The following is a 110674-nucleotide window of genomic DNA, read 5'->3' as shown; positions in this document are numbered from 1 at the left end:
CTATGACAGCGCCCAGAAACTGAAGGTCGAGGCTGGCGAACTGCCCTCCTGGGACCTGACCGCGCGGCAGGTTTGCGATCTGGAACTGTTGATGAACGGCGGTTTCAACCCTTTGAAGGGGTTCATGGGGCAAGAGGACTACGACAACGTGGTCGAGAACATGCGCATGGCCGACGGCACGCTCTGGCCGATGCCGATCACGCTCGACGTCTCCGAGGCCTTCGCCGAAGGGATCGAGCCCGGTCAGGACATCGCGCTGCGGGACGCCGAAGGCGTGATCCTCGCGATCCTGTCGATCAGCGACAAGTGGACGCCGAACAAGGCGCGCGAGGCCGAGAAGGTCTACGGCGCCGATGACCTCGCCCATCCGGCGGTGAACTACCTGCATAACGTCGCGGGCCCGATCTATCTGGGCGGCGCGATCACCGGCATCCAGCAGCCCGTCCACTATGATTTCCGCGCCCGCCGCGACACACCGAACGAGCTGCGTGCCTATTTCCGCAAGCTTGGCTGGCGCAAGATCGTGGCCTTCCAGACCCGCAACCCGCTGCACCGCGCCCATCAGGAGCTGACCTTCCGCGCCGCCAAGGAAGCGCAGGCCAACCTGCTGATCCACCCCGTTGTGGGCATGACCAAGCCCGGTGACGTCGATCACTTCACCCGCGTGCGTTGCTACGAGGCGGTGCTTGATCAATACCCCGCCGCGACCACGTCGATGAGCCTGCTGAACCTCGCCATGCGCATGGCCGGCCCGCGCGAGGCCGTCTGGCACGGGCTGATCCGCAAGAACCACGGCTGCACCCATTTCATCGTCGGCCGCGACCACGCGGGCCCCGGCAAGAACTCCGCCGGCGAGGATTTCTACGGCCCCTACGATGCGCAGGACCTCTTCCGCGAGCATCAGGAGGAAATGGGCATCGAGATGGTGGACTTCAAACACATGGTCTACGTCCAGGAACGCGCCCAGTACGAGCCCGCCGACGAGATCACCGACAAGGATGACGTCACGATCCTGAACATCTCTGGCACCGAGCTGCGCCGCCGCCTGCGCGAAGGGCTGGAGATTCCCGAGTGGTTCTCCTTCCCGCAGGTCGTGGAAGAGCTGCGCCGCACCTCGCCGCCGCGCTCGCAGCAGGGCTTCACGGTGTTCTTCACCGGCCTTTCCGGCTCGGGCAAGTCGACCATCGCCAACGCGATCATGGTCAAGCTGATGGAGCAAGGCGGGCGTCCGGTGACGCTGCTGGACGGTGACGTGGTGCGCAAAAACCTGTCGTCGGAACTCGGATTCTCGAAAGAGCACCGCGACCTGAATATCCGCCGCATCGGCTACGTCGCCTCGGAGATCACCAAGAACGGCGGCATCGCCATCTGCGCGCCGATCGCGCCCTACACCGCGACCCGCCGGGCTGTGCGCGAAGAGATCGAGCAGTTCGGTGCCTTCATCGAGGTCCATGTTGCCACGTCGCTCGAGGAATGCGAGCGCCGCGACCGCAAGGGCCTCTACAAGCTGGCGCGCGAAGGCAAGATCAAGGAATTCACCGGCATCTCGGACCCTTATGAAGAGCCGACCAATGCCGAGCTTGTCGTCGATACCGAGGGTATGGATGTGGATTACTGCGCTCAGCAGGTTCTGCTGAAGCTGGAATCCATGGGCCTGATCGCCGCGTAAGCTGCGCCAGACAAAAAGCGACCGGCCCTTGGTCAAGCCAAGGGCCGGTCTTTCTCTGCCCGCAGGTCAGATCCAGTAGTAGGGTGCCGCGTAATAATCGTGGGTGCGTTTTTCCCAGTCGCGGTTGTTGTACCAGTCGTTGGGACGTTCAGGCGCGCCGGTTAGCTGCTCCTGCGTGATGTCGGTCACGAAACCGCCCTTCGACGTGTCATAGTTCAGCTTGCCCCATGGGACCGAGTAGTGGTCCTCGCCGAGGCCCAGAAAGCCGCCGAAGCTCATCACGGCATAGGATACCTTGCCGGACTGCTTGTCGATCATCAGGTGATCGATCTCGCCGACCTGGTTACCGTCTTTTCCGTAAACAGTCGTGCCGTTGACATCGGCAGAACTCACGAGCGGATCAGCTGTGTGGTTATCAAGTGCCATTGTTCGTCTCCTTTCGCTGTTGCGGTACTAGGAAAACGAATGGCCCCGGATGATGTTCCGGGATTTTTATGTGCGTTTTCGGATCGTCGGCGGGAACTGGCCGAGCTTCCGTCGCGAGCCGCCATATCCTGGTGAAAGCTGCGGCGGCGTCATTCGTCGGTGTCTGTCGGATCCTCGGCGCCCGGCTCTACTTCGCCGGTATCCGGCGTCTCGGCCGGGGTTGGCGCGTCCGTGGCTTCACCGGAGGGCAAGCCGTTCTCCCACTGGGTTTCCAGCACCTCGCCAGAGGCATAGGTCATCGTGCCCGCGCCTTGGCGGCGACCGTTGACGAAGGTGCCCTCATAGACGTCGCCGTTGGAATAGGTGGCCGTGCCGGCGCCGTTGATCTCACCGTCTTGCCACTCGCCTGTGTAGGTGAACCCGTCCGGCATGGTGAGCGTGCCTTGGCCTTGGCGCTGACCGGCGGCAAAGCTGCCCTCGTAGACCGTGCCGTCGGCGTAGGTTGCCTGACCCTGACCGTGGCGCAGGCCGTCTTCCCACTGGCCCTCGTAGCGGTAACCGTCGGGATGGCTCATCACGCCCTCGCCATGCTGGCGCGCGTTGAGGAACTGACCGTCGTAGACGAGCCCGTTGGCGTAAGTCGCCACGCCCGCCCCCTGGATCACGCCGTCGACCCAGGCACCCGTATAGGAGGCGCCGTCCGGATAGGTGATCGTGCCCTGACCATGGGCGAGATCGTTGCGGAACTGGCCCACGTAGATCGAGCCGTCGGGATAGGTGACCGTGCCCTCGCCCTCGATCCGGCCCTCGACCCAGTTGCCGGTGTAGACGTAGCCATCGGTCCCGGTGAACGTGCCGTCGCCGTGGCGGCGATCCTCGGCAAAGGCGCCCTCGTAGACATCGCCATTGGCATAGGTCACGCGGCCCGCGCCTTGACGTTGACCGTTCACCAGCGCACCGACGTAGACGTCGCCGTTGGGCTGCGTCAGCGTGCCTTGGCCATTGATCTGACCCTCGGCCCACTCGCCCTCGTAGATCACGCCGTCCGCCATCTCGAGCCGCCCCGTGCCCGAGCGGACGCCGCCGTCGAACTGGCCGGTATACGTCGCGCCATCGGGATAGGTGATCGTGCCGGTGCCCTGCTTCACCCCGTCGACCCATTCGCCCTCATAGCGGTAGCCTTCGGGACCCGTCATCAGGCCGGTGCCGTGGTGCAGTGCATTGCGGAAGCTGCCGGTATAGGTCACGCCGTTCGAATAGACAGCCGTCCCGTTACCCTCGATCCGGCCCTCGACCCAATCGCCCTCATAGGTGGAGCCGTCGGCGAAGGTGATGGTGCCGGTGCCATGGGGCCGGCCGGCGATGAAGGCACCCTCGTAGATCGACTGGTCGGGGAAGACGGCGCGGCCTTGGCCCCTGATCTCACCATCGACCCAGGTGCCGGTGTAGGTATAGCCGTTGGGCAGGCGATAGGTGCCGGTACCGTGCTGGACGCCGTTGCGGAACTCGCCCTCGTAGATGCCGCCATTGTCGTACTGCTGGATGTCCGTCGTGGTTTCCGCAGCGCTGCTTGCGTCCGGCGTCGGTGCGTCGGGTGTCGCCGTTTCCTGCGCCACGGCGCTGCCGGCGATCATCATCGCGGCGACGCTTGCCAAAATTTGTGGGCTTCCGAAAATCCGTGACGCCATTGCTCGCCCCCCTCAACCGGAGATGTTGTTCATTTCAAGCGTAAAGCTAGGTGACGATGACAGTTGGCGCAATCTCTTTAACCCTTCCGAGGCTCCGCTTGGCGCTTGGACGCGCGCGCCAACCTGATATGACGGGCACAACATCCGTATGGGAGGCACCATGGCCGACACCTTTCGCCTGACATTGGCACAGCTCAACGCTACTCTCGGTGATCTCGAGGGCAACGCCGACCTCGTCCGCCGCGCTTTTGCCGAGGCCAAGGCGCAGGGCAGTGATTTCCTCGCTTTCCCCGAGATGTTCATCACCGGCTACCAGCTTCTAGACCTTGTCATGAAGCAGGCCTTTGCCGAGGACGTGCAGCGGGTGATCACCCAATTGGCAGAAGAGCTATCCGACGGTCCGGCCTTCGGCATCGGGGGGCCGATGTGGGGCGGCACCAAGCCGTTCAACGCCTATTACATCTGCGATGGCGGCAAGGTGGTGGCGACGATCCTGAAGCACCATTTGCCCAATTACAAAGTCTTCGATGAAGTGCGCTACTACCACAGCGCCGATCCGCAGGGGCCGGTCAGCATCAACGGCGTACGCGTGGGCTTCCCGATTTGCGAGGATGCCTGGTACGAGGATGTTTGCGAGACGCTGGAGGAATCCGGTGCCGAGATCCTGATCAGCCCCAACGGCTCCCCCTACCATCGCGGCAAGATGGGCCTGCGCCAATCGGTGATCGTGTCCCGCGTGGTCGAAACCGGGCTGCCGATGGCCTACCTGAACCTTGTCGGCGGGCAGGATGACCAGGTCTTCGACGGCGGCTCCTTCGTGCTGAACAAAGGCGGCGCGCTGGCCGTGCAGATGCCGCAGTTCGAAGAGGTCGTGACAACCGTCAATTTCACCCGCGAGGACGCGGGATGGATCGCCGAGGAAGGCGAAAAAGCGCATCTGCCGGAAGAATACGAGGCCGATTACCGGGTGATGGTCATGGCGCTTGGGGATTACCTGCGAAAGACGGGCTTCAAGTCTGTCGTCCTAGGCCTGTCGGGCGGGGTCGACAGCGCCATCGTTGCCTGCATTGCCGCCGATGCCATCGGGCCCGAGAATGTCCATTGCGTGATGCTGCCCTCGCGCTTCACCTCCGAAACCTCGCTGGAGGATGCCCGCGACGTGGCTGCGCGCTTGGGCGTGCGCCTCGACACCATCCCGATCACGCCGGCGCGCGAAGCTGTCACCGCCTCGCTTGCGCCGCTCTTCGAGGGGCTGGAGGAGGACGTGACCGAAGAGAACATCCAGTCTCGCCTGCGCGGGGTGATGCTGATGGCGCTCTCCAACAAATTCAGCTCCATGTTGCTGACAACGGGCAATAAGTCCGAGGTCGCCGTGGGCTACGCCACGATCTACGGCGACATGGCGGGGGGCTACAATCCGATCAAGGATCTCTACAAGACCCGCGTGTTCGAGACCTGCCGCTGGCGCAACCGCGAGCATCGCGACTGGATGCTGGCCCCAGAGGGCGAAGTGATCCCGCCCCGCGTGATCGACAAGCCGCCCACCGCCGAGCTGCGCGAGGATCAGAAGGACGAGGACAGCCTGCCCCCCTACGAGGACCTCGACGTGATGCTGGAGATGCTGATCGACAAGGACCTCAGCGTCGCCGACGTGGTTGCGGCCGGATACGACCGCGAGTGGGTCCGAAAGATCGAGCGGCTGATCTACCTCAGCGAATACAAGCGCTTCCAGGCAGCTCCCGGTGCGCGACTGACACAAAGGGCGTTCTGGCTCGACCGGCGCTATCCCATCGCAAACCGCTGGCGCGACGGAGGGTAGACGGCCGCGCTATCGGGGCCGTTGACATATCGCGGTGGGGGAGGCTGGTCGCGAAAGCGGAGGCTTTCCTCCATTGCGCCCGCAGCCTTTCAGGCACCAGATTGATGGCTCGATCTGCACATCAAGGGCCTGTCATGTTCCGCGCTACCACCGCCACCATTCACACTCTTTGCATGCTCGCCCTTGCCGGGTGTCAGCCCTCCTCCGACGGCCGCGATCACGGACAGATGCAGCTTGACGCCTGCGTGGCCGAAGCCTGCACGACGCTCAATCTCGATGGCTACGGCATGCGCGATTACAATGCTGTGGCAGGCCTCGCGCACGTGACCTCGCTGATGGTCAGCTACACCGATTTCGCGGACCTGTCCGAGCTTGCCGCCATGTCGCAGCTGCGCGAATTGCACATGGGGATGACCGAGGTCACGGACCTCGACGGGCTGGCCGCCTTCCCGAACCTCGAGGTGCTCCACGCGCAATACCTCGAGCCGCAAAGTTTCGCCCCCGTGGCCGGGCTGGCCCGTTTGCGCGAATTGGCCGTCGGGTCGGCGGGCCTCGATGACCTCTCCTTCGTGGCTCAGATGCCTGCCTTGCATCGGCTGCTGGTCGTCAATTCCGTGCAAGGGCTCGACCTTTCGCCGCTTGCAGGGCACCCCGGCCTGCGCGCCCTTGATCTACGCGCCTCCGACGGCATGGACCTGCGCCCGCTTCTGACCCTGCCGAACCTGCAAGAGGTCGCTCTCAGCCGCATCGGCGAGGACATCGACCCGACGCAGGCGCAAGTCGTGGCGCAGTTGCGCGCCCGTGGCGTGAGCGTGGATCTGGACGCCATCGTCGTTCCGGTCTGCTGAGGCGTCGCAAAGCCCTTGCCTTGGCAACCCCGTTTCGCGTTCTCTGATCCGAACACTTTTGCGGGGCCGCAGCGATGACCGACTTCCTCCTCCTCTCCTTCATCTTCCTGATTGCGGGCGTCATCGCCGTGCCCATCGCCAGCCGCTTGGGCCTCGGCTCCGTCCTCGGTTACCTGATCGCCGGCATCGTGATTTCTCCGGTGCTCGGCTGGTTGGGCGTCGACGTGATCTCGATCCAGCATTTCGCCGAGTTCGGCGTCGTGATGATGCTGTTCCTCGTAGGGCTGGAGCTGCAACCCAAGGCCCTGTGGGAGATGCGCGCGCGGCTGATCGGGCTTGGCGGCGGTCAGATCCTGCTGACAACGCTCGCCGTCATGGCTGTGGCCATGACGCTTGGACAGGTCTGGCAGATTGGCTTGGCCATCGGGCTTGTCTTCGCCCTGTCCTCAACGGCAATTGTCCTGCAAACCCTTGGCGAGAAAAGGCTTCTCAAGTCCGACGGCGGACAAGGCAGCTTCTCGGTCCTTCTGACCCAAGACATTGCCGTGATCCCGATGCTGGCGTTGCTGCCGCTGCTGGCGATGCCGGAACTCGCGGACTTGGGCACCGAGGCCGCACACGGGGCCGACCCTCTCGCGGGTGACGATGCGCATCACGGCGCCGGGGATGATCACGGCACCTCGATGAGCCTCACCGCCGGGCTGAACGGCTGGCAGACCGCACTGGTGACCCTCGGCGCCGTCGGTTTCGTGGTGGTCGGCGGCTCGCTTCTGACCGGTCCGCTCTTCCGCTTCATCGCCGCCGCCAACCTGCGCGAGCTCTTCACGGCGACGGCGCTGATGATGGTCATCGGCATTGCGCTTCTGATGTCGCTGGTGGGGCTTTCGCCCGCGCTTGGGACCTTCCTCGCAGGGGTCGTTCTGGCGAACTCCGCCTATCGCCACGAGCTGGAATCCGATATCGACCCCTTCCGCGGCCTGCTGCTCGGGCTGTTCTTCATGACCGTCGGCGCGGGCGTCAACTTCACCCTGCTCGGTGAGAACCTCGCGACCGTCGTGGCGCTGACCCTGGGCCTCATGGTCTTGAAGGCGGCGATCCTCTTCGGCCTCTCCCTCGTCTTCCGCATCCGCGGTGCCGACCGCTGGCTTCTGGCGTTGAGCCTTGCGCAGGCAGGAGAATTCGGGTTCGTGCTGCTGTCCTTCACCGTCGCCAACAACGTCTTGTCGGCCGCGCTCTCGGATCTTCTACTTCTGGTCGTCGCGCTGTCGATGTTGCTGACGCCGGGGCTCTTCATCCTCTACGACCGTGTCATTGCACCCCGCTTCAACGTGTCCGAAGACCGAGCCCCTGATCCGATGCCCGAGAATGCCAAGATCATCATCGCCGGCGCCGGCCGCGTCGGCGGTTTGATTGACCGATTGCTGCGGGCGGCAGGCCACCACTCAACGGTGATCGATTACAACGCCCGCCGGCTGGAGATCATGCAGAAGTTCGGCGTCAAGAATTACTACGGCGATGCGACCCGCCCCGACCTTCTGGCCGCCGCCGGGATCGCCGATGCCGATGTGCTGATCATTGCCATCGACGACCGCGACAGCATCACGCAAATCGTGGAATACGCGCACAAGACCTATCCCGATCTGCACATCATCGCCCGCGCCATCGATCGCGATCATGTCTATGATCTCTGGTATCACGGCTGCCGCGACATCATCCGCGAGACCTATGACAGCACCCTGCGCATGGGACGGTCCGCGTTTCAGGCGCTCGGCCTGTCGAAGGAGGATGCGCAGGCAATGGTGGATACGTTCAACGCCCACGACCGAAAGGCGATGGTCGCCGTCGCAGCCGTGCACAAGGTCGGCGTCGCGGCCCACGAGAACGACGAATACATCGCCATGGTCGCCAAGTTGCGCGAAGAGATGGAGAGCACGATGACCCCCGAGATGGAGGCGATCCGCAACGGAAAACGCCCCGCCTGATGCCGGAGTGCCGGCCAGACGGGGCGTTGAATTACTCTCGGAACAAACCCCTCGCACACGCGTCGAGGGGACCGTTGATCAGTGCACGCTGTGCGGCTCCATGCCGTTTTGCCGCGCAACGATGAAGGCAAGCTCGCGGTCACGGGCGAGCGCCAGTTGCTCACCGTCTTCGCCGCCAATCGCATAGAGCGTCTTCAGACCCTCGGCCTGCTCTTGCACTTCCTCCGGCAGGTCATCGACCGCGACTTCACGGATATAGACGATCTTCTGCTCGGTCGTGGTTACTTCTTCCTGTGTCATTATTCGTCGCCTCCGGTTTTCATCGAGCGCGCCTCGGCGCCTCGGGTCTGGATCTTGATCGTCTGCACGACGCTATCGGGCAGCACGCGGGTCAGGTCGACGTGGAGAAGCCCGTTCTCCATCTCGGCACCTGCGACGTCGACGCCGTCAGCCAGCACGAAAGAGCGCTGGAATTGCCGCGTCGCGATCCCTCGGTGGAGGTACACCCGGTCGGCCTGCGCGTCGTCCTGCTTGCCGCGGATCACCAATTGGCGATCCTCGACCGTGATCGAAAGGTCAGCATCCGCAAACCCCGCCACGGCAAGCGTGATGCGGTAAGCATTCTCGCCGCGCTGTTCGATATTGTAGGGCGGATAGCCCTCGTTTCCAGATTTGGCGGTGCGCTCCACCAGCCGTTCAAGCTGGTCAAACCCCAGAAGATAGGGGTGGGAGGCAAGGGTCAGTTTCGTCATCTCAGGCACATCCTCAAGGCAAGCGATCTGCGGTACGGTCCGACCTCCCGCATTCGGCAAGGCCCCGTTACCTGAATATGGGATGCGCGCGCCGCCCCTTCAAGTGCGAGAGGCTTGGAGCCCGCAGACATTGGCGCTAAGTTGATCTCCTGAATCGGGGAAATATCGCCAATGAACGCGCCGTCTGAGATGAACCACGAAGATGTTCTGGCCGTGCAATTGCGGGTATTGCGCCGAGAGCATCGCGATCTGGACGCCGCGATCGAAGCGCTGCAGGAATCGGTCAACCCCGATCAATTGACCCTGAAACGGCTGAAAACCCAGAAACTGAAGCTCAAAGACCGCATCGCCCAGGTCGAAGACGAGCTTACCCCCGACATCATCGCTTGAGACCCCGCCCGCGCGCCTTATAGTGCGCGCTTCCTGAGGGCGAATGGCGGAGAGATTATGGTTCAGGTCGCGATCATCATGGGGTCTCAATCGGACTGGCCCACAATGCGGGAAGCCGCCGATATTCTCGACGCGCTCGGCGTGGCTTACGAGGCGCGGATCGTCTCGGCCCATCGCACCCCCGACAGGCTCTGGGACTTCGGCAAGGGCGCGGCGGACGCGGGCCTCAAGGCGATCATCGCAGGCGCCGGCGGGGCCGCGCATCTGCCGGGCATGGTTGCCTCCAAGACCCGCGTGCCGGTGATCGGGGTACCGGTGCAGACAAAAGCCCTTTCCGGCGTCGACAGCCTCTACTCCATCGTCCAGATGCCCAAGGGCTACCCCGTGGCGACCATGGCAATCGGCGCGGCCGGGGCCGCGAACGCGGGCCTCATGGCTGCCGCGATCCTCGCCAATGGCGACCCCGCCCTGGCCGCCCGCCTCGACCAGTGGCGCGCCGATCTCAGCGCGTCGATCCCCGAGGTGCCCTCCGATGACTGATCCCCTCCCCTCCGGCAGCACCATCGGCATTCTTGGCGGTGGCCAACTCGGACGCATGCTCGCCATGGCGGCGGCGAACCTCGGCTACAAGACCCATATCTTCGAGCCCGGCAGCGCGCCGGCCGCCGAGGTCGCCACGGCCTGGACGCAAGCCCCCTACGACGACCTCGACGCGCTGCGCACCTTCGCGCAAGCCTGCGATGTCATCACCTTCGAGTTCGAGAACATCCCCGCCGAGGCCCTCGATGTCATCGCCGCGACGACCCCGCTCTTCCCCGACCGTCGGGCGCTCGAAACCAGCCAGGATCGCCTGATCGAAAAAGCCTTCCTGCGCGATCTCGGCCTGAAGACCGCCCCCTATGCGCCGGTGAGCGACGATATCCACGAGGTGTTGGAGACTACCGGCACCCCCGCGATCCTGAAGACCCGCCGCTTTGGCTATGATGGCAAGGGACAGGCGCGCGTAATGGCGCCCGAGGACGCCGAGACGGCGCTGGCCTCCCTCGAAGGCGCCCCCGCCATCGCCGAAGGCTTCGTGGCTTTCTCGAAAGAGATCAGCGTCATCGCCGCGCGCGGCCAGGACGGCGCGGTCGCCGCCTTCGATCCCGGAGAGAACCTGCACAAGGACGGCATTCTCGACACGACCACGGTCCCCGCTGCCGTTCCGTCATCCCTGAACATCGACGCCGTCCTGATCGCCTCGAAAATCCTCAACGCGCTGGATTACGTGGGCGTGATCGGCGTCGAGCTCTTCGTCACCCCCCAAGGTCTGATCGTGAACGAGATCGCGCCGCGGGTGCACAACTCCGGCCATTGGACACAGGCAGGCTGCGCCGTGGATCAGTTCGAACAGCACATCCGCGCCGTGACGGGCTGGCCGCTCGGCGATGGCAGTCGCCATGCAAACGTCACCATGGAGAACCTCATCGGTGAAGATGTCACCCGCGCCGCATCACTGGCGGCCGAGAAAGGGGTGCAGATACACCTCTACGGGAAAGCGGAGACCCGCGCGGGTCGCAAGATGGGCCACATCAACCAGGTCACCGGTCCCGCCTGAGGCAGTACGACGGCTCCTCCTTCATCTTGGCAAATACAACTCAATCCCGCGCTCTCGCACGCCACCTGCATCGGCGGCCAAGGCGCGGGTTTTGCTGCTGTGATTGGTACGCCAGGCACCAAACCTTATTCGATCAACTCACCAATGGCCTCGATCACGCTCAGGTCATGATCAAAGGCACCCGTTTCCAGAAACGCCTCGACCTGTGCGATGACGAGCGGGCTGTTCATCATGAAGGTGTGGGTCACCGGCAGTACGATATGATCCGCCATGCCCGCGACCTCCGTGCGATCCACACCCACCTTGCCATCGTCCGGCCCGGGAATGAGCGCGGAATAGATCGGGTTCAGCGTGCGGTTACCCGCGATCACGCCAAGCTCGAAGTCCACCTCGCCCAGGCGGTTCACCAAGGTCTCGGGATCGGTGCCAAGCTGCTGACCCGCCGGGCCGTTGAGCCACTCGAACGGCTCCAGCGGCCCCAGTACATCCACCAGTTCGGTGCCTCCGTTGGGCGGCGCCAACATCACAACCCGCCCCAGATGCGGCATCGGATGCTCACCCAACCAGTAGCGGGCCAGAATGCCGCCCATGGAGTGGGTCACGAAATGCACGCGCTGCGTGCCACATCGGGCGAGCGCCGGGGGGATGACCGTCTCGGCAAGCTCCGCAATCGCTGAACGGGTGGAGGGATAGCTTCGGTTCTCGACCTGGTAGCCTTCCGCCTCCAGCCGTTCCTCCAGCACGTAGAGCGAGGTTTCACTCCGCGCCAGACCGTGGAGCAACACGACGCAATCGGCCTGCGCCGGAGCGGTGACCGTCAGGCCCAGAAGAATGCCAATTGCCCATCTCATTCTCCCTAGATAGGCCATCCCGACCCTCCCGACGAGAGGTCTTGCCCTCTGCGCGCCGTCACGTAAGGTTTATCCATGTCAAGAACCTCCTCCCGCCCCATTCGCATGGCTGTGCGCGGCATCCTGATGATCGATGATCGTCTGCTCTTGGTTAATGCCTGGCCCGAGGGGAAGTCCGACCTGATGTGCGTGCCCGGTGGCGGCGCGGATGCCCATAGCTCCTTGGAAGACAACCTGAAACGCGAGTTTCACGAGGAAACCGGGCTGGAGATCGCCGTCGGCGCGCCCTGTCTGGTAAATGAATTCCACGACCGGAAGCGCAACTTTCACCAGGTCGACATCTATTTCCGCGTCACGCTGGTGTCAGGCGACCTGTCGCAGGACTGGAAAGATCCCGAAGGCATCGTGACCCACCGCCGCCTTGTCGCGCGCGAGGAGATGGCCCATGTCCGTGTCAAACCAGACAGCCTCGAGCGGATCGCCTGGGAGGGCGGCGTCCATTACGACGCTCTCGAGCCTGCCATCCTCTGAAACACGCCAAGACCGTAGGCGATGCCGCCGAGGGTCAGCGCCCCCGCCCCGATCATGCGCCAGGTGATCAACTCATCGAGCAGCACGACACCCGCGACCATGGCAATGATCGGTACGGTCAGTTGCAACAGCGCCGAAACGGTCCCGCCGAGGCGCGGCAATACCGAGTACCAAAGCGCATAGCCAAGGCCCGAAGTGATCGCACCGGCCACAACGGCCAGAATGATGCCCCAGGTCGATGCCTCGATGCCGTCGATTTGCGCTGGCCGCATCATCGACAGCAACAGAAGCGGCGGCACGGACCAGATGAAATTCGCTCCGGTCTCGGCCATGGGATCGGTCGAGGTGCGCCCCGCGAGGCTGTAGATCCCCCACCCCACCGCGGCCAGCAACATGGCGATTACGGCAATCACCGGCAGCGCCGCGGCCCCCGAGGGCCAGCTGAGCCACGCGAGGCCGGCAAGAGCCAGTGCCGCGCCGATCCACCGGCGCGCGGGCGGGCGCTCTCCGCCCAACACCGTGCCCGCGAACATCGTCACCTGCACGCCGCCGAACAGGATCAACGCGCCGAGGCCCGCGTCCATCTGCACATAAGCCATTGAGAAACCGACGAGATAAAGCGTCAGGCTTCCGGCGCCTACAAACCGCGCGGGCTTGAACAACGGCAGGCTGCGGCGCCGCGCCAAGACCAGAACCGCGAGGGTGACGGCGCCCGCAACGGCGCGGATGACAGCGAAAACCAGGGCGTCGATCTCGCCGCTGCCCACGGCCAACCGGTTCAGGATCGAGTTCGAGGCGAAGGCAACAAGGACCACGCAGACCAAAAGCAAAAAACGCACGTCAGCCCACCATCCTTGCTGCAAGTTCACCCGATAAATGCGTGACGCGTCCGTGACACAGCACGCCCTCGATGCGGCGCGTCTGAGCGTGCATCAGCACAAGATCAGCCCGCAGCCCCGGCGACAAGTGCCCCCGGTCGTCCCACCCCATGACCCGCGCCGGGCCCGAGGAAACCAACCCCCACGCCTGCTGTAGCGGAAGCCCGTCCTGCCACAGCTTCAAGGCCGCGCGGTGCAGCGAAGGGTAATGGTAATCCGAGACAAGCGCATCCACCCAATCCTTGGCGATCAGGTCCGCAGCCGCGATCTTCTTGTCGTGAGAGCCGCCGCGCACCACGTTCGGCGCCCCCATGATGATCGGCTCTCCCGCCGCGCGGGCCGTCTCAGCGGCCTTGAGCGTCTCGGGGAACTCGCAAATATCTGCGCCCAAGGCCCGGAAGCGCGCGCGATCTTCGGACGTCCGGTCATCGTGGCTGCCAAGCCGCACGCCCTTCGCTGTGAGGTCCGAGGTCAGCTCGGCCAGCGCCGCTATTGCGCGGGGCATGGATTTGTGGAGGTCCTGCAACATCGCCAGATGAGCCTCCGGCGAGCGGCCCGATTTCAGCGCCTGCCCCGTAAGGCGCGGTGGCCGTTTCCCGGCAGCAAGCGCGCGGTGCGGCAGGTGATCATTGAGCACGACGTAGCGGATGCGCGCCGCGTCGATCAGGGCAGACGCCCGGTCGAACAGGTCCGACACGGCGACTTCCAGACGAAGCTGGATGTGCAGATCGGTGCCAGCGTCATGGTCGGCCACGGCACGTATCAGAGTCTCGGCAGAATCCGGCCCCCGCATCCCCCCTTCCCACGAAAAGAATTGCGCCAGCATCGCGGTGGTGATGCCGTTGGCCGCCAATTCCGCCTCGACAGCCCGCAACCCTTGGGTCGGCTCCGACTGCGCGCCCCGCCGCGGCGCCATGTGATGCTCGAACCCATCGCCGTGCAGGTCGATGATACCGGGCAGGATCAGATAGCCGTCCGCGTTGATCCGGCGCCCGCAGGAGCGCCCGATGAACCCTTCGGATATCGACAAGTCACCCGCCATCAGCCCGTCCGGGGTCAGGATCTGTGCATCCGAGAACGTGAGGGAGAGAGGCGCGTTGTGCATGGTCGATTTCTGTCAGGCGCATCGGCAAAAGGAAAGACCGTGCCGCCAGACATGACAAAGGCCCCACGAGGGGGCCTTTGCACTGCCGTATTGGCAATTCTCGCTCAGCGAAGGCTGGCTTACATCATGCCGCCCATGCCGCCCATGTCGGGCATCGCGGGGGCGCCGGCGCCGCCGTCCTTGGACGGCTTGTCGGCAACCATGGCTTCCGTGGTGATCAGCAGGCCAGCGACAGAAGCCGCGTCCTGCAGAGCCGTGCGGACAACCTTGGCCGGGTCGATCACGCCGAACTTGAACATGTCGCCATATTCCTCGGTCTGCGCGTTGAAGCCGAAGGACTTGTCGTCCGACTCGCGGATCTTGCCAGCAACCACAGAGCCGTCGACGCCGGAGTTCTCGGCGATCTGGCGCAGCGGTGCTTCCAGGGCACGGCGCACGATGGAGATACCGGCGTTCTGGTCAGCGTTCGCGCCTTCCAGACCTGCCAGTGCCTTGCCACCCTGAACCAGAGCAACACCACCACCCACAACGATGCCCTCTTGGACAGCGGCGCGCGTTGCGTTCAGGGCGTCGTCGACGCGGTCCTTACGCTCTTTCACTTCGATTTCGGACATGCCGCCAACCTTGATCACGGCAACACCGCCGGCCAGCTTGGCCACGCGCTCTTGCAGCTTCTCACGGTCGTAATCGGAGGTGGATTCCTCGATCTGCTGACGGATCTGGGCGACGCGCGCTTCGATCTCCGCCTTGGAGCCGTTGCCGTCGATGATCGTGGTCTCGTCCTTGGTGATGGTCAGACGCTTGGCGGTGCCGAGCATGTCCATCGTCACGGACTCGAGCTTCATGCCGAGATCTTCCGCGATGACCTGACCACCGGTGAGGATCGCGATGTCCTGCAGCATGGCCTTGCGACGATCACCGAAGCCCGGCGCCTTGACGGCCGCGATTTTCAGGCCGCCACGCAGCTTGTTGACGACGAGCGTGGCCAGGGCCTCGCCTTCGACGTCTTCTGCGATGATCAGGAGCGGCTTGCCGGACTGGATGACAGTCTCGAGCAGCGGAACCATGGGCTGGAGCGAAGAAAGCTTCTTCTCGTGCAGCAGGATCAGGCAGTCTTCCAGCTCGGCGACCATCTTGTCGGGGTTGGTCACGAAGTAGGGCGACAGGTAGCCGCGGTCGAACTGCATGCCTTCGACAACTTCGGTCTCGGTCTCGAGGCCCTTGTTCTCTTCCACAGTGATGACGCCGTCGTTGCCGACTTTCTGCATCGCGTCCGCGATCTGGCGGCCGATCTCGGTCTCGCCGTTGGCGGAGATGGTGCCGACCTGAGCGACTTCATCGGAGTCTGCAACTTCACGTGCGGACGCCTTGATGTCCTCGATAACCTTGGACACGGCCATGTCGATGCCGCGCTTGAGATCCATGGGGTTCATGCCGGCAGCAACCGACTTCATGCCCTCTTTCACGATGGCCTGGGCCAGAACCGTGGCGGTCGTGGTGCCGTCACCGGCTTCGTCGTTGGTGCGCGAAGCGACTTCCTTCACCATCTGTGCGCCCATGTTCTCGAACTTGTCTTCCAGCTCGATTTCCTTGGCGACAGAAACACCGTCCTTCGTGATGCGCGGGGCGCCGAAGGATTTATCGATAACCACGTTGCGGCCTTTGGGGCCGAGCGTGACTTTGACCGCATCGGCGAGGGTGTTCACACCCTTCAGCATGCGATTGCGGGCGTCGGTATCAAAACGGACGTCTTTTGCCATGTTGGCGTCTCCTTAAAATTCGATGTTGTTTTCGGGGATCGGAGGCTTGCGACGGTCGCAAGCGTCTCAGGTGATGATGCCCAAGATGTCCGATTCCTTCATCATCAGAAGCTCTTCGCCGTCGAGCGTCACTTCCGTGCCGGACCATTTGCCGAACAGGATGCGGTCGCCGGTCTTGACGGTCATTTCGATCAGCTCGCCAGAGTCCTTGCGCGCGCCGTCGCCGCAGGCAACGACTTCACCCTCAGAGGGCTTTTCTTTCGCGCTTTCGGGGATGATCAGACCGCCAGCGGTCTTTTCCTCGGATTCAACACGGCGAACCAACACGCGGTCTTGCAGCGGTTTCAATGCCATTTTTGGCCTCTCCTCTATCCGGTTAGGGACTGTGTCTCTGATTTACTGTCACTCACATCGGGTGAGTGCCAACGACGTTCAGATATGCAGCGCGTTGCGGCCTGTCAAGAAGGAGTCACGGTAACGGATGATTCAGGTTTTGCCCCTAACACTGACGGGAAAGCAGCGCGCGAATCTCCCGGAGGTGCCGATGAAATATCTCAGCCAGATGAGCCTGAGTATCAAGTTGATCGCTGCCTTGGGGGCCGTGATCGCGACCTTCTGCGTAGCCGTTGCCGTCATCGGTCACGGCGAGATCCGGCGTACCTTCGATAAAGGGGCCTCGCTCGACACTTGGCTCGGCGCCCGCATGGTGGCGCGCGAAGCGGCGGAAGCATATGACGGCGTCAGCTACACGATGGATGAGAATGGGCAGATCGAGCAATTTGTCTGGTCTGACATGCCTAGCGGCTTACCGAATTCCTTGGCGCAACGAGCCGTCGACCTGCTCGGCGTCAGTGCCACGATCCTGACCGTCGACCCCTCGGCGCAAAATTTCGGCACCCTCGCCGGCGCCACGGCAACCGCAGAAGTCGCGGAAATGACAAACGACAGCCCCGCGGCCTTCGAGGCGGTGCTTGCGGGACAAACCTACACCGGCAACATGCTCGCGGCGGGGCTCGGGTATCGCGTCCTCTACCTGCCGATCTTCAGCGAAACGGGATCGGTCATTGGCGCCATTGCCACCGCCGTGCCCACGGATGCATTCAGCGACCACATGCAATCGGTCTTCATAAACGGACTCCTGCTCATCTTCGGCACCCTCGGCGGTTTCATGACGATCGCCTACCTGATTGTCCGCCGTATGCTCGACCCGTTTTCCACGATGACGCGGAGCATTGTCGCCTTGTCGGAGGGGGAACTTGATCAAAAGTTCGCTTTTGCGGACCGCGATGACGAAGTAGGGCGCATGGCGAGAGGTTTGTCGGTCCTGCAATCTTCGATGGTCGAGATTGAAAACCTCAGAAAGTCGGAGGCTGATCGGCTCGAACGAGAGCATGAGAAGCAGCGCGACCAAGCCTTCGTGGTCGATGCGCTGACCGAGGGGCTCGCGCGCCTCGGCAATCTGGATCTGACCAAACAGATCGAAAGCCAGCCTGACGCCCCCTTCCCGGCCGAGTATGAGGGGCTTCGAACCACATTCAACATGCTGGTCGACAACCTTTCCGACAATGTGGAGGCCATCCGTGACGTCGCCGATGAGGTGAACCAGGACGCCCGTGAAATGTCGAGTTCGTCGCAAGACCTCTCCGCGCGGACGGAAAGCCAGGCGGCCACGCTGGAAGAATCCGCCTCGGCGCTCGAACAACTCAGCGAAAGCGTCCAATCCACGGCCGCCAACGCCACCGATGCGGAGGCCACCACGGATGAAAACCGGACCGTGGCCAAGCGTACCGGCGAAATCGTCGAAAACGCCATCTCTGCCATGGCGGAAATCGAAGCTTCTTCGCAGCAAATCACTCAGATCATCTCGGTGATCGACGACATTGCGTTCCAGACCAACCTCCTCGCCCTCAATGCCGGCGTCGAAGCTGCGCGGGCGGGGGAAGCAGGCCGCGGCTTTGCCGTGGTCGCCTCTGAAGTACGCGCCTTGGCGCAACACTCCTCGGCCTCCGCGCAGGAAATCAAGGACCTCATCGCCTCGTCAAGCGAGCAGGTGCAAAGTGGCAGTAAGCTGGTCCGCAAAGCCGGCGACTCCATCGGAGACATCATCATACGCGTCGACAAGGTGGCCGGTCTGGTCTCCGACATCGCCGTCTCGGCGAAAGAGCAATCGATCGGCGTCACGGAAATCAATTCGGGCGTCCGAGAGCTGGACGCCGCCACGCAACGAAACGCGGCAATGGCAGAGGAAGCCTCTGCCGCGAGCGAAAGCCTCACCAACGCGGCTGACCGTCTTGCGTCTCACCTCGCCCGGTTTCGGATGAATGGTGCGGTCCCCACGGCACTCCCCCCATCTGACACGAGCCACGCGCCAGACGCCTACGACGACGTCGCCGCCTATGTGCCGAGCGCGAGCGTCTCAGCCGCGGCTCTTCCGCTGGACGCGCCTCCGGCGGACGTCTTCAAGGATTTCTAGCATCTGCGTGGAGATCGCGATTGCTCGGACACACCAAACGACAGCATTTATCAATTGCATTGCCATCGGCGTGACAACGCCAAGGCTCGCGGCTAGAAGGGCGGCAAATTCAGCACATCATGCAAGGTTTGCCCCATGACCACATTGGTATTTGGCCACAAGTCCCCCGACACCGATTCCACCGGCTCGCCCCTTATCTGGGCATGGTACCTGTCTGAAATCAAAGGTGTGGCCGCCGAAGCTGTCCTTCTGGGCGAGCCCAATACCGAAGCCGCCTTCGTGCTGGAACGCTGGAACCTTGAGAAGCCGCGCATCATCGAAACGGTCGAGCCGGGCCAGCCGGTGGTGATTGTCGACACCAACAACCCCGCCGAACTGCCCGCGACGATCAACGATGCGGACATTCAAGGCATCATCGACCACCATAAGCTGGTCGGCGGTCTGGAGACCAAAGGTCCGATTGAAATCCGGATCGAACCGCTCGCCTGCACCGCGACGCTGATGCACAAGATGATTGGCGACGACCTGAAAAACGCGCCGGATAACATCAAGGGCGCGATGCTCAGCTGCATCCTCTCCGACACCCTCGAATTCCGCTCCCCCACCACCACGTCCGAGGATCGTTCCGTGGCCGAAGCCTTGGCCGCCGAGCTTGGCGTGGACATCAGCGCCTACGCCGCAGAGATGTTCGCCGCGAAATCCGACGTGTCTAGCTTCTCCGAAGCAGAGCTGCTGCGCATGGACAGCAAGACCTATGAGGTTGGCGGCAAGTCCTTCCGCGTCTCCGTCCTTGAAACAACCTCGCCAGCGACGGTTCTGGCCCGCAAGGAAAGCTTGATGGAAGCGATGCCTGTCGTGGCCACCGAAGACGGCGCCGATCAGGTTTTGCTGTTCGTGATCGACATCCTCAATGAAGAGGCAACGCTGCTCGTCCCGAATGACCTCGTGCGCACCGTGGCAGAGAAAAGCTTCGCCACCGTGGCGGGTGACGGAGATCTGGTTGTGCTGCCCGGTATCGTGAGCCGGAAGAAGCAGATCATCCCCAACCTTTCGCTCTGACTGATCGGCGCAAGGCGGGTCGCGCCTGCCTTGCGTTAACCACCCTCCCCCGGGAGTGCGCGCCTCCCGCTCAACCCCAAGCTCAAACTGATGAGGTCTGGCCGCTGGCGTAGGCTTGCCCTACATCATTCTTGAAGCAAGCACCGGAGCGCCCATGACCCGCATCATCGACACCCTCTCCGACATCTCGGACAATTACGACGCCGTATTCTGCGATCTCTGGGGTTGCTTGCACGACGGCATCACCCCGTTCGACTCTGCCGTCGAAGCCTTGCGCAGCTTCAAGGCCGGCGGTGGCACGGTCCTCTTGCTTACGAATTCCCCCCGCACCCGCGCCAGCGTTGCCAAGCAGTTGGACCGCATCGGCGTGCCGCGCGATTGTTGGGATGTGATTGCCACGTCCGGCGACAGCGCCCGCGCCGCGATGCTACGGGGCGCCGTGGGTACAAAAGTCTGGCACATCGGCCAGTCGCAGGACGAATCCTTCTTTGCACCAATGGAAATGGTCGATGACGCGGTCGACATCGCGCGCGTGCCTCTGAAAGAGGCGGAAGGCATCGTTTGCACCGGCCCCTTCGACCCTCACGCGGATCCCGCGGACCTGCGCCCGCAGTTTCTTCTCGCCAAATCTCGCGGACTGAAATTGCTCTGCGCCAACCCCGATATCGTGGTGGATCGCGGTGATGAGCGGATCTGGTGCGCCGGCGCCTTGGCGCAGCTTTACACGGAGATGGGCGGAGAGAGCCTCTATTTCGGCAAACCCCATCCGCCGATCTACGATCTGGCGCGTCGGCGTCTGGTCCAGATCGGGAAACCCGCCTCGGACGATCGCATTCTGGCCATCGGTGACGGGATCAACACCGATGTGTCCGGCGGCACCGGAGAGAACATCGATACACTGTTCATTACAGGTGGACTCGCGCGGGGCGAGACCGGGACCGAGCACCAACCGAACGAAACGAAACTCGCGTCATTCCTGACCAGCGCGCAGCTGGAGCCGACGTTTGCCATCGGAATGTTGCGCTAGTCACCGCGAAATTTAATTGCGGGCATCGCCATTTTTGATGCCTAATCTTTCTTTCTGCATTGCAGAATGGCTTGCGTGAGCGTATAGAAGCGTCATGGAGGGACGCGCTATGCTCGACAACATCGCAACGGGAACGATCGTCATCGAAGATCTGGAGGTCGGCATGGCTCGCTCTCTGCAAAAGATCATCACCGATCAGGACATCGAGATGTTTGCAGAGGTGTCGACTGACCGGAACCCGGTGCATCTGGACGACCAATATGCGCAGGACACGATCTTTGAAGGTCGCATCGCCCACGGAATGCTGACCGCCGGGCTGATTTCTGCAGTCATCGGTGAACAGCTTCCCGGCCACGGCACGGTCTACCTCGGCCAATCCCTCAAGTTCATGGCGCCCGTCCGGCCCGGCGATATGGTGGAAGCCAGGGTCGAGGTCCTGTCGATCGACTATGCCCGGCGCCGCGTGCAGTTGAAGACCGAGGCGCGGGTGGGCGAAACGGTCGTCCTGAAGGGTGAGGCGACGGTATTGGCGCCTTCCGGAAAGTTCGACTGACGGGCCGCGACGCCGCTGTTCACCTTGCAACGGTCCGACGCTCTGGACTAATTGCACTCCATGAAAATTCTACGTGATCACCAATATGCCGCGCCGGCCGACAAAGGCGCATCGGTCGCCATTGGCAACTTTGACGGGGTTCATCGCGGGCACCAGCACGTCTTGAACCTCGCCAAACGGCTCGACGCGCCTCTGGGCGTCGTCACCTTTGAACCGCACCCCCGGCAGGTCTTCGCGCCGGATGCGCCGCCGTTTCGTCTGATGAACGCGGAGGCACGGGCCAATCGATTGCGCAAACTTGGCGTTAATCTACTGGCTGAATTGCCCTTTGACACGCGCCTGAAGAGCTTGTCCGACGTCGAATTCGTGCGGGATGTGCTGGTCGCGAGCCTGGGGATCAGCCACGCGGTCGTCGGGGCGGACTTCCGCTTTGGCAAGGACCGGACCGGAAGCGCCGACACCCTGAAGCAGATGGGGGCCGAATACGGCTTCGACGTGACCATCGCCGATCTGCTGGAGGGCGAGACTGGCGCGGTTTCTTCCACGGCGATCCGCACGGCATTGACCGAAGGGCGCCCCGCCGACGCCGCGGCGATGCTCGGGCATTGGCACCGGATCGAGGGGCCCGTTCTGCACGGTGAAAAGCGCGGCCGAGAGCTTGGCTACCCGACCGCGAACATGGGTCTGGACGGGCTGCACGTGCCGAAACCGGGCGTTTACGCCGTGACCGTCGACGTGCGCGATGGCCCCCATGCGGGCAGCTACGGCGCCGTTGCGAACCTCGGGTTCCGTCCGATGTTCGAGCTGGAGCAACCGAACCTCGAGACCTATCTATTTGATTTTGCGGGCGATCTATATGGCGCTCACCTATCTGTCGGCCTCGTGGCCTACCTGCGCGGCGAGATGAAGTTCGACAGTTTGCAAGACCTGATCGCCCAGATGGATATGGACAGCCTCGCCGCACGCGCGGCGCTGCGCGGATGAGGGACAGGTTCTGGGAACGCATTCCGCCGACGAAGATGACGTCGGAAGAATGGGAGGCGCTGTGCGACGGCTGCGGCAAATGCTGCCTCAACAAGCTGGAAGACGAGGATACGCAGGAGGTCGCCCTCACGCGCGTGGCCTGCCGGTTGCTTGACGATCAGACCTGCCTCTGCGGGCAATATGAGATCCGCAAGACGCTTGTGCCCGAATGTATCCAACTGACGCCCGACACGATGAAGGACGTGGCCTATTTCATGCCCGAGACCTGCGCCTATCGCCTGCTGCATGAGGGCAAGCCATTGAAATCATGGCATCCTCTCATCTCGGGCGACCCTGATACGGTTCACGAAGCCGGCGTCTCCGTGCGGGGCATCACCGTGCCGGAGTTCGAAGTCGACGAGGAAGATTGGGACGACTACATCATCGACGAACCGGGGACCTGAGCCCCCGGCCTCCCGGCCCGTCAGCCCCGCGCCTCACCGATCAGCCGCAGGATATCCTTTGCCGCCGACGGGATATGCGTGCCCGGCCCGAAGATCGCGGCGACGCCGGCCTGTTTGAGGAAGTCATAATCCTGCTGCGGGATCACGCCACCGCAGATCACGATGATCTCCCCCGCCCCTTCCGCCTTCAGCGCCTCGATCAATTTCGGCGCCAGCGTCTTGTGGCCTGCGGCTTGTGACGAAATGCCGATCACGTGCACGTCGTTGTCGATGGCATCCTGCGCGGCTTCTTCCGGGGTCTGGAACAGGGGGCCCACGTCAACGTCGAAACCGATGTCGGCGAAGGCCGTGGCGATGACCTTGGCGCCGCGATCGTGGCCGTCCTGGCCCATCTTCACCACCAGCATCCGGGGGCGGCGGCCCTCCAACTCGGCGAATTTCTCCACGTCCTGCTGGATCGCGGCGAAATCCTCGTCGCCCTCGTAGGCGGAGCCGTAGACGCCCGCGAGGGTCTTCACCTCGGCGCGGTGGCGGCCGAATTCGTCTTCCATGGCCATGCTGATCTCTCCTACCGTGGCGCGGGCGCGGGCGGCTTCGACCGCCGCGGCCAGCAGGTTGCCGCCTTCGCGGGCGGTGCGCGTCAGTTCCGCGAGCGCACCCTTGCAGGCCTCCTCGTCGCGGGTGGCGCGGATCTTCTCGAGCCGGGCGATCTGCGCCTCGCGCACCGCGTCGTTGTCGATGTCGCGAATGTCGATCGGGTCCTCGGCCTCCTTGCGGTACTTGTTGACGCCGACGATGACCTCCTCACCCCGGTCGATCATTGCCTGACGGCGCGCGGCGGATTCCTCGATTCGGAGCTTCGGCAGGCCCGAGCCCACGGCCTTTGTCATGCCACCCATCTCCTCCACCTCGTCCATCAGCGCGGTGGCCTTCTCGATCAGGTCGGCGGTCAGCGCCTCCACGTAATAGGAGCCTGCCAGCGGATCGACGACATTGGTGACGCCGGTTTCCTCCTGCAAGATCAACTGCGTATTGCGCGCGATGCGGGAGGAGAAGTCGGTGGGCAGCGCGATCGCCTCGTCGAAGGAGTTCGTGTGCAGCGACTGGGTGCCGCCGAGCACGGCGCTCATCGCCTCGTAGGCGGTGCGGATGACGTTGTTGTAGGGGTCCTGCTCCTGCAGGGAGACGCCCGAGGTCTGGCAATGGGTGCGCAGCATCTTCGAGCGGTCGGACTTGGCGCCCATCTCGGTCATCACCTTGTGCCACATGGTGCGTGCGGCGCGCAGCTTGGCGGCCTCCATGAAGAAGTTCATGCCGATGGCGAAGAAGAACGACAGGCGGCCGGCGAACTTGTCGACGTCCATCCCCGCCTCCATCGCCGCGCGCACGTATTCGCGGCCGTCGGCGATGGTATAGGCCAGCTCCTGCACAAGGTTCGCGCCCGCCTCCTGCATGTGGTAGCCGGAGATCGAGATGGAGTTGAATTTCGGCATGTTGTCAGAGGTATAGCCGATGATGTCCGAGATGATCCGCATCGAGGGTTCGGGCGGATAGATGTAGGTGTTGCGGACCATGAACTCCTTGAGGATGTCGTTCTGGATCGTGCCGGAGAGGAGCGCCTTGTCGTGGCCCTGCTCCTCACCCGCAACGATGAAACTGGCCAGCACCGGGATCACCGCGCCGTTCATCGTCATGGAGACGGAGATCTTATCGAGCGGGATGCCATCGAAAAGAATTTTCATGTCTTCGACCGAGTCGATGGCCACGCCCGCCTTGCCCACGTCCCCCACGACGCGGGGATGATCGCTGTCGTAGCCGCGATGGGTGGCAAGGTCGAAGGCGACCGAGACCCCCTGCTGCCCCGCATCCAGCGCCTTGCGGTAGAAGGCGTTGCTTTCCTCGGCGGTAGAGAAGCCCGCGTATTGCCGGATCGTCCAGGGGCGGCCCGCATACATCGTGGCCTTCACACCGCGCGTGAACGGGGCTTCGCCGGGCAGGGCCTCCATATGGGCGAGCCCCTCCGTGTCCGCAGCGGTGTAGAGCGGCTTGACGTCAATCCCCTCCAGCGTGTGCCAGGTGAGATCCTCCAGATCGCGGCCGCGCAGCTCTTTCTCGGCCAGCTTACGCCAATTGTCGGTCTTCTCCGTCATCGGGGTATCCTCTTCCATATGCTGTCGGCGCTTCGGTCTCTGCCAAAGGCGCGTCAAAGTAGTCGGCAAAGCCCCCTGCCCCGGTCGAAAGCCAGGCGAGGTCTTCTTGATATTGGGCGTCCAGCGCCTCTGCCTCGTAGGGGGCGAAGGGCATGAACTGCCCGTCGGGCCAATGAAATTCAGCCGGGTCGATGCCGCAGGTTTCCATCAGGTCATGCAGCACTTCGGTGGTCGGGCGGCGATTTTCGAGGGCGGCGGTCGAAGGCGGGGTCTTGATGCCCGTCAATTCCTCAACCAGCCGGTCTGGCGCGTCGGCAGAGACCTCGTACCGCCAGACCGCGATCCGGGCGCGGGGCAGGACGCGGGCCAGTTCCTCGACAATATGGCGCCAGCGGCGCGGTTGGGTCACCAAATGTTCGCGCAATTCGGTATGGGGCAGCGGCCCGCCGCGCATCAGGCGAAACGCCATGGCAGAGGTCCACCAATCGGCATAGTCCCGGACGCAGAGTGCGACGGTCACGTTGTGCCGCTCAAAGCCATGGGCATAAGCCGCGACGCGGCGTCCAGCGTCGGTGTAGAGCCGCGTATGTTCGAGCGCCGCACGCAGCGAGCCCAACATGTTCTCGTCGCTGACCACCAGATGCGTCGCCCCGGCCTTGCGCACGGCATCCGCGCGCATGGCACACCGCCCGGAAAAGCGGCGCTCCTGCCACGCCATAACGCCTTCGACGTTCCCGATGGCGCCCCTGAACAGCCCGCCACGGGTGATCTTCGGACCCCAGTAGATCACGCCGGCGTCCGACAGCAGGCCACGATGCTCGGCCATGTGATGTTGCAGTGCCGTCGTGGCGGTTCGATGGGCACCAACGTGGAGGATGACATGCATCGGCGGGACCTTTCGCAGAGGGGGCAGGACTGACCCACCTCTCTTCGGTCCGGGCGATGAACATTCCGTCAACACCCCGATCCAAATAGCGAAAACCTTAGCATTGCGCGTCAGGCCGATTATATCTGTCAGGACAGGAGAACCGATGACAGTGTACCGAACCCTATTGATTGCCCTGATGTGCCTTTTGCCTTTCGGGGCAAACGCGCAAGACACCGTTGATCCGCAAGACGCCATTGATCCATTGGAGCCGCGCTCGACCGAGGGGCTGACGCTGGATGATTTCCTCTGGATCGCGCGTCCGATCATCGTCTTCGCGGACACGCCAGCAGACCCGCGGTTCATCGAACAGTTGGAGCTTCTGGCCGAGCGCCCCGATGCGCTGCTGGAGCGTGACGTCGTGATCCTGTACGACACGGACCCCGCCGCGCGATCCGAAATCCGCACGGCGCTGAGGCCTCGGGGGTTTTCCATTGTCGTGTTGGCCAAGGACGGAACCGTCGGCCTGCGCAGGCCCGCGCTGCGAGACGTGCGCGAAATCGTCCGGGCGATCGACAACTTCCAGCTCCGACAGGAAGAGCTGCGCCAAGGCAGGTAAACCGCCCCGGCACCGTCCGTCATATGAGCGCCCGAACGCGTCATCGATCTATTCGAACTCCATGATCACTTCGTCCACCGCAAGGCTGTCGCCAGCGCCCGCGTTGATCTTGGAGACGACGCCCTTGCGTTCGGCGCGCAGGATGTTCTCCATCTTCATCGCCTCGACGGTGCAAAGCGCCTGACCTTCCTGCACCTCCTGCCCTTCCTCCACGTCGACCTTCACGACCAGTCCGGGCATCGGGCAAAGCAGCAGCTTCGAGGTATCGGGCGCGATCTTCTCGGGCATGAGAGCCGCCAGATCGGCATGCCGCGGCGTGCGCACGAAGACCTGCAGATCGGCGCCACGTGTGCGCAGGCGGAAGCCGCCGGGGCGTTTGCCGACCTTCAGCACCAGCGGCGCGTCATTAACCGTAAGGCGGGCCAGCTGATCGCCCGGCGTCCAGTCCGAGGCCACGCGGATCTCTTTCCCGTTGATGGCAACGGTCGAACCGTCGTGGTCGGCCTTGATCGAGGCCTCGAAGGACTGATCTTGAAGCGAGACGACCCACTCCGCGCCCACCCGACGCTCGTGGTTGTCCATGCGCCCCGACACGCGGGTGCGGCGGATTTCGGCGACGCGGTGCATGGCGGCGGCAGCCGCGGCAACGCGGACCAGTTCGGCTTCCGGCAGGCTCACGCCCTCGAACCCCTCGGGGTATTCCTCGGCGATGAAGGCGGTTGTGATGTCGCCCGAGGCAAACTTCGGATGGTCCATCACGGCAGAGAGGAACGGCAGGTTGTGACCGATGCCCTCCAGCTCGAAGCTGTCGAGCGCCACGCGCATCGCTTCGATCGAGCCCGCGCGGTCCGGTGCCCAGGTGCAGAGCTTGGCGATCATCGGATCGTAGAACATCGAGATCTCGCCACCCTCGTAAACCCCGGTATCGTTGCGCACGGCGGTCGGGCCGCTCTCGGCGTCGCCTTGCCATTTGCCGGTGTCGAGAAGCGGGCCAGCAGCGACCTCGGCCGGCGGGCGATAGCGGGTCAGGCGACCGATGGAGGGCAGAAAATTGCGATACGGATCTTCGGCGTAGAGCCGCGATTCCATCGCCCACCCGGTGAGCGTCACATCCTTCTGCGCCATGGAGAGCTTTTCTCCTGCGGCGACGCGGATCATCTGCTCCACCAGGTCGACGCCGGTGATCAGCTCCGTCACCGGATGCTCGACCTGCAGGCGGGTGTTCATCTCGAGGAAATAGAAATTCCGGTCCCCGTCGACGATGAATTCCACGGTGCCGGCGCTGGTATAGCCGACGGCTTGGGCCAGACTGACGGCCTGCTCACCCATCGCCTTGCGCGTCGCCTCGTCGAGGAAGGGCGAGGGTGCCTCTTCAATCACCTTCTGGTTGCGGCGCTGGATCGAGCATTCGCGCTCACCGAGGTAAATCGCGTTGCCGTGCTTGTCGGCGAGAACCTGGATCTCGATATGACGCGGTTGCGTGACGAACTTCTCGATGAACATGCGGTCATCGCCGAAGGAGCTTGCGGCCTCGTTCTTCGAGGCCTGAAACCCCTCGGCCACCTCGTCTTCCGACCATGCGATGCGCATCCCCTTGCCGCCGCCCCCGGCGCTGGCCTTGAGCATTACCGGATAGCCGATCTCGCCCGAGATCCTGATCGCTTCCGCCGCGTCTTCGATCAGCCCCATATGCCCCGGCACCGTCGAGACGCCCGCGTCCTGCGCGATCTTCTTGGAGGTGATCTTGTCGCCCATCTGCTCGATCGCGGTCGCGGGCGGGCCGACGAACGCCACGCCCTCGGCCTCCAAGGCCTCGGCGAACTTCATGTTTTCACTGAGGAACCCGTAGCCGGGATGAACCGCATCGGCGCCGGTGTCGCGGATCGCCTGCATGATCTTCTCAATCACGATGTAGCTCTCGTTCGCGGGCGGCGGCCCGATGTGCACGGCCTCATCGGCCATCTTCACATGCAGCGCATTGCGATCGGCGTCCGAGTAGACGGCGACAGTGGGGATGCCCATGCGCTTGGCCGTCTTGATGACGCGGCACGCAATTTCTCCGCGGTTGGCGATCAGGAGCTTCTTGAACATGGGGTTTATCCTTCCCTGCGGATGGTGGCGGCCTGCGGAACGAGAGCCTGCGAAACGGGTGTGTTGCGTGGGGTTGAAACGCGAAAAACCACCGGGGCGCGGCGGCCCGGGTGGTCAAGCGTGGTGGACTGCGCGCGGGTCAGACCCGCGCGAAAATCAGCGGCAGATGTTGGTGACTTCGTCGCAGACGGCGCCGACAGCGGCACCGGCAAGCAGGCCGGTCGCGACGCTACCGCCAACGGCCGCGGCCGTGACGCCGCCCGCAACGGCGCCGACACCGGCGCGTTCGAGGTCGGACATGTAGCAACCGGACACGGCAAGTGTCGCGGCGAAGAGGGCGGTAATGGTGAACTTGGTGCGCATTTTGATGCGTCTCCTGTCGATATGCTCAATGGCGAGAAGTCTCGCGCGGGCAGGATAACAGGTTGTGCCGTGCCTGCGTAAGACCCGAGTTCCCCCAATTCATTTTCGGCGGAAAGAGGCTCCGCAATCGTCCACGAGAGCCCCCTTCTCTCGCGCAAAAAAAGAGGCGGTCGCGCCGATTGAACGACCGACCGCCTTATAGGGGAAGGGTAACACGTCTTGTAAGCGTCGGCCGGGTACAAGTTACTGGGGACATAGGCCGACACGAGCACCATGCCTGCTTTCGCCCCGTGCGAAAGCGGCTGCGTGGCACGGCCTGCACTCTGCGCGGCGGACCGCTCAATTTCGTTTGGCGCGGGCAGGATCATGCCGATCCGTTGTCCCAGACACCGGTGCCGTCAAAGGCCTCGGGGAAAGACGCACGCGCGCGGTCGACGTCGATCTTCAACAGCGCCTCGTAGCTTTCGGGATCGAAGGGGTCTTCCGCGGGCACAACCTCGCGTCCGAAGAGCCAACTCAGGCGCCCGGCGTCCAGATTGCCGCGCTCGAAAGGCTCCTCACCGAAGTAGAGCCAGAGCGCCTCCATGAAACCGGCGTCCGCGCGGCGGTCTGGCGGGCGACGGTCGGCGTAACGCTCCCGCGCGATCAGCTTCGTCGCACCCGCCTTGTTGTCGCGACGGATGACGAATTGGTACTCGCTCGACGGAAGCCGACCGGGAAAACCGCGATGTTTCAGCATGGGGAGACCCCCTTGATGTGGAGGGGGATATACCGGACGCGGCCGAAGCCCCGTCCGGTTAGAGGGGAGGTCCTGCTCGGGCGCTCTGGGGGATTGCGCCGTGGGACTTGCCATTGCGGCTTGGACGGTGTCTGCAATCCCGCCTGAGCCGATTTCTTCTTCTTATTGCCTCGCGGTGTGACCGGGCCTATTGACCTGAAGCCCGTAGACCCGGGCACGATCCGAGGTACAGCTGCGTTGTTGCAGCTGAGGATCACGTTACAGCGCAAGGGCTTCCCTCCACAGAGTTTTCCACAAAATAGCTCGGCCTGTGACTCGAATGCATCACTGCGAGGTCTACATGAATGTCGCATCGCAAGATGTTGTTGTCGCATTACAAAAGCTCCCACATGCAGGTCGCGTTCTCTTCTGAATAGGCTTCGATGGATTGGGTTATCCCCGGCGCAGGCTCACCGCGCGCGAAGGGCTCTTCCATGATCTGTACGATGATGCGCGTCGGGCGCGGCTCTTTCTCGAGAGCGGGCAGCCCCCAGGTCTCACAGGCCCAGTCGTGATCGCCAAGATCGGCCCGCGTCTGGTTGCTGTCGAGGTCGGGATCGGTGACGCGCACCACGACCCATGCCTCGTTCGATGGTTGCACTTCATAAACCACGTCGCAGAGGCGCAGCGCATTGCCCGAGGGGGCTTGCAGCACCTCGTCCGTGGTGCAGAACGCCTCGGCCGCGCCCTCGCCACCGCGGAGCGCGTAGAAGGCCGCGCCCGCTGCGGCGGCCAGAACTGCGAGAATGAGGACAGAGCGGCGCATCACGCCGCCCCGCCGTGTCGCATCAGTTGTTGCGCAGCGCCTCGATCAGCTCGTCCTTCGACATGTCCGAGCGTCCCTCCACGTCCAGCTCTTGTGCGCGGTCGTAGAGCTCGTCCTTCGTCCACTCCTCGTAAGGCGACGCCTTGCCGCCCTTCTTCGAGGGGTTCTGGCTGTCGGAGGCCTGCGCATTCGCGATCCGCGCGGCTTTCTCCTTCGATGCGCCGTCGTCGCGCAGGGCTTCGTAGGTGTCGTCGTCCTTCACGGACGGTCCATGATCCTTGGTCATCGTCATCTCCTTTACGGAAGAAAAACGAGACGCCGGAGCCAATTGTTCCTTGAAGTGCACTCATAGCGGGATGTTGTCGTGCTTCTTCCACGGCATTTGCTTCTGCTTGCGGCGCAGGGAGGCGAAGGCGCGGCAGACCCGGCGGCGGGTGGAATGGGGCTGGATGACCTCGTCGATGAAGCCACGCTCTGCCGCCACGAAGGGATTGGCGAACCGCTCCTCGTATTCGGCGGTATGGGCGGCGATCTTGTCCGCGTCGCCCAGGTCGGAGCGGTGCAGGATCTCCACCGCGCCTTTCGCGCCCATCACCGCGATCTCGGCCGAGGGCCACGCGTAATTCACATCGGCGTCGAGGTGTTTGGAGGCCATCACGTCATAAGCGCCGCCATAGGCCTTGCGGGTGATCACCGTGACGAGGGGCACGGTCGCCTCACCGTAGGCGAAGAGCAGCTTGGCCCCGTGCTTGATGACGCCGCCGTATTCCTGGGTGGTGCCGGGAAGGAAGCCCGGCACGTCCACGAGCGTCAGGATCGGGATCTCGAAGCAGTCGCAGAACCGCACGAAACGCGCCGCCTTGCGCGAGCTGTCGATGTCGAGCACGCCCGCCAGCACCATCGGCTGGTTGGCCACGACGCCCACGGTCTGCCCTTCCAGACGGATGAAGCCGGTCAGGATGTTGGCAGCGAAATCCTCCTGTATCTCGTAGAAATCGCCCTCGTCCGCGACCTTGGTGATCAGCTCCTTCATGTCGTAGGGCTGGTTCGGGTTGTCGGGGATCAGCGTGTCGAGGCTTTCCTCGATCCGGTCGGGGCTGTCGAAGAAGGGGCGCACCGGCGGCTTCTCGCGGTTGGAGAGCGGCAGGAAATCGATCAGGCGGCGCACCTCTCCGATGGCCTCCACATCGTTTTCGAACGCCGCATCGGCCACGGAAGATTTCCGCGTGTGGGTGGCGGCCCCGCCCAGTTCCTCGGCGGTGACGACCTCGTTGGTGACGGTCTTCACAACATCGGGGCCGGTCACGAACATGTAGGAGGTGTCCTTCACCATGAAGATGAAGTCGGTCATCGCGGGGGAATAGACCGCGCCGCCCGCGCAGGGACCCATGACGAGGCTGATCTGCGGGATCACGCCCGACGCCTCGACGTTGCGGCGGAAGATCTCGGCGTAGGCGGCAAGGGCATCCACGCCCTCCTGGATACGCGCCCCGCCCGAGTCGTTGATGCCCACCACGGGCGCGCCGTTCTGCACGGCCATGTCCATGATCTTGCAGATTTTCTGGCCGTGGGTTTCTGAGACGGAGCCGCCCAGAACGGTGAAATCCTGACTGTAGACATAGATCTGCCGCCCGTTGACGGTCCCCCACCCGGTGATCACGCCATCGCCCGGCGGGCGGTTCGCGGCCATGCCGAATTCCGTCGTGCGATGCGCGACGAACATGTCGTATTCCTCGAAGGAGCCTTCATCGAGCAGCAATTCGATCCGCTCGCGCGCGGTCAGCTTGCCCTTGGCGTGCTGCGCGGCCACGCGTTTTTCGCCGCCGCCGGCATGTGCCTGCGCGCGCCGTTCCTTCAGCTCTTCGAGAATGTCGGTCATGGTGCCTCCCTTTCGCCGCGGGCCTTCGCCGCTTGGCGGCAAACTATGCGGAAGCGGGGATCGGCTCCAGTGGCTTCTAGTAAATTTGCAAAACACTTTGCGAATGAGAGGCTCATTTTGCAAATTTGCGAAGGCGGTATACATCTGTGCACACTCTGGACCTTCCCGGAAATCCGCCATACGCCATTAGTATGAGCACGCACGAACCGGCGCGGTTTCTGGATCGCACCACGCCCCCGCACATTTTTACGCTGATCCTCGTAACGGGCCTCGGGGCCCTGTCGATGAACATCTTCCTGCCGTCCCTGCCCGCGATGACCGACTTCTTCGCGACGGATTACCGGCTGATGCAGCTTTCGGTTTCCCTGTACCTGCTGGTGAACGCGGTGCTCCAGATCCTCATCGGCCCGATCTCGGACCGCTTCGGGCGCAGGCCCGTCATCCTTGGCGGCACGGCCTTGTTCATGCTGGCCACCATCGGCTGCCTCGCCGCCTCTACGGTCGAGGTTTTCCTGTTCTTCCGCATGATGCAGGCGGTCATCGTGACCGGCCTCGTCCTTGGCCGCGCCGTTGTCCGCGACATGCATGAAGAGGCGGAAGCCGCCTCGAAAATCGGCTATGTCACCATGGGCATGGCTGTGGTTCCCATGATCGGCCCCGGCATCGGCGGCGTTCTGGAGCAATCCATGGGATGGCAGGCCAACTTCTGGCTCCTCCTCCTTCTTGGCGGGGCGATCCTCGCGCTGGTCTGGGCCGATCTGGGCGAGACGGCACGCACCAGCACATCCAGCCTGCCCGAGCAGATCGCCGAATATCCCGAACTTCTGACCTCGCGCCGCTTCTGGGGGTACTGCGCAACGGCGGCCTTTGCGTCGGGGGCGTTCTTCTCCTACCTCGGCGGCGCGCCCTATGTGGGCTCCGAGGTCTTCAACCTCTCGGCCGCGCAGGTGGGCTTCTACTTCGGCGCGCCTGCAGTGGGCTATTTCTTCGGTAACGGCATATCGGGCCGCTATTCGACGCGCGTCGGCATCAACGGGATGATCCTCTGGGGCACCATCGTCACCGCCGTCGGCATGACACTCTCGCTGATCTTCATGATCCTCGGCATCCAGACACCCTTCGTCTTCTTTGGCTTCATGACCTTCGTGGGCTTCGGCAACGGCATGGTGCTGCCCAACGCGACCTCCGGCATGCTGTCGGTCCGCCCGCATCTGGCCGGAACCGCGTCCGGGCTTGGGGGCGCGATCATGCTTCTGGGCGGCGCGGCCATGTCGGCGCTCGCAGGCGCGGTATTGACCGAAGGCACCGGTGCCTATCCGCTGGTGATCATCATGCTGATCACCTCGCTGCTGTCGGTCTTCTCGATCGTCTACACGGTCCGCCGCGAGCAGCAGGTGGCCCAGACCTGAGGCTTGCGCCTGACTTTGCAAACATTCTAATCAGAAGTTGCAAAGGGAGGGCGCGATGGCGACTCAGAAACTTTACGTGGGCGCGAAGCTGCGCAGTTTGCGCACCGGGCTCGGGCTGACCCAGAAGGATTTCGCCGCCAAGCTTGGCGTCTCGCTGCCCTATCTCAACCAGATGGAGAACAACAACCGGCCCCTCTCCACGGCCGTGCTGATGGGTCTGGCCCAGGACTTCGGCGTCGACGTGACCGAGCTTTCCGCCTCCGACGCCGACCGCATCGTGTCGGACATGCGCGAAGCGCTGGCCGATCCGCTGTTCTCGGAAACCGCGCCGCAACTGGCCGACCTGCGTCTGGTCTCGGCCAATGCGCCGACGCTCGCCCATGCTTTCCTCGAACTTCACCGCGCCTATCGCCAGACGCAGGAGCGGCTCGCCTCGCTGGATGAAGCCCTTGGCCAGCAGAGCAGCGCCACGGCCTCGCCATGGGAGGAAGTGCGCGATTTCTTCCATTACACCGATAATTACATCGACGCCGTGGACCGCGCCGCCGAGCGTTTTGCCGCTCGCGCGACCGGCGATCTGGCAGCACACACGCAGTCGGTTCTGGCCGACATGGGCGTGACCCTCCGCCTTGCTTCGGGCGACGGCGTGCGCGCCTACGAGCCGCAGACCAGAACGCTCACCCTCTCGCCGCAGGCCGCGCCCGAGACGCAGCGGTTTCAACTGCTGCATCAATATGCGCTTCTGGGGCAGGAGCAGTTGATCGAGGCGACGCTCGATCTGGCCCGTTTTCAATCCGAGACCGCCCGCGAGATCGCCCGCATCGGCATGGCGAATTACTTCGCCGGTGCGGTTCTCATGCCCTACACGCGCTTTGCCGAAGCCGCGCGCGAGACCCGGCACGATCTGGAACGCCTCGCCATCACCTTTGGCGCCTCGATCGAGCAGATTGCCCATCGGCTCTCGACCCTGCAGCGCCCCGGCGCCAAGGGCATCCCCTTCTTCTTCGCCCGGGTCGATCAGGCAGGCACTGTCACCAAACGCCACTCTGCGACACGGTTGCAATTTGCCCGCTTCGGCGGCGCCTGCCCGCTTTGGAACGTCCATCAGGCCTTCGAGGCCCCTGCCCGCTTCCTGCGCCAGCTGGCCGAAACACCGGACGGCGCGCGCTATGTCATCCTTGCCCGTGACGTCTCAAAGTCCGGCGGCGCCTGGGGGCGGCCGACCCGGCGCTATGCAATTTCGCTCGGCTGCGAGGTGCGGCACGCGGGCTCTCTCGTCTATGCCGACGGCCTCGATCTGGACCGCGACACGGCGTTTCAGCCCATCGGGATCTCCTGCCGCATCTGCGAACGCCGCCATTGCCACCAGCGCGCCGTGCCGCCGTTGGAACGGCAACTGGTGGTGAACCCGAACCGGCGCGGGACGCTGCCCTACGAAGTTGCGCAATGACGCACAGGGCCTGCGGCTTTTTCTCGGTTTCGAGAGGGGCTAGCCCATTGCCAATCCCCGCGCGGCCCGTAAGCTGCGCCGAAACAGGGAGAAACTCATGGAACTTCACGCCAGCCGCCACATCGCCGCCGACCGCATGCAGGTTTGGGAGGCGCTCAACGACGCCGAAACCCTCAAGGCCTGCATCCCCGGCTGCGAAGAGCTGACCGGCTCGCCGGAGGAGGGGTTCGAGGCGACCGTCAAGCAGAAGGTCGGCCCGGTGAAGGCCACTTTCAAAGGCGGCGTGACCCTTTCGGACGTGGTTCCGGGCGAAAGCTACACCATCGCGGGCGAAGGCAAGGGCGGCGTCGCAGGCTTCGCCAAGGGCGCGGCGAAGGTGCACCTCGCCGACCACCCCGACGGCGGCACCGAGCTGACCTACGACGTGGATGCCAAGGTGGGCGGCAAGATTGCGCAATTGGGCTCGCGTCTCGTCAACAGCTTCGCCACCAAGATGGCAGACCAGTTTTTTGAGCGGTTTCAAGACCGGCTGGAAAGCGGCGACGCACCCTCGGCCTGAGCCTCTGCCTCGCGCGCCTCGGTGGCCACCCGCCGGCGGCGGCGCGCAAGCACGGCTTCACGCCAGGTGATGTAGCTGACCGCCGCGATGATCATTCCGCCGCCCGCGATCACGTAGATATCCGCGGGCTCCCCGAAGACGAAGACACCAAGGGCGGTGGCCCAGATCAATTGCAGGAAGGTGACCGGCTGCGTGGTGGCCAGCGGCGCGGCGCGGAACGCGAGGGTCATCATGTAGTGGCCCATGGTGGCGAAGAAGGCGCAGAGAAACAGCCAGCCCACGTCGACCCAGGCCACCGGCACCCAGACGTACCACGCCGCCGGCGCCAGCAGCGCGGGCACCACCAGTGACAGGTAGAAGACGACGACCTCGGCGCTGACCCGCTGCGAGGCCAGCTTGGCGAGGAAGTAGCTGCCCGCCATGGCGATGGCGGTGAACAACATCGTCACATGGCCGAGGTCGATCTCTCGGAAGCCGGGACGGATGATCACGAAGGTGCCGATGAAGGCCACGGCGACGGCGGCGATCCGGTTGGGGCCGAGACGCTCCCCAAGGAACAGCACCGCCAGCAGGATCACGTAGACGGGGTTGAGGTAGTTGAGCGCCGTGACATCCGCGATCGGAATGCGGGTCATGGCGAAGAACCACAGCGATACCGCAAGGGCATGGGCCGCACCGCGCGCGAACAAGATCCCCGCAAGTCCCCGGTCCACCGGCGCGCGACGCACCGAGGGCAGCATCGGGATCAGGAACACGAGGCCCAGCACGTAGCGCAGAAAGCCCGACTGGATCGCCGGCACATCGTCACCCACCATCTTCACGGTCGCGGTGACGGCGACGAAGCACAGGCCGGTCAGCAGCATCCAGAAGATGCCCCAACCGGGGCGGCTCTCGGGCGGGCTGGTTTGTGGCGAGGGGACAGGCGTTTCCATGTCCGCGTAAAGAAGCACTCCGGCACGGAGGCTACAACCGCAATCGGCATGACGCAGACCTGCAATGCCTCAAACGCAATCGCGCCGCCCGAGGGCGACGCGATCAATGAAATCAATTCGATGGAATCCGCGCCGGACCTATTCGGAAAGCTGCGCCATCACCTCGTCGGAAATCTCGAAGTTGGCGGTGACCGTCTGGACGTCGTCGTCCTCTTCCAGCGCTTCGATGAGTTTCATCAGCTTCTGCGCGTCCTCCAGCCCCAGCTCGGTCGTCGTCGTCGGACGCCACACGAGCTTGGTGGATTCACTCTCGCCCAGCTCGGCCTCCAGCGCATTGGAGACGTCGTTGAGGTCCGTGTCAGCGCACCAGATGACGTGGCTGCCCTGGTCCTCGTCGCCGTCACCCTCGTTGGTCTCCACGTCCTCGGCCCCGGCCTCGATCGCGGCCATCATCACCGTGTCGGCATCGCCCACGGACAGCGGGTAGGTCACCTGCCCCTTGCGGTCGAACATGAAACCGACCGAGCCGGTCTCGCCGAGGTTGCCGCCGTTCTTGGTGAAGGTCGACCGCACGGTCGAGGCCGTCCGGTTCTTGTTGTCGGTCATCGTCTCGACGATCACAGCAACGCCATTGGGGCCGTAGCCCTCGTAACGGATCTCGTCATAGTTCTCCGCATCGCCACCGGTCGCCTTGGAGATCGCACGCTCGATCACGTCCTTCGGGACCGAGACGGATTTCGCCTCTTTCACCGCCAGACGCAGGCGCGGGTTCTTGTCGGGATCCGGGTCGCCCATCTTGGCGGCAACGGTGATTTCCTTGGACATCTTCGAGAACACCTTCGCACGCAGCTTGTCCTGCCGGCCCTTGCGGTGCTGGATGTTCGCCCATTTTGAGTGGCCTGCCATGGGTCTCTCCCGGTTCGTGTGACGTGTGGTTCCGGCGTCATATACGGCACGAGGCCGCCCCCGCGCAATGGCCCCCGCTCCAAGCGCGCCCCGGAGGCCACCGGACCAGCGCCGCAATCCGGGTGACGCGGCACGGCAGCCCGGCTAATGTCGCCGCATGACAACCGATCAGATCATCCTCTTCACCCTCTTCGCCGCCGTCTTCGGCCTGCTGCTCTGGGGCAAGTTCCGCTATGACATGGTGGCCTTCGCCGCGCTGATGGTGGGCACCGTTCTGGGCGTCGTTCCGGCCTCGGACGCCTTCGCGGGCTTTGGCCATCCGGCAACGCTGGTGGTGGCGCTGGTTCTGGTGGTCTCAGCGGGCCTCGTGCGGTCGGGGGCGGTGTTCTTGATCACCCGGACGCTGGTGGATGCCTCTCGCTCGCTCGGCGCCCATATCACCATCATGGGTGCTGTCGGCGGCGTGCTCTCGGCCTTCATGAACAACGTGGCCGCCCTCGCGCTCCTGATGCCGGTGGATATCGCCACCGCGCGCAAATCCGATCGCTCACCGGGTCTGTCGCTGATGCCGCTCAGCTTCTGCACGATCCTCGGCGGCATGGTCACGCTGATCGGTACGCCGCCCAACATCATCATCGCCACGATCCGCGAGGATCAACTGGGCGCGCCCTTCCGGATGTTCGATTTCGCGCCCGTGGGCGGCGTCGCGGCGGTGGCCGGCCTCGCCTTCGTCGCGCTGATCGGCTGGCGCCTGATCCCGAACCGCGACAGCGGCGTCGGCGGCGACCAGCTCGAGGCCCTCGCCCCCTACATCGCCGAGCTGCGCCTGCCCGAGGACAGCAAGCTCGACGGCACGCGCCTGCGCGACCTGCAGGGCGACGCGGAAGAGGCCGACGTCGCCATTCTCGGCGTCCTGCGCGATGGCAAACGCCGCTTCGGCACCGGCCGCAACCTGTTGCTCAGGCACGGCGATGTGCTGGTTCTCGAGGCCACCCCGGAGGCACTCGACGAGTTCCGCGTCGGCAAGAACCTCGAAACCGCCGAGACCGATGACGCCACCGCCGATGCTCTCGGCGACGGGGTCAGCTTCATCGAGATGGTCGTCCCCCAGGATGCCCGCATCGTCGGCAAGACCGCCGAAAGCGTCGGTCTTTCCTGGCGCCATCGCACCACGCTGATGGGGATCGCCCGCAAGGGCACGCGCATCACGGAACGGCTGCGCAAAACCATGGTGCAACCGGGCGACATCCTGCTGCTCCTCGCTCCCTCCGAGACAGCCGACGACGTGGTGAAATGGTTGGGCGGCCTGACCCTCGCGGATCGCGGCCTTAAGGTCACCAACGACAGCAAGACCTGGGCCGCCATCGGCCTCTTCGCTGCCGCCGTCATCGCCGCCTCGCTCGGCATCCTCTACCTGCCCATCGCTCTCGGCATCGTCGCCGTCGGCTACGTGCTCCTGAAGATCCTGCCCCTGTCCGAGATCTACGACCACATCGAATGGCCGGTCGTCGTCCTTCTGGGCTCGATGATCCCCCTCGGCGCGGCCCTCGACAGCTCCGGCGGCACCGAACTCATCGCCAATTCCCTCGTCTCCCTCACCCAAGGCATGCCGCCCTGGGCGATCCTCACGATCCTGATGGTGGTCACCATGACCATGTCCGACGTGCTCAACAACACGGCCACCGCCATCGTCGCCGCCCCCGTCGGCATCACCATGGCCCAGAGCCTCGGCGTCTCGCCCGACCCCTTCCTCATGGCCGTTGCCGTCGCGGCCTCCGCCGCCTTCCTCACGCCCATCGGCCACAAGAACAACACGCTGATCCTGGGCCCGGGCGGCTATGGCTTCGGCGATTACTGGCGCATGGGCCTGCCGCTCGAAATCATCGTCATCGCCGTATCGATCCCCACGATCCTCATCGTCTGGCCCCTCTGACAGCCCCCGCTCCCTTCATCTTGGCCGATACAACTCCGGGGGTGTTGCGCATCCCCAAGGATGCGCAGAGGGGGCTGGCCCCCTACTGCCCTCGACCGGTCACATCCAGCGTCCGCGGCGCAAGGACCTAAAGCGGCCAGAACAGCGGGATCGCGAGGCAGACCACGATGCCGAGGGACAGGTTCAACGGCACGCCCACCTTTAGGAAATCGCTGAAGGCATAACCGCCCGGACCGTAGACCAGCATGTTGGTCTGGTAGCCGATGGGCGTCGCGAAACAGGCGGAGGCCGCGATCATCACGGCGATCACCAGCGGCCTTGGGTCGACGCCCGTGGCTTGCGCCAACGCGATGGCGATGGGCGCCATGATCACGGCGATGGCGTTATTGGAGACCAGCTCGGTCAGCACCGATGTGGTGTAATAGACCGCGAAGAGCAGTACCCAGGTCGGCGCGCCTTCCAGCCAAGGCGCCATGGCCCCCACGAGCAGTGAGATCCCCCCGGTGTGATCCAGCGCTGCGCCCACGGCGAGCATGGCGAAGATCAGCGCCAGCAGGCGCCCCTCGATGAAGGAGAACGCCTCCTCCGCGTCGATGCAGCCGGTCAGCAGGACCACCGCCACGGCCACCACCGCCAGCGCGAGGATCGGCGCCACGTTGAAGGCCGCCAGCACCACGATCCCCGCCATGGCTGCCACCGCGATCGGCGACTTGCCCCGACGGTAGGCGCGCTCCGAGGGATGGGTGACGTCGACGAGGTCCATGTCCGCCGCCAGCCGCTGGATGTCCGCCGGATCACCTTCCAGCAGCAGCGTGTCGCCCACCCGCACCACCAGATCGTCGAGTTGCGAGCCGATGTTCTGGTTCCGCCGATGCACCGCCAGCGGATAGACACCGTAGCGCCGCCGCAGGCGCAGGTTGCCGAGCGAGCGTCCGATCATCCGGCAGCCCGGCGTGATCAGCACCTCCACCGTCGCCGTCGCTACCTGACTCAGCTTGTCCACGGTGCGCAGCTCCTTGGAGGCCTGAAGCCCCAGCACCTCCGCCATGTCGGTGCGTAGAACCACGCGGTCTCCGGGCTCGAACACCACCGCTTTCAGGTCCCGGCGCAGCGAGGCGTCACCGCGCAGCACGTCGATCAGCCGCACACCGTCGCGGCGGAACAGATCGACCTCAAGTGCCCCCTGCCCGACCAGCGCCGAGCCCTGGGGCACCGCAACCTCGGTGAAAAACTTCGGCCGGGACCTGTTGCCGCCCAGAAGCGACGCCATCGAGGCGCGGTCCGGCAGAAGGTAGCGGCCCACGAACATCAGGTAGATCATGCCCCAAGCCACGACGACGAGGCCGATGGGCGTGACCTCGAAAATGCTGAACGGCTCCAACCCGCGCGCCCGCGCGACTCCGTCCACCAGCAAGTTCGTCGAGGTGCCGATCAGGGTCAGCGTGCCCCCCATGATCGCGGCATAGCTCAGCGGGATCAGAAACTTCGAGGGCGACTTGCCGAGAATTTTCGAGATCTGCACGAAAACCGGGATCATGATGACGACAATGGGCGTGTTGTTCATGAAGGCCGAGCCAATGGCGACGAAGGCAAGCAGGCTGGCGATGGCCAGGGCAGGCCGCGCCTTGGCATTGGCCTCGGCGAACTTGGTCAGCCGGTCGAGCGATCCGGTGCGCACCAGCGCGCCCATGACGATGAACATCGCCGCGATGGTCCAGGGCGCGGGGTTCGACAGCACCTCGACCGCGCGACCGTAGGGCAACAGCCCCAGGATCAGCAACGTGGCGGTGCCGCCGATGGCCACGACCTCGGTCGGCCAGCGCTCCCAAAGGAACATCGCGAACATGATCAGCAGGATCGCGAGGGTCAGGAGACCTTCGCCGGTCTGGGAGAGGGGAAGATCGAGCATGTGGGTCCACGCCGGTCGGAATGCCGTGCCGACAACCTTGGCGAAACCCGCGGGGGCCTGCAACAGAAATGCCCCGCCAAAGTGGGTGGCGGGGCAGGAATGATGTTGGCTGACGAAGCGCGATTACTGGGGAATGGCGCTCAAAGGCAGGCCGGTCACCGTGCAGGCCCATTCGCCCGTCGCATCGCCCGAGACACCGACACCCAGCGTCGTCGCGCCCCCTTCCCCGCCACCGGTCGTGGGGGTCTGATTGCAATCGATCGAGCCGCGCAGGGCCGTGTTGAAATCCGCAGACCCATAGAGCCGCGTGCCCTCGATGATCCATGCGCGCACGGAATTCTGCGTCGCTTCGACCTGGGTCTCGCCGAAGCCGATACCCGTCACCAGTTCCACGGTTTCCTGTGCAAACGCGGGGGCCGCGCCGAGCGCGAGGGTCAGGGCGAGAGCGGGAATTTTGAAAGAAGTAAGCATTTTTTTGATCCTTAATATTGCTGTTCGAGAATAAAGGCCGAAGGGGTCTCGACCGCGAAATTGTCAGAGATCGCAAGTGCCGAGTAATCATTTTCGACCCCGCCCGTCAGGCGGGGTTTCCGTAGCGTAAACTTACCGTGAGGGGGTGTGTCAAGCTGCAGCGCGGCGTGGCTGCACCCGGAAAAGCCCATGAAAATGAGGCCTGAAGCGTGGCAGAGCGCGCCTGATCAGCTCTCGTTCAAGGTGTCGAGGTCTGAAGCCGCCCACCCTCGCGGATCGGTGTGATCGTGCGCGCCTTGCCGGTCTGGTCGTCGGTTTCGACCATCACGCCGGAAAGCGTCGCTTCGCCGGTCGCCGGGTTGAAGCGGTCCTTCGGCATCCCGGTGATAAAGCGACGCAAGGGCTCGACCTTGTCCATGCCGATGACCGAGTTGTAATCGCCGCACATGCCCGCGTCGGTCATGTAACCGGTGCCGCCGGGCAGGATCATCGCGTCCCCCGTCGGCACATGGGTATGGGTGCCCACGACAAGGCTCGCGCGGCCATCGCAGAAGTGCCCGACGGCCATCTTCTCGGAGGTGGCCTCGGCGTGGATGTCGATGATCCGCACGGCCGCCTGTCCGCCAAGGGTCTTCAACGCCCCCTCGAGGGCAGAGAAGGGATCATCGAACGGCCGCTTCATGAAGACCTGCCCAAGCGCCTGCGCCACGAGGATCTTGCGCCCCTTCACGTCGAAGAGCCGTGCGCCCTTGCCCGGCGCGGATTTCGAGAAGTTGAGCGGCCGGATGATCCGCGGCTCACTCTCGATGTACTGCAGCATGTCCTTCTGGTCGAAAGCGTGATCGCCAAGGGTCAGGCAATCGGCACCTGCATCGAGCAGCGCCTTGGCATGGGCGCCCGACAACCCCATCCCCGAGGTCGCGTTCTCGCCGTTCACCACGACAAAATCGAGCTTCCAATCAGCGCGCAGTTGCGCCAATCGCCCCGTTATCGCCGCACGTCCCGCGCGGCCCATCACATCGCCAAGAAAAAGTATACGCATGAAGACGGCTTAGGCGCGCGGCGCCCCGGCGGCAAGGGGGCCGTTCTCGGTGATCAGCGCGTCCAGCGGCTGATCGGTCGGCTCCTGCGGCACTTCGGGCAGCTCCTGCGCCGCGTAGGCGAAACCGATGGCCCGCGTCGGCGCGGCGGCGCGCAGGCGCTCCAGCGTGCGGTCGTAGAAGCCGCCGCCATAGCCCAGCCGGTTCAGCCGCGCGTCAAATGCCACCAGCGGCACGATCAGCGTGTCAGGTGTCAGCCAAGCACCCCGCGCGGGAACCGAGGCGCCGAAGGGACCGGGGATCATCTCGCTCTCCGGGGTCCATTCCTGAAACGCAAGAGGTTGCCCCTTGGCTTCAATGATCGGCACGCAAAGCCGCGCACCGGCCGCGTGGAGCGCCACCATGGCGGGCAGCGGCGAAAGCTCGGTCCGCATCGCCATGTAACCGGCGATGATCCGGCCTTCCGGCTGTCCAATGCTCGCGAGCAGATGGGAAATCGCCGAGGGCACGATGGCCGAGGCCTCTGCATGGGCTTGTTTGCGGGCCGCGAAGGCTTGCGCGCGGGCGGTGGCTTTACGGTCCTGGATCATGGGCGCATCAAACGCGCATCGCCCGAGTTTGGCTAGGCGCTTTCCGACCCCGCCCGCATCAGTTACGACTACGCCCATGCTGACCTTCGATCACATCGCCGTCTCTGCAGAGACCCTCGCCCGCGGCGTCCAGGACGTCGAAACCGCTCTTGGCCAGCCCCTTTTGCCGGGGGGAGAGCATCCTGACATGGGCACGCACAATCGCCTGCTCTCCTTCGGGCCGGAGGAATATTTCGAGGTCATCGCGGTCAATCCCGCCGCGGAAGGCCCCGATCAGCCGCGCTGGTTCAACCTCGACAACTTCCGCGGCGCCACACGGGTGACGAACTGGATCTGCCGTTGCCCGGACATCGAGGCCGCGATTGCCGCAGCGCCCGAGGGCATCGGCGTTCCGTGGAAGCTTCAACGGGGCGATCTGCGCTGGTCCATGGCGATCCCCGAGGATGGCAAGCTGCCCTTCGGCGGGTTGTTTCCCGCCCTGATCCAGTGGCACGACGACGCTCATCCCGCGCCGCGCCTGCGCGATACCGGCGTGCGCCTGAAAGAGCTTCGATTGCATGCGCCCGAGGCCGCGGCCCTTCGCGCTGCGCTAGGACCGCTGATGTCCGACCCGCGCGTTTCGATCATCCCTGCCGAGGCGGCGCGGATCGAGGCCGTGTTGGCCACGCCCACGGGCGACGTGACCCTGTGATCACGCGGGCATCGCTTTCAGACAGGGACGCCGTTCTCACGCTCTGGAACGAGGTCATTGCCGAGACCGCGATCACCTTCACGTCGACCCTGAAAACGCCTGACCAGATCGCCGATCTCATCGCTTCGCAGCCCGTATTCGTCGCCCGCGACGGGGCCCGGACCCTGGGCTTCGCGACCTATGCGCAGTTTCGCGGCGGCGATGGTTACCGGCTGAGCCAGGAACACGCGATATACCTTTCCGAAGCTGCCCGTGGCCGTGGACTGGGCCGCGCCCTTCTCGGCGCGGTCGAAGATCACGCGCGCGCGGCGGGCCATCGCACGCTGATCGCCGGGGTTTCGGGCGAGAACGCCCATGGTCTCGCCTTCCATGATGCCATGGGCTTCTCGAGGGTCGGGCATCTGGCGCAGGTCGGGCACAAGTTCGGGCGATTCATTGATCTCGTGCTGATGCAGAAGCTCCTGTGACACGCAAACTTATGTGAATTATCTGTAATCCGGCGCTTTTCCCCTGCCCCATCGCGGCTTCAATGGCTAAGCTGGCGGCATGTCACTGTGGACCCGCATATCCGAAGCCCTGGAAGCCCTCCGCCAGGGGGAAAGCCTGTCGGAAGTCTTCGGACGCCTGCGTACGCCGCCCGAACGCACGGTCGCCTTCACCATCGCGGTGATCGCGCTTTCGGCGAAGATGGCCAAGGCGGACGGGCTGGTGACGCGGGATGAAGTGACGGCCTTTCGTCGCGTCTTCCACATCCCCCCCGATGATGAACCCGCCGCCGCGCGGGTCTTCAACATGGCTCGTGAGGACGTGGCCGGGTTCGAGCAATACGCCCGCCGGATCGCGGGCATGTTCAAGGTTGAAGGCAAGCCCTGCGGCGCGGACAGTGTGCTCTGCGACCTGATGGAGGGGCTCTTTCACATCGCCACGGCTGACGGGGATTATCATCCGGCAGAAGATGCGTTCCTGTCCCGTGTGGCCGAGATTTTCGGCATGGACGAGGTCGCTTTCCGCCGCCTGCGCGCGCGCTTCGTGCCGGACCTTCCGCTTGATCCTTACTCGGTTCTGGGCGTCGATCCCGAAGCGCCACTGGACGAGATCCGCGCCAGCTACCGGGCGGAAGTCCGGCAGATGCACCCCGACCAGATGATGGCGCGCGGCGTGCCGGAGGAAGCGGTCCGGATGGCCGAGCAGCGGATGCAGGCGATCAACCGTGCATGGGAAGAAATCCAGAGCAGCCGCCGGGAACCGGCCTGACATGGCTCAGCGCCCGTTTCGGATCGCCACTTACAACGTGGAGTGGTTCTTCAAGCTGTTCGACGACGCCGGCACGCTGCTGTGCGACGATGGATGGTCCGGCCGATGGAACGTGACGCGGCAAGCTCAGATCGATGCGCTGACGACGGTGTTTCAGGCCCTGGACGCCGACGCGGTTCTGATCGTGGAAGCACCGGACACCAGCCGGGGCCGCGATGGCTCCATTGCCCTGCGCAATTTCGCCGCCCATGCGGGTATCCGCGCGCGGGAGGTCCTGGTGGGTTTTCCGAACGACACGCAGCAGGAACTGATGCTGCTTTTCGATCCCGATGTGCTCTCGGCCCGCCACGATCCGCGCGATGCCGGCGCGCCGCGTTTCGACGGCGAATTCGCGATCGATCTCGACATCGACGCGCAGGAAGACCTTGTCCGGTTCTCGAAACCCCCGCTGGAGGCCGCGCTGGATACTCCGGTGGGTCCGATCCGGCTGATCGGCACCCATGTGAAATCCAAGGCACCTCACGGTGCGGTGACGGACGCGGACGTGATGCGCATGGCGATTGCCAACCGACGCAAGCAACTGGCGCAATGCATCTGGCTGCGCCGCCGGGTCGAGGCGCATCTGGACGCGGGCGAGGCGCTGATCGTGGCGGGCGATCTCAACGACGGGCCGGGGCTGGATGAATACGAGGCGCTGTTCGGCCGCTCGGGGCTCGAGATCGTACTGGGCAGTGACGGCGCGCCGGAACGGCGGCTGTTCGACCCGCATGCGGCGCAGGCCCTGCAATCGAAACTGTCCGCGGCCCCCACGACGTCGCGCTTTTTCAAGCGGCACGAAAACCGCTACCTGCAGGCGCTGCTGGATTACGTCATGGTCTCTCCAAACCTGCGCGCGCGGGCGCAGCGCTGGCATATCTGGCATCCCTTCGATGATCCCGAATGCTGGAGCCGCGCCGATCTGCGCGAGGCGCTGCTGACGGCGTCGGATCACTTCCCGGTCAGCCTGGACTTGATCTGAGCCCGGTGCAGCCCCCATCTTGAACGTATGAAACATGCATTTGCCATCGGCATCGTGGCTGGCGCGCTCGCGATTGCGACGCCCGCGGCCGCACAGGACGACAGTGACGTAAGCGAAGGCCTGGGCCTGTTGGGCGAAGGCACGCGGTTGATCTTTGAAGGGCTGATGGAAGAGATGCGTCCGATGATCGAAGAGGCGCGGCCCTATTTCGAGGACGAGGTGCTGCCGTTCCTGAACCGCATGGGCGAGTTGATGGACGATGTCACGTCCTACGAGTTGCCCGAGCGGCTGCCCAATGGCGATATCATCATCCGCCGGTCCCCCGACGCGCCGGAGTTCGACCCCACGTTGGATGACAGCGGCGAAGTGGAGCTGTAAGGCTCAAGCGCTGACGCGCTTGTGGGGCGCTGCCCCACACCCCGCCGGTATTTGTGAAAAGATGAAGGGGTGGGTTGAGACCTCCCCCTCGCAGGCGCATATCTGTGCCGATGCTTATTTCCAGAGGATTTCCCATGCGCCTGCCGTTCCCATCTCCCGCCCGTGACGCCGCCACCGACTCTGGAGGCGCACCGTTGGAGGGGTTGCCGGAGTGGAACCTCGATGACCTCTACGAGGGGCAGGACGCGGCCGCGTTGAAGCGCGATCTGGATTGGCTGGAGGAAGCCTGCCGCACCTTCGCCGCCGATTACGAGGGCAAGCTGGCCGAGCTGGACGCGGCGGGTCTGCTGGAATGCACCCTGCGCTACGAGAAGATCGACATGATCGCGGGCCGGATCATGTCCTTCGCGGGGCTGCGCTATTACCAGAAAACGACTGACGGCGAGCGCGCCAAGTTCATGTCCGACATGCAGGACAAGATCACCACCTACACCACGCCGCTGGTCTTCTTCTCGCTGGAATTCAACCGCATCGAGGACGCCCATTACGAGGCGATGATGGCGGAGAACGACGAGTTGGCGCGCTACAAGCCGGTGTTCGACCGGATGCGGGCGATGAAGCCCTACCAGCTGAGCGATGAGTTGGAGAAGTTCCTGCATGATACTTCGGTCGTCGGGGCCTCGGCCTGGAACAAGCTTTTCGACGAGCAGATTGCCGGGCTGACCTTCGAGGTCGACGGCGAGCATCTGGGGATCGAAGCGACGCTGAACCTGCTGACCGACAGCGACCGGGCGCGGCGCGAGGCGGGTGCGCGGGCGCTGGCCGAGAAGTTCGAGGAGACGGCGCCGCTTTTCGCACGGATCCACAACACTCTGGCGAAGGAGAAGGAGATCGGCGACCGCTGGCGCGGGCTGCCCTCGCCCCAGGCCAGCCGGCACCTCGCCAACCACGTGGAACCCGAGGTTGTGGAGGCGCTGCGCAATGCCGTGGTTGCGGCCTATCCGCGCTTGTCGCATCGTTATTACAACCTCAAGGCCAAGTGGCTCGGCCTCGACACGCTGGAGGTCTGGGACCGCAACGCGCCCCTGCCGATGGAAGAAAACCGCATCGTCGGGTGGGAAGAAGCGCGGCGCACCGTCTCGGAAGCCTATGCCGCCTTTGATCCCCGGATGGAGGAGCTGGCGCGGCCGTTTTTCACCGATGGCTGGATCGACGCCGGCGTGAAGGAGGGCAAGGCGCCCGGGGCCTTCGCCCATCCGACCGTCACGGATGTGCATCCCTACGTGATGCTCAACTACCTTGGTAAACCGCGGGACGTGATGACCCTGGCGCATGAATTGGGCCACGGCGTGCACCAGCGGCTTGCTGCCGGCCAGGGCGAGATGCTCTCTTCCACGCCGCTGACGCTGGCCGAGACCGCCTCGGTCTTCGGGGAAATGCTGACCTTCCGCAAGATGCTCGCCGAGGCCAAGGACGATGCAACCCGCAAGGTGATGCTCGCGGGCAAGGTCGAGGACATGATCAACACGGTCGTGCGCCAGATCGCCTTCTACGACTTCGAGTGCAAGCTGCACGAGGCGCGGCGGGGCGGCGAGTTGACGGTGGACGATATCAACGCGCTCTGGATGTCGGTGCAGGGGGAAAGCCTCGGGCCGGTCTTCAACTTCATGGAGGGCTACGAGACCTTCTGGGCCTATATCCCCCACTTCGTCCACTCGCCCTTCTACGTCTACGCCTATGCCTTCGGCGACGGCCTCGTGAACGCGCTCTACGCCGTTTACGCGGAAGGCTCGGAGGGCTTCGAGGAGAAGTATTTCGACATGCTGCGCGCGGGCGGCTCGAAGCACCACAAGGAGCTTCTGGCACCCTTCGGCCTCGACGCCAGTGACCCGGCATTCTGGGACAAGGGCCTCAGCATGATCGAAAGTTTCATCGACGAACTTGAAGCGATGGAGAAATAAGGGGATAATCGCAGCGCTACCGTCTTTGCTTTGCATTTATCCGGGGGTGTCTGAATGTCTGTCGTGCAACGAAACAATGTTCGGACGTTCGGGTCCGGCGATCATGTCCTTGTATTTGCCCATGGGTTCGGCTGTGACCAGTCGATGTGGAAATTCGTGGCGCCGGCTTTCGAGGAGAGCCACCGCGTGGTGCTCTTCGATCTGACCGGTGCCGGGCAGTCCGACCTTTCGGCCTATGATTACGCGTCCTACGGGAAGCTGGAGCGGCACGCCGAGGACATCATCGAGATCTGCGACGCGCTGGAGCTGGAGAAACCGACCCTCGTCGGCCATTCGGTCAGCGCCATTACCTCGGGCCTCGCCGCGGTGGCGGCCCCTGACAAGATCGGTTCGGTGGTGATGGTGGCCCCCTCGCCCTGCTTCCTGAACCAGCCCGAGTATACCGGCGGCTTCGACCGTGCCGATCTGGAGCAGGTGATCGATTTCATGCAGCAGAACTACCTCGGGTGGGCCGAGCAGATGGCGCCGACCATCGCCGGAGACGGGGCGGAAGGGCCCGCAAGCCAGATGCTGACGCAAAGCTTCTGCCGCACCGATCCCGATATCGCCCGTCATTTCGGAGAGGTCACCTTCCTCTCCGACAAACGCGCCGAGATGAGCCAGATCGACGTACCAACACTGATCCTGCAATGCGCCAATGATGCGCTCGCGCCGACGTCGGTGGGTGAGTGGATGGAAAAGACGATCCCCAATGCCACGCTGAACGTCATCGACACCTTCGGCCATTGCCCGCACCTGACGGCACCTGACGCGACCATTCAGGCGATAGACTCCTATCTGAGCCGCGAGCAAGCGAACCGGTGACGGACGAACTGACGCTGGTACCCGGAGCTGCCCGTCGTATTATCAGCCTGGCTCCTTGTGCTGTCGTCCTGACCGATCGTGATGCGCGCGTGCTCTATTGCAACCCGCGTTTCGCGCTCTGGTGTGGGCGGGAGCAGGGCGAGATCGTCGGCAAGCGCCTGTCGGACCTCTTCGATGTGGCGGGCCGCATCTATTGCGATACGCATATGCTGCCGATGCTCTACATCCAGGGCTTCGTGCGCGAGATTCAGTGCAACCTGAAGAATCCCGATGGCCGCACCGTGCCGATCCTGCTGAACGGCAACCTCGAGATGAACACAGTCACCGGTGAGGAAGAGATCATCTTCACCGCCCTCGACACCACCGAGCGCGCGCAATACGAGGCCGAGTTGCGCCGCGCCCGTGACGGGGCGGAGGAACTGGCTGCGATCGTGGAATCCTCGCTGATTTCCGTGCTGCGGCTCGACGCAAACGGCGCCATCAAGCGGTGGAACCCCGCCTCTGTCCGCATGTTCGGCCTTGATGAGGCGACGGCAGCCGGCCAATCCGCGCAAGACCTGCTGGACGTCTCGAACACCTCCGACTGGCTGACCCCGCACCTCAAGGAGGCCTGCGCCTCGAACGAGACGGTTTTCTTCAAGGAGGCGACGCCGGACGGACGGCATCTGCATCTGTCGGTCACCCCGATCCCGGATCAGCGCTCGCTCGACGGGACATGCGATTTCTCCTTGCTGATCCGCGACATCACCAAGCAGGTTCAGGCAGAGCACCAAGTCGACATCATGATGCGCGAGTTGAACCACCGCGTGAAAAACAACCTCGCGGTCGTGGTCGGTATCGCGCGGCAGACCTTCCGCTCTGCCAGCACCAAGGCGGAAACCACGAAATTCATCGACAGGATCAGCGCGCTTTCCGCCGCGCATGATCTTCTGGTGGACAACAATTGGGACAGCACCAGCCTGACCGACGTGGTGAAATTGACAACCGGTCGCTTCGACGGCGAGAGCCGGCTCAGCGTGGAGGGGCCGGATATCTCGCTCCCCGCGCAGTCGGTCGCCATGACGGCCCTCGCGCTCTTCGAGTTGATGACCAACGCGATCAAATACGGGGCGCTGAAGCACAACGGGACCGTGCGCCTGAAATGGTGGATCGAGGGCAGCGAAACGGCGGAGCCGCGCTTCGTGCTGACATGGGACGAACAATCCGACGCGACAATCACGCCACCCACCCGCGAAGGCTTCGGGCGGCAGTTGATCGAGACGTTGATTGCCTCGGAATTGAACGGAGAGACCACCTTGGAATTCGCGCCGGACGGGCTGAAATATCGGCTGGAGGCCCCCTATTGGGACGCCGCCACCCGATTGGAAGCCGCCGACGGCAACGCCGGATAGCGACGCGCACCCCGCGCTTACTTCAGCTGCGAGTCCTTCGATCCGCGACGGTTGAACCCACCACGCGCTTCGGGACGGGTGTCCCTGTCGCTGGCGCAGTCAACGCAGAGCTTCACGCCGGAAATGGCCGCGCGTCTGGCTTCGGGGATCGGCTCCTCGCAGTCAGCGCAATGGGTCCGGCTTTCGCCCTGCGGCGCCGCCTTCGCGCGCATCCGCGCCAGTTCGTCATTGATCGACGCTTCGATCTGCTCACCGACCGCGCCGTCCTTTGCCCATCCTCCGGCCATATCACATCCCCCACGTCAGACTTGCGCCTCCTGCGCATGGCCTTAACGTGGCGACGATTGAGGAGAGGTTCAAGATATGCGGGTTTTTGGTAAATTTCTCGGGCGGTTACTGCTGCTGGTCATCGTGTGCATCGCGGCGTTTCTGGCCTTCGGTCCGGGCTACGTGGAATCCCAACGCAACGCGGTCACGCGGGAGGCTCCCTACGAGGTTTCGCCAGAGGCTCTGGCGCTGCACGGCTCCCTGACCATCGGGGACTGGCACGCCGACAGCTTGCTCTGGAACCGCGATCTGAACCATCGCAGCACCATCGGCCACGTCGATATTCCGCGCCTGCTGGAGGGCAATGTCGCCGTGCAGGTCTTCACGGCGGTAACGAAATCCCCGGCCGGACAGAATTATCACGAGAACACCGCCGAGGCGCGCGACAACATCACGACACTCGCCGTCGCCCAACTCTGGCCGCCGCGCACATGGAATAGCCTTGCGGAGCGTGCGCTCTACCAAGCCGAACGCCTTCACGGTTTCGCCGAGGAGTCCGAGGGGGCGCTGCGCGTCGTGACGACCGCCGAGGATCTGGACGCGGTGCTGGAGGCGCGCTCGCAAGGGGTGCCGGTCGTGGCCGGGCTTCTGGGGATCGAAGGCGCCCACGCCCTTGAGGGCGATATCGCCAATCTCGACCGGCTTGAGGCGGCGGGCTACCGGGTCATCGGCTTGCACCACTTCTTCGACAACGCGCTCGGAGGGTCCCTTCACGGGGTCGGCGACGCGGGCCTCTCGGCCTTCGGAGCAGAGGTCGTGGCGGAAGTGGTCGCGCGCAATATGGTGCTCGACCTCGCCCATTCCTCGCCGCAGGTCGCCCGCGATGTGCTGGCGGCCACCGACATTCCGCTGATCGTCAGCCATACGGGCCTGCGGTCGGCCTGCGACGCGCATCGCAACTTCCCCGACGATCTGATGCGCGACATCGTGGCAAACGGCGCGGATGAGGGCGGCGGGGTGATCGGCATCGGCTATTGGGCCGATGTGACCTGCGACGACAGCCCCGAGGGCGTCGCCCGCGTCATCATGGCGGCGATCGACGCCGTGGGCGTGGACCACGTTTCGCTCGGGTCGGACTACGACGGCTCCGTCGCCGTCGGCTTCGACACCTCGGAGCTCGCGGCATTGACCGACGCGCTGCTGCGGGCTGGTGCCAGCGAAGAGGAAATCCGCGCGGTCATGGGCGAGAACATGCTGCGCGTGCTCCGGGCCCGCTTGAACTGACTCCGCGCGCCGCGCGTCAATCCAGATCGGTCCAAGGCCAGGGCTTCACGTCTGATGCCGCCGACTGATAGCGCGCGGCCTTGGCCATCCAGATGCCCAGATCGGTGCCGAAATCGGCCAGACGCTCGTTCGGCTCGCCCTTGGAGACAGCGATCACGATGAACTGGACCACCGTGATCGCGGTCAACACGGTGTTGGCGAGGCTCAGCATCACCGCGATCAGGACAACGTAGAGCAAGCGCTCGAGGATCGAGTCCTGCTCGGTCTCGGGCTGTTCGCCGCTCAGGCGACCTTCAAGGTTTTCATCGTCGTTTCGGGCCATGGAAGCGTCCTCGTGCAAGGGATGGGCAAGCATAACCGGCCGATTTGCAGGCGACCAGCCCGGGCGCGCTCAGCCTTCCGCCCGGTCAAAGATCGCATCCAGAACGGCCTGGGTCCCGCGCGAGAATTCCAGCGGGCAGGCAAAGCCCTCACCGTCCAGTACATGGGCCGCGACAGCCTCGACCTGCGCCACGTATTGATCAATGCCGGGATAGCGGATCACCTGAACATCCGCGCCCTCGCGCGCGATGATGATCCGGGCCTCGCCATAGACACCGGGGTTGAAAGGCGCGGGCAGGCTCAGCGTGCCCTCGGTGCCGTGAAACATCATGTGCTGATAGCGTGCGGCGCGCATGGAGACGTGGAAATCGAACCGCACCTCGCCCGCGCGGGCGGCGACCCAGGTTTTCGTATCCACCCCTTCCTCGCGCTCCATGTCGAGGTGGAGAGGCTCCGGCTCCAGCCCGGTCGCAAGGCGGAACGCGCCGATGGGGTAGACGCCGATATCGCGCAGCCCCCCGCCGCCCAGAGCCTGCGACAGACGGATATTCGGCGTCTCGCCAAGGGCATAGGTGAAGGTCCCCGTGACGTGGTGCAGCCGCCCGATCGCGCCCTCGGCAATCAACGCGCGGGTGCGCTGCCACTGTGGATGATGGGCGGGCATCCATGCCTCGGCGATCAGGCGGCCGGTGGCTTCCCGCGCCGCGATCAACTGGTCAAGGTCGTCCGTCGTCAGTCCGATCGGCTTCTCGCAGAGCACATGCTTGCCCGCCTCGGCCGCCTTCAGGCTCCACTCGGTGTGGAGCGCGTTGGGCAGCGGAATGTAGACCGCGTCGATCTCCGGATCGGCGAGGATCGCGTCATAGCTGCTCTCGACCCGCAGACCGGGGACAAGGTCCTCGAACGGAACGGCCTTTGACGGGTCGCGCGTGGCGATGGATTTCAGGTGCGTGCGGCGGGCGGCGTGGATCGCGGGGGCGGTGATTTTGCGTGCAAAACCAGAGGCCCCGAGGATACCCCATGTCAGATGCTGTGTCATGGCGCGACGCTACCGCGATGCGCGCCGGGCTTCCAGCGGCATTGAACCATCCGCTTGCGGCGACACATGAAAAAGGCCCACGCGGGCAATCCGCATGGGCCTTGTCGAGAGGGCGGCGCCAAGGCCGCCCCATTGTCTGAACTCAGGCGCTGGTGAGCATCCCCTGCTCACGCGCAAGGTCGCGCATGCGTTTCTGCAACTTCTCGAACGCGCGCACTTCGATCTGGCGAATACGCTCGCGGCTGACGTCATAGACCGACGAAAGATCCTCCAGCGTCACGGCCTTCTCCTGCAAGCGCCGTTGGGTGAGGATGTCTTTCTCGCGGTCATTGAGGACTTCCATCGCCTCTTCCATCAGCGCCATGCGGCTCTGATATTCGTCCCGCTCGGCATAATCGGTTGCCTGATCGGCGTCCTCGTCTTCCAGCCAGTCCTGCCATTGGGCGGACCCCTCGTCGTCCGAGCCGACCGTCGCATTCAACGACGCGTCACCGCCGGACATGCGGCGGTTCATCGAGATCACTTCCTTCTCGGTCACGCCCAGATCGTTTGCGATCCGCTCCACGTTTTCGGGGCGAAGATCACCCTCTTCCAGCGCGCCGATACGGGCCTTGGCCTTGCGCAGGTTGAAGAACAGCTTCTTCTGCGCCGAGGTCGTGCCGAGCTTCACCATCGACCAAGACCGCAGAACGTATTCCTGAATCGCGGCGCGGATCCACCACATCGCGTAGGTCGCAAGACGAAAGCCCTTTTCCGGGTCGAATTTCTTGACCGCCTGCATCAGGCCGACATTGGCCTCCGAGATCACCTCGGCTTGCGGCAAGCCGTAGCCCCGGTAACCCATCGCGATCTTCGCGGCGAGACGCAGGTGCGACGTGACCATCTTGTGGGCCGCGTCCGTATCCTCATCCTCGACCCACCGCTTGGCGAGCATGTATTCTTCTTCCGGCTCCAGCATGGGAAATTTGCGGATTTCCTGAAGATAGCGGTTCAGACCGCCTTCGGGCGTTGGTGCGGGAAGATTTGCATAGTTGGCCATATCTGGTTCCCCTCGTGCTTTGGTCCCGTATTCGCGGGCCGGGCGCATTGGTGCGCAGTCCGGTATGATAGGTATGTAAATACGATTAACTTAATTTCAAGCCATCGGCGTTACGATTTCAGGGCACCGTTATGAACTTCGCGCAAACGAACAGCAACCATAACCCGCGCGCAGTAACGTGCATTTGCGCACATGTTACACGCGGCATCTGCGGCTGGTCTTCCTATAGACCGCGATTGTTACGATCAGGTTAACGCAGCGAGCAAATCGCGAAAGTCCTCGGGCAGCGGCGCCTCGAAGCTCATCGGCTCCTTGGTGACCGGATGCTCGAACCCCAGTGTCTTTGCATGTAACGCCTGACGCGGGAAATTGTTCAACAATTCGGCGCCCGGCACCTTGACGCTGACGCGGCGGCGGCCGCCGTAGGTCTGATCGCCGATCAGCGCGTGCCCGGCGTGCGACATGTGCACCCTGATCTGGTGCGTGCGCCCCGTCTCCAACCGGCACGAGACCAGCGCCACCGGCCCATGCGCTTCCACCACCCGCACCCGCGTGACGGCGTGGCGCCCGCCAGTGAACAAGACGGCCTGACGCTGACGGTCGGTCTTGTGACGGGCCAGCTGCGTGGTGATCTTCACGGTCGAGCCTTCGAAGCTCACGCCTTTCACCCCGCGCAGGCGCGGGTCCGTGCCGTCGGGCACCCCGTGGCAGAGCGCCAGGTACTCGCGTTCCATCGAGTGATCGGCGAATTGCGCCGCCAACCCGTGATGCGCGCGGTCCGATTTCGCCACCACCAGAAGCCCCGAGGTATCCTTGTCGATGCGGTGCACGATGCCCGGCCGCTTCTCGCCGCCCACGCCCGACAGTTTGCCGCCGAAATGGTGCAGCAAGGCGTTGACCAGCGTCCCCGAGGGCGAGCCCGGCGCCGGATGCACCACCATGCCTGCGGGCTTGTTGACGACGATCAGGTCGTCGTCCTCGTAAAGGATGTCGAGCGGGATATCCTCGGCCACCGTCTCGACCTCGGCGGCTTCCTCCACGGTGATCGTCACCTCGTCCCCCTCGGCCACCTTGTGCTTGGGGTCCGTCATGACCGCGCCGTTCACCGTGACCGCGCCGGCAGGGATCAGTTTCGCCAGCCGCGTGCGGCTGATCGCTTCCGCCTCTGGCACGGCGCGGGCCAGTGCCTTATCAAGGCGCGGACCCGGCTCGGGTCCAATGGTAACTGAAACGACACGTGTGAGGCCGGACATGGCGGAAGACTTTCCCGAAGAGGACGGCCCCCTGCCCTCCAACCTGCGCTTCCTGCGCGTGTTGGTGACGGTGCTGACCGCGGTGATGATCCTCGGCGTCATAACCATCGTGGCACTGCTTGTCATCCGGTTGGGCGACAATGGCCAACCGGTTCTTGTCCATCCCGAGGTTTTCGACATTCCGGAGGGGGTGGCGACGGTGGGCTACAGCGTCATCGATGGCTACACGGTGATCGTCGGGGACGATGGCGTGATCCGCGTCTTCGCGAGCGACACCCATACCCTCGTCGACGAACTGATCCTCGCGGACTAGCGGGCCTTGGCGGGCAAGCGGTCGCGCACCAGTTGCGCCCAGAAATCCCGCCCGATCGGCAGCAGCGCGTCGTTGAAATCGTAATCCGATGCGTGGAGCGGCTGGGCCTGCGCGCCTTCGGTGCCGTTGCCGAGCAAGAGGAAGCACCCCGGCACGGCGGCGGCGAAATGGGCGAAATCCTCGGAAAAGCTCATCGGTTCGCGATCGCCCACCGTCTCCAACCCCTGCGCCTGCGCCGCAGCGATGACGGCTTGGGTCGGGGCGGCGGCATTGATCGTTTCGATGAACTCGGTGTCGAACCGGGTCGCGACCGAGACGCCATGGGCCGCACCGATCCCCTCGGCCATCTGCCGCATCAGCCGGTCCACCGCTTCGCGATCCTCGGGCACCCGCGCCCGGACGTCGCCTTTCAGAACTGCCCGGCCCGGCAGGACATTGCGCTGCCCATCCGTCAAGAACTCCGTCACCGACACCACGACACCCGCGCCCGGCGCCAGCTTGCGCGCCACGATGGTCTGCAACGCCTGCGCGATCTCGGCGCCCACCGTAATCGCATCGCGCCCGACATGGGGCATCGAGGCATGGCCGCCCTGACCGTTGATCTCGATCTCGAACAGGCTCTCGCTGGCGCAGATTTGCCCCGCGCGGGTCGAGACCTGACCCACCGGCGCGCCGGGCAGATTGTGGATCGCGTAGACCTCCTCGAACGGAAATTGTTCCAACACCCCCTCGGCCAACATCGCTTGCGCGCCGAGGCCGTGCTCCTCGTTGGGTTGAAACAGGAAGACCACCGTGCCGTCGAACCCGCCTTCCCGCGCCAGCTTCTCGGCCGCCGCCAACAGCATCGTGGTGTGGCCGTCGTGGCCGCAGGCGTGCATGACGCCGGGGTTCTGCGAGACATGGCCATGCGTGCTGGTCTCGTGGATCGGCAGGGCATCCATATCCGCCCGCAGCCCGACGGCGCGGTTGCCAGCACCGCGCCTCAGCACACCGACCACGCCTGCCCCCTCCGTCACGTCCAACCCGAAGCCGCGCAGCATCCGGGCCACAAGCGCCTTCGTCTCATGCTCCGCAAACCCCAGTTCCGGAGCGCGGTGAAGCCTGTGGCGCAAGTCTGTCAGATCGTGATCGTTCAAGGGTAACTCGTCCGTGGGAGCGGTGACGCCAGTCACTCCACAGATCACGGCAACGCGCCGCTCGTCAAACGATGTCATGGAGATTGGATGGTACCAGCGCCCCGGCTCGAACGGGGGACCTCCTGATCCACAATCAGGCGCTCTAACCAACTGAGCTACGCCGGCATCCTATCGGAGGCGGGGATAGCGCCCGTTTGATGCGATTGCAAGAGGGTCAAACGCGAAGATCCAACCTCCATTCCTGTTCGACCAGATCCACCCCGAAAGAGCGCACCGGTCGTGACGAGATCAGGTCGAATCCCCGTGCCGCGTAGAGCGCGCAGGCCGCGCGGTGACTTTCGTGGGTCCACAGCGCCAGTTTCGCGAAACCATGGGCGCGGGCGTGGGCGATGCAATGCTCCAGCAACTGCCGCCCGACCCCTTTGCCGCGCGCCTCCGGCATCAGGTAGAACAGCCGAAGCTTCGCCGTGTCCGGCGCCGGTCCTTTGACGCAGAAGATCGAGCCGAGGCGCCTGTCGCCCTCCCACGCGATCCACGCCCGCTCGACCGGCGCGTCGTGATTATCGATGAAATCTCCGAGGATGCGGGCGACAAGCGCCTCGAACGACGCGTCGAAACCCTCGTCACGGGCATAGGCCGTGCCATGCTGTTCGATCAGCCAGCCGGCGTCTCCGATCGCCAGGTGCCGAAATTCAACTGTCACGACAGGGCTCCCTTGCCACGCCCTTCACCGCTACGGTAGGGCAATGCCAGCAACTTCACGCGGAGGCCCCATGGGGATCAACAGCGAAAACGACATGACCGCCGACCTTCAGATCGGGCCGACCACTCTGGGCATGGTGCGGATCTACCTCGTCGGTGACGGGATCGATCTGCCGATGGATTTCGAACCGGACGAAGCCGACGACATCGCCGAGGAACTGCGCGCGGCGGCAGCAACGGCCCGCAAGACGGCCAAGAAAAAGCGCTGAGCCGCAGCGGCTCCGCGAATCGCACGCCTAGAATACCTGCTCGGGGTCTCGCAGCCGGTGCAGGCGCGCCGCCGCGTGGCGGGCAAACTTCTGCAGGACCGCCTTGCGCCGCGCGCCGGCCAGCTTGGTCTCCGGCCCCATGCGCAGGATCTCGGCGTCGTAGGAATCGGCGATGATCAGCCCGGTGCCCTCGGGCAGAAGCTCTGTCGGGAAGGCCTCGTCCACCGCCCAGAAATAGCGGTCGCCCCATTCGAGGTAGCCCTCCCATTTCGCGTCCGAGGTGAAATCGACGCGCGAGGACTTGCATTCGATCACCCAGAACTCCCCCTTCGGCCCGAGCGCCATGACGTCGAGCCGTTTGCCGCGTTCCGGTGTGAACTCTTCAAGCGTTACGAAATCATGGGCCTTGAGGTGCCGGCAGACACCGCGCGCCAACAGTTGCCCGGGCATGAGGGTGGGAAGTGTCTCGATATTCTGCATGTTGCAAACATGAACAATAGGTGAACAAAAGGCAAGAACCTTGGGTGGCTTGACATGACACCTTTTGGTTTCCTATAAACGTGAAACCGAAAGGTTCCATATTATGCAGACAGATCCACACGACACATTCAAAGCACTCGCGGACCCCACGCGGCGCGAAATCCTCGGGCTTCTCAAGTCCCGGGAGATGACCATCGGCGATGTCACGCGTCACTTCGACATCACCCGCCCGGCCGTCAAGAAACACCTCGCGATACTGGAAAGCGGCCGCCTGATCACCGTGACCCCACGGGGACGCGAACGGATCAACGCCATCAATCCGGAAGGGTTCAGAGAGCTGGAAAACTGGCTCGAGATCTTCGACCGCTTCTGGGACGACCGCCTCTCCGCCCTCAAAACAGCCGTCGAAAAGGACGCATCATGACCAGCCATACCATCGAGAAATCACTCATCCTCGCCGCCGCGCCCGCGAATGTCTGGGCGTTCCTCACCGATCCCGACAAGCTCGCGATCTGGTTCCACCGCCCGGACAACGCCCTGACTTCCCCCGGACCGTTCTCCATGCCCGGCGAGGACGGAGAGCCTCTGGTCTGGGGCGAAGTGCGCGAGGCCCGCGCGCCGTCGCATCTCTCCTACAGTTTCACCGCGCGTCCGATGGGCGGCCATATGACCGAGGTGACCTGGGAACTCTCGGAGCTCGAGGCCGGCACGCGCCTGCGCCTCACGCACTCCGGCATTCCGGCCGGCGCGGAAGCCTTCGGCCTGCTGACGGGGTTCGACGGCGGATGGGACCGGCACCTCCTCTCCCTTCGCGAAGCCAGCGCCGCGGATTGACCGGACCCCCTTGTCGGATGATCCGGCGCGCCCTACCTAGGGCTGTGGCGGATCTACCCTTCGCGTACCTGTGGCAACATTCCAGTGGCCTTAAGCAAATCCGAGGGAGCTGGCTCTGGCTTGGCCGTGGTCATGCTATCTGGCGCCCACCTGTACATACAGGTCCTCGGGAATATACGCCTCTACGGATGCGGTGGTCCCCGCCACTTTACCGCCCCCGGCAGGCCCTTCAGCCTCGCCAGGGGTCCGGTAAATCCGACATCTCCGACACCTGATTTGGCCCCTTGCCTTGGGTCAGCTGCCCCGAAGGTCTATATGTCTTGCCAGACAGTTAATGAGGCCGCCTGATGTCAGACCCTACCCCTCGGAATTCCAACTCACACGGATTGGCCCACGCCCGCGAGTTGCAGGGGCACCTGACGTGGCTCGAAAGCTTCTCGGGCGCTGCCCTGGCCGTGCTGGCGACGGCGTCGGGCATCTACACCTACCTCGGCGTGTCCTCGCTTCTCGATGATACCGGCGCCCTGTCGTTCTTCGCGGCCTCCGCCTATTCCATTGCCGTCTCGGTCGGCATCTTCGTCTTCTGGTCCTACCTGATGCGGTTGATGCCCGCGATGCGCACCGCGGGCGCCAAGTTGAAGCTGATGGGCGCCATGCTGTTGGGCTCGGTCGCGATCATCGCGATGTCGTCCTGGTTGAACGCCGCCGCCCTGGCAGGCGCCGCGGCGGTCGAGCAGCATCTGGCGCAGACCGTGCAGGAATATCAGGAAGCGCTGGAGCAGGCCCACGACACGGCGGTGAGCGCGCAGGCGCTGGAGCGTGACGTCGCGCGCGTGCGCCAGTCGTTCGAGGATCTCTCCGAGCAGGAAGCCTCCGGCAACCTCTCCGGCCTCGCGGGGCGCGGCGCGGTGTTCCGGGTCCTGCGCCAGAAGGCCGAGGAACTGGCCGCTTTGGAGGTGCAGATCCAGGCGCAGACACCGCTGATCGACGGCGCTTTCGAGGAGGGCAACGCGATCCTGTCGCGGATGCGCGCGCTGATCGTGGAGCCCGGCGCGGTAGAGGCCCGCTCCGTCGCTTTCTCCGAGGATGCGGTTCGGCTGGCGGGGCTGGTCTCCTCCCTGCGGCAGCTCTCCGTCGCCCCTCTCGTGGATCGCGCGGCGGAGGATTTGTCCGCGTCGGTGGTCCTGCCCGAACTCGATTCCGCCACCACCGGCGGGCAGGAGGCTCAGGCCTCCACCATAACCTCGGTCCTGCAGGTTCTGGCGTTGCGGGCGGCCTCGCTCGAAGAAGCCGCCGAGCAGGTTCTGGCCCGCCCCGCCGCGCCCCAGGTCAGCTACACGCCGATTTCCTCAGCCGACGCCGTGATCCTCTACGCCCGCAACTTCGTGCCCTCCTGGGCCGGCGCCATCGCAATCGACCTCTTGCCGGCTGTGCTGGTCCTGATCCTGATGGTCACCCAAGGGGCCATCCGGGCCGGTCGTGGCGATCTGCCGGCGGAAGACACGCTGACCCTCGCCGAATTGCGCTCCGCCCTCCACGCGATGCGCGAGATGGAGGCGCTGGATCAACCCGCCGCGGCCACCGACCCGGCGCGCGCCACGCCGCCAGAGAACGTCAAACCCCTTGCGCCGCATCCGGTGCGGTCGAATGACTGAAACGACACCCGAACCACGGGCCGGCGGCGGCGTCACGGTCAAACGAGCGATCACCGGCATTCTCGCGTTCCAGATCGCGATGGCCGTGGTTCTGGCGGGCTCCGACCTGATCGGCGCGCTGCCAAGCCTCTTGGCCGGACGCAACGCGCCCGCGCTCGATGCGCCGGTGGCGCCTGGCGATCAGGTACGGCGCTACCGGCCCGGGGATCTGCCCGCCCGCGAGCGCGGCAATCCCGACCGCCAAGGCCCGATCCCCGATCCCGGCGACATGCCCTCGCGTCTGCGGTTTTCCGTGGACGGCGACGTTGCGCTCCTGACCGGTCGGATTGCCTCCGGCGACGCGGCGCGTTTCACGGAATGGCTCGACGGCGGTGCGTCCTTCGACACCCTCCGCCTGCATTCGCCCGGCGGTTCCGTCGGCGATGCTCTGGCCATCGGTCGCATGATCCGCGAGGCGGAGGTCACGACATTCATGGAGCCCGGTGACATCTGCCTGTCGGCCTGCCCCTATGTGCTCGTCGGCGGCACCACCCGCCATGTGCCGGACGATGCCATGGTCGGCGTCCACCAGCATTATTTCGGCGAGAACACGGCCCTCCCGGCGTTTCTGGCGATTGAGGACATTCAGTTCGGGCAGAGCGAGGTCATGGCACATCTGGATGCCATGGGAATCGACGTGCGTTTGATGCAACACGCGCTGGCGACCCCCCCTGAAGCGATCTACGTGCTGCTGCCGGAAGAGCTCCTGCGCTACGGCATCACGGTGGATACGGACGCCTCGGACGAGGCCAGCGCGCAGCCCTGACGCTCACGCGGCGGTCCGCCCGTCACTCGCCTCTGCATCAGGCGTCTCGGGAAGTTTGAAATCGCTCAACAGATCATTGAGATGCCGAGATAGCGCCGAGGTTTCGCGCGCGGTGCGGCTGGAGCTATCGGCCATTTCCGAGTTGTGCGACGCGAGATTGTTCACGTCGGCAATCTCACCGGCAAGGTCATGCAGGCTCTTGGACTGGCGTGACGACCCTTCGGCCAAGCGCCCAAGTACATCATCGACATTCGATATCTCGCCTGAAATTTCATTCAGCACGGTCCCCGCCTCGTGCACCAGCGTCACCCCTTCCGCGATATTCGCGGTGCTGTCGTCGATCATGGATTTGATTTCCTGTGCCGCGCTGCCGGAGCGTCGGGCGAGATCGCGGACCTCGGAGGCGACGATAGAGAAGCCCCGGCCAGCCTCACCGGCGCGTGCGGCCTCCACGCCTGCGTTGAGGGCCAACAGGTTGGTCTGGTGAGAGATCTCATCGATCAGCATCAGGACCCGCTCGATCTCCCGTGACGAATTAGCGATGCGGTCCATCGCGTCAGTCACCGCGACCACGACGTCACCGGAGCGCTCGACATTGGACTTTGCCGCGCTCGCCAAAGCCGCGGCCTTTTGCACATCATTGGTGTAATCCCTGACCTCATCGGAGAGGACGATGATCCGGTCGTTAGTGGCATTCAGCGTCGCCACCTGTTGCCGGGTGCGGGTTTCAAGATCGGCGGCCGATTGCGTCATGGCTTGCGCGCGGGTTCCCAGATCCCCCGTCGCTCGTGCGATATCCCGCATGACGTCGCACAATCGGGCAACCGCGGCGTTGAAGTCGGCACGGATCGAATCGTATTCCGGGTCGAGCGGCACCGCGAAATGACGCGTCAGATCGGCTCGCGCCAGATCGGCAAGCCCCTCTGTCACCAGATCGACGACCCGCTGCGCCTTGCCGATGATCTGCGCTTCGTCCGCGTCCTTCAGCGCGGCTGCATCGCGGCGCATCACCAATGTATGTTCCTTGAACTCCTCAACCGCGGCGGCCATCTCGCCCACCGCATCAGAGTGCTCCGTGTCCGGTATTTCCACGTCATATTGACCGTTGGTAAATTGCTGCACCGCACTGGTAATTCGCTTCAACCGGCGGATCAGGCTCTCGAAGGTGGTGATTGCCATCAGGGTGCCGCAAGCGGCCACGAAGAGCGCGAAGGCCAGCTGGATCCAGAACGCACGTTGCACGGCGGTCAGCCCATCGAGCGCCGTGGTGCTGATTTGCATCGTCAGATCCTGCTCGACCGCGCGCAGGTGGTCGATCCACGCAGAGGAGACATCGTACCACGCCAAGGGGCGGCGCCCACTGATCCCGTTCAGGGGCATGGCGCGATCGACCGCGCCGCGAAACTGCTCGATCGCCTCGACGCTTTCATCGCTGATGATCCGCTCCGTCAGCCCCGGCATGTGGCTTGCCTGCCCGATGTTTTGCAATTGCGCGCCCATGGCGCCACGCAGCAGGAGAAAATCGGCGTAAAGATCATCCGGGAATTGCGGCCGTCCCAGACCGACCGCGCCGATGGTGCGCTCCTGCCCGGCAGTCTCTTTCGCGGCGGTCAGATGCAGGGCGGCCTGAATATCGCCCATTAGCCGCGGCTCCGTGATCATCCCCGCAAGCTCTGCCTGCACCGCTTGCAGCGGCGCGATCATCCCCGAGAAATAGTCGGAGAGTTCCGAGACATCCAACTGCACCCGGGTAATCGCCAAGCGTTGATCGGCCAGCTGATCGAGATCGGCCAAAACCGACGCGACAACCTCCGGCGCGCCAACCTGCAGGGACCTGAGTGTGCCGTCGGTCTGTTCACGAACGGCGTCGGTCTGCTGCCGTTGCTGGTTCAATTCATCGGTGAAAACCCGGCCATTCGACGTGATGAACCCTGCCGACAGCCCTTGTTCGCGCTGCAATTCATGCACGAGATCGGTCAGCGCGCTGAAATCCAGCGTCACGCGGTGGGTCGCTTCCGCATTGCGGATGTCCTGCCGCAGGCCCGCAAGCTCGAGCCAGACGAAATAGCCCAAGGTGATCAGCAGAGGCGCGATCATCAGCGCCATGCGTGTCCGCAGATCCATTCACCACACTCCGATTCGAGACTTCCCCGAAAACGTAGCGGCAACAGACTAACAGAGGGTTTAGAAGGCTTCCGGCTTGGCCTCGCGCGCCATGTGGTCGAGCACGGCGTTGACGAATTTCGCCTCGCGCCCCTCGGGGAAGAAGGCGCGCGCCACGTCGACGAATTCGGTGATCACCACCTTGGGCGGCGCGGTCCCAGCGACCAACTCGGCGCCGGCGGCGCGGAACAGCGCCCGCAGGGTCGGGTCGATCCGGTCGATCGGCCATTTCGCCACCAGGGCGCGGTCGGTCATCTGGTCGATAACCGATTGTTTTCCCACGGCATCTTCCAGCGTCTTGCGGAACAGGTTCGGATCGCCCTCGGCCATTTCGTCGCCCTCGTAGGTGGCGCCGAAACGGTAATCCTCGAACTCCACCCGGACCTGGTCATAGGACTGGTTCGAATGCTCCATCTGGAACAGCGCCTGCACCGCATAAAGCCGCGCGGCCGAGCGCATCTGGCGCTTTTCGTCCCGTGAGGGGCCCTTGGGTTTCTTCTCGCTCATGCTGTCGATGATCCGTCTGCGATCTCTATGGTGCCTCGGGGTTTGAAGCCGAGGCTCCCCTTAGGCGCGCCGTACTTCCGCGTCAACGCGATGAGGTGCAGAGCCGCCTCGGCGGCACCGCCGGCGGTGTTCAGCCGCGCGCCGTCGGCCCGTTCCTCGGCCTGCTCGCGGTTCTCGACCGTGATGATCCCGTTGCCGATGCACAGCCCCTGCAGCCCCAACATCGTCAGCGCGCGCGAGCTTTCGTTGACCACCACGTCATAATGAGAGGTCGCCCCCCGGATCACGCAGCCAAGCGCCACGAAGCCATCGAAATTGCTCAACCGATGGGTGATGCCGATGGCCGTCGGCACTTCCAGCGAGCCCGGCACTTCGATGGTCTCATGGGTCACGCCCGCGCGGTCCAGCACATCGCGGGCGGCCTTCAGCTGTGCCTCGGAAATGCTCGTGTAGTAGGGCGCGATCACGATCACCACCTTCACCGGCTTGTCGAACGTCGGCAGGCCGAGGTCGTTGTCGGAATGTCCAGCCATCATCCAAGCTCCGAAATCTTGCGCGTGCCCACGATGGTCAGGCCGTAGGCATCAAGGCCCACCACCTTGGGCTGCGGGGAATTGGTCAGGAGGATCATGTCGCTCAACTCCAGCGAGGACAGGATCTGCGCGCCGAGCCCGTATTGCCGCAGGGTCTGCGGGCTGACCTCGTCATCGGCCACCAGCTTCATCGTCAGGTCGCGCAACAGCACCAGCACGCCGCGCCCTTCCTCGGCGATCAGCCGCATGGCATCGGCGAATTCGCCCGCTCGGCCCTTGGGGCCGATGCCCACGACATCCAGCAGTGGGTCCATCGCATGCATCCGCACCAGCACCGGCTCATCACCCGAGATGTCGCCCTTGATCAGCACGATATGCTCGGCGCCTTGAGTCTGGTCGGTGTAGATCCGCATCTTCCACTCGCCCCCGAACTCCGAGGTGATCACCTCCTCCTGGTTCACCCGCACGAGGTTGTCGTGGCGGCGACGGTAGGCGATCAGGTCAGAGATCGTGCCGATCTTCAGGTTGTGCCGTTGCGCAAAGGCGATCAGGTCCGGCAGCCGCGCCATGGAGCCGTCGTCCTTCATGATCTCGCAGATCACGCCCGAAGGGTTCAGCCCGGCGAGCCGCGCGATGTCCACGGCGGCCTCGGTATGGCCCGCGCGCACCAGCACGCCGCCGTTCTTGGCGCGCAGCGGAAACACGTGGCCCGGCGTCGCGATGTCCTGCGCGCCCTTCGCGGCATCGATGGCCACCGCCACGGTCCGCGCGCGGTCATGGGCGCTGATGCCGGTGCTGACGCCTTCGCGCGCCTCGATGGAAATCGTGAACGCCGTCTCGTGGCGCGAAGAATTGTTGGTGCTCATCAGGCTCAGCCCAAGGGCGTCGATCCGCTCACCGGGCAGCGACAGGCAGATTAGCCCGCGCCCGTGGGTCGCCATGAAGTTGATCGCCTCGGGCGTCGCCATCTGCGCCGGGATCACCAGGTCGCCCTCGTTCTCGCGGTCCTCGTGATCGACGAGGATGAACATCCGTCCGTTGCGGGCATCCTCGAGGATCTCATCAACGGAAGAGATCGCGTCCGACCAATCTTTCTCGACGGGTCCCGGCGTTTCGAAGGCTTGGGTCATATGGCGGCATCCCTATCTCGCGCGGCTGATACCACAGGCAGATAGTCGAAGCCGCCCCCGTTGGAAAGGGACCCCGGCGCGTCAGCCGGGGAACATCACGTCGCGCGCGATCGTGCCACCCAGTCCCGCCGTGGCGCTCCATTCGCGCTCCAGCGCCGTGGCGGCCACGACAACCAGCCCGTCGACGGGCACGTCTGCCTGCCGCGCCAAGGCCCGCAGATTGTCCCGCGCGGCGCGCCACGGGGTCGCGAGGCTCGGCGCCAGCCCCGCAGCATCAATCAACCCCGGCTCGACCCATGCTTGCGGCGCGCTTGCTCCATGGACCGCGACGAGCCGCCGCGCCGCGCCCTCCAGCGCCGCCAGCCGCGCGCGCGAGGCCGCAGGCATCTCACCGGCCCGGTGCATCCCCAAAGCGTTGTCGGAAAACAGGAACCCCACGATATCATGCCCGGTCACGGCACGAACGGTCGCATAGGTCTTGTAGGGCAACCCCAACCGCTCCGCCCGCTTCACCCGCAGACGCACGATCTCCAGGGGCAGGCTCGGCAGCAGCGCCGCGCGCGCCCGACTCCAGGCCACCTTGCGAAACCCATGTCCTGCCGCCATCGACGGCCCGCCATTATGCCCGATCCCCGCCATCACTCACCCTCCATCCACGCATCCGAAGCCACCGCACCAACCGTCGCTGACCGTCCCTTCGACACCAACCTCGAGCCACCGCGACCTATAGTTCCCTCGAAATCCAATCACGGCGCTGCCCGGAAAAACGACCCGACGCCCACCAACGCAGCACTCTACCGAAACAACGCCCAACCGAACCCAAGGCTCCCCCGCGCCCTCAACCCAAAGCGCCACGCCCGCAGCACACCACGAGCGCTCCTTCATCTTGGCCAATACAACTCAATCCCAAGGCCCGCCCCAAGCGCAGCCGGATCAGGTCACCCCCGCTCGCCCTGCCAATCGGCCAACCGCGCCACGTAACGCGCCAGCGTATCGATCTCGAAATTCACCCGGTCACCGGCCCTCGCGCGCCCCCATGTGGTCACGTCCTTGGTGTGCGGAATGATGTTCACGCCGAATTCGGACCCGTCCACCTCGTTCACCGTCAGCGAGGTGCCATTCAGCGCGACCGAGCCCTTGGGCGCCACGAAGCGGCCGAAATCACCGGGGGCGCGGAAGGTGAACCTTGTGCTGTCGCCCTCGTCCTCGACGCGCAGGATCTCGGCCACCCCGTCGACGTGACCCGACACGATATGCCCGCCCAATTCGTCGCCCACTTTCAGCGCACGCTCGAGGTTCAGCCGCGTGCCGACCTCCCATCCGCCGATGTTGGTCTTCGAGACCGACTCGGCCGAGATATCGACGTCGAACCAGTCGTCGCCCATGTCCACGACGGTCAGGCAGACGCCGTCGCAGGCGATCGAGGCGCCCATGTCGACGGTTTTCATGTCATAGGTGGTGCCGATCCGCGCCCGCAGGTCTCCGCGATGCTCCAACGCGCGGACCTCGCCCAGATCGGTGACAATTCCTGTGAACATGCGCAATCTCCCCTGCTTCGCTCCCTGTTATCGCGCCCGGCACATCGCCGTCCAGCACCCTCTCCCGCGCCGCCGCGCGCCGCGCCTCACCCACACGCGACCGGACACGCAGATGTCACATTTCAGCCCCGGCCCTGCCCTTCCCTTTTGCTCTTGTCAGGCAAACCCGGCTAGACAGACCCGACACCAAAGGATCCGACACCCCGATGGCCCCCAGCCACGCCGACCGCAGCTTCCTGTTCCTGCAAGGCCCCCACGGGCCCTTCTTCAGCCGCTTGGCGGAGATGCTGACCCATGCCGGCGCGCGGGTCTGGCGGGTGGGCTTCAACCGCGGGGACGAGGCATTCTGGCCCGACCGCGCCACCTATATTCCCTTCACCGATCCCGGCACCGATTGGCCGGACCACGCCGCGCGGCTTCTCGATAGCCACGGCATCACCGATCTGGTGCTCTACGGCGACACCCGCCCGATCCACGCCGAGGCCATCGCGCTGGCCAAGGCGCGCGGCATCACCGTGCACGTCTTCGAGGAAGGCTACCTGCGCCCCTACTGGATCACCTACGAGCGCGGCGGCGCCAACGGCCACTCGCGCCTGATGGAGACCTCGGTCGACCAGATGCGCCGCGCGCTCAAGGATCTCGACCTCGACCTGCCCGATGCCCCGGCGAAATGGGGCGACATGCGCCAGCACGTCTTCTACGGCGCGCTCTACCATTGGTTCGTCATGGCCCGGAACCAGCGCTACGCGGCCTTCCGTCCGCACCGGACCCTGACGGTGACACAGGAATTCCGCCTCTACCTGCGCCGCCTCGCGCTGATGCCGCTCCTCTGGCTCGACCGGGTGCAGGCGACCTACCGGATCAAGACCGGCGGCTTTCCCTACCACCTCGCACTGCTGCAACTGGCCCATGACGCGAGCTTCCGCGATCACGGCCCCTTCGACAGCATGGACGAGTTTCTCGAGGTGCTGATCTCGGGCTTTGCCGACGGCGCACCGGCCCATCATCACCTCGTCTTCAAGGCGCATCCGCTGGAGGACGGCCGTACCCCGATCCGGGCCGACATCAAGCGCCTCGCCGCGGAACACGGCGTGACCGACCGGGTGCATTACGTGCGCGGCGGCAAGCTGGCGCGGCTCCTGAACGATGCGCGCTCGGCGGTGACGGTGAATTCCACCGCCGCGCAGCAGGCGCTCTGGCGCGGATTGCCGCTCAAGGCCTTTGGCCAAGCCGTCTACCTCAAGCCCGAATTCGTCTCCGAGCAATCCCTCTCCGCCTTCTTCCAGAACCCCTCGCGCCCCGACAGCCGCGCCTACCGCGATTACCGCCATTACCTGTTGGAAACCTCGCAGATCAGCGGCAGCTTCTACTCGTCCCGAGGCCGCAGGCAGCTCCTGCGGCAGGTGGTCGACATGATGCTCTCGCCCGAGGATGCCTATGACGCGCTCGACGCCGGGCGACCGGCACCAAGGCAACACCTTTCCCTCGTAAACTGACGCGCGCGTTGCAAAAGGGTTTCCCGAACCTGCCTTTTTGGCTAATCTGCAAAAAAACGAGAACAAAATATCTGAGGCAGTTCAGGCTAAAGGAGCCATCCCCGTGACATCGAGGGTTCCCCGTTTCGCGCGGATCACCGCGCTTTGCACTTGTATCGTGGCGCTATCGGCTTGCGATGTGCTCACCCGCGTCCTTCCATCGGCAGGCCCGACCCGCAGCCAGATCTTCGCCGGTTCGGTCCAGAACGAGGGCGATGCCTTCGTGGTCGAGGTCAACCAACGCGTCACCGCCGCCACATCTCTCGTGCCGACCCTTGGTTTCCCGCGCGAGTTGCTGAACGCGGGCGTCTCCAACACCGACCTGATCCGGCCGGGCGACCTGCTGTCGCTCACCATTTTCGAAAACGTCACCGACGGCCTGCTGGCCGGTGAGGGCGCCAATGCCGCGCAATTGACGACGCTTCAGGTCGATACATCCGGCTTCATCTTCATCCCCTACGCTGGCCGCATCCGCGCCGCGGGCAACACGCCCGAGCAACTGCGCGAGGTCATCACCCGCAACCTCGACGAACAGACCCCGGACCCGCAGGTCATCGTCACGCGTGAGGCCGGCGACGGCGCCACCGTGGTCGTCGCAGGTGACGTCAACGGTCAGGGTATCTTCCCGATCGAGCGTCCGACGCGGACCCTCTCCGGCGTGCTCGCCGCTGCCGGCGGCAGTGCCCTCGACCCCGAGGTGACGCGCGTCACGCTGGTGCGCGGGGGCCATACCGGCACCGTCTGGTATCAGGACATCTTCCGCGATCCGAACGTCGACGTGGCGCTGCGCGCCGATGACCGCATCGTGGTTGAAGGCGACACCCGCCAGTTCACCGCGCTTGGCGCGACCGGTGCCCAGACCATCGTCGAATTTGAGAGCCGCGTGATCTCCGCGATCGACGCGATTGCCTCCGTGGGCGGCCTCAACCCCTCGCTCGCCGATCCCACCGGCGTCTTCGTGCTCCGCAACGAGCCCGAGGAACTCGCCAACCTCGTGCTTGGCCGCGACGACCTGATCGGCACCCAGCGGATGATCTACGTGCTCGACCTCACCGCGCCCACCGGCATGTTCGAGGCCCGCGACTTCGTCATCCGCGATGGCGACACGGTCTACGTGACCTCGGCGCCGATCACCCAGTTCAACACCGCGATCTCGGCGCTGACCGGCACGTTGAGCGGCGTCACCGGGCTCACGGAATCCGTCGGCGCCGCGAACTGAGCCATGGCAACGCCCGGCACCACCGGGGCGGGGGCGCAACAGGCCCCGCCCCGCCGCCGCGCCTTCCACTTCAACGCGGGCTTTCTCACCAACGCCCGCGTGCGCCGCATTCTTTCCCTCGCAGGCTATGACCTGAAGCTCGGCAAGCCCGAGGCCACCGATGATGTCGTGGTCTGGGGCCACTCGCCCTATGCCCCGCGCGGCGAGGCCGTGGCCGAGGCCACCGGCGCCTCCCTCGTGCGGGTCGAGGATGCTTTCCTGCGGTCGCTCCACCCCGGCCGCTCCGGCGAGCCGCCCCTGGGCCTCGTGGTGGACCGCCGCGGCGTCTACTTCGATGCGACCGGGCCCTCTGATCTCGAACACATCCTCGCCAGCCATCCGCTCGACGATACCGCCCTCCTAAACCGCGCCCGCGATGTCATGGCCCGCATGGTCGAGGGACACCTGTCGAAATATGCCGCCCACGATCCTGATCTCGCCCCGCCCCCGCCGGGCTATGTGCTGCTGATCGACCAGACCCGCGGCGACGCCTCCATCGCCCTCGGACAGGCGACCCCTGACAGCTTTGCCGAGGCGCTCGCCTGGGCGCGCGAAGATCACCCCGACGCCCATATCGTCATCAAGACCCACCCCGAGACCCGCACCGGCCACCGTCCCGGCCATTTCGACGCCGAGACCCTGCCGCCCAATGTATCGCTCGAAGATCGCCCGATCAGCCCCTGGCGCCTGTTCGAGGGTGCGCGCGCCGTCTACTGCGTCACCTCGCAGGCCGGGTTCGAGGCCATTCTTGCGGGCCACAAACCCGTGACATTCGGCGTGCCCTTCTACGCAGGTTGGGGCCTCACCGATGACCGCCGCCCTACCCCGGCCCGCCGCCAACGGACGCTGACCCGCGCGCAGCTCGTCGCCGGCGCGCTGCTGCTCCACCCCACATGGTACGACCCCTACCGCGACGCGCTTGGCGAGGTGGAAGACGCCCTCGGCGCGCTCGAGGCCCAAGCCCGCGCCTGGCGCGAGGATCGCGCAGGCTACACCGCGCTCGGCATGCGCAGCTGGAAACGCGGCCACCTGCGCGCCAGCTTCGGCCAGCACGGCCCCCTTCGGTTCTCGGCCCAGCCCGAGCCGGATCGCCCGACATTGGTCTGGGCCAGCCACGCCACGCCCGACCTCGCCGCCGCCTGCGGCGATGCGCCCCTCCTGCGGGTGGAAGATGGCTTCCTGCGCTCGCGCGGCCTCGGTGCGGAGCTGGTCCCGCCCCTCTCGCTGGTCCGGGACGACCTCGGCATTTACTATGACCCGACCCGCGAGAGCCGGCTGGAGCGTCTGATTGCCGAGGCCGCCACCCTCCCCCCGCCGCGCCTCCTTCGCGCCGAGCGTCTGATCCAGACCCTGCGCCGCGCCGGGCTGACGAAATACAACCTCACCGGCGGCACCCTCCCCGATCTGCCGCCGGGCCGCGCCGTGGTGCTGGTGCCCGGCCAGGTGGAGGACGACGCCTCGATACGCCTCGGCGCGGGCGCGGTGTCGACCAACGCGGCCCTCCTCCACCAAGCCCGCGCCCTCTTCCCCGAGGCTTTCGTGATCTACAAACCCCACCCCGATGTGGAAGCCGGCCTGCGCCCCGGCGCGCTCACCGAGGCCGAGGCCGCGCCCGCCGATCACATCGCGCGAGAGACCGGCGCCGTGGCGCTGCTCTCCGTCACCGATCACCTCGTCACCATGACCTCCGCCATGGGGTTCGAGGCGCTGATCCGGGGCATTCCCGTCACCACCCTGGGCGCGCCCTTCTACGCCGGATGGGGCCTGACCGACGACCACGGCACCATCCCTTCCCGACGCACCGCACGCCCCTCCCTTGCCGCCCTTGTCCACGCCGCGCTGATCACCTATCCGCGCTATACCGACCCGGTCACAGGCCTCCCCTGCCCGGTCGAGATCGCCGTCGAACGGCTGCGCACAGGCGCAGGCGTCCCCCGCAAACCATCGCTCCGCGCCTTGGCAAAATTACAGGGATGGCTGGCAGGGCACAGCTGGCTCTGGCGCCGCTAGGTTGCACAAATGCGACCTGACACAGCGCCACTCACAGAGTTACCCACAGGTATCTAGCGAAATTCAAATATCTCAGGTGTGACGCCGCCAAAGGCTCAGCGCATCCGGCCCCAGCTGTTCAACCCGCTCCAACGCGAACCGGGGCGCCTCCGCCAAAGCCGCAATGCCCATCGCGCCGACCGACGGCGTGCCCTCCGCGCCCAGCATCACGCCGCCCGAAAACACCGCGAGCCGATCCACCGCGTCCGCCGCCAGAAGCGACGCCGCCAAGGCGCCACCACCTTCGCAGAAAACCCGTGTCAGGCCCTCGTCTCCCAACCGCCGCAACGCCGCGTCCGCGTCCACCTGCCCGCTGGCATCGGGCGTCACTTCCAGCAGCCGCGCACCCACCGCGCTCCACGCCTCCCGCGCCGCAGCCGGCGCGTCCGGGCCATGGACCAACCAGACCGGCACCTCCCGCGCACTGCGTCCCAGAACCGAGTCCACCGGTAGCCCCAACCTGCGCGAGATCACCACCCGCACCGGCTGCGCCACATCGCCCATCCCGCGCACCGTCAACGCCGGGTCATCGGCCCGCGCCGTGCCCGCGCCCACCATCACCGCGTCGTGGCGGCCGCGCATCCAATGCACCCGCCGCCGCGCCTCGGGGCCGGTGATCCATTGGCTCTCGCCACTCGCCGTCGCGATCCGTCCATCGAGCGAGGTCGCCACCTTCAGCGTCACCATCGGACGCCCTTCGCGCACCCGCGACAGGAACCCCTCATGCACCCGCAAAGCCTCCGCCTCGCAAACCCCCGTAACGACCTCGATGCCAGCGTCCCGCATCCGCGCGATGCCGCCGCCCGCCACCCGAGGATCAGGATCGCCACAGCCCACCACGACCCGCGCCACCCCGGCGTCGATCAACGCCTGGGCGCAAGGCCCGGTCTGCCCGGTATGATTGCAAGGCTCCAGACTGACATAGGCGCAAGCCCCGCGCGCGGCGTCACCCGCCTGCCGCAGGGCCACGACCTCGGCATGGGGCCGCCCGCCCGGCGCTGTTGCGCCACGTCCGACGACACGACCGTCGCGCACCAGCACGCAGCCCACGGCGGGGTTCGGCCAGACCTTCCCAAGCCCGCGCGCGCCGAGGCTCAGCGCCAGAGCCATCCAGCGCGCGTCACTCATTTCAGCTTTCGGTGGTCTGTGCAGGCGGTCGCAATTCCGAAAGGAAATCCTCGAAATCGCCCGTTGCCTGGAAGTTCTTGTAAACGCTCGCGAAACGCACGTAGGCGACGGTATCGATCGCCGCCAGACGCTCCATCACGATCTCGCCGATGACCTTCGACTGCACGTCGGTCTCGCCCAGGCTCTCCAGGCGCCGCACCATGCCCGAGATCATCTGGTCCACCCGCTCCGGCTCGATCGGCCGCTTCTGCAGGGCCATGCGGATTGAGCGCTCCAGCTTCGAGCGGTCGAAATCCTCGCGCTTGCCGCTGGACTTGATCACCACAAGATCGCGCAGCTGCACCCGCTCGTAGGTCGTGAAACGCCCCGCGCAGGCCGGACAGAACCGCCGCCGCCGGATCGCCACATGGTCCTCCGCCGGACGCGAGTCCTTCACCTGGGTGTCCACATTTCCGCAAAATGGGCAACGCATGGCGCAGCCTCCCGTCTCTGTCGCGCTCCGGAGGAACCCTCGCCGCGCCGGCCTCTGTTTTGGGGCTTTTGCCCGCTTATCCACAGGCACTATAGGGAGCACGTCACGGCTTGTGTAGGCCCAATCCACCCCTACAGGATATGGCACCGCCCGCCTGTTGCACTCCGGTCAACATGCCCTTCATCTTTTTCCAAATACGGCCCCCGGCCCGCCCCACACGGGCCGCCCCGCCGATGGTTCGCCTCACTCCGACAGCGCCGCGCGACCCGCCTCGTTCAAACGGTAGACCCCGGTCGAGACCTTCTCGAACCACCCGTAGTGATTGGACCGCATGATCAGCGTCGCCCGCGCAACGCCGGTGGATTTCGCCACCTCCGCGCCCTTGGCCGCGCCCGCCAGCGCAAGGAACTCGGCGCAGAGCGTCGCCTCCTGCCGGTAGGCCGTGACCCGCGCGCCCTGCAGGCCGCCAAGGTTCGGATCGCCCTCGCGCCGCTCGAATTCGCTCACGATCATGCGCCGCTTCCGCGCCACCTTGCGCGGCGTGTAGGGGCCGGGCTCGGCGTAGACCTTCACCGTGCCCGCCTCCACATCCACCCCCATGACGCCCAATCCCAACCGGCGTGCCATGCGCACATTCTCCCGCAACGCCTTCAACCAGGGCCGGCCGCGCCCCTTGGCCACGGCGAGGTAGACGCAGTCACAGACCGCCAATCGCGCGATTCCCTGGTGGAACAGGGTCAGCGAGAAGCCCCGCTTCAACTCCACCACGACCATGTCCTCGCCGCGCATTCCGACGACATCCGCCGGTCCGATCTCTCCCTTGACGGTAAAGCCATGGGCCTCCAGATGCGCTTTGACGGGGGGATATAGATCGGTCTCTTTCATCGCGCCCCACGCTATGCGCAAATATCGACGGCGTGAATCCCCGAAACAAGCGGTTCAGGGCCGATTCACGGCTTGACACCCCGGCGCGGCCTCCGTACTTCCCAATTCAGATTTTCCGGGCGCAGAGTCTTCTCCGCGCCCTATTGGTTTCAGAGCCCCCGGCAGATCGCCCCGGCCCTGCTTGAGATACGAAGAGGACACCCCATGTCGCGCGTCTGCGAACTGACCGGCAAAGGCCCGATGACGGGCAACAACGTAAGCCACGCCAAGAACCGCACCCGCCGCCGGTTCCTGCCGAACCTGAGCGACGTGACGCTCGGCTCCGACACGCTGGACCGCCGCTTCAAGCTGCGCATCTCCAACGCGGCCCTGCGCACCGTTGACCACCGCGGTGGCCTCGACGCATTCATGGCGAAAGCCAAGGACGCCGAGCTCAGCGAGCGCGCGCTGAAGATCAAGAAAGAGATCGCCAAGGCGCAGGCCGCACAGGCCTGATCCCCGATCGATAGGCTGCAGGCGGCTCACCCCGCCGCATCCGACACCTTTCGCCCCGCCGGGATGTCCCGCGCGGGGCTTCGTGTGTGTGGCAGTTCGCGGGCGTTTGACCCTTGGCCCCGACCAAGGCCCCGCGCTACAAGCGCGTCCATGATCCGCCGCGCGCTCATCCCCACGTTCATCGTGTTTGCCTTGGTGCTCACCAGCCTCGCGGCTGTTGTCGCGCAGACACGCATGGCGGTGGCTGGCGGCTATTGCGGCACCGGCGCGCCGATCCTGCTGCTCGACCGCGCGGGCGTCCCGATTCTCGATGACGCCGGAGAGGCCGTCGCCGCCCCCGAGTGTCCCGCCTGTCATCTGGTTCTGGCCGCGACACCGCCGCCCCGCGCGGGCGTCCAGCCGATCCGTGCCACGCTCCGCCCGGCGCAGCCCTTCACCGCACATCCCCTCACTGCTCTCCATGTTTTTCAGGGTGGCCATGCCCGCGCACCACCGCGCGGTGTCTGAGCCAAAGACACCCCTCAAAAACCTACGAGAGACAATATGACCTTCAAAACAACGCTCCTCGCCACCGCCTTCGCGGTGCTCCCCACCCTTGCGTCCGCCCATATGGTGATCGAAGACGCCTATGCCCGCGCCTCTAGCCCCGTCGCCCAGACCGGCGCGACCTTCCTAACGCTGTTCAACCATTCTGACACCGACGACCGCCTGATCGGCGCGTCTTCCGAGGCGGCTGAACGGCTGGAGCTGCACACGCATATCGAGGAAGACAATGGCATCATGCGGATGAGAGAGGTCGAAGACGGCTTCCCCGTCGCGGCTGGCGAGCGCATTCACCTCACCCGTGGCGGCATGCACGTGATGATGCTCGGCCTCACTGGCCCTCTGGTCCAAGGGGAGGAGATCGAAGTGACCTTCACCTTCGAGCATGCCGACCCCGTCACCCAGACCATCGTCATCGACAACGAGCGTCAGCCGGGCGCTGGCGCCCATGGAGAGCACGCGGACCACGGCGCGATGGACATGGACATGGACGACGCGGATCACAGCGGCCACGGCTCCGACCACTGATCCATCGAGACGACAACGGCTCCGCCCTTCCCGAGCGGAGCCGTCATGTCTCAGCCCTGCGCGCCGCCGGTCAAAAGCCTGCCGGCGCGCAGAATCTCACCCGTTCGGTCAACCGCAGCTTTGCTCGGCCAGGGTCGAGAATGTCCGCCACGCCGACCACATTTCCTCGTCGCGGGCCCGGTCGGACTGCCGCGTATCCTGCGCCCGTTGCGGATCGTCGAACCACCGCGCCCCTTCGCGCATCTGGCGCCGCGACAAGGTCACGTCGGCCGCATCGCCGATGCAGGAGCACAGGCTCCGCGATGAGTACTGGTCGGATGCCATGCAGGCACGCTGGATCGGATTGGCTTGGACAGATTGCGGAACAGCCATGACGGCCACCGCAACAGCGGGGTATATAAATCGCATATCAATCGCCTCTAATGTAACGGGTCTTTTTGCCCGGTCTGCTCTGCCGGCATTATGTCTGACTCGGGCGGCGCGGGTCAATTCACGACTTCGCCGATCAATGCAGGCGCGCTTGGGTGACGTAGACGACGATCCGCTCCTCCCCGAGCGCGCGCATGGCCTCCAGCCGGTGCAGCCCTTCCAGCAGGACATAGCGCCCCTTCCCCTCGCGCACCCGGATCGGGGTGGTTTGCCCGTTCTCGAGGATATCATGGGCCAGAGCGTCCACCCGCTCGGCCTCCAACGTCTTCTTCCGCTTGGCGGGCACATAGATGTCGTCCATTCGCAGCGGGATCTGGTTGGGCATCGCTCATCCTCTCAGCGGCTTCAAAGCGAGCCTAGCACAGCCATCGCGCCACGGCGTTACGTTAAGTTTTGGCGGCGGCGCGCCCATGCCGCAATCAACACACCGACCCCCGCGGCACCGTCACGAGCCAATGGCAGCCCCGCTCCCGCCTCCCGACGTCCCGAGCCCCGTCACATCGCGCGGCTCCGACCGAAGCCCGGCCCATGGCACGCCCACCGCCCCGCTCCACCGCTCACCATACTGCGCGCACCCGCTTCTTCGTCCCCTCCGCGCACCGATACCCCCGCTGCTCCACCCCATCTGTACCGGCAAAGAAAACCCGGATGCCGACAAACGCGCGCAGGCCCTTTCCCCGCCCCGCCCAACACGCTACATCCCCTTGAAACCCTCGCTTCAAGGCCGTCCCATGACCGACCTCAACCGCATCCGCAATTTCTCCATCGTGGCCCATATCGACCACGGGAAATCCACGCTGGCCGACCGGCTGATCCAGCTCACCGGCACCGTGGCCGAGCGCGACATGCAGGCGCAGCTGCTCGACCAGATGGATATCGAGCGCGAGCGGGGCATTACCATCAAGGCCAATACCGTCCGCATCGAATATCCTGCCAAGGACGGGAACACCTATATCCTCAACCTGATCGACACGCCGGGCCACGTCGACTTCGCCTACGAGGTCTCGCGCTCGATGAAGGCGGTGGAGGGGTCGCTTCTGGTCGTCGACGCCTCGCAAGGGGTCGAGGCGCAGACGCTGGCCAACGTCTATCAGGCGATCGACGCGGATCACGAGATCGTGCCGGTGCTCAACAAGGTCGACCTGCCCGCGGCCGAGCCCGACCGGGTGCGCGAACAGATCGAAGACGTGATCGGCATCGACGCCAGCGAAGCCGTCGAGATTTCCGCCAAGACCGGCGTCGGCATCCCCGACGTGCTGGAAGCCATCGTCACCCGCCTGCCCGCCCCCACGGGCGACCGCGACGCGCCGCTCAAGGCGATGCTGGTGGACAGCTACTACGACAGCTACCTCGGCGTCGTCGTCCTGATCCGCGTGATCGACGGGGTCATCAAGAAGGGCGACAAGATCAAGATGATGCGCACCGGCGGGCAGTATCCCGTTGATCGCCTTGGCGTCTTCACCCCGAAGATGAAGGACATCCCCGAGCTTGGCCCCGGCGAGATGGGCTTTCTCACCGCCTCGATCAAACAGGTGCGCGATACCCGCGTGGGCGACACGATCACCCACGAGAAGCACGGCGCCACCGACGCGCTGCCGGGCTTCAAGCCGTCGCAGCCCGTCGTCTTCTGCGGCCTCTTCCCGGTTGATACCAACCAGTTCGAGGACCTGCGCGACGCGATCGAGAAGCTGGCGCTCAACGACGCCTCCTTCTCCCACGAGATGGAGACATCCGCCGCGCTCGGTTTCGGTTTCCGTTGTGGTTTCCTTGGGCTCCTCCATCTTGAAGTGATCCGCGACCGGCTGGAGCGCGAATACGATATCGACCTGATCACCACCGCGCCCTCGGTCATCTACCACGTGCACATGCGTGACGAGACGATGGTCGAGCTGCACAACCCCGCCGACATGCCCGACCCGGCCCATATCGACCGGATCGAGGAGCCGCGGATCAAGGCCACGATCCTCGTGCCCGACGACTACCTGGGCGATGTGCTGAAGCTTTGCCAGGACCGGCGCGGCATCCAGCAGGACCTCACCTACGCGGGCACGCGGGCGATGGTGGTCTACGACCTGCCCCTGAACGAGGTGGTGTTCGATTTCTACGATAGGCTGAAAAGTGTTACCAAAGGGTATGCGTCGTTCGATTACCAGATGATCGGCTACCGCGAGGATGCGCTGGTGAAGATGCAGGTTCTGGTCAACGATGAGCCGGTCGACGCGCTCTCCATCATGGTCCACCGCGACCGCGCCGAGACCCGCGGCCGCGCCATGGTCGAGAAACTCAAGGAACTCATCCCCCGCCACATGTTCAAGATCCCGATCCAGGCAGCCATCGGCGGCCGCGTCATCGCGCGCGAAACCCTCTCGGCCATGCGCAAGGACGTGACCGCGAAGTGCTACGGCGGCGACGCCTCGCGGAAGCGGAAGCTCTTGGACAAGCAGAAGGCGGGCAAGAAAAAGATGCGGCAGTTTGGGAAGGTGGAGATCCCTCAGAGCGCCTTTATTAGCGCACTAAAGATGGACAGTTAGCACGCAAAGGGGCCAGCCATAGCTGGCCCCTTTGCGTGACGGTGGGCGAAAGCGACTTTTGCGTACAAAAGTCTGCGGGCCCACACAGGGGTTACGGCGCGGAGTCCCGTGCTTCTAGTGTGTCCCTAAAGGCAAGCCGTTTGCACGTTTAACACCCCCCGCCCGGCTCCGCCGGAGAGCGCCCGAACCGCCCCCGTCGTGCCAATGGCACGCGTGACGCGGACGCTGCTCACCCCCCTCGGCTCAGACTCGCCGCTCACCATCACTGTTCCGAAACACGCAACGTCCCCGACGCTCCCCGCCCACAACCCATCGCAACATGCCAAGTCCCGCCCGCCTCCAGCGGTGTACGGGCTGTGTACGGGATGTGCACAGGTGTCACGCGGCCAGAAACGCCGCCACAGCCGCCTCGAACTCCCGCGGCTTCTCGGCGTGCAGCCAATGCCCCGCTCCGGGAATCTTCGCGAAGCGTGCGGCGGGAAACAGCGCCTTCACCCGCTCCCGATGTTCCGGCAGAACGTAGTCCGACTCCCCGCCCGAGAGCATCAGGACCGGCCCCTCGAAGCAGCTCTCGACCTCGGGAAACCCGAGCACGGCGCCCATGTCGGCCTCCAACTGGTCGAGGTTCAGCCGCCAGCGTTTCGCCTTCACGTCCAGCGATTGCAGCAGGAAGGCACGCACCCCCGGCTCCTCGATCTCTGCCGCCAGTTGCCGGTCCGCGTCGCCGCGGGTCTCCACCCGCGGCAGATCCACCGTCCGCATCGCGTCGATCATGCCCTGCTGCGTGTGCCCGTAGGCGACCGGCGCGATGTCCGCGACCACCAGCTTGCGCAGCGTCTCAGGGTGGTTCAGCGCCAGAACCATCGCCGCCTTGCCGCCCATGGAGTGCCCGACAACATCCGCCTGCCCTCCATTTTTCGCAATGATTTCCGCAAGATCGCCAGCCATCGCCGGGTAGTCGTGGGGGGCGTTCCACGGGCTCGCGCCGTGGTTGCGCATGTCAACGGTGATCACGAAACGCGTCTCCGAGAGGCGCTTGGCGATCACGTTCCAGTTGCGGGCAGATCCGAAGAGCCCGTGGGCAATCAGGATCGGCGGAGCGGCTGTTTTCGTGCCGAAGGTGTAACTTTCCAACATGACACAGGCATAGGGGGCCGGGCGCGAAAACGCCAGATGCACCAGGGGTTGAGGGCACCGCGCCCAGGGCGTAGCTTCCCGACCGAGCGAATGAGGGGCACGACGATTCCATGGATCACGCAGGGTATCAGCAGATGACCGAGGAGTTGCGCGCGCTGATGGCCGAGCGTCTCTCGGTGCGGGCGCGCAGCTTCCCCAAGGCCGTGCGCAAGGCCGGTCGGCTGCTGCCCGCGCCTGCGCGCACCGCGGCGCGCGAGTTGATTGCCCTTGAACCCCGCCTCGCCCATCCCAAGCTTGCCGCCCGCACCGATCCCGCCCAGGCGACGCGCGCAGCCAATGTCATTCGCAACAGTCTCGCCCGGCGCCGCCCCGGTGCCCGTGCCGGTCAGCGCCGCAGTCTGCTAGCCGCCGAAATCGGCTTCCGCGCGCTCGTCGTCATCGGCGCCGGCATTGCCTTTGTGCAATGGATCGGCCCCACCTGAGACGCCGCCCGAGCACGCTACACGCCACGAAAAACGGCGCGAGAAAGGCCTCCCCTCCCCGCGCCGCATGCCTGTCAGAGCCCGCCCTCAATGCGCCGGCTTGATGAACGTCCCGTTCTGCAAATCCCGCATCGCCTGCTGCAACTCCGCCTGCGTGTTCATTACGATCGGCCCGTGCCAGGCGACAGGTTCCTCGATCGGCGCGCCCGAGATCAGGAGGAAGCGCACCCCTTCCGCGCCCGCCTGCACCGTCACCTCGTCCCCGGTACCAAAACGGATCAGCGTGCGGTCGCCAGAGAGGTCGCGGATGTTGACCTCCGCCCCCATCACTTCCTTCTCCAGCAAGATACCTTCGGGCCCTGACGCGTCGACAAAGGCGCCTGCCCCCTCGAACACATAGGCGAAGGCGCGGCGGTAGGTGTCGATCCGGAAAGTCTTCTTCACCCCCGCCGGCACGGCAATATCGAGGTACTGCGGATCCGCCGCGACCCCGTCGACCGGGCCACGTTTGCCCCAGAATTCACCGGTGATGACACGCACACGCACGCCGTCGTCGTCGATCACCTCGGGGATATCGGCACCGGCGATATCCTGGTAGCGCGGTGCCGTCATCTTGTCGGCGGCAGGCAGGTTTCCCCACAGCTGGAACCCATGCATCTGCCCCCGCGCATTCCCCGTGGGCATCTCCTGGTGCAGAATGCCCGAGCCCGCGGTCATCCATTGCACCGAGCCCGCCCCCAGGGTGCCGGAGTTGCCCAGACTGTCGGAATGCGCCACCTCGCCTTCCAGCACATAGGTAATCGTCTCGATCCCGCGGTGCGGATGCCACGGAAACCCCTTGGCGTAGAACGCCGGGTCATCGTTGCGGAAGTCGTCAAACAGCAGGAACGGATCAAGCTCGCTCGGGTCCTGGAACCCGAAGGCGCGATGCAGATGGACGCCCGCCCCCTCCATGGTGGCCTGGGCCGGGCGCGTCTCGATGATCGGACGGATAGACATGAGGAGCCTCCTTGCGGCAATTGTGTCCACTAGGTAGGAGCGGTCATCGCCGCCGTCTATTCTGCACGGCGGCACGAAAGGTGTGCAATGGCGCGGAAATCGAAGACCCCCGACCCCGATGAGGTCCTGGCCAGCATCACCCCGCGCCCCGCACGCCGGGTGGTCGCGGTAGGCTTCATCGTGGCCCTCGGCGTGGTCGTCTGGACTGTCGCCGCCCTGCGCCCGCCCGAACACTTCGGCTACATGCTGTTTCTCACCTTCTTCGGCGCCGGCTGCTTCTGGCTTGGCTACGGGATCTGGCAGGCCTCGGGCCGCGAGATCGAACTCACCCGCTCCGAATTGCGCGAGGTGGGCGGCCGCAGCCTCTGCCGCCTCGACAACGTGGCCCGCGTCGACCGCGGCGCCTTCGCGTTCAAACCCGCCGGCGGTTTCCTCGTCCGCCTGAAACAACCCCAAGGTCCGCGCGTCTTCGCCCCCGGCCTCTGGTGGCGCGCCGGACGGACCCTTGCCATCGGCGGCGTCACCGCGCGGCAGGACGCCAAGAATGTCGCCGACATGATGATCGTCATGCAGGTGGAACGCGGCGAAGACGTCTGAGCCCAGACCCCTAAAACACCCTGCAATCCACACCAAAACTCGCCGCCTCTCCCGCCCGCCTTCATCTTGGCCGATACAACTCCGGGGGGAATGCGGCTCACAGAGACGCAGGGGGGCAGAGCCCCCTCTACAGTTCCCAAACCTGCGACGTCATCGGCGGCTCAGATCCCCTTCGCCTGATAACTCGCCGCGACCCGGTTGATCGACACGAGGAAGCCCGCGGTCCGCAGATCAAGCACGTCATCGCGCTCGTACCAGACCTTGCGCATCGCGGCATAGGCCTCGCGCATGGTGTCGTCGAGCCCTGAGCGGACCAGCTCCAACTCCCCGGCCCCGCGCAGGTACTTCTGCTTGAAGTCCGGCGTCATCGACCATGCGCCGCCAAGGTGCTTGTCCAGCCGCTCCAGCTCATCGACGATCAACTGGTGGCGCGCCTCTTCCTGGCGCCGCTGCATGCGGCCGAAGCGGATATGGCTGAGGTTCTTGACCCATTCGAAATAGGAAACCGTCACACCGCCGGCGTTGGCGTAGAGGTCGGGGATGATGACCGTGCCGCGCTCCATCAGGATGTCGTTGGCCCCCGCCGTAATCGGGCCATTCGCCGCCTCGATGATCAGCGGCGCCTTGATCCGGTCGGCATTGCCGAGGTTGATGACCCCCTCCAGCGCCGCCGGGATCAGGATATCGCACTCCTCTTCCAGCGCGGCGTTGCCGTTCTCGTCGAAATTGCCGTTGGGATATCCCTTCACCCCGCCATGTTCGGCAATCCAGTGGTGCAGATCCTCGATCTTGATGCCGTGGGAATTGTGGATCACCCCGTCCCGCTCGATCACATGAGTGACGATGCAACCGTCCTCCTCGCTGAGGAACTTGGCCGCGTGATAGCCCACGTTGCCCAGGCCCTGAACGATCACGCGCTTGCCGTCGAGCGAGCCGCTCATCCCCGCTTTCGCGATATCCTCGGGGTGGCGGAAGAATTCGCGCAAGGCATATTGCACACCGCGCCCGGTCGCCTCCACCCGGCCTTGGATGCCGCCGGCATGGGGCGGTTTGCCGGTAACACAGGCGCGCGCGTTGATGTCCGTCGTGTTCATCCGCGCATATTGGTCGGCCATGATCGCCATCTCGCGCTCACCGGTGCCCATGTCGGGGGCCGGCACGTTCTGCGCCGGATCGATCAGGTCGCGCTTGATCAGTTCGTAGGCGAAACGGCGGGTGATCTTCTCCAACTCGTCGGCGTCATATTCGCGCGGATCGATGCAGAGCCCGCCCTTGGAGCCGCCGAAGGGCGCCTCCACCAGCGCGCATTTGTAGGTCATCAGCGCGGCCAGGGCCTCCACCTCGTCCTGGTTGACGCCCGTCGAATAACGGATGCCGCCCTTGACCGGCTCGGTATGCTCGGAATGGACGGAGCGGTAGCCCGTGAAGGTGCGCACTTCGCCGCGCAGCTTCACGCCGAACCGCACCGTGTAGGTCGAGTTGCAGACGCGAATTTTCTCTTCCAGTCCCGGCGGCAGCTCCAGCAGCGCGGCCGCGCGATTGAACATCAGATCAACGGATTCTCGGAAACTGGGCTCTGCCCGGTTGGTCGTCATGTCGCGTCTCCCTTCGCGTTCTTCCACGGGCTGACAGCCGGTGGGCCAGGGCCGCGCGGGGACGCGCAGGCCCACGATTCAGAAGGCCATAGCAGGGGGCTAAAGGCAACCGAACGTTGTGTTTATCCGTCACTCCTGTCGTAGAGCAGATTCGTAAACAACCTGTTTCCATCACGCCGTCGCCGCAATTCTGCCTTGCTTTGCTAGGAAAACGACCGCGGTGCCGTGGGTCCGCTCTCTTTGTCCTGTGCAGGTCGCACGGCCGTTTTGGTAATTTCAGGAGAGACGGCATGTTTGGCCTCTTCCACAAGATGCAGAGTTCCGCCGGGGCCATTGCCGCCCGTCTGGCGCCGCGCCGTTTTGCCGAGCGCGAGGATGGGACCGTCACCGCCTTCGCCATCATGATGTTCGTTCTGATGGTCTGCGCCAGCGGCATCGCCATCGACGTGATGCGCTACGAGACCCAGCGCACGCAGCTGCAATATACCCTCGACCGCGCCGTGCTGGCCGCCGCCTCGCTGACCCAGCCCTATGACCCCGAAGGCGTGGTGCGCGACTATTTCTCCATCGCCGGGATCGAAGGCTACCGCCTCGATGTCCGCGTCGACCAAGGGCTGAACTTCCGCCGGGTGCACGCCTATGCAGAGCTCGAGGTCCGCTCGCTCTTCATGCGGATGTTCGGCGTCCGCGTCATGACCTCTCCGGCCTTCGGCGCGGCCGAGGAACGGGTGCGCCGGATCGAGGTCTCGATGGTGCTCGATATCTCGGGTTCCATGGGCGACAACAATCGAATGACGAACATGCGCCCCGCCGCGCGGGAATTCGTGACCGAGGTGCTGAACGCCAACGACAACGTCAATAACGAGCTGCTCGTCTCGGTCTCCATCGTGCCCTACAACGGGCGCGTGAACGGCGGCGACCTGATCGAGAGCGTCTTCGCCTTCGATGACGTCCACACCCAGTCCAACTGCGCCCGCTTTAGCTCTGCCGATTTCGCGACCACGGCGATCGATCCCAGCGTCCCGATCCGCCGCCTGTCGCACTGGGACCGCTACGGCGAAGATTCCGACCGCGCATTCCGCGATCCCCACTGCCAGACCGACGAATACGCCGCGATCCTGCCGTGGGAATACCGTGAGGAGGCGCTGCACGATCACATCAACTCGCTCAATGCCGGGGGCTGGACCGCGATCGACGTCGGCATGAACTGGGCCGTGGGCCTTCTGGACCCCGCCGCCAATCCCGCGTTGAACGGGCTGATCGCCTCGGGCGATGTCCATTCGTACCTGTCCGACCGCCCCGCCCCCTTCCGCGACGGCGACATGAACACGACGCTGGACGACGAGACGATCAAGGTCGTCGTGCTGATGACCGACGGCGCCAACACCAACCAATATGACCTGCGCGATGTCTGGGACGACGAAGGCCGCTACGTCGGCTACCGCGAGGGCTATGCCCCTGTCTTTTACAACGAAGACAACGATCAGTATTCCGTCTGGTGGGAGGCGCAGGGCCAGTTCTGGATCCCGGAGGAGCACCCGCGCACGGCCAGCGGTCGGTGGCGCAGCCAGCCCGATGGTGGCTGGAGCATCTACGGCATGACGGCGGATGAATTCGAAGTCGCCCGCGCCAATGCCTATGACCCCTCCGAGGCGACCGACGGCCGCGTGCTGCTCTGGGCCGACCTCTGGGGCGCCTACACGGCCGAATACATCGCCGAGGAATATTTCGAGGAACCGGCCCGTGCGTCGGGGAACTGGACCTTCCATAACGAGGTCGCCGACAACGCCAGCTACCTCTTTGCTGGCAACACCCAAGCCGACAACAACCTGCGCGCGATCTGTGACGCGGCCAATGCCGCCGGCATCATCGTCTTCTCCATCGGGTTCGAAGCCCCTTCGGGCGGTCAGGAAGTCATGCGTTACTGCGCCTCCTCCGATGCCCATTACTACGACGTCGACGGGATCGAGATCTCGCAGGCCTTCGCGTCGATTGCGCGAACCATCAACCAGTTGAGGCTGATCCAATGATGGAGATGCCGCTGCGCGATCGCCTGCGCGAATTCTGGCGCGACGAGACAGCCACCGCGACGCTGGAACTGGTCATCGTCTTTCCGCTCTTGTTGATCGTCTTCATCGCGTCCTTCGAGACGGCCCTGATCCTGACCCGTCAGGTCTTCTTGGAGCGCACGCTCGACATGTCCGTGCGCGTGCTGCGGCTGGCCCAAGGCGTGGTGACCGATGCCGATACCGTGCGCGACACCATGTGCGCCAACACGCGCATGCTGCCCAATTGCGCGACCCTGCTGACCATCGACCTGCAGGTGATCGACCGCGACTCCTACGACATGCCCTCAAACGACGAGGTCTGCGCCGGACGGGGCAACGATACCGTCATCGCCCCCGACAACGAGTTCCAGGTCGGGGCCGACAACGATTTCCTGCTGATCCGCACCTGCCTGATCGTGGACCGGATCGTGCCATTCTCGGGCTTCGGTCTCAACTTGACCCGCGACGATAGCGGCGGCCTGCACATGATGGCCTCCACGATCTTCGTCAACGAACCGGATTGAGGGGTGCGCACCATGAAACGTCTTCTTCGAAACTTCCTTGTCGACACCAGCGCCGCCACCTCTTTCGAAACGGTGATCATCTTCCCGCTGTTCACCTGGGCGTGGATCGGGACGTTCTCCTTCTTCGACGCCTACCGGGTCTACAACACCTCGATCAAATCGACCTACGCGATCGCGGACCTGATCTCGCGCCAGACCTCGACCGTCTATGGCTACGATGTCGAAGGCATGGCCGAGATGCTCGAAATGATGATCCGCGACACCACCGGCGTCGAGATGCGCGTGACGCAGATCCTGCGTGACACCGAGGGCGACTACCGCGTCGACTGGAGCCACGGCACCGGCTCCCAGGCGCAGCTCTACACCTCGAACCTCTCGGAATTCGAAGATCGCCTGCCGGACATGGCCAACGGAGAGCGCGTGGTGCTGGTCGAATCCTTCGTCGTCTACGAGCCGGCCTTCAGCTACGGGATCACCGATCTGGAGTTCGAGAACTTCACCGTGACGCGCCCGCGCTACGCCGGTCAGGTGCCCTACGACGACGACATGACCCCGCCGACAAGCTGACACGTCAGCCCGCGTCGCGTCATGGCACGTCCATGTCGCGGTCGGGGCTTTTCCTTTCCCGCATCCTGCCGTTAAGGTCGCCCCCGTGGCCTGCTTCGAGGTCGCTCTGACCGACGGGGTAGCGATGCAATATTCTGGGCTCCAGGTGCTCTGGCAGGGCCTGACGGGCAACAAGGGCTGGACACCCGCCTGGCGCGATCCCGACCCCAAGCCCGAGTATGACATCATCATCATCGGCGGCGGCGGCCACGGGCTGGCGACGGCTTATTACCTCGCCAAGGAGCACGGGCTGACCAACATCGCGGTGGTCGAGAAGGGCTACCTCGGCGGCGGCAACGTCGGCCGCAACACCACCATCGTGCGCGCCAACTACATGATGCCCGGCAACTCCGAGTTCTACAGCCATTCCCTGAAACTCTGGGAGGGGCTGGAGCAGGACCTCAACTACAACGTGATGCATTCGCAGCGCGGCATCATCAACCTGTTCCATTCCGACGGCCAGCGCGATGCCTACGCGCGGCGCGGCAACATGATGATCAACCAGGGCGACGACGCGGTGCTGCTCGACCGCGAGGGCGTGCGCCGCATGGTCCCCTACCTGGATTTCGAGCAGACCCGCTTCCCGATCTTCGGCGGCCTCTACCACCCGCGCGGCGGCACCGCCCGCCATGACGCCGTGGCCTGGGGCTATGCGCGGGGCGCCGATCAGCGTGGCGTCGATCTTATACAAAATTGCGAAGTCACCGGCATCGACATCGAGGATGGCGCCGTGCGCGGCATCCAGACGACGCGCGGCGCGATCCGGGCGAAGAAAGTCGGCATGGTCGTGGCCGGGCGCTCCTCGCAGCTGGCCGCCATGGCGGGCATGCGGCTGCCGATCGAAAGCCATGTCCTGCAGGCCTTCGTGACCGAGGGGCTGAAACCCACCATCGACAACGTCATCACCTATGGCATGGGGCACTTCTACATCAGCCAGTCCGACAAGGGCGGGCTGGTCTTCGGCGGCGATCTGGATTTCTACGCCTCCTACGCCGCGCGGGGGAACCTGCCGATGGCCGAACACGTGGTCGAAGCGGGCATGACCCTGATGCCGATGATCGGTAAGGCGAAGATGCTGCGTTCATGGGGCGGGATCATGGACATGAGCGCCGATGGCTCGCCGATCCTCGACAAGACCCATATCGACGGGCTCTACGTCAACGGCGGCTGGTGCTATGGCGGCTTCAAGGCGGTCCCGGCCTCGGGCCATTGCTTCGCGCATCTGATGGCCACCGACCGGCCCCACCCGGCCGCCGCGAAACACCGGCTCGACCGCTTCACCACGGGCCGCGGCCTGATGGACGAAGAGGCGACCGGCAGCCAGCACAACCTGCATTGAGGAGGCTCTGACCATGCACATCCCCTGCCCCCTCTGCGGCGACCGCGACCTGCGCGAGTTCACCATCCGCGGCCATGTAACAGGCGCGTCCCGCCCCGAGGGCGAAACATGGTCGGAGGCCTGGAACGATTTCATCTACGACCGCGAGAACCCCGCCGGGCGCACGCAGGAGCTGTGGTATCACGGCGGCGGCTGCAGTGCTTGGCTCGTGGTCGACCGCGATACCGTGACCCACGAGGTCTACGGCGCGCGGCTCGCCTCGGAGGGCGCGAAATGAGGCTGGAAGACAAGGGCCTGATCGACCGCAGCAGCCGCGTCCGTTTCCACTTCAACGGCACGCCTTACAGCGGCTTCAAGGGCGATACCGTCGCCTCGGCGCTTCTGGCCAACGGCGTGAAGCTGATGGGCCGCTCGTTCAAGTACCACCGCCCGCGGGGCGTGCTGACCGCAGGCTCGGAAGAGCCCAACGCCCTGATCCAGGTGGGGGCGGGCGACGCCATGCTGCCCAACGTCCGCGCCACGGTGCAGGAGGTCTACCCCGGCCTCGAAACCTCGAGCCAGAACCACATGGGGCCGCTGGCCTATGACGCGCTCAGCGTGAACGACCTGTTGCCGAATTTCCTCACGGCGGGCTTCTACTACAAGACCTTCATGTGGCCCCGCGCCTTCTGGGAAAGGGTCTACGAGCCGGTGATCCGCCGCGCCGCGGGCCTCGGTCGCATGACCCGCGCACCCTCCCCGTTTGAGTCCGAGCGCGCCTTCGCCTTCTGCGACCTCCTCGTGATCGGCGGCGGCCCCGCTGGACTGATGGCCGCGCTCACCGCCGCGCGCTCCGGGGCGGACGTGATCTTGCTGGAGGAAAGCGCCGATCTGGGCGGGCGTCTCCTGTCCGACGGCGAAAGCATCGACGGTGTGCCCGCGCCGCTCTGGGTCTCCGAGACGGTGGAGGAGCTGGAGAAGACCGGCCGCGTCCGCATCATGACCCGCACCACCGCCACCGGCGTCTACGACGGGCTGACCTTCGGCGCGGTGGAGCGTGTGGGCAGCCATCGCCCCGCCACAACCGACCTGCCGCAGGAATGCTTCTGGCGTATCCGCGCGGGTCAGGCGGTGCTGGCCGCCGGCGCGCTGGAGCGCCCCATCGCCTTTCCCAACAACGACCGCCCCGGCATCATGATGGCCTCGGCGATCCGCACCTACCTCAACCGCTACGGCGTCACCCCCGGCTCGCGCGTCGCGATCTTTGCCAGCAACGACGACGCCCACAAGACCGCGGTGGAATTGCAGGAGGCGGGGGTGGAGCTCGCCGCCGTCATCGACGCCCGCCCCGACGCGCAGGCGCAAGGCGACTACCGGCTGCTGAGCGGCGCGCAGGTGGTGAACACCCGTGGCCGCAGGGCGCTGAACACGATCAACGTCCGCGCGGACGGCACCGAGACCACGATCGAGACCGATTGCCTCGGCATGTCCGGCGGCTGGAACCCGACGCTGCACCTGACCTGTCACCTCGGCGCGCGGCCCGAGTGGAACCCCGAGATCCACGCCTTCCTCCCCAAGCCCGGCGCCGTGCCCGGCCTGCACCCCGCCGGCGCCTGCAACGGCGCGCTGGACACGCAGGCCTGCCTGCAGGCGGGCATCGACGCGGCCGGCATCGCGCTCAAGGCGCTCGGCAAACGGACCCGCAAGCCCGACCTGCCCCGTGCCGATGACACCCCCGGCACCTCCGCCCCGCTCTGGAGCGTGCCCGGCAAGCCCCGAGCCTGGCTCGATTTCGCCAATGACGTGACCACCAAGGACGTGAAGCAATCCGCCGCTGAGGGCTTCAAATCCGTCGAGCACATGAAGCGCTACACGACGCAAGGCATGGCGCCCGACCAGGGGAAATCCTCCAACATCAACGCGTTGGCGGTGTTGGCCGATGCCACCGGACGCGGCATCCCCGAGACCGGGACCACCACCTACCGCCCGCCCTTCACGCCGGTGGCGCTCTCCACCATGGGGGCCGGTGCACAGGGCCGCGGCTTCGCGCCCGAACGCTTCACCACCTCCGACCGCGCCGCCCGGGCGCGGGGCGCGCCGATGGTCTCCGTCGGCCTCTGGTACCGCGCCTCCTACATGCCGCATCCCGGTGAGACCAACTGGCGCCAATCCTGCGACCGCGAGGTCACGATGGTCCGCAACGCGGTGGGCGTCGTCGATGTCTCCACCCTCGGCAAGATCGAGATCTTCGGCCCCGACGCGGCTGCCTTCCTCGACTTCCTCTACACCAACAACTTCGCCGCCCTGAAACCGGGGCGCGCGCGCTACGGGCTGATGCTGCGCGAGGATGGCCACGTCATGGACGACGGCACCACCGCGTGCCTCGCCGAAAACCACTACGTGATGACCACCACCACCGCCGCGGCGGGGCAGGTCATGGCGCATATGGAATTCGTGGCGCAGGTGCTGCGGCCCGATCTGGACGTGGCCTTCACCTCCGTGACCGAGCAATGGGCGCAGTTCTCCGTCGCCGGCCCCCGCGCGCGGGATCTCCTGAACGGCATCCTCGATCAGCCCATCGACAACGAGAGCTTCCCCTTCATGCAATGCGGCAAGGTCTCGGTCCACGGCCTCGCGGCGCGGCTCTTCCGTATCTCCTTCTCGGGCGAGCACGCCTACGAGATCGCCGTGCCAAGCCACTACGGTGATGCCCTCTACCGGGACCTCGTGGCCCGCGCCGAGACCCTTGGCGGCGGCGCTTACGGGATGGAGGCGCTCAACGTGCTGCGGATCGAGAAGGGCTTCATCACCCATTCCGAGATCGACGGCCGCGTCACCGCCTTCGACATCGGAATGCAGGGGATGCTCTCGAAGAAGAAGGATTTCATCGGCAAGGCCGCCGCGACCCGTCCCGGCCTGCTAGACGAGAACCGCCCCCGCCTCGTCGGGCTGAAACCCGTGGGCGAGGTGAAGGAACTCACCGCCGGGGCGCATCTTTTCAATAGCGATGCCGAAACGGTGCCGGACAACGATCAGGGCTATGTCACCTCGGTCGGCTACTCGCCCACACTTGGTCACTACATTGCCTTGGGTTTCCTGCGAAACGGGCCGGACCGGGTGGGCCATCACATGAAGATGGTCGACCGCTTGCGCGGCATCACCGCCGAGGTCGAGATCTGCGACCCGGTCTTCTTCGACCCGGATGGAGGACGCGCCCGTGGCTGAACTGGTCTCGAAATCCGCCTTCGAAGGGGCGCTGCCGATCACCCACGGCGATGTGACCCTCTCGGAACTGAACCACGACGCGATCACCTGGGTCGCGCCCTTCAAGGGCAAGGAAGCCGAGGTCTCGGACGCGCTCGACAGCCAGATCGGCGCGCCCTTCCCCGAGCCGGGGCGCAGCAGCGGCGCCGTGGTCTGGACCGGCCCGCGTCAGGCGATGGTTCTGGGCGCGACGCTCGACCCGATCCCCGGCGCGGCGCTCTCCGATCAGGGCAGCGCCTGGGCCTGTTGCACGCTGGAAGGTGACGGGGCCGCCGAGGTGCTCGCCCGTCTCGTGCCGATCGACCTGCGTGACGAGGCCTTTGCCGTGGACCATGCCGCGCGCACGCTTCTGGGGCATATGAACTGCATCCTGATCCGCCGCGCGCCGCAGCGCTTCGAGATCATGGTCTTCCGCTCCATGGCCACAAGCTGCGCGCACGAGCTTTCCCGCGCCATGGCCATGGTCGCCGCGCGGCACGCTCTCGCGTGAGGGTCGCCTAGAAACCCCGGTGCGGCTCGAGGCCGCGAAACGCCATCGCGTGCTCCAGAAGCAGCACCATGTCCCGCGCCCGTCCCGGTTGTGAATAGGCCGGGTCCGCCACCCGCCGCGCCCAACGGCGATGGGCGTCGCGCAGCTCGCGGTCGGTGATTTCGTCGGGATTGCTGAAGATTTCATAGCGCCGTCGGATCTCTGCGGCGGAGTAATAGCCGCGCGGGCCTTCCGCCAGCACCGTGGCCCGGTCCCGTCCCCGGTTGGCGGCCCGAAATTCCGCGTCGTCGAAGACCTGCACCACCTCCTCCGGCTCGGCCTCTTCCGGGTCCGAAGTCGCGATCAGCACGATGCTGATTCCGAGGAAGATCACGACGGCCCCGACGAAAACGCCGAAGACCGGGGCCGTGCCATGCTCACGGGTCGCAAAGCGGGTCAGAAACGAGGGGGACGGGTCTCTCATGCCTTTTCTATTGCACAAATTGTAGGCGGCGGAACGGCTCATTTATGGATCAATTGTGAATTTCCGGGCGGTTTGCGCGGCTGACCTCGGGGCTTCGTTAACCACTTGCGCAAATGCACGTCTGGACTTGCCCCGGTGCGGGTCCGATATTGGGGCCATGTCGATGCCCCCCGGATTCCTTGATGAGCTGCGCACCCGCACCTCCATCGCGCAAGTGGTGGGGCGCAAGGTGATGTGGGACAATCGCAAGTCCAATCAGGCCAAGGGCGACATGTGGGCGCCCTGCCCCTTCCACCAGGAAAAAAGCGCTTCTTTTCATGTGGATGACCGCAAGGGCTTCTATTATTGCTTCGGCTGTCAGGCCAAGGGCGACATGTTCAAGTTCGTCCAGGAAACCGAGAACGTGGGCTTCATGGAGGCGGTCCAGATCCTCGCTGCCGAGGCCGGGATGCCGATGCCCGAGCGCGACCCCCGCGCGCAGGAGAAGGCCGACCGCAACGCGCAGCTGGCGAAGGTGACAGAGGCCGCCGTCCAGCATTTCCGCCTGCAACTCAAGACCCAGGCCGCCGCCGAGGCGCGCGCCTACCTCGAGAATCGAGGCATGGACACGGCGACCCTCGACCGATTCGAAATCGGCTTCGCGCCCAACGTCCGGCAAGGCATCCATCAGGCGCTGGTGGGCAAGGGCATGGCCGCCGAGGATGTCACCCTCGCGGGTCTCTCCACCAAGCCTGACGACGGCGGGGCGCCCTATGATGCGTTTCGCGACCGGATCATCTTCCCGATCCGCGACGCGCGCGGGCGCTGCATCGGCTTCGGCGGCCGTGCCATGGCGGCGGATGCGCGTGCCAAGTACCTGAACTCGCGGGAAACACCGCTCTTCGACAAGGGCCGCGCGCTCTACAACCACGGCCCCGCGCGGGAGGCTGCGGGACGCGGTCAGCCCCTGATCGTGGCCGAGGGCTACATGGACGTCATCGCGCTCTGCAAGGCCGGGTTCGAGGCCGCCGTGGCCCCGCTCGGCACCGCGATCACCGAGGACCAGCTGCGCCTGATGTGGCGGATTTCGGACGAGCCGATCGTGGCGCTCGATGGCGACAAGGCGGGCCTGCGCGCCGCCATGCGCCTCGTGGACCTCGCCCTGCCGCTGCTGGAGGGCGGCAAGAGCCTGCGCTTCGTGATCCTCCCCGAGGGCCAGGACCCCGACGACCTGATCCGCGCCGAGGGGGCCGCCGCCATGCAGGCGTTGCTCGACCGGGCGCAGCCGATGGTGACGCTGCTCTGGCAGCGCGAGACCGAGGGACAGGTCTTCGACAGCCCCGAGCGTCGCGCCGCCCTCGACAACCGCCTCCGCGCCGCGCTGCAACGGATCACCGACCCCGGCCTGCGCCGCCACTACGCCGACGCCATCGCCGAATTGCGCCGCGCGCTGTTCCGCCCGCAACAGGGCGCGTGGCAGTCGAACAAGGGCGGCGGTGACTGGAAATCCGGCGGCTGGAAGAAGGGCGGCGGCAAGGGCCGGGGCTTTGCCGAGGCGCAGATGCCACTGGCCGCCACCCGCGCCCGCGTCGGCGCGTTGAGCGGTGAACGCCTGCGCACCGGGCTCATCGTGGCGACCTGCATCCGCTTCCCCGAGTTGATCGATGTCTTCGAGGATAAGCTCGACCGCATGGCCCCCCGCGACCCCGATCACGCCCGCCTCGCCGCCCACCTTCTGCGCACCGGCACCCGCGACGCGGCCGCCCTTCTCGACGAAATAAATGCCTCCCCCCTCGCCCCGGCCCTTGAAAGCCTGCTCGGGCTATCCCATCTCGCGATCACGCCCTTCTTGATCGGTGATGGTGACGCGGTGCGCGCGGAAGAGTGCCTGCACGAGGAATTCGCCAAGCTCTCCGCCAGCCGCGCGATCGAGGATGAAATGTTCGAGGCGAGCCAGGACGTGGCCGCCGTGCCCGACGAAGGAGACCCCGCGCTGGCCTTCCGCATGAAAGAAGCCCTGCTCGGCAAACACGCCGCCCAGAACCCGAAGGGCGAAGATAATGCAGAACAATTCGGCGAGACCTCGGAAGCACGCTCGGCGTTCCACCAGTTGCTCTCGACCGCCGGACAGGGCAAGAAAAAAGGCGTCTAGCCCTACCCGAATCAGTGATTCGCCGTAAGGTACGCAACTAGACGAAGTGATTCGGGCGGCGCCCGGAAAAATCCAAGCCCAAAGGGGTAGACGATAATGGCCAAAGACACCGACGATCGTAAACAAGATGGCGACGAGACCGAAATGGGGCTCGACATGAGCCAGGCCGCCGTCAAGAAGATGATCGCGGAAGCGCGCGTTCGCGGCTACATCACCTACGACCAGCTCAACACCGTCCTGCCGCCCGAGCAGGTCAGCTCCGAGCAGATCGAGGACGTGATGTCGATGCTCTCCGAGATGGGCATCAACATCATCGAGGATGACGAGGCCGAGGAAGGCGACGACAAGCAGGCCGGCGAACTCGTCACCACCGAAGGCTCGCGCGAAGTGGCCGTCGCCGCGACCGAAACCGAGAAGCTCGACCGGACCGACGACCCCGTGCGAATGTACCTGCGCGAGATGGGCTCTGTCGAACTGCTGTCGCGCGAAGGCGAAATCGCCATCGCCAAGCGCATCGAGGCCGGCCGTAACACGATGATCGCGGGCCTTTGCGAAAGCCCGCTGACCTTTCAGGCGATCACCATCTGGCGCGACGAACTTCTGGAAGAAGACATCCTTCTGCGCGACGTGATCGACCTCGACACCACCTTCGGCCGCACCATGGGTGACGATGCCGACACGCCCGTCGTGCCCGCCGGTGTCGGCTCCACCACGCCTGCCGCCGCGGCCGCTGCCGCCGCGCCGCAGCCGAAGAAGGAAGAGCCCGCCCAGGAGCTGGACGCCGACGGCAACCCGATTGCCAAGGACGACGACGAGGACGAGGACGAACAGGCCAACATGTCCCTCGCGGCGATGGAGCTGGCGCTCAAGCCGCAGGTTCTCGCCACGCTCGACCGCATCGCCGACGATTACATCAAGCTCTCCGAGATGCAGGACAGCCGGATTTCCGCGACCCTGAACGAGGATGACAGCTTCTCGAAAGCCGAAGAGGCCGAGTATCAGCACCTGCGCTCCGAGATCGTGGAGCTGGTGAACGAGCTGCACCTGCACAACAACCGCATCGAAGCGCTGGTCGATCAGCTCTACGGCATCAACCGCCGGATCATGTCGATCGACTCCAGCATGGTGAAACTGGCCGACCAGGCCCGGATCAACCGCCGCGAATTCATCGAGGAATATCGCGGGCAGGAACTCGACCCCACGTGGATGGACCGCATGTCCGAGAAGTCCGGCCGGGGCTGGCAGGCGCTGCTGGAGCGTTCCTCCGGCAAGATCGAGGAGTTGCGCGGCGACATGGCCCAAGTCGGCCAGTATGTCGGCCTCGACATCCCCGAATTCCGCCGCATCGTGAACCAGGTCCAGAAGGGCGAGAAAGAGGCCCGTCAGGCCAAGAAGGAAATGGTCGAGGCCAACCTGCGCCTCGTGATCTCCATCGCCAAGAAATACACCAACCGCGGGCTGCAATTCCTTGATCTCATTCAGGAAGGCAACATCGGCCTGATGAAGGCCGTCGACAAGTTCGAGTACCGCCGCGGCTACAAGTTCTCCACCTACGCGACGTGGTGGATTCGTCAGGCGATCACCCGCTCCATCGCCGATCAGGCGCGCACGATCCGCATCCCGGTCCACATGATCGAGACGATCAACAAGCTGGTGCGCACCGGCCGCCAGATGCTCCACGAGATCGGCCGCGAGCCGACTCCCGAGGAACTGGCCGAGAAGCTGCAGATGCCGCTGGAGAAGGTCCGCAAGGTGATGAAGATCGCCAAGGAGCCGATCTCTCTCGAGACGCCCATCGGCGACGAGGAGGATTCACAGCTCGGCGATTTCATCGAGGACAAGAACGCCGTCCTGCCGCTCGACTCCGCGATTCAGGAGAACCTGAAAGAGACCACGACCCGCGTCCTGGCCTCGCTCACGCCCCGCGAAGAACGCGTGCTGCGCATGCGCTTCGGCATCGGCATGAACACCGACCACACCCTTGAGGAAGTCGGCCAACAGTTCTCCGTGACCCGCGAACGTATCCGCCAGATCGAGGCGAAAGCCCTGCGGAAGCTAAAGCACCCCTCCCGGAGCCGGAAGCTGCGGAGTTTCCTGGATCAGTGACTATGGAAAGGCGCCCCTCGGGGCGCTTTTTTCTTAAAGGATTGTTCGATGGACCGAGAGAAATAGCACATTCTCCACGGAGGATTCCTTCAGGCTCGGTCTGCAAAGCAAACACGCTTGGCGCTCCCCTGAGATAGCCACTCTAAAGCAGCCATCACTAAATGCCACTGAACTCGCTCCCGGATCGCCGGTGCGAGGCCCGTCGCCACCGGTGCTCTCGGCAATCTAAATGCAGGGATTACAAATAAACTCAATTACCTACCAGCCCCGAGCAACCCCGCACACCCCCGCCCGCTTCCCCTCTCCTGCCGTTTCCGCTAGCCTCAGGCCAACCCCGCGCAAGGAAATCCATCATGTCCCTCTTCTCCTGGCTTTTCGGCAGCAAACCCAAGTCCGATCCCGAGCCGGTCGATCATCACGACTACCGCATCTACGTGGAGCCCCAGTCTGAGCAGGGCGGCTACCGCGTCGCGGCCCGGATCGAGAAGGACATCGGTGGGGTGACCAAGACCCACCAGATGATCCGCGCCGATAAATGTCAGTCGATGGAAGAGGCGGAAGAGACCTCGCTTCTCAAGGCCAAGATGCTGATCGACCAGCAGGGCGAGTCGATCTTCGGCTAGGGCGTCGCCCTGCGCCCGTCAGCGCAGCTTCTCGAGGATCTCGCGAGCCGCAGCGGTGGGGGTCGCCTCTCCCTCCGCGACGGCGCGGGCAAGATCGGCCATCGCGCCCTTCACGGCCTCATCCTCACGCAGCCGCGCCAGAAGCCCTTCGCGGACTTCATGTTCGAACCAATGCGCGGCCTGATCGGCGCGAGCGCGGTCCCAGTGGCCGTTGTCGCGCCGCCAAGCGGCGAGGGATTGCATCTCGGACCAGGCCTGCTCCAACCCGTTGCCCGCCACCGCCGAGACCGCCAGCGCCTTGGGGAAGCCCTTCGGGTCCTGCGGCCGTTTGCGCAGCAGCCGCAGCGCGCCGGAATAATCCGAGACGGTCCGCGTCGCCGTCGCCTTCAGATCGCCGTCCGCCTTGTTGATCAGGATCAGGTCCGCCATCTCCATGATGCCGCGCTTCACCCCCTGCAGCTCGTCCCCACCCGCAGGCGCCAGCAGCAGCACGAAGAGGTCGCACATCTGCGCCACCATGGTCTCCGACTGGCCCACCCCCACGGTCTCGATCAGCACCACGTCGAAATTTGCCGCCTCGCAAAGCGCAATGGCCTCGCGGGTCCGCCGCGCGACGCCGCCGAGGGCCGCGGACGACGGCGTGGGGCGGATGAAGGCGTTGGGCTCGCGGCTGAGCATGTCCATCCGCGTCTTGTCACCGAGGATCGAGCCGCCGGACCGCGCCGAGCTTGGGTCCACCGCCAGCACCGCCACCCGCAGGCCGGTACGCACCAGCGCCATGCCGAAGGACTCGATGAAGGTGGATTTGCCCACGCCGGGCGTGCCCGAGAGGCCGATGCGCAGCGCCTGCCGGTTCAACCCGCGCAGCTTCTCCAGCAATTCCGCCGCCTGCGCCTGATGGTCGGGCCGCGTGCTCTCGACCAGCGTCACCGCCCGTGCAAGGGCGCGGCGTTCGCCGCTTGCTATCCGCTCTGCCAGATCGTCGCTCATGCCCGCTCCTCTCGTTGCCCCCACATGACCCGGCGCGCGGGCCGGTGTCCAGCCGTTGACGCCCGCCGAAACCCCGCCTATCGCCGAGGTCATGAACCTGCCCATCGATAGCATTCTGCCCGATCTGGTGGCCGCCCTGCGCGCCGAGGGGCGGGCCGTGCTGCAAGCCCCGCCCGGGGCAGGCAAGACGACGCGGGTGCCGCTGGCGCTTCTGCCCGAGGTGGAGGGCCGCATCCTGATGCTGGAGCCGCGCCGTCTTGCGGCCCGCGCGGCGGCCGAGCGGATGGCCGAGACCCTCGGAGAGGATGTCGGCGCCACCATCGGCTACCGCGTGCGCGGCGACAGCGCGGTGAGCGCGCAGACGCGGGTGGAGGTCGTGACCGAGGGCATCCTCACGCGCATGTTGCAGGACGACCCGGAACTGCCGGGCGTGGGCGCGGTGATCTTCGACGAATTCCACGAACGCTCCCTCAACGCCGATCTCGGCCTCGCCCTGACGTGGGAGGTGCGCGGCGCCTTGCGCGAGGATCTCTGGCTGATCGTCATGTCCGCCACCCTCGACGCCGCCCCGGTCGCAGCGCTCCTCGAAGAGGCGCCGCTGGTCTCGTCCGAGGGGCGCGCCTTCCCGGTGGAGACACGCTGGCTCGCCAAGCCCCCCGCGCGCGAGGCGCGGTTCGAGACTTCGGTCGCCGATCTGGTGGTGCAGGCGATGGGCGAGGTCGAGGGCGGTTGCCTCGTGTTCCTGCCGGGCGAAGGCGAGATCCGGCGGGTGGAGGCCGCGCTGACCGGGCGCTTGCCCTCGGACGTGGTGATCCGGCCGCTCTACGGCGCGCTCAAGCTGGCCGAGCAACGCGCCGCGATCCGGCCGGAGCCCACGGGCCGCAAGCTGGTGCTCGCCACTTCGATCGCCGAGACCTCGCTGACCATCGAGGACGTGCGGATCGTGGTGGACGCGGGCCGCGCCCGGCGGGCGCGCTTCGATCCCGGCTCGGGCATGGCACGGCTGGTGACGGAGCCGGTGAGCCGTGCCGAGGCCGCGCAGCGCCGGGGCCGCGCCGGCCGCGTGGCCGAGGGCGTCTGCTACCGGATGTGGACGAAGGGCGCCGAGGGGGCCCTGCCCGCCTTCCCGCCCGCCGAGATCGAGGCCGCCGACCTCACCTCGCTGGCGCTGGAACTGGCGCTTTGGGGCAATGCGGAGGGCCTCGCCTTCCTGACCCCGCCGCCCGAAGGCGCGATGGCCGAGGCGCGGGCGCTGCTCCACGATCTGGGCGCGCTCGACGGCGGCACGATCACCGCCCATGGCCGCAAGCTGGCGCGCCTGCCGCTGCACCCACGGCTGGCGCATATGGTGACGCGCGGCGGCACGGGCGCGGCCCGGCTGGCGGCGCTATTGGCAGAGCGCGATCCCCTGCGTGGGCGCGGGGTGGACCTGAAGCTCCGCCTCAAGGCGCTGGAGGCCCCGCGCGAGATGAATGCCAATGCCGGCGTGATCGCGCGGGTGCGGCAGGACGCCAAGCGTCTGAAACGGTTCGAAGACGGCCCCGACCTCAGCCTCGGCGCGCAGGCCGCGCTGGCGTATCCTGACCGCATCGGGTTGCGACGGCCGGGCGACCAGCCGCGCTACGTACTTTCGGGCGGCAAGGGCGCGGTGCTGCCAGATGGCGATGCGCTGAGCGGCGCGCGGTTGATCGTGGCGACGGACCTCGACGGCAACCCGCGAGAGGCGCGGGTGCGGATGGGGGTGGAGGTATCCGAGCGCGACCTGCGCGCGCTCTACGGGGAGCAAATCGGCTGGCAGGAGGTCTGCCACTGGTCGAAGCGCCATCGCCGGGTGGAGGCGCGCAAACAGGAGAGGTTCGGTGCGTTGGTGCTCGATGACCGCCCTTGGCAGAACGCGCCGCCTGACGCGATGGTGGAGGCCGCGATGGAGGGCATCCGCGACCTCGGGCTCGCCGCGCTTGGCTGGAGCAAACGCGCGAAGCTGCTGCGCGCGCGGGTGGCGTTTTCAGGGGTGGCCGACATGTCCGATGCGGCGCTGCTCGACGCGCTGCCGGAGTGGGCCGCACCCTTCCTCGCCGGGGTGCGGACCGCCGAGGACATCGCGCGCTTCGACCCGGCCCCGGCACTGGAAGCGTGGCTCGGATGGGACACGCTGCAAGAGGTCTCGCGCCTCGCGCCCGAGACCTGGACCACGCCGATGAACCGAAAGATCGCCATCGATTACGCCGGCGATGTGCCGGAGGTCTCGCTGCGGCTGCAAGAGGTCTTCGGCACCACCGAGCATCCCCGCGTGGGGCCTGATCGCCTGCCGCTGAAGATCACGCTGCTATCGCCCGCTCAGCGCCCGGTTCAGGTGACGACCGACCTGCCGGGGTTCTGGGACGGCTCTTACGCCGATGTGCGCAAGGAGATGCGCGCGCGCTATCCGCGCCATCCCTGGCCGGAAGATCCGCGCGAGGCGGATCCGACTTTGCGCGTCAAACCGCGCGGTCAGTGAGGTCGGTGTCGGTGCGGTCTGTGTCGGTGCGGTCGCTCACAAGGGTGATTCCGCGTGCCTCGGCCCAAGCCTGCGCGCTTGGGTGAATGGTCTCCGACGGATCGATGCCGATCATCCGCCGCCGCCGTTCCCAGAACAATTTGCCGAAGCCCGAGAACGTCCCGACCGAGGGCGCGTCCACGTCCGTCTCGAAGCGGTCGTGCCAATCGGGCGGCAGAGGCAGGCCCGCGGCCTCGGCCTCTTCCAGCATCCAGGTGAGCGCCACGTTCGAGCGGGGCCGCGCTTCAGTCTTTCCGTTCAGCTGTCCGCCGATATCTCCGTGGGACCCCTTGAACCACACCTGCGCGACATCCTGATCGGGCAGCGCGTGGGTCGTGTTCCAGAGGATCGGGCGATAAGCCACCCGCGTCTCGTCCATCGCGAGCGCCTGGCGCGCGATCTGGATATGAGCGCCGAGCGTATGGGTGTGATAGGGGTGCGGCAACGGCAGGAACCGCCACGCCAGCGGGTAGCGCATGCCAAGGGCGCGCACCGTGTCGTAGACGCCGAGGAACCGGATCGGCACGTCGCTGATGCAGAACTCGGCCCGCATGGCTTGCGCCTCTTCGCCGCCGGGCGCGCTGCGGTAGAGTTCGTAGAGCATCTCGACCCGTTCCTGGGCCAGCGCCTCGCGTTTCATCAGGCCCATCCGGTCGATCAGCCCGCCGAGCGAGCGCACGGCGTAGGCACCGCGTGAATAGCCCAGAAGGAACACGTGGTCGCCCGGTCGATAGGAACTCGCCAGCCAGACATAGGCGCGGCGGATCTGGCGGTTGATGCCGATGCCCGCCATGACCTCATGGGCGCGGCGCAGGCCGCGCCACTGGATGCCCGGCTCGTAGTAGACGCGCAGGCTGCCGTCGCGCGGCAGGTCCATCAGCAGGCGGTAGGTCAGCCCGACGTTCGTCTCCGCGCCGGGTGCGAGCGAGGACATCGTTCCGTCCAGCAACACCACGTGCGTACGCGGCGGCGCCGGGACGTCGGCCACGGGCTCGGGGGCTTGTCGGAAGCCCTTGAGCCAGCCCTTTATGCGTTCAAGCAGCGCCAACGGAGACCGTGCCCGGTGCGTCTTGCAGCATCTCCCAGACCCGCGACGGGGTGAACGGCATGTCCACCTGACGCACGCCAAGCGGCCAGAGCGCGTCCTGCACGGCGTTGGCGACCGCGCCGAGCGCGCCGACGGTGCCCGCCTCGCCACAGCCCTTCATCCCGAGCGGGTTGGCGGTGGAGGGCACCACCTCGGTATGGAACTCGATCATCGGCAGGTCGAGCGCGCGGGGCATGCCGTAATCCATGAAGGAGGCGGTCAGAAGCTGGCCGTCCTCGTCAAAGACCGTGTGCTCCATCACCGCCTGCCCGATGCCCTGCGCCACGCCGCCGTGGACCTGTCCCTCGGCCAACATCGGGTTCATCAGGACGCCGAAATCGTCGACGACGGTGTAACGGTCGACGCGGGTCTCGCCGGTGTCGCGGTCGATCTCCACCTCGGCGATGTGGCAGCCGTTGGGGTAGGAGCGGCCGGGCAGCGTTGTCGTCTCGGACGCGCGGGCGAGGTCTTCGCGGCCAGCCGCCGTGGCGCGTTCGGCGGCTTCCAGCAGGGTTATCACCACGTTCGAGCCGGGCGCGCGGAACACGCCCTCCTCCGCGTCGAAGGCGATGTCGCGGGCGTCCATCTCGTCGGAGAGGAAGCCTGTCAGCCCGTCGATCAGAGCCGCCGCCGTCGCCCGCATCGCGGTGCCCTGCGTCGTGACCGAGCGCGACCCCCCGGTGCCGCCGCCGTGGGCGATCCGGTCGCTGTCGCCTTGCACCACCTCGATCTGGTCGAAGGGCAGCCCGGTCTGGTCGTGAAGGATCTGACGGTAGACGGTCTCGTGCCCCTGCCCGTTGGACTGGGTGCCAACGTAGAGCGTCGCGCCCGCGCCGGTCAGTTCCACCGTCGCCGTCTCGTCGGGCGATCCGAGGATGCTCTCGATGTAAAAGCCGATGCCGAGGCCGCGCAGCTTGCCCTTGGCCTCAGACGCTTCCCGGCGCGCGGCGAACCCCGCGATGTCGGCCTCGGCCACGGCGCGGCTCATCACGCGGTCGAATTCGCCGACGTCGTAGAGCTCCCCGGTTGCCGAGGTATAGGGGAAGGCGTCGGGCTTGATGAAGTTACGCCGGCGCAGCTCCACCGGGTCCACGCCCAACTTGCGCGCGGCGAAATCCATCACCCGCTCCAGCGCGTAGATCGCCTCGGGCCGGCCCGCGCCGCGATAGGCGTCCACCTGCGTGGTGTTGGTGAAGATGCCGCGATTGCGGAACGACGTGGTCTGGATGTCGTAGGGGCCGCAGAGCACCTTGGAGAAGAGACCGGACTGGATGCCCTGACCGAATTCCGAGTTGTAGGCCCCCATGCTCGACAGGCTATCGACCTTGTAGGCGGTGATCCGGTGATCGGCGTCAAAGCCGAGCGTGCAGGTCACCGAGAGGTCGCGGCCCGCGTTGTCCGAGAGCATCGACTCGGTCCGCTCCGCCATCCAGCGGATCGGGCGGCCGAGTCGCCGGGTGGCCAGCGCCACCAGCAGGTATTCCGGGTAGACCATCGCCTTCATGCCGAAGCCGCCGCCCACGTCGGGGTTCGTCACCCGGATCTGGTCGGGCGCCACCTGCAAGAGCTTGGCGAGGTCCTTCTTGATGCCCCAGACCCCCTGCCCGTTCACCGCGAGATGCAAGCGGTCGCCGTCCATCTCAGCGTAGCAGCCGCGCGGCTCCATCGAATTCACGATCACCCGGTTGTCGTAGCTGGTCAGGGTCACGACATGGGCCGCCTCGGAAAGCGCCTTCTCGGTGGCGTCCGCGTCGCCCATGCCGAAGTCATAGACCACGTTGTCAGGCGCGCTCTCGTGGATCACCGGACCGCCCGGCGCGAGGTCGAGCTTCACGGGCAGGTCGCTCGCGTCGAAGCCGATCAGCTCGGCCGCGTCCTTCGCCTGTTGCAGGGTCTCGGCCACGATGAAGGCCAGCGGGTCGCCCACGAAGCGGACGCGTCCCTCGGCAAGGATCGGGCGCGGCGCGGCGCTGCCCTTGGTGCCGTCGCGGTTCTCGGCCTGAAAGAAGCGCATGGCGTTGGCCACGCCCATCTCGTTCAGGTCGCCAGCGGTGAGCACGGCGTGGACGCCCTCGGCCGCCCGCGCTTCAGAGACGTCCAACTCGGTGATTTCGCCATGGGCCATGGGCGCGCGAAAGACGTAGCCCACCAGCGCGCCCTCGGGGGCGATGTCATCCACGTAAGCCCCCGCGCCGGTCAGGAAGCGGGTGTCTTCATGGCGGGTGACGGATTGGCTGGAGCCGAATTTCGACATCGGGCGCACCTTTCTGCGAGGGGTTTTCCGGGGAGAGACTAGACGTGAGGCAGCCCATGTCCAGAGGGGGTTAGCGGAAGATGAGGCCGGGGGTTTCGGTGACGGTGCCGATCCGGGTCGCGCCGGGAATGGTGCCCACGGCCTCGGCGGGAATGGCGGCGAGAAGGCCGCCGGCGGTCTGCGGGTCGAACATCAGATCGGCCCGCGACGTGGCGGGGGCGTCCGCGGGAACGGAGGCGCGGTTCTGCGCCCAGAGGCTCGAGCGGATGCCTTGCGCGGCCAGCGCCTCGGCCCCGGGCAGGAGCGGCACGTCGGCCAGCGTCACCTCTGCGCCCACGCCCGAGGCGCTGCAGATGTTGGCCAAATGCCCCGCGAGGCCGAAGCCTGTCACGTCGGTCATCGCATGGGCGACCGGGGCCAGCGCGCGCGCCGCCGCGCCGGAGGGGGTCGTCATCGACTGCCAGCAGGCCAGTACTGCCGCGCCCTCGGCCTTCATCTGCATCTCGGCCGCGAGGATCACCCCGGTGCCGAGGGGTTTCGTCAGCACCAGCGCATCGCCCGGCCGCGCGCCGCGTAGGGTGATGGCGGGGCGTTCCAGCAGGCCGGTCACGGTGAAGCCCACGGTCAGCTCGCTCCCGCCCGAGGAATGACCGCCGACAACCGCGACGCCCTCGGCGGCGAAGATCTCTCCGGCGGCCGCCATGACCTCGTCCAGCCAGCGGCCCTGAAGGCGCGCTTCCACGCGCGGCAGGATGACCTGCGCGAGCGCTGCTTGCGGCGTCGCACCCATGGCCCAGATGTCGCCCAAGGCATGGACCGCCGCCGCGCGGGCCACGAGCGCGGGATCGAGCGCGAAGCCGCGCAGGTGATCGGTGCTGATGACCTGCGCCGCCTCGCCCATGCGCAGGACGGCCGCGTCGTCGCCGGGCACCGCTTCCACGTCCGGGCGGGAGGCGCCGGCGGGTTGCGCCAGCACCGATTGCAGCGCGCCCGAGGCGAGCTTCGCGCCGCAACCGCCGCAGGGCACGGGGCCGGCCATTTCCTCGGCCACGCCAAGCGCCGCGCCCTTGGGAGCCTTGGGCAGCGGCATTTCGGGCAGCTCGCGGAACTTGTCCATGAACGTCTGGTCAATGCGGTTCTTCAGCTGCCACATCAGCCCGCCCGAGACGGCGAGCCCGCGCTTCTCGGCCACCGCGCGCTTTCCCCCGAGCGAAACGAGCTTGAGGAAATCCTTCTGCGGGCGGAACGGCTTGCTGCGCTGCCCGAGCAGCGCGGCGCGGAGGTTGTGGGCGAGGATCGGCGCGGCGCGCACGGCGTAGACGCCCGCCTTGGGACGGGGATCGTGGGAGAGGTGCACGCAGTCCCCCGCCCCGAAGATCGCGGGGTCGGCGGGCGAGCGGAGGTGCGCGTCCACCACGAGGAAGCCGTCCTTGCAGGGCAGCCCACTCTCGGCGATCCAGCCCTGCGGCGTGGCCCCGGCAGCACCAATCGTGAGGTCCGAGGCAATGCGGGTGCCGTCCGTCAGCACCACGGCATCGGACGCGACCGAGGCGATCTCCACCCCCTCCTTGAGGCTCACGCCATGGTCCGAGAGCCCCTGCAAGAGCCGCTGACGCGCGGCAGGCACGACCGAGGTCAGAACCTCGCCCCGGTCGATCACGCTGACGCGGGCCTCACGCCCGAGGCTGCGCATCCGGTGCGCGGCGGCCATGGCAACCTCGCAGCCCGCGACGCCGCCGCCGATGATGGCAATGGCGATCGGGCCGCTTTCCGCGCAGATCCGCGCCCAGGTACCGGCGAAACGGCCGAGCGGCTTGGCGGCCACGCCATGTTCCGCGAAACCCGGCAGCGTGGGCATCTCCGAGGTGATGCCCACGTCGAATGACAGGAGGTCGTAGGACACCTCGCGGCCCGAGCCGAGGCGCACGACCTTGGCGGCCGGGTCCACCGCCACGGCGCGGTCCACCAGCAGGCGGGCCTCGGCGAAGCGGGCAAGGCGCACGAGGTCGATGTCGAGCGCCTCGCGCGCGTAATGGCCCGCCAGATGACCGGGCAGCATGCCCGAATAGGGGGCGGTGGGGCCGGGGTTGACCAGCGTCAGCCGCACCCCCGGCACCGGCTTCATGCCCCATTTGCGCAACACGAGGGCGTGGGTATGGCCGCCGCCCAGAAGAACGAGCTCCTTCACGATGGGCGTGGCGGGGGTCATGCCTCGCTCCAGCCGTGGGCGAAGGGATCCTCGGGATAGCCCACGCCGGTCATGTAGAGGCCCTGCGGCGGGGCGACGGTGCCGCATTCCGCCCGGTCACAGGCCGCCAGCGCGCGGGCGATGTCGTCGGGCGCCCATGCGCCGGAGCCCACGTGCTCGAGCGAGCCCACGATGGAGCGGACCTGGTTGTGCAGGAAGGAGCGCGCCTTGAGGTGGAAGCGGATCTCGGTCCCGGCGGGCAGCGGGATCTCCTCCACCTCGACCTTGTCCATCGTCTTTACCGGGGAGTTCGCCTGGCAATGGGTGGCGCGGAAAGTGGTGAAATCATGCTTGCCGATCAGGTGCTTGGCCCCCTCCGCCATGGCCGCCACGTCGAGCTTGCCGCGCACGCCCCAGGCGTGGCCCGCCTCGTGCACCAGCGGCGCGCGGCGGCTGATCATCCGGTAGGTGTAGCTGCGCCATGTGGCCTCGAAGCGGGCATGGAACGCCTCGGTGACCTCGGCGCAGGCGGTGATCGCCACAGGGGCGGGCTTGAGGTGGTAGTTCAACGCCTCGGCAAGGCGGAACGGCTCCCACGCACGTTGCAGGTCGGCGTGGGCCACCTGGCCCAGGGCATGAACGCCCGTGTCGGTCCGGCCCGCGGCGGCGATGGAGGGGATGTCCTTCTCCAGCCGTGCCAGCGCGGCCTCCACCGTGCCCTGCACCGAGGGCAGCTCGGCCTGGCGCTGCCATCCCTTGAAGGGGCGGCCGTCATATTCGATCCTGAAAGCATAACGCGGCATGGCATGGGGCTAACCCAAACCGGCTTGCGCGTCCATTGGCCCTCGAAACCTTTGACGCGAATGCCTATCTTTGGGCGAACGCAGAGCAGAGAGGATGCCGCCCTTGGTCATCGGAGCCATCGCAGACACCCTTGGCCGGGGAATCGAATCCGTGTCCGGCACGGTCTCGGAGACTTTCTTCGAGCCGGTCATCCGCCTGGGCGTCACCGGGCTGGCGCGGTCGGGCAAGACGGTTTTCATCACCTCGCTGGTCGCCAACCTGTTGGACCGGGGCCGGATGGCGGGGTTGGAGGCGGCCTCTTCCGGGCGGATCGAGGCGGTCTACCTGCAGCCGCAGCCCGACGACACGGTGCCGCGCTTCGAGTTCGAGAGCCATCTGGCCGCGATGACCGGCACGACGCCCCATTGGCCCGAGAGCACGCGCTCGGTCTCGGAACTGCGGGTCTCGCTGCGGGTGCGGCCCAACGGGTTGCTCTCGGGTCTTTCGGGGCCGCGGACGGTGCACCTCGATATCGTGGATTACCCCGGCGAATGGCTGCTGGACCTTGGCCTGCTGGATCAGAGCTATGCCAAATGGTCGGCAGAGGCGCTGTCCAAGGCGCGGGCGCGCAACGAGGGTGCGCGGTTCATCGCCCGACTGGAGGCCGTGGACGGCTCGGAGAAGCTCGACGAGGCCACGGCCAGCGAATTGGCGCGGGAGTGGACGCGCTACCTGAATGCCGCGCGCGACGCGGGCTATTCCGATTGCACGCCGGGGCGCTTCCTGCTGCCCGGCGATCTGGAAGGCTCGCCCGCCCTCACCTTCGCGCCCCTGCCCGAGGGCGAGGCCCCGCGCGGCAGCCTCGCGCGCGAATTCGCGCGGCGGTTCGAGGCCTACAAGTCTCAGGTGGTCAAACCCTTCTTCCGCTCGCATTTCGCGCGCATCGACCGGCAGGTGGTGCTGGTCGACGCGCTTGGCGCGATCCACAGCGGACCGCGCGCGGTGGAGGATTTGCGGCAGGCGCTGTCAGGCATCCTTGGCAGTTTCCGGCCCGGACGGAACACCTTCCTGACCTCGATCCTCGGCAAGCGGGTGGACAAGATCCTCTTCGCCGCGACTAAGGCGGACCACCTGCACCACGAGCAGCACCCTCGGCTGCAGGCGATCATGGAAGCGCTGGTGGCCGATGCCCGGCGGCAGGCAGACTTCTCGGGCGCGAGCACCGGGGCCATGGCCATCGCCTCGCTGCGCGCCACGGTGGAAGAGATGCGGCGCGTCGGCGGCGAGGACCTCGGCGTGGTGCGCGGGGCGCTGTTGGAGAGCGGACGGCAGGCGGCGCTGCATCCGGGCGATCTGCCGGCGGACCCCTCGGCACTGCTGGCACCGGCGCGGGACGGGGCGGAGGCTTGGCTCGACGGGGATTATGACGTGATGCGTTTCGCCCCTGCGCCGCTCTCGCTGCGATCCGGGGAAGGGCCGCCTCATATAAGGCTGGACCGGGCGGCGGAATTCCTCATCGGGGACAAGCTGCGATGAGCGGGTGTGGGATAGGGGCTCTGCCCCTCGCACGGCTTTCCCGGGGGGAAATCCGCGCTCACCCCGGAGTTGTATTGGCCAAGATGAAGAGGGGGGGAGCCGTCCATGAGCACGCGTAAGGGCCCTGTGCTGATCGAGTTGGAGGAAGCGCCCGGGGCGGGGCCGGAAGCGGCAGCGCCGGTGCCGGATTTGGGTGCGCCAGCGGGTGCGGCGGCGGACGGGCGCGCGATGCAGGTGGTGGCGACCCTGGGGGCGAAGCGGCCCTCGCGGCTGGCGCGGTTTTTCTGGGCGGCGCTTCTGGGGTTGGTGGGCTTCGTGGCCTCGCTCGCCGCGTGGAACTTCGTGACGCGGCTTTTGGCGGCCGAGCCCGTGTTGGGCTGGATCGCCTTTGGCTTGGTGGCGGCGGTCCTTTTGGCGCTGGTGTTGATCGCCCTGCGGGAACTGGCGGCATTCGCGCGGCTTGGGCGGTTGGACCGCGTGCATCAGGCTGCCGAAGCGGCGCTGGCGGAGGGCGACCTGGGCCGTGCGCGGCAGGTGACGGGCCAAATCGCGGCGCTTTATGCCGGGCGGCCGGAGCTGCGGCTCGGGCGCGAGGCGCTGGAGCGGCAGCGGGAGGAATTGTTCGATGCGGCGTCGCTTTTTGCCTTGGCGGAGGCGGAGGTGATGGTGCCGCTGGACCGGGCAGCTGCGGCGC

General features: G+C 65.5%; 107 protein-coding genes and 1 tRNA gene (2 of these 108 cut by a window edge). 56 read left to right on the top strand and 52 right to left on the bottom strand.

What is annotated here, in order from left to right; all coding sequences use genetic code 11:
• Positions 1 to 1669 carry the 3' portion of a bifunctional sulfate adenylyltransferase/adenylylsulfate kinase gene (locus KYE46_RS05970; protein ID WP_219004148.1) on the top strand. It extends 407 nt beyond the left edge of the window, so the window shows 1669 of its 2076 coding nt (coding positions 408-2076); its start codon lies beyond the left edge, outside the window; it ends in the stop codon at positions 1667 to 1669.
• A gap of 66 nt (positions 1670 to 1735) precedes the next feature.
• Here the strand turns inward: KYE46_RS05970 and KYE46_RS05965 are convergent, their stop codons facing one another.
• Together KYE46_RS05965 and KYE46_RS05960 are read right to left on the bottom strand one after the other, a co-directional pair.
• On the bottom strand, positions 1736 to 2095 hold the full coding sequence (locus KYE46_RS05965) for a PRC-barrel domain-containing protein (protein ID WP_219004146.1): 360 nt from the start codon (positions 2093 to 2095) through the stop codon (positions 1736 to 1738).
• Positions 2096 to 2244: 149 nt separating this feature from the next.
• Positions 2245 to 3729, bottom strand: a complete 1485-nt coding sequence (locus KYE46_RS05960) for an MORN repeat-containing protein (protein WP_428845086.1) — start codon at positions 3727 to 3729, stop codon at positions 2245 to 2247.
• 214 nt (positions 3730 to 3943) lie between these two features.
• Here KYE46_RS05960 and KYE46_RS05955 point away from each other — a divergent pair, with 214 nt between their 5' ends.
• The 3 genes from KYE46_RS05955 (at position 3944) to KYE46_RS05945 (ending at position 8432) form a co-directional block, all read left to right on the top strand.
• The gene (locus KYE46_RS05955) at positions 3944 to 5602 is read left to right on the top strand and encodes an NAD+ synthase (protein ID WP_219004145.1); all 1659 of its coding nucleotides are present in this window, start codon (positions 3944 to 3946) and stop codon (positions 5600 to 5602) included.
• Positions 5603 to 5736: 134 nt separating this feature from the next.
• On the top strand, positions 5737 to 6450 hold the full coding sequence (locus KYE46_RS05950; protein ID WP_219004144.1) for a leucine-rich repeat domain-containing protein: 714 nt from the start codon (positions 5737 to 5739) through the stop codon (positions 6448 to 6450).
• Between the two features lie 74 nt (positions 6451 to 6524).
• Complete coding sequence (locus KYE46_RS05945; RefSeq protein WP_219004143.1) at positions 6525 to 8432, top strand: cation:proton antiporter domain-containing protein; 1908 nt, start codon at positions 6525 to 6527, stop codon at positions 8430 to 8432.
• A gap of 78 nt (positions 8433 to 8510) precedes the next feature.
• On the opposite strand, the gene KYE46_RS05940 is transcribed toward KYE46_RS05945, so the two are convergent.
• Together KYE46_RS05940 and KYE46_RS05935 are read right to left on the bottom strand one after the other, a co-directional pair.
• Positions 8511 to 8732: a DUF1150 family protein gene (locus KYE46_RS05940; RefSeq protein WP_219004142.1), complete on the bottom strand. Its 222-nt coding sequence runs from the start codon at positions 8730 to 8732 to the stop codon at positions 8511 to 8513.
• Positions 8732 to 9184: an Hsp20 family protein gene (locus KYE46_RS05935; RefSeq protein ID WP_219004141.1), complete on the bottom strand. Its 453-nt coding sequence runs from the start codon at positions 9182 to 9184 to the stop codon at positions 8732 to 8734. Before KYE46_RS05935 ends, KYE46_RS05940 begins: the two co-directional genes overlap by 1 nt.
• Before the next feature lie 171 nt (positions 9185 to 9355).
• Here KYE46_RS05935 and KYE46_RS05930 point away from each other — a divergent pair, with 171 nt between their 5' ends.
• The 3 genes from KYE46_RS05930 to KYE46_RS05920 are packed head-to-tail and all read left to right on the top strand — an operon-like array spanning position 9356 to position 11171.
• Positions 9356 to 9574: a YdcH family protein gene (locus tag KYE46_RS05930; RefSeq protein ID WP_219004140.1), complete on the top strand. Its 219-nt coding sequence runs from the start codon at positions 9356 to 9358 to the stop codon at positions 9572 to 9574.
• A gap of 57 nt (positions 9575 to 9631) precedes the next feature.
• Entirely contained in the window at positions 9632 to 10114 is a 483-nt protein-coding gene (gene purE, locus KYE46_RS05925) for a 5-(carboxyamino)imidazole ribonucleotide mutase (RefSeq protein ID WP_219004138.1), read from the top strand.
• Positions 10107 to 11171, top strand: a complete 1065-nt coding sequence (locus tag KYE46_RS05920) for a 5-(carboxyamino)imidazole ribonucleotide synthase (RefSeq protein ID WP_219004136.1) — start codon at positions 10107 to 10109, stop codon at positions 11169 to 11171. The genes purE and KYE46_RS05920 overlap by 8 nt, the downstream gene beginning before the upstream one ends.
• Positions 11172 to 11296: 125 nt before the next feature.
• On the opposite strand, the gene KYE46_RS05915 is transcribed toward KYE46_RS05920, so the two are convergent.
• Entirely contained in the window at positions 11297 to 12022 is a 726-nt protein-coding gene (locus KYE46_RS05915) for an esterase/lipase family protein (RefSeq protein ID WP_219004135.1), read from the bottom strand.
• A 105-nt stretch (positions 12023 to 12127) separates the two neighbouring features.
• Between KYE46_RS05915 and KYE46_RS05910 the strand changes: the two genes are divergently transcribed.
• Entirely contained in the window at positions 12128 to 12553 is a 426-nt protein-coding gene (locus KYE46_RS05910; RefSeq protein WP_247716929.1) for an NUDIX domain-containing protein, read from the top strand.
• On the opposite strand, the gene KYE46_RS05905 is transcribed toward KYE46_RS05910, so the two are convergent.
• The 4 genes from KYE46_RS05905 to groES form a co-directional block, all read right to left on the bottom strand.
• Complete coding sequence (locus KYE46_RS05905; RefSeq protein WP_219004133.1) at positions 12523 to 13392, bottom strand: DMT family transporter; 870 nt, start codon at positions 13390 to 13392, stop codon at positions 12523 to 12525. The two genes, KYE46_RS05910 and KYE46_RS05905, sit on opposite strands and share 31 nt — an antisense overlap.
• Position 13393: 1 nt before the next feature.
• Positions 13394 to 14536 (bottom strand): alpha-D-ribose 1-methylphosphonate 5-triphosphate diphosphatase, encoded by a 1143-nt coding sequence (locus KYE46_RS05900; protein WP_219004132.1) that lies wholly within the window; start codon positions 14534 to 14536, stop codon positions 13394 to 13396.
• A 119-nt stretch (positions 14537 to 14655) separates the two neighbouring features.
• Positions 14656 to 16296, bottom strand: a complete 1641-nt coding sequence (gene groL, locus KYE46_RS05895; RefSeq protein WP_219004131.1) for a chaperonin GroEL — start codon at positions 16294 to 16296, stop codon at positions 14656 to 14658.
• 66 nt (positions 16297 to 16362) lie between these two features.
• A complete protein-coding gene (gene groES, locus KYE46_RS05890) occupies positions 16363 to 16650 on the bottom strand; it encodes a co-chaperone GroES (RefSeq protein ID WP_219004130.1) in 288 nt (95 codons plus the stop codon).
• A gap of 190 nt (positions 16651 to 16840) precedes the next feature.
• On the opposite strand from groES, the gene KYE46_RS05885 reads away from it, so the two are divergent.
• From KYE46_RS05885 to KYE46_RS05860, 6 genes are all read left to right on the top strand, one after another.
• The gene (locus KYE46_RS05885) at positions 16841 to 18769 is read left to right on the top strand and encodes a methyl-accepting chemotaxis protein (RefSeq protein ID WP_219004128.1); all 1929 of its coding nucleotides are present in this window, start codon (positions 16841 to 16843) and stop codon (positions 18767 to 18769) included.
• 135 nt (positions 18770 to 18904) lie between these two features.
• A complete protein-coding gene (locus tag KYE46_RS05880; RefSeq protein ID WP_219004126.1) occupies positions 18905 to 19828 on the top strand; it encodes a manganese-dependent inorganic pyrophosphatase in 924 nt (307 codons plus the stop codon).
• Positions 19829 to 19982: 154 nt separating this feature from the next.
• Positions 19983 to 20855 (top strand): TIGR01459 family HAD-type hydrolase, encoded by an 873-nt coding sequence (locus KYE46_RS05875; RefSeq protein ID WP_219004124.1) that lies wholly within the window; start codon positions 19983 to 19985, stop codon positions 20853 to 20855.
• Positions 20856 to 20964: 109 nt separating this feature from the next.
• Entirely contained in the window at positions 20965 to 21408 is a 444-nt protein-coding gene (locus KYE46_RS05870; RefSeq protein ID WP_219005029.1) for a MaoC family dehydratase, read from the top strand.
• A 60-nt stretch (positions 21409 to 21468) separates the two neighbouring features.
• Entirely contained in the window at positions 21469 to 22392 is a 924-nt protein-coding gene (locus tag KYE46_RS05865) for a bifunctional riboflavin kinase/FAD synthetase (RefSeq protein ID WP_219004123.1), read from the top strand.
• Positions 22389 to 22835 carry a YcgN family cysteine cluster protein gene (locus KYE46_RS05860; RefSeq protein WP_219004122.1) on the top strand — a complete coding sequence of 149 codons (447 nt, stop codon included), beginning with the start codon at positions 22389 to 22391 and terminating at the stop codon, positions 22833 to 22835. Before KYE46_RS05865 ends, KYE46_RS05860 begins: the two co-directional genes overlap by 4 nt.
• Positions 22836 to 22855: 20 nt before the next feature.
• Here the strand turns inward: KYE46_RS05860 and scpA are convergent, their stop codons facing one another.
• Together scpA and KYE46_RS05850 are read right to left on the bottom strand one after the other, a co-directional pair.
• Positions 22856 to 24985 (bottom strand): methylmalonyl-CoA mutase, encoded by a 2130-nt coding sequence (scpA, locus tag KYE46_RS05855; protein WP_219004121.1) that lies wholly within the window; start codon positions 24983 to 24985, stop codon positions 22856 to 22858.
• Entirely contained in the window at positions 24957 to 25811 is an 855-nt protein-coding gene (locus KYE46_RS05850) for a hypothetical protein (protein ID WP_219004120.1), read from the bottom strand. The genes scpA and KYE46_RS05850 overlap by 29 nt, the downstream gene beginning before the upstream one ends.
• Positions 25812 to 26016: 205 nt before the next feature.
• On the opposite strand from KYE46_RS05850, the gene KYE46_RS05845 reads away from it, so the two are divergent.
• A complete protein-coding gene (locus tag KYE46_RS05845) occupies positions 26017 to 26469 on the top strand; it encodes a DUF4174 domain-containing protein (RefSeq protein ID WP_247716928.1) in 453 nt (150 codons plus the stop codon).
• 48 nt (positions 26470 to 26517) lie between these two features.
• On the opposite strand, the gene KYE46_RS05840 is transcribed toward KYE46_RS05845, so the two are convergent.
• The 6 genes from KYE46_RS05840 to KYE46_RS05815 all read right to left on the bottom strand — a co-directional run bounded on the left by KYE46_RS05840 (position 26518) and on the right by KYE46_RS05815 (position 32346).
• A complete protein-coding gene (locus tag KYE46_RS05840) occupies positions 26518 to 28560 on the bottom strand; it encodes an acetyl-CoA carboxylase biotin carboxylase subunit (RefSeq protein WP_219004119.1) in 2043 nt (680 codons plus the stop codon).
• Positions 28561 to 28716: 156 nt separating this feature from the next.
• Positions 28717 to 28923: a YMGG-like glycine zipper-containing protein gene (locus KYE46_RS05835; protein WP_219004118.1), complete on the bottom strand. Its 207-nt coding sequence runs from the start codon at positions 28921 to 28923 to the stop codon at positions 28717 to 28719.
• A 364-nt stretch (positions 28924 to 29287) separates the two neighbouring features.
• On the bottom strand, positions 29288 to 29662 hold the full coding sequence (locus KYE46_RS05830; RefSeq protein WP_219004117.1) for a hypothetical protein: 375 nt from the start codon (positions 29660 to 29662) through the stop codon (positions 29288 to 29290).
• Between the two features lie 373 nt (positions 29663 to 30035).
• Positions 30036 to 30467: a DUF6497 family protein gene (locus KYE46_RS05825; protein ID WP_219004116.1), complete on the bottom strand. Its 432-nt coding sequence runs from the start codon at positions 30465 to 30467 to the stop codon at positions 30036 to 30038.
• Between the two features lie 22 nt (positions 30468 to 30489).
• Positions 30490 to 30753, bottom strand: a complete 264-nt coding sequence (locus KYE46_RS05820) for a DUF7218 family protein (RefSeq protein WP_219004115.1) — start codon at positions 30751 to 30753, stop codon at positions 30490 to 30492.
• Positions 30754 to 30813: 60 nt separating this feature from the next.
• Entirely contained in the window at positions 30814 to 32346 is a 1533-nt protein-coding gene (locus tag KYE46_RS05815) for an acyl-CoA carboxylase subunit beta (RefSeq protein WP_219004114.1), read from the bottom strand.
• Positions 32347 to 32537: 191 nt separating this feature from the next.
• On the opposite strand from KYE46_RS05815, the gene KYE46_RS05810 reads away from it, so the two are divergent.
• From KYE46_RS05810 to KYE46_RS05800, 3 genes are all read left to right on the top strand, one after another.
• Positions 32538 to 33755, top strand: coding sequence for a multidrug effflux MFS transporter (locus KYE46_RS05810; RefSeq protein WP_219004112.1), 1218 nt, complete (start codon positions 32538 to 32540; stop codon positions 33753 to 33755).
• A 55-nt stretch (positions 33756 to 33810) separates the two neighbouring features.
• Positions 33811 to 35205: a helix-turn-helix domain-containing protein gene (locus KYE46_RS05805; protein WP_219004111.1), complete on the top strand. Its 1395-nt coding sequence runs from the start codon at positions 33811 to 33813 to the stop codon at positions 35203 to 35205.
• Positions 35206 to 35302: 97 nt separating this feature from the next.
• On the top strand, positions 35303 to 35764 hold the full coding sequence (locus KYE46_RS05800; RefSeq protein WP_219004110.1) for an SRPBCC family protein: 462 nt from the start codon (positions 35303 to 35305) through the stop codon (positions 35762 to 35764).
• Here KYE46_RS05800 and KYE46_RS05795 read toward each other — a convergent pair.
• Together KYE46_RS05795 and KYE46_RS05790 are read right to left on the bottom strand one after the other, a co-directional pair.
• A complete protein-coding gene (locus KYE46_RS05795) occupies positions 35725 to 36696 on the bottom strand; it encodes a DMT family transporter (RefSeq protein WP_247716927.1) in 972 nt (323 codons plus the stop codon). The two genes, KYE46_RS05800 and KYE46_RS05795, sit on opposite strands and share 40 nt — an antisense overlap.
• Positions 36697 to 36834: 138 nt before the next feature.
• Positions 36835 to 37602, bottom strand: coding sequence for a YebC/PmpR family DNA-binding transcriptional regulator (locus tag KYE46_RS05790; RefSeq protein WP_219004109.1), 768 nt, complete (start codon positions 37600 to 37602; stop codon positions 36835 to 36837).
• A gap of 157 nt (positions 37603 to 37759) precedes the next feature.
• Here KYE46_RS05790 and KYE46_RS05785 point away from each other — a divergent pair, with 157 nt between their 5' ends.
• Positions 37760 to 39535: an SLC13 family permease gene (locus KYE46_RS05785; protein ID WP_219004108.1), complete on the top strand. Its 1776-nt coding sequence runs from the start codon at positions 37760 to 37762 to the stop codon at positions 39533 to 39535.
• Positions 39536 to 39662: 127 nt separating this feature from the next.
• Here KYE46_RS05785 and KYE46_RS05780 read toward each other — a convergent pair whose 3' ends face one another.
• From KYE46_RS05780 to KYE46_RS05765, 4 genes are all read right to left on the bottom strand, one after another.
• Positions 39663 to 41444 (bottom strand): SLC13 family permease, encoded by a 1782-nt coding sequence (locus KYE46_RS05780; protein ID WP_219004107.1) that lies wholly within the window; start codon positions 41442 to 41444, stop codon positions 39663 to 39665.
• Positions 41445 to 41567: 123 nt separating this feature from the next.
• Positions 41568 to 41915, bottom strand: a complete 348-nt coding sequence (locus tag KYE46_RS05775; protein WP_219004106.1) for a hypothetical protein — start codon at positions 41913 to 41915, stop codon at positions 41568 to 41570.
• A gap of 238 nt (positions 41916 to 42153) precedes the next feature.
• Positions 42154 to 42957, bottom strand: a complete 804-nt coding sequence (locus tag KYE46_RS05770) for a TIGR00282 family metallophosphoesterase (protein WP_219004105.1) — start codon at positions 42955 to 42957, stop codon at positions 42154 to 42156.
• A 9-nt stretch (positions 42958 to 42966) separates the two neighbouring features.
• Entirely contained in the window at positions 42967 to 43545 is a 579-nt protein-coding gene (locus tag KYE46_RS05765) for a 5-formyltetrahydrofolate cyclo-ligase (protein WP_219004104.1), read from the bottom strand.
• A 76-nt stretch (positions 43546 to 43621) separates the two neighbouring features.
• Between KYE46_RS05765 and KYE46_RS05760 the strand changes: the two genes are divergently transcribed.
• The 8 genes from KYE46_RS05760 to KYE46_RS05725 all read left to right on the top strand — a co-directional run bounded on the left by KYE46_RS05760 (position 43622) and on the right by KYE46_RS05725 (position 51102).
• Positions 43622 to 44236 (top strand): VOC family protein, encoded by a 615-nt coding sequence (locus tag KYE46_RS05760; RefSeq protein WP_219004102.1) that lies wholly within the window; start codon positions 43622 to 43624, stop codon positions 44234 to 44236.
• A complete protein-coding gene (locus KYE46_RS05755) occupies positions 44233 to 44703 on the top strand; it encodes a GNAT family N-acetyltransferase (protein ID WP_219004100.1) in 471 nt (156 codons plus the stop codon). Before KYE46_RS05760 ends, KYE46_RS05755 begins: the two co-directional genes overlap by 4 nt.
• Before the next feature lie 79 nt (positions 44704 to 44782).
• On the top strand, positions 44783 to 45490 hold the full coding sequence (locus KYE46_RS05750; protein ID WP_219004098.1) for a molecular chaperone DjiA: 708 nt from the start codon (positions 44783 to 44785) through the stop codon (positions 45488 to 45490).
• A gap of 1 nt (position 45491) precedes the next feature.
• Positions 45492 to 46508: an endonuclease/exonuclease/phosphatase family protein gene (locus tag KYE46_RS05745; RefSeq protein ID WP_219004097.1), complete on the top strand. Its 1017-nt coding sequence runs from the start codon at positions 45492 to 45494 to the stop codon at positions 46506 to 46508.
• A 27-nt stretch (positions 46509 to 46535) separates the two neighbouring features.
• Positions 46536 to 46886: an AAA+ family ATPase gene (locus KYE46_RS05740; RefSeq protein ID WP_219004095.1), complete on the top strand. Its 351-nt coding sequence runs from the start codon at positions 46536 to 46538 to the stop codon at positions 46884 to 46886.
• 134 nt (positions 46887 to 47020) lie between these two features.
• Positions 47021 to 48847, top strand: a complete 1827-nt coding sequence (locus tag KYE46_RS05735) for a M3 family oligoendopeptidase (protein ID WP_219004093.1) — start codon at positions 47021 to 47023, stop codon at positions 48845 to 48847.
• A gap of 54 nt (positions 48848 to 48901) precedes the next feature.
• On the top strand, positions 48902 to 49711 hold the full coding sequence (locus tag KYE46_RS05730; RefSeq protein WP_219004091.1) for an alpha/beta fold hydrolase: 810 nt from the start codon (positions 48902 to 48904) through the stop codon (positions 49709 to 49711).
• Positions 49708 to 51102, top strand: coding sequence for a sensor histidine kinase (locus KYE46_RS05725; protein ID WP_219004088.1), 1395 nt, complete (start codon positions 49708 to 49710; stop codon positions 51100 to 51102). The genes KYE46_RS05730 and KYE46_RS05725 overlap by 4 nt, the downstream gene beginning before the upstream one ends.
• A gap of 17 nt (positions 51103 to 51119) precedes the next feature.
• Here KYE46_RS05725 and KYE46_RS05720 read toward each other — a convergent pair whose 3' ends face one another.
• Positions 51120 to 51389, bottom strand: a complete 270-nt coding sequence (locus KYE46_RS05720; protein ID WP_219004087.1) for a DksA/TraR family C4-type zinc finger protein — start codon at positions 51387 to 51389, stop codon at positions 51120 to 51122.
• A 76-nt stretch (positions 51390 to 51465) separates the two neighbouring features.
• Here KYE46_RS05720 and KYE46_RS05715 point away from each other — a divergent pair, with 76 nt between their 5' ends.
• The gene (locus tag KYE46_RS05715) at positions 51466 to 52653 is read left to right on the top strand and encodes a dipeptidase (RefSeq protein WP_219004086.1); all 1188 of its coding nucleotides are present in this window, start codon (positions 51466 to 51468) and stop codon (positions 52651 to 52653) included.
• Positions 52654 to 52669: 16 nt separating this feature from the next.
• Here KYE46_RS05715 and KYE46_RS05710 read toward each other — a convergent pair whose 3' ends face one another.
• The 4 genes from KYE46_RS05710 to KYE46_RS05695 all read right to left on the bottom strand — a co-directional run bounded on the left by KYE46_RS05710 (position 52670) and on the right by KYE46_RS05695 (position 56305).
• On the bottom strand, positions 52670 to 52975 hold the full coding sequence (locus KYE46_RS05710) for a DUF4389 domain-containing protein (RefSeq protein WP_219004085.1): 306 nt from the start codon (positions 52973 to 52975) through the stop codon (positions 52670 to 52672).
• A 69-nt stretch (positions 52976 to 53044) separates the two neighbouring features.
• Complete coding sequence (locus KYE46_RS05705; protein WP_219004084.1) at positions 53045 to 54013, bottom strand: Gfo/Idh/MocA family protein; 969 nt, start codon at positions 54011 to 54013, stop codon at positions 53045 to 53047.
• Between the two features lie 142 nt (positions 54014 to 54155).
• Positions 54156 to 55052, bottom strand: a complete 897-nt coding sequence (gene rpoH / locus KYE46_RS05700) for an RNA polymerase sigma factor RpoH (RefSeq protein ID WP_219004083.1) — start codon at positions 55050 to 55052, stop codon at positions 54156 to 54158.
• A 245-nt stretch (positions 55053 to 55297) separates the two neighbouring features.
• Positions 55298 to 56305, bottom strand: a complete 1008-nt coding sequence (locus KYE46_RS05695; protein ID WP_219004082.1) for an RluA family pseudouridine synthase — start codon at positions 56303 to 56305, stop codon at positions 55298 to 55300.
• On the opposite strand from KYE46_RS05695, the gene KYE46_RS05690 reads away from it, so the two are divergent.
• Positions 56304 to 56618 (top strand): DUF6476 family protein, encoded by a 315-nt coding sequence (locus KYE46_RS05690; RefSeq protein ID WP_219004081.1) that lies wholly within the window; start codon positions 56304 to 56306, stop codon positions 56616 to 56618. The genes KYE46_RS05695 and KYE46_RS05690 overlap by 2 nt on opposite strands.
• Here KYE46_RS05690 and KYE46_RS05685 read toward each other — a convergent pair.
• The 3 genes from KYE46_RS05685 to KYE46_RS05675 all read right to left on the bottom strand — a co-directional run bounded on the left by KYE46_RS05685 (position 56615) and on the right by KYE46_RS05675 (position 58457).
• Positions 56615 to 57832 carry an amidohydrolase gene (locus tag KYE46_RS05685; RefSeq protein WP_219004080.1) on the bottom strand — a complete coding sequence of 406 codons (1218 nt, stop codon included), beginning with the start codon at positions 57830 to 57832 and terminating at the stop codon, positions 56615 to 56617. The two genes, KYE46_RS05690 and KYE46_RS05685, sit on opposite strands and share 4 nt — an antisense overlap.
• A 10-nt stretch (positions 57833 to 57842) precedes the next feature.
• Positions 57843 to 57919: transfer RNA gene (locus KYE46_RS05680), tRNA-His, on the bottom strand.
• Between the two features lie 49 nt (positions 57920 to 57968).
• The gene (locus tag KYE46_RS05675; RefSeq protein ID WP_219004079.1) at positions 57969 to 58457 is read right to left on the bottom strand and encodes a GNAT family N-acetyltransferase; all 489 of its coding nucleotides are present in this window, start codon (positions 58455 to 58457) and stop codon (positions 57969 to 57971) included.
• A 70-nt stretch (positions 58458 to 58527) separates the two neighbouring features.
• Here KYE46_RS05675 and KYE46_RS05670 point away from each other — a divergent pair, with 70 nt between their 5' ends.
• Positions 58528 to 58725 carry a DUF6324 family protein gene (locus tag KYE46_RS05670; RefSeq protein WP_219004078.1) on the top strand — a complete coding sequence of 66 codons (198 nt, stop codon included), beginning with the start codon at positions 58528 to 58530 and terminating at the stop codon, positions 58723 to 58725.
• Positions 58726 to 58752: 27 nt separating this feature from the next.
• On the opposite strand, the gene KYE46_RS05665 is transcribed toward KYE46_RS05670, so the two are convergent.
• The gene (locus tag KYE46_RS05665; RefSeq protein ID WP_247716926.1) at positions 58753 to 59175 is read right to left on the bottom strand and encodes an MmcB family DNA repair protein; all 423 of its coding nucleotides are present in this window, start codon (positions 59173 to 59175) and stop codon (positions 58753 to 58755) included.
• A 94-nt stretch (positions 59176 to 59269) separates the two neighbouring features.
• On the opposite strand from KYE46_RS05665, the gene KYE46_RS05660 reads away from it, so the two are divergent.
• From KYE46_RS05660 to KYE46_RS05645, 4 genes are all read left to right on the top strand, one after another.
• Entirely contained in the window at positions 59270 to 59629 is a 360-nt protein-coding gene (locus KYE46_RS05660) for an ArsR/SmtB family transcription factor (RefSeq protein WP_247716925.1), read from the top strand.
• Entirely contained in the window at positions 59626 to 60039 is a 414-nt protein-coding gene (locus tag KYE46_RS05655) for an SRPBCC family protein (RefSeq protein WP_219004076.1), read from the top strand. The genes KYE46_RS05660 and KYE46_RS05655 overlap by 4 nt, the downstream gene beginning before the upstream one ends.
• A gap of 347 nt (positions 60040 to 60386) precedes the next feature.
• Positions 60387 to 61694 carry a hypothetical protein gene (locus tag KYE46_RS05650; RefSeq protein ID WP_219004075.1) on the top strand — a complete coding sequence of 436 codons (1308 nt, stop codon included), beginning with the start codon at positions 60387 to 60389 and terminating at the stop codon, positions 61692 to 61694.
• Complete coding sequence (locus KYE46_RS05645; protein ID WP_219004074.1) at positions 61687 to 62499, top strand: COG3904 family protein; 813 nt, start codon at positions 61687 to 61689, stop codon at positions 62497 to 62499. The genes KYE46_RS05650 and KYE46_RS05645 overlap by 8 nt, the downstream gene beginning before the upstream one ends.
• A gap of 3 nt (positions 62500 to 62502) precedes the next feature.
• Here KYE46_RS05645 and KYE46_RS05640 read toward each other — a convergent pair whose 3' ends face one another.
• The 6 genes from KYE46_RS05640 to KYE46_RS05615 form a co-directional block, all read right to left on the bottom strand.
• On the bottom strand, positions 62503 to 64623 hold the full coding sequence (locus KYE46_RS05640; RefSeq protein WP_219004073.1) for a methyl-accepting chemotaxis protein: 2121 nt from the start codon (positions 64621 to 64623) through the stop codon (positions 62503 to 62505).
• A 60-nt stretch (positions 64624 to 64683) separates the two neighbouring features.
• Entirely contained in the window at positions 64684 to 65169 is a 486-nt protein-coding gene (nusB, locus tag KYE46_RS05635) for a transcription antitermination factor NusB (RefSeq protein ID WP_219004072.1), read from the bottom strand.
• Entirely contained in the window at positions 65166 to 65702 is a 537-nt protein-coding gene (locus tag KYE46_RS05630; protein WP_219004071.1) for a 6,7-dimethyl-8-ribityllumazine synthase, read from the bottom strand. The genes nusB and KYE46_RS05630 overlap by 4 nt, the downstream gene beginning before the upstream one ends.
• Entirely contained in the window at positions 65702 to 66832 is a 1131-nt protein-coding gene (gene ribB, locus KYE46_RS05625; RefSeq protein ID WP_219004070.1) for a 3,4-dihydroxy-2-butanone-4-phosphate synthase, read from the bottom strand. The genes KYE46_RS05630 and ribB overlap by 1 nt, the downstream gene beginning before the upstream one ends.
• Positions 66833 to 66913: 81 nt before the next feature.
• The gene (locus tag KYE46_RS05620) at positions 66914 to 67471 is read right to left on the bottom strand and encodes a hypothetical protein (protein WP_219004069.1); all 558 of its coding nucleotides are present in this window, start codon (positions 67469 to 67471) and stop codon (positions 66914 to 66916) included.
• A gap of 299 nt (positions 67472 to 67770) precedes the next feature.
• Positions 67771 to 68370, bottom strand: a complete 600-nt coding sequence (locus tag KYE46_RS05615) for a riboflavin synthase (protein WP_219004068.1) — start codon at positions 68368 to 68370, stop codon at positions 67771 to 67773.
• A gap of 206 nt (positions 68371 to 68576) precedes the next feature.
• On the opposite strand from KYE46_RS05615, the gene KYE46_RS05610 reads away from it, so the two are divergent.
• The 3 genes from KYE46_RS05610 (at position 68577) to KYE46_RS05600 (ending at position 73173) form a co-directional block, all read left to right on the top strand.
• Positions 68577 to 69866: a capsule polysaccharide biogenesis protein gene (locus KYE46_RS05610; protein ID WP_219004067.1), complete on the top strand. Its 1290-nt coding sequence runs from the start codon at positions 68577 to 68579 to the stop codon at positions 69864 to 69866.
• 103 nt (positions 69867 to 69969) lie between these two features.
• Positions 69970 to 71124 (top strand): polysaccharide biosynthesis/export family protein, encoded by a 1155-nt coding sequence (locus KYE46_RS05605; protein WP_219004066.1) that lies wholly within the window; start codon positions 69970 to 69972, stop codon positions 71122 to 71124.
• A gap of 3 nt (positions 71125 to 71127) precedes the next feature.
• Entirely contained in the window at positions 71128 to 73173 is a 2046-nt protein-coding gene (locus tag KYE46_RS05600; RefSeq protein ID WP_219004065.1) for a capsule polysaccharide biogenesis protein, read from the top strand.
• Positions 73174 to 73245: 72 nt separating this feature from the next.
• Here the strand turns inward: KYE46_RS05600 and ribD are convergent, their stop codons facing one another.
• The 3 genes from ribD to KYE46_RS05585 form a co-directional block, all read right to left on the bottom strand.
• The gene (gene ribD / locus KYE46_RS05595) at positions 73246 to 74340 is read right to left on the bottom strand and encodes a bifunctional diaminohydroxyphosphoribosylaminopyrimidine deaminase/5-amino-6-(5-phosphoribosylamino)uracil reductase RibD (RefSeq protein WP_219004064.1); all 1095 of its coding nucleotides are present in this window, start codon (positions 74338 to 74340) and stop codon (positions 73246 to 73248) included.
• Between the two features lies 1 nt (position 74341).
• A complete protein-coding gene (gene nrdR, locus KYE46_RS05590) occupies positions 74342 to 74812 on the bottom strand; it encodes a transcriptional regulator NrdR (RefSeq protein WP_219004063.1) in 471 nt (156 codons plus the stop codon).
• A gap of 243 nt (positions 74813 to 75055) precedes the next feature.
• Complete coding sequence (locus KYE46_RS05585) at positions 75056 to 75697, bottom strand: DUF2161 domain-containing phosphodiesterase (RefSeq protein WP_219004061.1); 642 nt, start codon at positions 75695 to 75697, stop codon at positions 75056 to 75058.
• 204 nt (positions 75698 to 75901) lie between these two features.
• Between KYE46_RS05585 and rpmB the strand changes: the two genes are divergently transcribed.
• The 3 genes from rpmB (at position 75902) to KYE46_RS05570 (ending at position 77263) form a co-directional block, all read left to right on the top strand.
• Positions 75902 to 76192, top strand: coding sequence for a 50S ribosomal protein L28 (gene rpmB, locus KYE46_RS05580; protein ID WP_219004059.1), 291 nt, complete (start codon positions 75902 to 75904; stop codon positions 76190 to 76192).
• A gap of 150 nt (positions 76193 to 76342) precedes the next feature.
• Positions 76343 to 76699 (top strand): DUF2946 family protein, encoded by a 357-nt coding sequence (locus KYE46_RS05575; RefSeq protein ID WP_219004057.1) that lies wholly within the window; start codon positions 76343 to 76345, stop codon positions 76697 to 76699.
• Positions 76700 to 76735: 36 nt separating this feature from the next.
• The gene (locus KYE46_RS05570) at positions 76736 to 77263 is read left to right on the top strand and encodes a copper chaperone PCu(A)C (RefSeq protein ID WP_219004055.1); all 528 of its coding nucleotides are present in this window, start codon (positions 76736 to 76738) and stop codon (positions 77261 to 77263) included.
• A gap of 108 nt (positions 77264 to 77371) precedes the next feature.
• On the opposite strand, the gene KYE46_RS05565 is transcribed toward KYE46_RS05570, so the two are convergent.
• Positions 77372 to 77671: a hypothetical protein gene (locus tag KYE46_RS05565; RefSeq protein WP_219004052.1), complete on the bottom strand. Its 300-nt coding sequence runs from the start codon at positions 77669 to 77671 to the stop codon at positions 77372 to 77374.
• Positions 77672 to 77768: 97 nt separating this feature from the next.
• Positions 77769 to 78017, bottom strand: a complete 249-nt coding sequence (locus KYE46_RS05560) for a ParB N-terminal domain-containing protein (RefSeq protein WP_219004050.1) — start codon at positions 78015 to 78017, stop codon at positions 77769 to 77771.
• Positions 78018 to 78423: 406 nt separating this feature from the next.
• Between KYE46_RS05560 and lepA the strand changes: the two genes are divergently transcribed.
• On the top strand, positions 78424 to 80223 hold the full coding sequence (gene lepA / locus KYE46_RS05555) for a translation elongation factor 4 (RefSeq protein WP_219004048.1): 1800 nt from the start codon (positions 78424 to 78426) through the stop codon (positions 80221 to 80223).
• 378 nt (positions 80224 to 80601) lie between these two features.
• On the opposite strand, the gene KYE46_RS05550 is transcribed toward lepA, so the two are convergent.
• Positions 80602 to 81360, bottom strand: a complete 759-nt coding sequence (locus tag KYE46_RS05550; RefSeq protein WP_219004046.1) for an alpha/beta fold hydrolase — start codon at positions 81358 to 81360, stop codon at positions 80602 to 80604.
• A gap of 134 nt (positions 81361 to 81494) precedes the next feature.
• On the opposite strand from KYE46_RS05550, the gene KYE46_RS05545 reads away from it, so the two are divergent.
• Positions 81495 to 81842 (top strand): hypothetical protein, encoded by a 348-nt coding sequence (locus tag KYE46_RS05545; RefSeq protein ID WP_219004043.1) that lies wholly within the window; start codon positions 81495 to 81497, stop codon positions 81840 to 81842.
• A gap of 87 nt (positions 81843 to 81929) precedes the next feature.
• On the opposite strand, the gene KYE46_RS05540 is transcribed toward KYE46_RS05545, so the two are convergent.
• Positions 81930 to 82841, bottom strand: a complete 912-nt coding sequence (locus KYE46_RS05540) for a pirin family protein (RefSeq protein ID WP_219004041.1) — start codon at positions 82839 to 82841, stop codon at positions 81930 to 81932.
• A gap of 87 nt (positions 82842 to 82928) precedes the next feature.
• On the opposite strand from KYE46_RS05540, the gene KYE46_RS05535 reads away from it, so the two are divergent.
• Positions 82929 to 83438 (top strand): hypothetical protein, encoded by a 510-nt coding sequence (locus KYE46_RS05535; protein WP_219004039.1) that lies wholly within the window; start codon positions 82929 to 82931, stop codon positions 83436 to 83438.
• A 161-nt stretch (positions 83439 to 83599) separates the two neighbouring features.
• Here KYE46_RS05535 and KYE46_RS05530 read toward each other — a convergent pair whose 3' ends face one another.
• Positions 83600 to 85033 (bottom strand): Glu/Leu/Phe/Val family dehydrogenase, encoded by a 1434-nt coding sequence (locus KYE46_RS05530; protein WP_219004038.1) that lies wholly within the window; start codon positions 85031 to 85033, stop codon positions 83600 to 83602.
• Positions 85034 to 85323: 290 nt separating this feature from the next.
• On the opposite strand from KYE46_RS05530, the gene KYE46_RS05525 reads away from it, so the two are divergent.
• From KYE46_RS05525 to KYE46_RS05495, 7 genes are all read left to right on the top strand, one after another.
• Positions 85324 to 87063, top strand: a complete 1740-nt coding sequence (locus KYE46_RS05525; protein WP_219004035.1) for a TadE/TadG family type IV pilus assembly protein — start codon at positions 85324 to 85326, stop codon at positions 87061 to 87063.
• Positions 87063 to 87605, top strand: a complete 543-nt coding sequence (locus KYE46_RS05520; protein ID WP_219004033.1) for a TadE/TadG family type IV pilus assembly protein — start codon at positions 87063 to 87065, stop codon at positions 87603 to 87605. Before KYE46_RS05525 ends, KYE46_RS05520 begins: the two co-directional genes overlap by 1 nt.
• 12 nt (positions 87606 to 87617) lie before the next feature.
• Positions 87618 to 88172, top strand: coding sequence for a TadE/TadG family type IV pilus assembly protein (locus KYE46_RS05515; RefSeq protein WP_219004032.1), 555 nt, complete (start codon positions 87618 to 87620; stop codon positions 88170 to 88172).
• 124 nt (positions 88173 to 88296) lie between these two features.
• Entirely contained in the window at positions 88297 to 89550 is a 1254-nt protein-coding gene (locus KYE46_RS05510) for a sarcosine oxidase subunit beta family protein (protein ID WP_219004031.1), read from the top strand.
• Positions 89551 to 89563: 13 nt separating this feature from the next.
• Complete coding sequence (locus KYE46_RS05505) at positions 89564 to 89827, top strand: sarcosine oxidase subunit delta (protein WP_219004030.1); 264 nt, start codon at positions 89564 to 89566, stop codon at positions 89825 to 89827.
• Positions 89824 to 92754 carry a sarcosine oxidase subunit alpha family protein gene (locus KYE46_RS05500; protein ID WP_219004029.1) on the top strand — a complete coding sequence of 977 codons (2931 nt, stop codon included), beginning with the start codon at positions 89824 to 89826 and terminating at the stop codon, positions 92752 to 92754. Before KYE46_RS05505 ends, KYE46_RS05500 begins: the two co-directional genes overlap by 4 nt.
• Positions 92747 to 93283, top strand: coding sequence for a sarcosine oxidase subunit gamma (locus tag KYE46_RS05495; protein WP_219004028.1), 537 nt, complete (start codon positions 92747 to 92749; stop codon positions 93281 to 93283). The genes KYE46_RS05500 and KYE46_RS05495 overlap by 8 nt, the downstream gene beginning before the upstream one ends.
• A gap of 7 nt (positions 93284 to 93290) precedes the next feature.
• On the opposite strand, the gene KYE46_RS05490 is transcribed toward KYE46_RS05495, so the two are convergent.
• On the bottom strand, positions 93291 to 93746 hold the full coding sequence (locus tag KYE46_RS05490) for a hypothetical protein (RefSeq protein ID WP_219004027.1): 456 nt from the start codon (positions 93744 to 93746) through the stop codon (positions 93291 to 93293).
• Between the two features lie 157 nt (positions 93747 to 93903).
• On the opposite strand from KYE46_RS05490, the gene dnaG reads away from it, so the two are divergent.
• The 3 genes from dnaG to KYE46_RS05475 all read left to right on the top strand — a co-directional run bounded on the left by dnaG (position 93904) and on the right by KYE46_RS05475 (position 98606).
• Positions 93904 to 95877: a DNA primase gene (dnaG, locus tag KYE46_RS05485; protein WP_219004026.1), complete on the top strand. Its 1974-nt coding sequence runs from the start codon at positions 93904 to 93906 to the stop codon at positions 95875 to 95877.
• 93 nt (positions 95878 to 95970) lie between these two features.
• Positions 95971 to 97983 carry an RNA polymerase sigma factor RpoD gene (rpoD, locus tag KYE46_RS05480; RefSeq protein ID WP_219005025.1) on the top strand — a complete coding sequence of 671 codons (2013 nt, stop codon included), beginning with the start codon at positions 95971 to 95973 and terminating at the stop codon, positions 97981 to 97983.
• Between the two features lie 353 nt (positions 97984 to 98336).
• Positions 98337 to 98606 carry an HlyU family transcriptional regulator gene (locus tag KYE46_RS05475; protein ID WP_219004023.1) on the top strand — a complete coding sequence of 90 codons (270 nt, stop codon included), beginning with the start codon at positions 98337 to 98339 and terminating at the stop codon, positions 98604 to 98606.
• An 18-nt stretch (positions 98607 to 98624) separates the two neighbouring features.
• Here the strand turns inward: KYE46_RS05475 and meaB are convergent, their stop codons facing one another.
• The gene (gene meaB / locus KYE46_RS05470) at positions 98625 to 99596 is read right to left on the bottom strand and encodes a methylmalonyl Co-A mutase-associated GTPase MeaB (protein WP_219004021.1); all 972 of its coding nucleotides are present in this window, start codon (positions 99594 to 99596) and stop codon (positions 98625 to 98627) included.
• 91 nt (positions 99597 to 99687) lie between these two features.
• Here meaB and hrpB point away from each other — a divergent pair, with 91 nt between their 5' ends.
• On the top strand, positions 99688 to 102093 hold the full coding sequence (gene hrpB / locus KYE46_RS05465) for an ATP-dependent helicase HrpB (protein WP_219004020.1): 2406 nt from the start codon (positions 99688 to 99690) through the stop codon (positions 102091 to 102093).
• Here the strand turns inward: hrpB and KYE46_RS05460 are convergent.
• From KYE46_RS05460 to truA, 4 genes are all read right to left on the bottom strand, one after another.
• Positions 102074 to 103120 carry a T6SS phospholipase effector Tle1-like catalytic domain-containing protein gene (locus KYE46_RS05460; RefSeq protein WP_247716924.1) on the bottom strand — a complete coding sequence of 349 codons (1047 nt, stop codon included), beginning with the start codon at positions 103118 to 103120 and terminating at the stop codon, positions 102074 to 102076. The two genes, hrpB and KYE46_RS05460, sit on opposite strands and share 20 nt — an antisense overlap.
• Before the next feature lie 46 nt (positions 103121 to 103166).
• Positions 103167 to 105473 carry a xanthine dehydrogenase family protein molybdopterin-binding subunit gene (locus KYE46_RS05455; protein ID WP_219004018.1) on the bottom strand — a complete coding sequence of 769 codons (2307 nt, stop codon included), beginning with the start codon at positions 105471 to 105473 and terminating at the stop codon, positions 103167 to 103169.
• A 70-nt stretch (positions 105474 to 105543) separates the two neighbouring features.
• Positions 105544 to 107682, bottom strand: a complete 2139-nt coding sequence (gene selD / locus KYE46_RS05450) for a selenide, water dikinase SelD (protein WP_219004017.1) — start codon at positions 107680 to 107682, stop codon at positions 105544 to 105546.
• A complete protein-coding gene (gene truA / locus KYE46_RS05445) occupies positions 107679 to 108464 on the bottom strand; it encodes a tRNA pseudouridine(38-40) synthase TruA (protein WP_219004016.1) in 786 nt (261 codons plus the stop codon). The genes selD and truA overlap by 4 nt, the downstream gene beginning before the upstream one ends.
• Positions 108465 to 108567: 103 nt before the next feature.
• Here truA and KYE46_RS05440 point away from each other — a divergent pair, with 103 nt between their 5' ends.
• Positions 108568 to 109980 carry a YcjX family GTP-binding protein gene (locus KYE46_RS05440; RefSeq protein WP_219005024.1) on the top strand — a complete coding sequence of 471 codons (1413 nt, stop codon included), beginning with the start codon at positions 108568 to 108570 and terminating at the stop codon, positions 109978 to 109980.
• Between the two features lie 105 nt (positions 109981 to 110085).
• On the top strand, positions 110086 to 110674 hold the 5' portion of the coding sequence (locus KYE46_RS05435; protein WP_219004015.1) for a YcjF family protein. It continues 425 nt past the right edge of the window; 589 of the gene's 1014 nt are visible here — the first part of the coding sequence; the start codon lies at positions 110086 to 110088; the stop codon falls past the right edge of the window.

The sequence above is a fragment of the Gymnodinialimonas ceratoperidinii genome, assembly GCF_019297855.1.
GTDB lineage: Bacteria > Pseudomonadota > Alphaproteobacteria > Rhodobacterales > Rhodobacteraceae > Gymnodinialimonas > Gymnodinialimonas ceratoperidinii.
The sequence above is the reverse complement of the archived record's forward strand: the minus strand, read 5'-3'. Positions and strand labels throughout refer to the sequence as shown.

What these genes read in the sequence shown, in the direction of transcription:
- KYE46_RS05965 (WP_219004146.1), bottom strand. Translation starts at nt 2,095, where the DNA reads ATGGCACTTGATAACCACACAGCTGATCCGCTCGTGAGTTCTGCCGAT.
- KYE46_RS05960 (WP_428845086.1), bottom strand. Translation starts at nt 3,729, where the DNA reads ATGATCGCCGGCAGCGCCGTGGCGCAGGAAACGGCGACACCCGACGCA.
- KYE46_RS05955 (WP_219004145.1), top strand. Translation starts at nt 3,944, where the DNA reads ATGGCCGACACCTTTCGCCTGACATTGGCACAGCTCAACGCTACTCTC.
- KYE46_RS05950 (WP_219004144.1), top strand. Translation starts at nt 5,737, where the DNA reads ATGTTCCGCGCTACCACCGCCACCATTCACACTCTTTGCATGCTCGCC.
- KYE46_RS05945 (WP_219004143.1), top strand. Translation starts at nt 6,525, where the DNA reads ATGACCGACTTCCTCCTCCTCTCCTTCATCTTCCTGATTGCGGGCGTC.
- KYE46_RS05940 (WP_219004142.1), bottom strand. Translation starts at nt 8,732, where the DNA reads ATGACACAGGAAGAAGTAACCACGACCGAGCAGAAGATCGTCTATATC.
- KYE46_RS05935 (WP_219004141.1), bottom strand. Translation starts at nt 9,184, where the DNA reads ATGACGAAACTGACCCTTGCCTCCCACCCCTATCTTCTGGGGTTTGAC.
- KYE46_RS05930 (WP_219004140.1), top strand. Translation starts at nt 9,356, where the DNA reads ATGAACGCGCCGTCTGAGATGAACCACGAAGATGTTCTGGCCGTGCAA.
- purE (WP_219004138.1), top strand. Translation starts at nt 9,632, where the DNA reads ATGGTTCAGGTCGCGATCATCATGGGGTCTCAATCGGACTGGCCCACA.
- KYE46_RS05920 (WP_219004136.1), top strand. Translation starts at nt 10,107, where the DNA reads ATGACTGATCCCCTCCCCTCCGGCAGCACCATCGGCATTCTTGGCGGT.
- KYE46_RS05915 (WP_219004135.1), bottom strand. Translation starts at nt 12,022, where the DNA reads ATGAGATGGGCAATTGGCATTCTTCTGGGCCTGACGGTCACCGCTCCG.
- KYE46_RS05910 (WP_247716929.1), top strand. Translation starts at nt 12,128, where the DNA reads ATGGCTGTGCGCGGCATCCTGATGATCGATGATCGTCTGCTCTTGGTT.
- KYE46_RS05900 (WP_219004132.1), bottom strand. Translation starts at nt 14,536, where the DNA reads ATGCACAACGCGCCTCTCTCCCTCACGTTCTCGGATGCACAGATCCTG.
- groL (WP_219004131.1), bottom strand. Translation starts at nt 16,296, where the DNA reads ATGGCAAAAGACGTCCGTTTTGATACCGACGCCCGCAATCGCATGCTG.
- groES (WP_219004130.1), bottom strand. Translation starts at nt 16,650, where the DNA reads ATGGCATTGAAACCGCTGCAAGACCGCGTGTTGGTTCGCCGTGTTGAA.
- KYE46_RS05885 (WP_219004128.1), top strand. Translation starts at nt 16,841, where the DNA reads ATGAAATATCTCAGCCAGATGAGCCTGAGTATCAAGTTGATCGCTGCC.
- KYE46_RS05880 (WP_219004126.1), top strand. Translation starts at nt 18,905, where the DNA reads ATGACCACATTGGTATTTGGCCACAAGTCCCCCGACACCGATTCCACC.
- KYE46_RS05875 (WP_219004124.1), top strand. Translation starts at nt 19,983, where the DNA reads ATGACCCGCATCATCGACACCCTCTCCGACATCTCGGACAATTACGAC.
- KYE46_RS05870 (WP_219005029.1), top strand. Translation starts at nt 20,965, where the DNA reads ATGCTCGACAACATCGCAACGGGAACGATCGTCATCGAAGATCTGGAG.
- KYE46_RS05865 (WP_219004123.1), top strand. Translation starts at nt 21,469, where the DNA reads ATGAAAATTCTACGTGATCACCAATATGCCGCGCCGGCCGACAAAGGC.
- KYE46_RS05860 (WP_219004122.1), top strand. Translation starts at nt 22,389, where the DNA reads ATGAGGGACAGGTTCTGGGAACGCATTCCGCCGACGAAGATGACGTCG.
- scpA (WP_219004121.1), bottom strand. Translation starts at nt 24,985, where the DNA reads ATGACGGAGAAGACCGACAATTGGCGTAAGCTGGCCGAGAAAGAGCTG.
- KYE46_RS05850 (WP_219004120.1), bottom strand. Translation starts at nt 25,811, where the DNA reads ATGGCCGAGCATCGTGGCCTGCTGTCGGACGCCGGCGTGATCTACTGG.
- KYE46_RS05845 (WP_247716928.1), top strand. Translation starts at nt 26,017, where the DNA reads ATGACAGTGTACCGAACCCTATTGATTGCCCTGATGTGCCTTTTGCCT.
- KYE46_RS05840 (WP_219004119.1), bottom strand. Translation starts at nt 28,560, where the DNA reads ATGTTCAAGAAGCTCCTGATCGCCAACCGCGGAGAAATTGCGTGCCGC.
- KYE46_RS05835 (WP_219004118.1), bottom strand. Translation starts at nt 28,923, where the DNA reads ATGCGCACCAAGTTCACCATTACCGCCCTCTTCGCCGCGACACTTGCC.
- KYE46_RS05830 (WP_219004117.1), bottom strand. Translation starts at nt 29,662, where the DNA reads ATGCTGAAACATCGCGGTTTTCCCGGTCGGCTTCCGTCGAGCGAGTAC.
- KYE46_RS05825 (WP_219004116.1), bottom strand. Translation starts at nt 30,467, where the DNA reads ATGCGCCGCTCTGTCCTCATTCTCGCAGTTCTGGCCGCCGCAGCGGGC.
- KYE46_RS05820 (WP_219004115.1), bottom strand. Translation starts at nt 30,753, where the DNA reads ATGACCAAGGATCATGGACCGTCCGTGAAGGACGACGACACCTACGAA.
- KYE46_RS05815 (WP_219004114.1), bottom strand. Translation starts at nt 32,346, where the DNA reads ATGACCGACATTCTCGAAGAGCTGAAGGAACGGCGCGCGCAGGCACAT.
- KYE46_RS05810 (WP_219004112.1), top strand. Translation starts at nt 32,538, where the DNA reads ATGAGCACGCACGAACCGGCGCGGTTTCTGGATCGCACCACGCCCCCG.
- KYE46_RS05805 (WP_219004111.1), top strand. Translation starts at nt 33,811, where the DNA reads ATGGCGACTCAGAAACTTTACGTGGGCGCGAAGCTGCGCAGTTTGCGC.
- KYE46_RS05800 (WP_219004110.1), top strand. Translation starts at nt 35,303, where the DNA reads ATGGAACTTCACGCCAGCCGCCACATCGCCGCCGACCGCATGCAGGTT.
- KYE46_RS05795 (WP_247716927.1), bottom strand. Translation starts at nt 36,696, where the DNA reads ATGGAAACGCCTGTCCCCTCGCCACAAACCAGCCCGCCCGAGAGCCGC.
- KYE46_RS05790 (WP_219004109.1), bottom strand. Translation starts at nt 37,602, where the DNA reads ATGGCAGGCCACTCAAAATGGGCGAACATCCAGCACCGCAAGGGCCGG.
- KYE46_RS05785 (WP_219004108.1), top strand. Translation starts at nt 37,760, where the DNA reads ATGACAACCGATCAGATCATCCTCTTCACCCTCTTCGCCGCCGTCTTC.
- KYE46_RS05780 (WP_219004107.1), bottom strand. Translation starts at nt 41,444, where the DNA reads ATGCTCGATCTTCCCCTCTCCCAGACCGGCGAAGGTCTCCTGACCCTC.
- KYE46_RS05775 (WP_219004106.1), bottom strand. Translation starts at nt 41,915, where the DNA reads ATGCTTACTTCTTTCAAAATTCCCGCTCTCGCCCTGACCCTCGCGCTC.
- KYE46_RS05770 (WP_219004105.1), bottom strand. Translation starts at nt 42,957, where the DNA reads ATGCGTATACTTTTTCTTGGCGATGTGATGGGCCGCGCGGGACGTGCG.
- KYE46_RS05765 (WP_219004104.1), bottom strand. Translation starts at nt 43,545, where the DNA reads ATGATCCAGGACCGTAAAGCCACCGCCCGCGCGCAAGCCTTCGCGGCC.
- KYE46_RS05760 (WP_219004102.1), top strand. Translation starts at nt 43,622, where the DNA reads ATGCTGACCTTCGATCACATCGCCGTCTCTGCAGAGACCCTCGCCCGC.
- KYE46_RS05750 (WP_219004098.1), top strand. Translation starts at nt 44,783, where the DNA reads ATGTCACTGTGGACCCGCATATCCGAAGCCCTGGAAGCCCTCCGCCAG.
- KYE46_RS05745 (WP_219004097.1), top strand. Translation starts at nt 45,492, where the DNA reads ATGGCTCAGCGCCCGTTTCGGATCGCCACTTACAACGTGGAGTGGTTC.
- KYE46_RS05740 (WP_219004095.1), top strand. Translation starts at nt 46,536, where the DNA reads ATGAAACATGCATTTGCCATCGGCATCGTGGCTGGCGCGCTCGCGATT.
- KYE46_RS05735 (WP_219004093.1), top strand. Translation starts at nt 47,021, where the DNA reads ATGCGCCTGCCGTTCCCATCTCCCGCCCGTGACGCCGCCACCGACTCT.
- KYE46_RS05730 (WP_219004091.1), top strand. Translation starts at nt 48,902, where the DNA reads ATGTCTGTCGTGCAACGAAACAATGTTCGGACGTTCGGGTCCGGCGAT.
- KYE46_RS05720 (WP_219004087.1), bottom strand. Translation starts at nt 51,389, where the DNA reads ATGGCCGGAGGATGGGCAAAGGACGGCGCGGTCGGTGAGCAGATCGAA.
- KYE46_RS05715 (WP_219004086.1), top strand. Translation starts at nt 51,466, where the DNA reads ATGCGGGTTTTTGGTAAATTTCTCGGGCGGTTACTGCTGCTGGTCATC.
- KYE46_RS05710 (WP_219004085.1), bottom strand. Translation starts at nt 52,975, where the DNA reads ATGGCCCGAAACGACGATGAAAACCTTGAAGGTCGCCTGAGCGGCGAA.
- KYE46_RS05705 (WP_219004084.1), bottom strand. Translation starts at nt 54,013, where the DNA reads ATGACACAGCATCTGACATGGGGTATCCTCGGGGCCTCTGGTTTTGCA.
- rpoH (WP_219004083.1), bottom strand. Translation starts at nt 55,052, where the DNA reads ATGGCCAACTATGCAAATCTTCCCGCACCAACGCCCGAAGGCGGTCTG.
- KYE46_RS05690 (WP_219004081.1), top strand. Translation starts at nt 56,304, where the DNA reads ATGGCGGAAGACTTTCCCGAAGAGGACGGCCCCCTGCCCTCCAACCTG.
- KYE46_RS05695 (WP_219004082.1), bottom strand. Translation starts at nt 56,305, where the DNA reads ATGTCCGGCCTCACACGTGTCGTTTCAGTTACCATTGGACCCGAGCCG.
- KYE46_RS05685 (WP_219004080.1), bottom strand. Translation starts at nt 57,832, where the DNA reads ATGACATCGTTTGACGAGCGGCGCGTTGCCGTGATCTGTGGAGTGACT.
- KYE46_RS05670 (WP_219004078.1), top strand. Translation starts at nt 58,528, where the DNA reads ATGGGGATCAACAGCGAAAACGACATGACCGCCGACCTTCAGATCGGG.
- KYE46_RS05665 (WP_247716926.1), bottom strand. Translation starts at nt 59,175, where the DNA reads ATGCCCGGGCAACTGTTGGCGCGCGGTGTCTGCCGGCACCTCAAGGCC.
- KYE46_RS05655 (WP_219004076.1), top strand. Translation starts at nt 59,626, where the DNA reads ATGACCAGCCATACCATCGAGAAATCACTCATCCTCGCCGCCGCGCCC.
- KYE46_RS05650 (WP_219004075.1), top strand. Translation starts at nt 60,387, where the DNA reads ATGTCAGACCCTACCCCTCGGAATTCCAACTCACACGGATTGGCCCAC.
- KYE46_RS05645 (WP_219004074.1), top strand. Translation starts at nt 61,687, where the DNA reads ATGACTGAAACGACACCCGAACCACGGGCCGGCGGCGGCGTCACGGTC.
- KYE46_RS05640 (WP_219004073.1), bottom strand. Translation starts at nt 64,623, where the DNA reads ATGGATCTGCGGACACGCATGGCGCTGATGATCGCGCCTCTGCTGATC.
- nusB (WP_219004072.1), bottom strand. Translation starts at nt 65,169, where the DNA reads ATGAGCGAGAAGAAACCCAAGGGCCCCTCACGGGACGAAAAGCGCCAG.
- KYE46_RS05630 (WP_219004071.1), bottom strand. Translation starts at nt 65,702, where the DNA reads ATGGCTGGACATTCCGACAACGACCTCGGCCTGCCGACGTTCGACAAG.
- ribB (WP_219004070.1), bottom strand. Translation starts at nt 66,832, where the DNA reads ATGACCCAAGCCTTCGAAACGCCGGGACCCGTCGAGAAAGATTGGTCG.
- KYE46_RS05620 (WP_219004069.1), bottom strand. Translation starts at nt 67,471, where the DNA reads ATGGCGGGGATCGGGCATAATGGCGGGCCGTCGATGGCGGCAGGACAT.
- KYE46_RS05615 (WP_219004068.1), bottom strand. Translation starts at nt 68,370, where the DNA reads ATGTTCACAGGAATTGTCACCGATCTGGGCGAGGTCCGCGCGTTGGAG.
- KYE46_RS05610 (WP_219004067.1), top strand. Translation starts at nt 68,577, where the DNA reads ATGGCCCCCAGCCACGCCGACCGCAGCTTCCTGTTCCTGCAAGGCCCC.
- KYE46_RS05600 (WP_219004065.1), top strand. Translation starts at nt 71,128, where the DNA reads ATGGCAACGCCCGGCACCACCGGGGCGGGGGCGCAACAGGCCCCGCCC.
- ribD (WP_219004064.1), bottom strand. Translation starts at nt 74,340, where the DNA reads ATGAGTGACGCGCGCTGGATGGCTCTGGCGCTGAGCCTCGGCGCGCGC.
- nrdR (WP_219004063.1), bottom strand. Translation starts at nt 74,812, where the DNA reads ATGCGTTGCCCATTTTGCGGAAATGTGGACACCCAGGTGAAGGACTCG.
- KYE46_RS05585 (WP_219004061.1), bottom strand. Translation starts at nt 75,697, where the DNA reads ATGAAAGAGACCGATCTATATCCCCCCGTCAAAGCGCATCTGGAGGCC.
- rpmB (WP_219004059.1), top strand. Translation starts at nt 75,902, where the DNA reads ATGTCGCGCGTCTGCGAACTGACCGGCAAAGGCCCGATGACGGGCAAC.
- KYE46_RS05575 (WP_219004057.1), top strand. Translation starts at nt 76,343, where the DNA reads ATGATCCGCCGCGCGCTCATCCCCACGTTCATCGTGTTTGCCTTGGTG.
- KYE46_RS05570 (WP_219004055.1), top strand. Translation starts at nt 76,736, where the DNA reads ATGACCTTCAAAACAACGCTCCTCGCCACCGCCTTCGCGGTGCTCCCC.
- KYE46_RS05565 (WP_219004052.1), bottom strand. Translation starts at nt 77,671, where the DNA reads ATGCGATTTATATACCCCGCTGTTGCGGTGGCCGTCATGGCTGTTCCG.
- KYE46_RS05560 (WP_219004050.1), bottom strand. Translation starts at nt 78,017, where the DNA reads ATGCCCAACCAGATCCCGCTGCGAATGGACGACATCTATGTGCCCGCC.
- lepA (WP_219004048.1), top strand. Translation starts at nt 78,424, where the DNA reads ATGACCGACCTCAACCGCATCCGCAATTTCTCCATCGTGGCCCATATC.
- KYE46_RS05550 (WP_219004046.1), bottom strand. Translation starts at nt 81,360, where the DNA reads ATGTTGGAAAGTTACACCTTCGGCACGAAAACAGCCGCTCCGCCGATC.
- KYE46_RS05545 (WP_219004043.1), top strand. Translation starts at nt 81,495, where the DNA reads ATGACCGAGGAGTTGCGCGCGCTGATGGCCGAGCGTCTCTCGGTGCGG.
- KYE46_RS05540 (WP_219004041.1), bottom strand. Translation starts at nt 82,841, where the DNA reads ATGTCTATCCGTCCGATCATCGAGACGCGCCCGGCCCAGGCCACCATG.
- KYE46_RS05535 (WP_219004039.1), top strand. Translation starts at nt 82,929, where the DNA reads ATGGCGCGGAAATCGAAGACCCCCGACCCCGATGAGGTCCTGGCCAGC.
- KYE46_RS05530 (WP_219004038.1), bottom strand. Translation starts at nt 85,033, where the DNA reads ATGACGACCAACCGGGCAGAGCCCAGTTTCCGAGAATCCGTTGATCTG.
- KYE46_RS05525 (WP_219004035.1), top strand. Translation starts at nt 85,324, where the DNA reads ATGTTTGGCCTCTTCCACAAGATGCAGAGTTCCGCCGGGGCCATTGCC.
- KYE46_RS05520 (WP_219004033.1), top strand. Translation starts at nt 87,063, where the DNA reads ATGGAGATGCCGCTGCGCGATCGCCTGCGCGAATTCTGGCGCGACGAG.
- KYE46_RS05515 (WP_219004032.1), top strand. Translation starts at nt 87,618, where the DNA reads ATGAAACGTCTTCTTCGAAACTTCCTTGTCGACACCAGCGCCGCCACC.
- KYE46_RS05510 (WP_219004031.1), top strand. Translation starts at nt 88,297, where the DNA reads ATGCAATATTCTGGGCTCCAGGTGCTCTGGCAGGGCCTGACGGGCAAC.
- KYE46_RS05505 (WP_219004030.1), top strand. Translation starts at nt 89,564, where the DNA reads ATGCACATCCCCTGCCCCCTCTGCGGCGACCGCGACCTGCGCGAGTTC.
- KYE46_RS05500 (WP_219004029.1), top strand. Translation starts at nt 89,824, where the DNA reads ATGAGGCTGGAAGACAAGGGCCTGATCGACCGCAGCAGCCGCGTCCGT.
- KYE46_RS05490 (WP_219004027.1), bottom strand. Translation starts at nt 93,746, where the DNA reads ATGAGAGACCCGTCCCCCTCGTTTCTGACCCGCTTTGCGACCCGTGAG.
- dnaG (WP_219004026.1), top strand. Translation starts at nt 93,904, where the DNA reads ATGTCGATGCCCCCCGGATTCCTTGATGAGCTGCGCACCCGCACCTCC.
- KYE46_RS05475 (WP_219004023.1), top strand. Translation starts at nt 98,337, where the DNA reads ATGTCCCTCTTCTCCTGGCTTTTCGGCAGCAAACCCAAGTCCGATCCC.
- meaB (WP_219004021.1), bottom strand. Translation starts at nt 99,596, where the DNA reads ATGAGCGACGATCTGGCAGAGCGGATAGCAAGCGGCGAACGCCGCGCC.
- hrpB (WP_219004020.1), top strand. Translation starts at nt 99,688, where the DNA reads ATGAACCTGCCCATCGATAGCATTCTGCCCGATCTGGTGGCCGCCCTG.
- KYE46_RS05455 (WP_219004018.1), bottom strand. Translation starts at nt 105,473, where the DNA reads ATGTCGAAATTCGGCTCCAGCCAATCCGTCACCCGCCATGAAGACACC.
- selD (WP_219004017.1), bottom strand. Translation starts at nt 107,682, where the DNA reads ATGACCCCCGCCACGCCCATCGTGAAGGAGCTCGTTCTTCTGGGCGGC.
- truA (WP_219004016.1), bottom strand. Translation starts at nt 108,464, where the DNA reads ATGCCGCGTTATGCTTTCAGGATCGAATATGACGGCCGCCCCTTCAAG.